Origin of the sequence: Pelomonas sp. Root405, assembly GCF_001425165.1 — a bacterium.
GTDB lineage: Bacteria > Pseudomonadota > Gammaproteobacteria > Burkholderiales > Burkholderiaceae_C > Pelomonas.
The window spans coordinates 390,897-499,364 of record NZ_LMDU01000011.1 but is presented as its reverse complement, the minus strand read 5'-3'; the positions used below and the strand labels follow the sequence as shown (position 1 = coordinate 499,364).

General features: G+C 68.8%; 114 protein-coding genes (2 of these 114 running past the window's edge). 52 read left to right on the top strand and 62 right to left on the bottom strand.

Translation table 11 applies throughout. The features are described 5' to 3' along the window. Together ASC81_RS11925 and ASC81_RS11920 are read left to right on the top strand one after the other, a co-directional pair. Positions 1–36: the 3' end of a LysE family translocator gene (locus ASC81_RS11925; protein ID WP_056267013.1), read on the top strand. It extends 549 nt beyond the left edge of the window; the window shows 36 of its 585 coding nt (coding positions 550–585); its start codon lies off the left edge, out of view; the stop codon is at positions 34–36. Beyond that, a complete protein-coding gene (locus ASC81_RS11920; protein ID WP_056267011.1) occupies positions 36–1,481 on the top strand; it encodes a PLP-dependent aminotransferase family protein in 1,446 nt (481 codons plus the stop codon). The genes ASC81_RS11925 and ASC81_RS11920 overlap by 1 nt, the downstream gene beginning before the upstream one ends. Positions 1,482–1,499: 18 nt before the next feature. On the opposite strand, the gene ASC81_RS11915 is transcribed toward ASC81_RS11920, so the two are convergent. Genes ASC81_RS11915 through ASC81_RS11905 form a run of 3 tightly spaced genes read right to left on the bottom strand, consistent with a single transcriptional unit; the run spans position 1,500 to position 3,178 of the window. Then, positions 1,500–1,919 (bottom strand): DUF3703 domain-containing protein, encoded by a 420-nt coding sequence (locus ASC81_RS11915; protein ID WP_200946798.1) that lies wholly within the window; start codon positions 1,917–1,919, stop codon positions 1,500–1,502. A 49-nt stretch (positions 1,920–1,968) separates the two neighbouring features. Continuing rightward, complete coding sequence (locus ASC81_RS11910; protein WP_056267005.1) at positions 1,969–2,673, bottom strand: helix-turn-helix domain-containing protein; 705 nt, start codon at positions 2,671–2,673, stop codon at positions 1,969–1,971. 13 nt (positions 2,674–2,686) lie between these two features. After that, the gene (locus tag ASC81_RS11905; protein ID WP_056267002.1) at positions 2,687–3,178 is read right to left on the bottom strand and encodes an MOSC domain-containing protein; all 492 of its coding nucleotides are present in this window, start codon (positions 3,176–3,178) and stop codon (positions 2,687–2,689) included. A 98-nt stretch (positions 3,179–3,276) separates the two neighbouring features. Here ASC81_RS11905 and ASC81_RS11900 point away from each other — a divergent pair, with 98 nt between their 5' ends. Continuing rightward, the gene (locus ASC81_RS11900) at positions 3,277–3,969 is read left to right on the top strand and encodes a hypothetical protein (protein WP_156392026.1); all 693 of its coding nucleotides are present in this window, start codon (positions 3,277–3,279) and stop codon (positions 3,967–3,969) included. A 3-nt stretch (positions 3,970–3,972) separates the two neighbouring features. Here the strand turns inward: ASC81_RS11900 and ASC81_RS11895 are convergent, their stop codons facing one another. Both ASC81_RS11895 and ASC81_RS11890 read right to left on the bottom strand, forming a co-directional pair. After that, a complete protein-coding gene (locus tag ASC81_RS11895) occupies positions 3,973–4,215 on the bottom strand; it encodes a hypothetical protein (protein ID WP_200946796.1) in 243 nt (80 codons plus the stop codon). 15 nt (positions 4,216–4,230) lie between these two features. After that, positions 4,231–4,746: a hemerythrin domain-containing protein gene (locus ASC81_RS11890; RefSeq protein WP_056266996.1), complete on the bottom strand. Its 516-nt coding sequence runs from the start codon at positions 4,744–4,746 to the stop codon at positions 4,231–4,233. A gap of 339 nt (positions 4,747–5,085) precedes the next feature. Here ASC81_RS11890 and ASC81_RS11885 point away from each other — a divergent pair, with 339 nt between their 5' ends. Then, positions 5,086–5,763 carry a LuxR C-terminal-related transcriptional regulator gene (locus tag ASC81_RS11885; RefSeq protein ID WP_156392024.1) on the top strand — a complete coding sequence of 226 codons (678 nt, stop codon included), beginning with the start codon at positions 5,086–5,088 and terminating at the stop codon, positions 5,761–5,763. An 88-nt stretch (positions 5,764–5,851) separates the two neighbouring features. Then, positions 5,852–6,484, top strand: coding sequence for a Crp/Fnr family transcriptional regulator (locus ASC81_RS11880; protein ID WP_056266987.1), 633 nt, complete (start codon positions 5,852–5,854; stop codon positions 6,482–6,484). 28 nt (positions 6,485–6,512) lie between these two features. Here ASC81_RS11880 and ASC81_RS11875 read toward each other — a convergent pair whose 3' ends face one another. Further along, positions 6,513–7,493 (bottom strand): M48 family metallopeptidase, encoded by a 981-nt coding sequence (locus tag ASC81_RS11875; RefSeq protein ID WP_235533632.1) that lies wholly within the window; start codon positions 7,491–7,493, stop codon positions 6,513–6,515. Between the two features lie 65 nt (positions 7,494–7,558). On the opposite strand from ASC81_RS11875, the gene ASC81_RS11870 reads away from it, so the two are divergent. Together ASC81_RS11870 and ASC81_RS11865 are read left to right on the top strand one after the other, a co-directional pair. Beyond that, positions 7,559–8,035, top strand: a complete 477-nt coding sequence (locus ASC81_RS11870; protein WP_056266984.1) for a flavin reductase family protein — start codon at positions 7,559–7,561, stop codon at positions 8,033–8,035. Positions 8,036–8,093: 58 nt separating this feature from the next. Continuing rightward, complete coding sequence (locus ASC81_RS11865) at positions 8,094–8,537, top strand: SRPBCC family protein (protein ID WP_056266982.1); 444 nt, start codon at positions 8,094–8,096, stop codon at positions 8,535–8,537. Position 8,538: 1 nt separating this feature from the next. On the opposite strand, the gene ASC81_RS11860 is transcribed toward ASC81_RS11865, so the two are convergent. From ASC81_RS11860 to ASC81_RS11850, 3 genes are read right to left on the bottom strand one after another with little or no spacing between them, the layout of a single operon-like run. Then, positions 8,539–9,990, bottom strand: coding sequence for a hypothetical protein (locus tag ASC81_RS11860; protein WP_056266981.1), 1,452 nt, complete (start codon positions 9,988–9,990; stop codon positions 8,539–8,541). Next, positions 9,990–10,877, bottom strand: coding sequence for an ABC transporter ATP-binding protein (locus ASC81_RS11855; protein WP_082536451.1), 888 nt, complete (start codon positions 10,875–10,877; stop codon positions 9,990–9,992). Before ASC81_RS11855 ends, ASC81_RS11860 begins: the two co-directional genes overlap by 1 nt. After that, entirely contained in the window at positions 10,874–11,269 is a 396-nt protein-coding gene (locus ASC81_RS11850) for a GntR family transcriptional regulator (RefSeq protein ID WP_056266978.1), read from the bottom strand. Before ASC81_RS11850 ends, ASC81_RS11855 begins: the two co-directional genes overlap by 4 nt. 254 nt (positions 11,270–11,523) lie before the next feature. Here ASC81_RS11850 and ASC81_RS11845 point away from each other — a divergent pair, with 254 nt between their 5' ends. The 4 genes from ASC81_RS11845 to ASC81_RS11830 all read left to right on the top strand — a co-directional run bounded on the left by ASC81_RS11845 (position 11,524) and on the right by ASC81_RS11830 (position 13,681). After that, positions 11,524–12,390: an alpha/beta fold hydrolase gene (locus tag ASC81_RS11845; RefSeq protein WP_056266976.1), complete on the top strand. Its 867-nt coding sequence runs from the start codon at positions 11,524–11,526 to the stop codon at positions 12,388–12,390. 45 nt (positions 12,391–12,435) lie between these two features. Then, complete coding sequence (locus ASC81_RS11840; protein ID WP_056267533.1) at positions 12,436–12,849, top strand: copper chaperone PCu(A)C; 414 nt, start codon at positions 12,436–12,438, stop codon at positions 12,847–12,849. 12 nt (positions 12,850–12,861) lie between these two features. After that, the gene (locus tag ASC81_RS11835; RefSeq protein WP_056266973.1) at positions 12,862–13,245 is read left to right on the top strand and encodes a DUF1801 domain-containing protein; all 384 of its coding nucleotides are present in this window, start codon (positions 12,862–12,864) and stop codon (positions 13,243–13,245) included. A gap of 85 nt (positions 13,246–13,330) precedes the next feature. After that, positions 13,331–13,681, top strand: a complete 351-nt coding sequence (locus tag ASC81_RS11830) for a hypothetical protein (RefSeq protein WP_056266970.1) — start codon at positions 13,331–13,333, stop codon at positions 13,679–13,681. Between the two features lies 1 nt (position 13,682). On the opposite strand, the gene ASC81_RS11825 is transcribed toward ASC81_RS11830, so the two are convergent. The 10 genes from ASC81_RS11825 to ASC81_RS11780 form a co-directional block, all read right to left on the bottom strand. After that, positions 13,683–14,585 (bottom strand): alpha/beta fold hydrolase, encoded by a 903-nt coding sequence (locus tag ASC81_RS11825; protein WP_056266967.1) that lies wholly within the window; start codon positions 14,583–14,585, stop codon positions 13,683–13,685. A gap of 85 nt (positions 14,586–14,670) precedes the next feature. Beyond that, positions 14,671–15,279 (bottom strand): ATP-dependent Clp protease proteolytic subunit, encoded by a 609-nt coding sequence (locus tag ASC81_RS11820; RefSeq protein ID WP_056266964.1) that lies wholly within the window; start codon positions 15,277–15,279, stop codon positions 14,671–14,673. Positions 15,280–15,302: 23 nt separating this feature from the next. Further along, positions 15,303–15,752 carry a GFA family protein gene (locus ASC81_RS11815; RefSeq protein ID WP_082536450.1) on the bottom strand — a complete coding sequence of 150 codons (450 nt, stop codon included), beginning with the start codon at positions 15,750–15,752 and terminating at the stop codon, positions 15,303–15,305. A gap of 6 nt (positions 15,753–15,758) precedes the next feature. After that, entirely contained in the window at positions 15,759–16,526 is a 768-nt protein-coding gene (locus ASC81_RS11810) for a DUF4184 family protein (protein WP_056266958.1), read from the bottom strand. Between the two features lie 9 nt (positions 16,527–16,535). Further along, on the bottom strand, positions 16,536–17,159 hold the full coding sequence (locus ASC81_RS11805) for a LysE family translocator (RefSeq protein WP_056266957.1): 624 nt from the start codon (positions 17,157–17,159) through the stop codon (positions 16,536–16,538). 7 nt (positions 17,160–17,166) lie between these two features. Then, a complete protein-coding gene (locus tag ASC81_RS11800) occupies positions 17,167–18,003 on the bottom strand; it encodes a triacylglycerol lipase (protein WP_082536449.1) in 837 nt (278 codons plus the stop codon). A 32-nt stretch (positions 18,004–18,035) separates the two neighbouring features. After that, positions 18,036–19,655 carry a wax ester/triacylglycerol synthase family O-acyltransferase gene (locus ASC81_RS11795; RefSeq protein ID WP_056266954.1) on the bottom strand — a complete coding sequence of 540 codons (1,620 nt, stop codon included), beginning with the start codon at positions 19,653–19,655 and terminating at the stop codon, positions 18,036–18,038. A 90-nt stretch (positions 19,656–19,745) separates the two neighbouring features. Continuing rightward, the gene (locus ASC81_RS11790) at positions 19,746–20,084 is read right to left on the bottom strand and encodes a PspC domain-containing protein (RefSeq protein ID WP_056266952.1); all 339 of its coding nucleotides are present in this window, start codon (positions 20,082–20,084) and stop codon (positions 19,746–19,748) included. A gap of 104 nt (positions 20,085–20,188) precedes the next feature. Next, positions 20,189–21,985, bottom strand: a complete 1,797-nt coding sequence (locus ASC81_RS11785) for an ABC transporter substrate-binding protein (protein WP_056266948.1) — start codon at positions 21,983–21,985, stop codon at positions 20,189–20,191. Positions 21,986–21,994: 9 nt separating this feature from the next. Next, positions 21,995–23,791 (bottom strand): ABC transporter substrate-binding protein, encoded by a 1,797-nt coding sequence (locus ASC81_RS11780; protein WP_056266946.1) that lies wholly within the window; start codon positions 23,789–23,791, stop codon positions 21,995–21,997. Between the two features lie 142 nt (positions 23,792–23,933). Here ASC81_RS11780 and ASC81_RS11775 point away from each other — a divergent pair, with 142 nt between their 5' ends. From ASC81_RS11775 to gshA, 9 genes are all read left to right on the top strand, one after another. Continuing rightward, positions 23,934–24,872 (top strand): ABC transporter permease, encoded by a 939-nt coding sequence (locus ASC81_RS11775; RefSeq protein WP_056266943.1) that lies wholly within the window; start codon positions 23,934–23,936, stop codon positions 24,870–24,872. Continuing rightward, a complete protein-coding gene (locus ASC81_RS11770; RefSeq protein ID WP_056266940.1) occupies positions 24,869–25,894 on the top strand; it encodes an ABC transporter permease in 1,026 nt (341 codons plus the stop codon). The genes ASC81_RS11775 and ASC81_RS11770 overlap by 4 nt, the downstream gene beginning before the upstream one ends. Continuing rightward, the gene (locus ASC81_RS11765; RefSeq protein WP_056266938.1) at positions 25,891–27,582 is read left to right on the top strand and encodes an ABC transporter ATP-binding protein; all 1,692 of its coding nucleotides are present in this window, start codon (positions 25,891–25,893) and stop codon (positions 27,580–27,582) included. Before ASC81_RS11770 ends, ASC81_RS11765 begins: the two co-directional genes overlap by 4 nt. 122 nt (positions 27,583–27,704) lie before the next feature. Next, positions 27,705–29,783 (top strand): diguanylate cyclase, encoded by a 2,079-nt coding sequence (locus ASC81_RS11760; RefSeq protein ID WP_056266936.1) that lies wholly within the window; start codon positions 27,705–27,707, stop codon positions 29,781–29,783. A gap of 152 nt (positions 29,784–29,935) precedes the next feature. Continuing rightward, positions 29,936–31,990 (top strand): diguanylate cyclase, encoded by a 2,055-nt coding sequence (locus ASC81_RS11755; protein WP_162245894.1) that lies wholly within the window; start codon positions 29,936–29,938, stop codon positions 31,988–31,990. Further along, positions 31,987–33,093 carry a tripartite tricarboxylate transporter substrate binding protein gene (locus ASC81_RS11750; RefSeq protein WP_235533631.1) on the top strand — a complete coding sequence of 369 codons (1,107 nt, stop codon included), beginning with the start codon at positions 31,987–31,989 and terminating at the stop codon, positions 33,091–33,093. The genes ASC81_RS11755 and ASC81_RS11750 overlap by 4 nt, the downstream gene beginning before the upstream one ends. 101 nt (positions 33,094–33,194) lie before the next feature. After that, positions 33,195–34,181, top strand: a complete 987-nt coding sequence (locus ASC81_RS11745; RefSeq protein WP_235533630.1) for a tripartite tricarboxylate transporter substrate binding protein — start codon at positions 33,195–33,197, stop codon at positions 34,179–34,181. Next, positions 34,181–35,848 (top strand): SulP family inorganic anion transporter, encoded by a 1,668-nt coding sequence (locus ASC81_RS11740; RefSeq protein WP_056266931.1) that lies wholly within the window; start codon positions 34,181–34,183, stop codon positions 35,846–35,848. The genes ASC81_RS11745 and ASC81_RS11740 overlap by 1 nt, the downstream gene beginning before the upstream one ends. A 46-nt stretch (positions 35,849–35,894) precedes the next feature. Beyond that, positions 35,895–37,388, top strand: coding sequence for a glutamate--cysteine ligase (gene gshA, locus ASC81_RS11735; RefSeq protein ID WP_056266929.1), 1,494 nt, complete (start codon positions 35,895–35,897; stop codon positions 37,386–37,388). A 12-nt stretch (positions 37,389–37,400) separates the two neighbouring features. Here the strand turns inward: gshA and ASC81_RS11730 are convergent, their stop codons facing one another. Further along, positions 37,401–39,563: a bifunctional diguanylate cyclase/phosphodiesterase gene (locus ASC81_RS11730; RefSeq protein ID WP_056266928.1), complete on the bottom strand. Its 2,163-nt coding sequence runs from the start codon at positions 39,561–39,563 to the stop codon at positions 37,401–37,403. Positions 39,564–39,898: 335 nt separating this feature from the next. Here ASC81_RS11730 and ASC81_RS11725 point away from each other — a divergent pair, with 335 nt between their 5' ends. Beyond that, positions 39,899–40,567, top strand: a complete 669-nt coding sequence (locus tag ASC81_RS11725) for a YecA family protein (protein WP_056266925.1) — start codon at positions 39,899–39,901, stop codon at positions 40,565–40,567. On the opposite strand, the gene ASC81_RS11720 is transcribed toward ASC81_RS11725, so the two are convergent. Next, positions 40,488–41,780, bottom strand: coding sequence for an Hsp70 family protein (locus tag ASC81_RS11720; protein ID WP_056266923.1), 1,293 nt, complete (start codon positions 41,778–41,780; stop codon positions 40,488–40,490). The genes ASC81_RS11725 and ASC81_RS11720 overlap by 80 nt on opposite strands. 105 nt (positions 41,781–41,885) lie before the next feature. Between ASC81_RS11720 and prsT the strand changes: the two genes are divergently transcribed. Next, positions 41,886–44,672 carry an XrtA/PEP-CTERM system TPR-repeat protein PrsT gene (prsT, locus tag ASC81_RS11715; protein ID WP_056266922.1) on the top strand — a complete coding sequence of 929 codons (2,787 nt, stop codon included), beginning with the start codon at positions 41,886–41,888 and terminating at the stop codon, positions 44,670–44,672. Here the strand turns inward: prsT and ASC81_RS11710 are convergent. After that, entirely contained in the window at positions 44,669–45,943 is a 1,275-nt protein-coding gene (locus ASC81_RS11710; RefSeq protein WP_056266919.1) for a D-amino acid dehydrogenase, read from the bottom strand. The two genes, prsT and ASC81_RS11710, sit on opposite strands and share 4 nt — an antisense overlap. Positions 45,944–45,956: 13 nt before the next feature. Further along, the gene (locus ASC81_RS11705) at positions 45,957–46,583 is read right to left on the bottom strand and encodes a LysE/ArgO family amino acid transporter (RefSeq protein ID WP_056266916.1); all 627 of its coding nucleotides are present in this window, start codon (positions 46,581–46,583) and stop codon (positions 45,957–45,959) included. A gap of 73 nt (positions 46,584–46,656) precedes the next feature. On the opposite strand from ASC81_RS11705, the gene ASC81_RS11700 reads away from it, so the two are divergent. Next, positions 46,657–47,562 (top strand): LysR family transcriptional regulator ArgP, encoded by a 906-nt coding sequence (locus ASC81_RS11700; RefSeq protein ID WP_056266913.1) that lies wholly within the window; start codon positions 46,657–46,659, stop codon positions 47,560–47,562. Here ASC81_RS11700 and ASC81_RS27005 read toward each other — a convergent pair whose 3' ends face one another. Further along, a complete protein-coding gene (locus tag ASC81_RS27005) occupies positions 47,563–47,742 on the bottom strand; it encodes a hypothetical protein (RefSeq protein WP_156392017.1) in 180 nt (59 codons plus the stop codon). Between the two features lie 296 nt (positions 47,743–48,038). On the opposite strand from ASC81_RS27005, the gene ASC81_RS27860 reads away from it, so the two are divergent. Further along, on the top strand, positions 48,039–48,260 hold the full coding sequence (locus ASC81_RS27860; RefSeq protein ID WP_056266911.1) for a hypothetical protein: 222 nt from the start codon (positions 48,039–48,041) through the stop codon (positions 48,258–48,260). Here the strand turns inward: ASC81_RS27860 and pssA are convergent. From pssA to ASC81_RS11665, 6 genes are all read right to left on the bottom strand, one after another. Further along, positions 48,257–48,874, bottom strand: coding sequence for a CDP-diacylglycerol--serine O-phosphatidyltransferase (gene pssA / locus ASC81_RS11690; protein WP_056266908.1), 618 nt, complete (start codon positions 48,872–48,874; stop codon positions 48,257–48,259). The genes ASC81_RS27860 and pssA overlap by 4 nt on opposite strands. Before the next feature lie 12 nt (positions 48,875–48,886). After that, complete coding sequence (locus tag ASC81_RS11685) at positions 48,887–50,002, bottom strand: nucleotidyltransferase family protein (protein ID WP_200946792.1); 1,116 nt, start codon at positions 50,000–50,002, stop codon at positions 48,887–48,889. After that, positions 49,999–50,904 carry an HprK-related kinase A gene (locus ASC81_RS11680; RefSeq protein ID WP_056266905.1) on the bottom strand — a complete coding sequence of 302 codons (906 nt, stop codon included), beginning with the start codon at positions 50,902–50,904 and terminating at the stop codon, positions 49,999–50,001. Before ASC81_RS11680 ends, ASC81_RS11685 begins: the two co-directional genes overlap by 4 nt. After that, a complete protein-coding gene (locus tag ASC81_RS11675) occupies positions 50,898–51,173 on the bottom strand; it encodes a hypothetical protein (RefSeq protein WP_156392015.1) in 276 nt (91 codons plus the stop codon). Before ASC81_RS11675 ends, ASC81_RS11680 begins: the two co-directional genes overlap by 7 nt. A gap of 70 nt (positions 51,174–51,243) precedes the next feature. Further along, positions 51,244–51,987 carry a hypothetical protein gene (locus ASC81_RS11670; protein WP_056266896.1) on the bottom strand — a complete coding sequence of 248 codons (744 nt, stop codon included), beginning with the start codon at positions 51,985–51,987 and terminating at the stop codon, positions 51,244–51,246. Between the two features lie 176 nt (positions 51,988–52,163). Then, on the bottom strand, positions 52,164–53,039 hold the full coding sequence (locus ASC81_RS11665) for a neutral zinc metallopeptidase (protein WP_056266894.1): 876 nt from the start codon (positions 53,037–53,039) through the stop codon (positions 52,164–52,166). A 124-nt stretch (positions 53,040–53,163) separates the two neighbouring features. Here ASC81_RS11665 and ASC81_RS11660 point away from each other — a divergent pair, with 124 nt between their 5' ends. Next, positions 53,164–53,961 carry a head GIN domain-containing protein gene (locus ASC81_RS11660; RefSeq protein ID WP_056266889.1) on the top strand — a complete coding sequence of 266 codons (798 nt, stop codon included), beginning with the start codon at positions 53,164–53,166 and terminating at the stop codon, positions 53,959–53,961. A gap of 22 nt (positions 53,962–53,983) precedes the next feature. Then, entirely contained in the window at positions 53,984–54,625 is a 642-nt protein-coding gene (locus tag ASC81_RS11655) for a hypothetical protein (RefSeq protein WP_056266886.1), read from the top strand. On the opposite strand, the gene ASC81_RS11650 is transcribed toward ASC81_RS11655, so the two are convergent. After that, positions 54,615–56,267: an alkaline phosphatase family protein gene (locus tag ASC81_RS11650; protein WP_056266884.1), complete on the bottom strand. Its 1,653-nt coding sequence runs from the start codon at positions 56,265–56,267 to the stop codon at positions 54,615–54,617. The genes ASC81_RS11655 and ASC81_RS11650 overlap by 11 nt on opposite strands. Before the next feature lie 60 nt (positions 56,268–56,327). Here ASC81_RS11650 and ASC81_RS11645 point away from each other — a divergent pair, with 60 nt between their 5' ends. The 3 genes from ASC81_RS11645 to ASC81_RS11635 all read left to right on the top strand — a co-directional run bounded on the left by ASC81_RS11645 (position 56,328) and on the right by ASC81_RS11635 (position 59,143). Further along, entirely contained in the window at positions 56,328–57,977 is a 1,650-nt protein-coding gene (locus ASC81_RS11645) for a hypothetical protein (RefSeq protein ID WP_156392013.1), read from the top strand. A gap of 73 nt (positions 57,978–58,050) precedes the next feature. Further along, on the top strand, positions 58,051–58,812 hold the full coding sequence (locus ASC81_RS11640) for an enoyl-CoA hydratase/isomerase family protein (RefSeq protein WP_082536445.1): 762 nt from the start codon (positions 58,051–58,053) through the stop codon (positions 58,810–58,812). Between the two features lie 94 nt (positions 58,813–58,906). Further along, positions 58,907–59,143, top strand: a complete 237-nt coding sequence (locus ASC81_RS11635) for a hypothetical protein (protein ID WP_056266878.1) — start codon at positions 58,907–58,909, stop codon at positions 59,141–59,143. 84 nt (positions 59,144–59,227) lie between these two features. Here the strand turns inward: ASC81_RS11635 and ASC81_RS11630 are convergent, their stop codons facing one another. Further along, positions 59,228–59,797: a thymidine kinase gene (locus ASC81_RS11630; protein ID WP_056266874.1), complete on the bottom strand. Its 570-nt coding sequence runs from the start codon at positions 59,795–59,797 to the stop codon at positions 59,228–59,230. A gap of 168 nt (positions 59,798–59,965) precedes the next feature. Between ASC81_RS11630 and ASC81_RS11625 the strand changes: the two genes are divergently transcribed. The 3 genes from ASC81_RS11625 (at position 59,966) to ASC81_RS11615 (ending at position 61,428) form a co-directional block, all read left to right on the top strand. Continuing rightward, a complete protein-coding gene (locus ASC81_RS11625; protein WP_056266871.1) occupies positions 59,966–60,169 on the top strand; it encodes a hypothetical protein in 204 nt (67 codons plus the stop codon). A 117-nt stretch (positions 60,170–60,286) separates the two neighbouring features. Beyond that, on the top strand, positions 60,287–60,763 hold the full coding sequence (locus ASC81_RS11620) for a MarR family winged helix-turn-helix transcriptional regulator (RefSeq protein WP_056266869.1): 477 nt from the start codon (positions 60,287–60,289) through the stop codon (positions 60,761–60,763). Next, positions 60,760–61,428 (top strand): GNAT family N-acetyltransferase, encoded by a 669-nt coding sequence (locus ASC81_RS11615; protein ID WP_056266865.1) that lies wholly within the window; start codon positions 60,760–60,762, stop codon positions 61,426–61,428. Before ASC81_RS11620 ends, ASC81_RS11615 begins: the two co-directional genes overlap by 4 nt. Here ASC81_RS11615 and ASC81_RS11610 read toward each other — a convergent pair. From ASC81_RS11610 to ASC81_RS11595, 4 genes are all read right to left on the bottom strand, one after another. Further along, positions 61,415–62,782, bottom strand: coding sequence for an efflux transporter outer membrane subunit (locus tag ASC81_RS11610; protein ID WP_056267519.1), 1,368 nt, complete (start codon positions 62,780–62,782; stop codon positions 61,415–61,417). The genes ASC81_RS11615 and ASC81_RS11610 overlap by 14 nt on opposite strands. A 5-nt stretch (positions 62,783–62,787) precedes the next feature. Continuing rightward, positions 62,788–66,021, bottom strand: a complete 3,234-nt coding sequence (locus ASC81_RS11605) for an efflux RND transporter permease subunit (RefSeq protein ID WP_082536444.1) — start codon at positions 66,019–66,021, stop codon at positions 62,788–62,790. An 88-nt stretch (positions 66,022–66,109) separates the two neighbouring features. Beyond that, complete coding sequence (locus ASC81_RS11600) at positions 66,110–67,321, bottom strand: efflux RND transporter periplasmic adaptor subunit (protein ID WP_056266862.1); 1,212 nt, start codon at positions 67,319–67,321, stop codon at positions 66,110–66,112. 20 nt (positions 67,322–67,341) lie between these two features. Beyond that, positions 67,342–68,130, bottom strand: coding sequence for an alpha/beta hydrolase fold domain-containing protein (locus tag ASC81_RS11595; protein ID WP_056266861.1), 789 nt, complete (start codon positions 68,128–68,130; stop codon positions 67,342–67,344). A gap of 83 nt (positions 68,131–68,213) precedes the next feature. Between ASC81_RS11595 and ASC81_RS11590 the strand changes: the two genes are divergently transcribed. After that, entirely contained in the window at positions 68,214–69,152 is a 939-nt protein-coding gene (locus ASC81_RS11590; protein WP_056266857.1) for a LysR family transcriptional regulator, read from the top strand. Here ASC81_RS11590 and ASC81_RS27000 read toward each other — a convergent pair. The 8 genes from ASC81_RS27000 to trpE form a co-directional block, all read right to left on the bottom strand. Further along, positions 69,149–69,307 carry a hypothetical protein gene (locus ASC81_RS27000; RefSeq protein ID WP_156392011.1) on the bottom strand — a complete coding sequence of 53 codons (159 nt, stop codon included), beginning with the start codon at positions 69,305–69,307 and terminating at the stop codon, positions 69,149–69,151. The two genes, ASC81_RS11590 and ASC81_RS27000, sit on opposite strands and share 4 nt — an antisense overlap. A 136-nt stretch (positions 69,308–69,443) precedes the next feature. After that, positions 69,444–70,130: a uracil-DNA glycosylase gene (locus ASC81_RS11585; RefSeq protein ID WP_056266855.1), complete on the bottom strand. Its 687-nt coding sequence runs from the start codon at positions 70,128–70,130 to the stop codon at positions 69,444–69,446. Between the two features lie 162 nt (positions 70,131–70,292). Next, positions 70,293–71,084, bottom strand: coding sequence for an indole-3-glycerol phosphate synthase TrpC (gene trpC / locus ASC81_RS11580; protein ID WP_056266852.1), 792 nt, complete (start codon positions 71,082–71,084; stop codon positions 70,293–70,295). Next, positions 71,084–72,118 carry an anthranilate phosphoribosyltransferase gene (gene trpD, locus ASC81_RS11575; RefSeq protein ID WP_056266851.1) on the bottom strand — a complete coding sequence of 345 codons (1,035 nt, stop codon included), beginning with the start codon at positions 72,116–72,118 and terminating at the stop codon, positions 71,084–71,086. The genes trpC and trpD overlap by 1 nt, the downstream gene beginning before the upstream one ends. A gap of 9 nt (positions 72,119–72,127) precedes the next feature. Continuing rightward, positions 72,128–72,628 carry a DinB family protein gene (locus ASC81_RS11570; RefSeq protein WP_056266848.1) on the bottom strand — a complete coding sequence of 167 codons (501 nt, stop codon included), beginning with the start codon at positions 72,626–72,628 and terminating at the stop codon, positions 72,128–72,130. A gap of 2 nt (positions 72,629–72,630) precedes the next feature. Beyond that, the gene (gene ltaE, locus ASC81_RS11565; RefSeq protein ID WP_056266846.1) at positions 72,631–73,680 is read right to left on the bottom strand and encodes a low-specificity L-threonine aldolase; all 1,050 of its coding nucleotides are present in this window, start codon (positions 73,678–73,680) and stop codon (positions 72,631–72,633) included. Then, positions 73,677–74,261 carry an aminodeoxychorismate/anthranilate synthase component II gene (locus ASC81_RS11560; protein ID WP_056266843.1) on the bottom strand — a complete coding sequence of 195 codons (585 nt, stop codon included), beginning with the start codon at positions 74,259–74,261 and terminating at the stop codon, positions 73,677–73,679. The genes ltaE and ASC81_RS11560 overlap by 4 nt, the downstream gene beginning before the upstream one ends. Next, positions 74,262–75,752, bottom strand: a complete 1,491-nt coding sequence (gene trpE / locus ASC81_RS11555) for an anthranilate synthase component I (RefSeq protein ID WP_056266840.1) — start codon at positions 75,750–75,752, stop codon at positions 74,262–74,264. Between the two features lie 273 nt (positions 75,753–76,025). On the opposite strand from trpE, the gene ASC81_RS11550 reads away from it, so the two are divergent. Beyond that, on the top strand, positions 76,026–76,625 hold the full coding sequence (locus ASC81_RS11550; RefSeq protein WP_056266838.1) for a chalcone isomerase family protein: 600 nt from the start codon (positions 76,026–76,028) through the stop codon (positions 76,623–76,625). 219 nt (positions 76,626–76,844) lie between these two features. Here the strand turns inward: ASC81_RS11550 and ASC81_RS11545 are convergent, their stop codons facing one another. Then, positions 76,845–77,474, bottom strand: a complete 630-nt coding sequence (locus ASC81_RS11545; protein WP_369820852.1) for an HAD-IA family hydrolase — start codon at positions 77,472–77,474, stop codon at positions 76,845–76,847. 119 nt (positions 77,475–77,593) lie between these two features. Between ASC81_RS11545 and ASC81_RS11540 the strand changes: the two genes are divergently transcribed. Beyond that, entirely contained in the window at positions 77,594–78,091 is a 498-nt protein-coding gene (locus ASC81_RS11540; RefSeq protein WP_056266831.1) for a heme-binding protein, read from the top strand. Here ASC81_RS11540 and alaC read toward each other — a convergent pair. Next, positions 78,088–79,308, bottom strand: coding sequence for an alanine transaminase (gene alaC, locus ASC81_RS11535; protein ID WP_056266828.1), 1,221 nt, complete (start codon positions 79,306–79,308; stop codon positions 78,088–78,090). The genes ASC81_RS11540 and alaC overlap by 4 nt on opposite strands. 90 nt (positions 79,309–79,398) lie before the next feature. Here alaC and ASC81_RS11530 point away from each other — a divergent pair, with 90 nt between their 5' ends. Genes ASC81_RS11530 through ASC81_RS11520 form a run of 3 tightly spaced genes read left to right on the top strand, consistent with a single transcriptional unit; the run spans position 79,399 to position 81,899 of the window. Then, complete coding sequence (locus tag ASC81_RS11530) at positions 79,399–80,076, top strand: alpha/beta family hydrolase (protein ID WP_056266824.1); 678 nt, start codon at positions 79,399–79,401, stop codon at positions 80,074–80,076. Between the two features lie 9 nt (positions 80,077–80,085). Continuing rightward, the gene (locus ASC81_RS11525; protein WP_056266821.1) at positions 80,086–80,994 is read left to right on the top strand and encodes a carbohydrate kinase family protein; all 909 of its coding nucleotides are present in this window, start codon (positions 80,086–80,088) and stop codon (positions 80,992–80,994) included. Beyond that, entirely contained in the window at positions 80,991–81,899 is a 909-nt protein-coding gene (locus ASC81_RS11520; RefSeq protein WP_056266818.1) for a pseudouridine-5'-phosphate glycosidase, read from the top strand. The genes ASC81_RS11525 and ASC81_RS11520 overlap by 4 nt, the downstream gene beginning before the upstream one ends. Here the strand turns inward: ASC81_RS11520 and ASC81_RS11515 are convergent, their stop codons facing one another. Genes ASC81_RS11515 through ASC81_RS11505 form a run of 3 tightly spaced genes read right to left on the bottom strand, consistent with a single transcriptional unit; the run spans position 81,900 to position 83,702 of the window. Then, on the bottom strand, positions 81,900–82,373 hold the full coding sequence (locus tag ASC81_RS11515) for a low molecular weight protein-tyrosine-phosphatase (protein ID WP_056266815.1): 474 nt from the start codon (positions 82,371–82,373) through the stop codon (positions 81,900–81,902). It lies immediately after the preceding gene. A 3-nt stretch (positions 82,374–82,376) separates the two neighbouring features. Further along, a complete protein-coding gene (gene rpe, locus ASC81_RS11510) occupies positions 82,377–83,066 on the bottom strand; it encodes a ribulose-phosphate 3-epimerase (RefSeq protein ID WP_056266812.1) in 690 nt (229 codons plus the stop codon). A gap of 33 nt (positions 83,067–83,099) precedes the next feature. Next, entirely contained in the window at positions 83,100–83,702 is a 603-nt protein-coding gene (locus ASC81_RS11505) for a TetR/AcrR family transcriptional regulator (protein WP_056266809.1), read from the bottom strand. 146 nt (positions 83,703–83,848) lie between these two features. Between ASC81_RS11505 and ASC81_RS11500 the strand changes: the two genes are divergently transcribed. The 3 genes from ASC81_RS11500 to ASC81_RS11490 all read left to right on the top strand — a co-directional run bounded on the left by ASC81_RS11500 (position 83,849) and on the right by ASC81_RS11490 (position 86,230). Further along, complete coding sequence (locus ASC81_RS11500; protein ID WP_056266805.1) at positions 83,849–84,709, top strand: fasciclin domain-containing protein; 861 nt, start codon at positions 83,849–83,851, stop codon at positions 84,707–84,709. An 86-nt stretch (positions 84,710–84,795) separates the two neighbouring features. After that, positions 84,796–85,725, top strand: a complete 930-nt coding sequence (locus ASC81_RS11495) for a fasciclin domain-containing protein (protein ID WP_056266803.1) — start codon at positions 84,796–84,798, stop codon at positions 85,723–85,725. Positions 85,726–85,777: 52 nt separating this feature from the next. Further along, positions 85,778–86,230, top strand: a complete 453-nt coding sequence (locus tag ASC81_RS11490; RefSeq protein ID WP_056266800.1) for a fasciclin domain-containing protein — start codon at positions 85,778–85,780, stop codon at positions 86,228–86,230. A gap of 165 nt (positions 86,231–86,395) precedes the next feature. Here the strand turns inward: ASC81_RS11490 and ASC81_RS11485 are convergent, their stop codons facing one another. Both ASC81_RS11485 and ASC81_RS11480 read right to left on the bottom strand, forming a co-directional pair. Then, positions 86,396–87,007 (bottom strand): DNA-3-methyladenine glycosylase I, encoded by a 612-nt coding sequence (locus ASC81_RS11485; protein WP_056266797.1) that lies wholly within the window; start codon positions 87,005–87,007, stop codon positions 86,396–86,398. After that, the gene (locus tag ASC81_RS11480) at positions 87,004–87,762 is read right to left on the bottom strand and encodes an ABC transporter substrate-binding protein (RefSeq protein WP_056266795.1); all 759 of its coding nucleotides are present in this window, start codon (positions 87,760–87,762) and stop codon (positions 87,004–87,006) included. The genes ASC81_RS11485 and ASC81_RS11480 overlap by 4 nt, the downstream gene beginning before the upstream one ends. A gap of 62 nt (positions 87,763–87,824) precedes the next feature. Between ASC81_RS11480 and apaG the strand changes: the two genes are divergently transcribed. From apaG to ASC81_RS11465, 3 genes are all read left to right on the top strand, one after another. Beyond that, complete coding sequence (apaG, locus tag ASC81_RS11475) at positions 87,825–88,199, top strand: Co2+/Mg2+ efflux protein ApaG (RefSeq protein ID WP_056266792.1); 375 nt, start codon at positions 87,825–87,827, stop codon at positions 88,197–88,199. Between the two features lie 139 nt (positions 88,200–88,338). Further along, positions 88,339–90,312 carry a site-specific recombinase gene (locus tag ASC81_RS11470; protein WP_056266789.1) on the top strand — a complete coding sequence of 658 codons (1,974 nt, stop codon included), beginning with the start codon at positions 88,339–88,341 and terminating at the stop codon, positions 90,310–90,312. A 106-nt stretch (positions 90,313–90,418) separates the two neighbouring features. Next, positions 90,419–91,522, top strand: a complete 1,104-nt coding sequence (locus tag ASC81_RS11465; protein WP_056266787.1) for a murein transglycosylase A — start codon at positions 90,419–90,421, stop codon at positions 91,520–91,522. Here the strand turns inward: ASC81_RS11465 and ASC81_RS11460 are convergent. Then, positions 91,506–91,787, bottom strand: coding sequence for a DUF427 domain-containing protein (locus ASC81_RS11460; protein WP_056266784.1), 282 nt, complete (start codon positions 91,785–91,787; stop codon positions 91,506–91,508). The two genes, ASC81_RS11465 and ASC81_RS11460, sit on opposite strands and share 17 nt — an antisense overlap. A gap of 26 nt (positions 91,788–91,813) precedes the next feature. Between ASC81_RS11460 and ASC81_RS11455 the strand changes: the two genes are divergently transcribed. From ASC81_RS11455 to ASC81_RS11440, 4 genes are all read left to right on the top strand, one after another. After that, positions 91,814–92,050, top strand: a complete 237-nt coding sequence (locus ASC81_RS11455) for a hypothetical protein (protein WP_156392009.1) — start codon at positions 91,814–91,816, stop codon at positions 92,048–92,050. An 89-nt stretch (positions 92,051–92,139) separates the two neighbouring features. Next, positions 92,140–92,787 carry a glutathione S-transferase family protein gene (locus tag ASC81_RS11450; RefSeq protein ID WP_056266780.1) on the top strand — a complete coding sequence of 216 codons (648 nt, stop codon included), beginning with the start codon at positions 92,140–92,142 and terminating at the stop codon, positions 92,785–92,787. A gap of 4 nt (positions 92,788–92,791) precedes the next feature. Further along, the gene (locus tag ASC81_RS11445) at positions 92,792–93,013 is read left to right on the top strand and encodes a hypothetical protein (RefSeq protein ID WP_056266778.1); all 222 of its coding nucleotides are present in this window, start codon (positions 92,792–92,794) and stop codon (positions 93,011–93,013) included. Between the two features lie 9 nt (positions 93,014–93,022). Then, entirely contained in the window at positions 93,023–93,427 is a 405-nt protein-coding gene (locus tag ASC81_RS11440) for a GFA family protein (protein WP_056266774.1), read from the top strand. A 10-nt stretch (positions 93,428–93,437) separates the two neighbouring features. Here the strand turns inward: ASC81_RS11440 and ASC81_RS11435 are convergent, their stop codons facing one another. From ASC81_RS11435 to ASC81_RS11425, 4 genes are all read right to left on the bottom strand, one after another. Next, on the bottom strand, positions 93,438–95,138 hold the full coding sequence (locus ASC81_RS11435; RefSeq protein WP_056266769.1) for an NAD(P)/FAD-dependent oxidoreductase: 1,701 nt from the start codon (positions 95,136–95,138) through the stop codon (positions 93,438–93,440). 85 nt (positions 95,139–95,223) lie between these two features. Further along, on the bottom strand, positions 95,224–95,388 hold the full coding sequence (locus ASC81_RS27515) for a hypothetical protein (protein ID WP_200946789.1): 165 nt from the start codon (positions 95,386–95,388) through the stop codon (positions 95,224–95,226). Positions 95,389–95,446: 58 nt separating this feature from the next. After that, the gene (locus ASC81_RS11430) at positions 95,447–97,555 is read right to left on the bottom strand and encodes a bifunctional diguanylate cyclase/phosphodiesterase (RefSeq protein WP_082536443.1); all 2,109 of its coding nucleotides are present in this window, start codon (positions 97,553–97,555) and stop codon (positions 95,447–95,449) included. A gap of 31 nt (positions 97,556–97,586) precedes the next feature. Beyond that, positions 97,587–97,955, bottom strand: coding sequence for a methylglyoxal synthase (locus ASC81_RS11425; RefSeq protein ID WP_056266762.1), 369 nt, complete (start codon positions 97,953–97,955; stop codon positions 97,587–97,589). Positions 97,956–98,152: 197 nt separating this feature from the next. Here ASC81_RS11425 and ASC81_RS11420 point away from each other — a divergent pair, with 197 nt between their 5' ends. Continuing rightward, positions 98,153–98,956, top strand: a complete 804-nt coding sequence (locus tag ASC81_RS11420) for an isocitrate lyase/phosphoenolpyruvate mutase family protein (RefSeq protein ID WP_235533629.1) — start codon at positions 98,153–98,155, stop codon at positions 98,954–98,956. Here ASC81_RS11420 and ASC81_RS11415 read toward each other — a convergent pair whose 3' ends face one another. From ASC81_RS11415 to ASC81_RS11400, 4 genes are all read right to left on the bottom strand, one after another. Beyond that, complete coding sequence (locus ASC81_RS11415; RefSeq protein WP_056266757.1) at positions 98,957–99,580, bottom strand: hypothetical protein; 624 nt, start codon at positions 99,578–99,580, stop codon at positions 98,957–98,959. Between the two features lie 10 nt (positions 99,581–99,590). Next, positions 99,591–100,478, bottom strand: coding sequence for an EamA family transporter (locus tag ASC81_RS11410; protein WP_200946827.1), 888 nt, complete (start codon positions 100,476–100,478; stop codon positions 99,591–99,593). A 21-nt stretch (positions 100,479–100,499) separates the two neighbouring features. Further along, positions 100,500–101,609: a diguanylate cyclase gene (locus ASC81_RS11405; protein WP_056266754.1), complete on the bottom strand. Its 1,110-nt coding sequence runs from the start codon at positions 101,607–101,609 to the stop codon at positions 100,500–100,502. A gap of 74 nt (positions 101,610–101,683) precedes the next feature. Continuing rightward, a complete protein-coding gene (locus ASC81_RS11400; protein WP_056266751.1) occupies positions 101,684–102,181 on the bottom strand; it encodes an Lrp/AsnC family transcriptional regulator in 498 nt (165 codons plus the stop codon). A 215-nt stretch (positions 102,182–102,396) separates the two neighbouring features. On the opposite strand from ASC81_RS11400, the gene ASC81_RS11395 reads away from it, so the two are divergent. Beyond that, positions 102,397–105,942, top strand: coding sequence for an indolepyruvate ferredoxin oxidoreductase family protein (locus ASC81_RS11395; RefSeq protein ID WP_056266748.1), 3,546 nt, complete (start codon positions 102,397–102,399; stop codon positions 105,940–105,942). Positions 105,943–105,995: 53 nt separating this feature from the next. Here the strand turns inward: ASC81_RS11395 and ASC81_RS11390 are convergent, their stop codons facing one another. Next, positions 105,996–106,508 (bottom strand): nuclear transport factor 2 family protein, encoded by a 513-nt coding sequence (locus ASC81_RS11390; RefSeq protein ID WP_056266745.1) that lies wholly within the window; start codon positions 106,506–106,508, stop codon positions 105,996–105,998. Between the two features lie 198 nt (positions 106,509–106,706). Here ASC81_RS11390 and ASC81_RS11385 point away from each other — a divergent pair, with 198 nt between their 5' ends. Next, on the top strand, positions 106,707–107,369 hold the full coding sequence (locus ASC81_RS11385; protein WP_235533628.1) for a transporter substrate-binding domain-containing protein: 663 nt from the start codon (positions 106,707–106,709) through the stop codon (positions 107,367–107,369). Next, positions 107,366–108,259, top strand: a complete 894-nt coding sequence (locus ASC81_RS11380; protein ID WP_056266739.1) for a DMT family transporter — start codon at positions 107,366–107,368, stop codon at positions 108,257–108,259. Before ASC81_RS11385 ends, ASC81_RS11380 begins: the two co-directional genes overlap by 4 nt. Here ASC81_RS11380 and ASC81_RS11375 read toward each other — a convergent pair. Beyond that, positions 108,250–108,468: the end of a TRAP transporter large permease subunit gene (locus ASC81_RS11375; protein ID WP_056266736.1), read on the bottom strand. It continues 1,917 nt past the right edge of the window; 219 of the gene's 2,136 nt are visible here — the last part of the coding sequence; the start codon falls outside the window, past its right edge; it ends in the stop codon at positions 108,250–108,252. The two genes, ASC81_RS11380 and ASC81_RS11375, sit on opposite strands and share 10 nt — an antisense overlap.

Genomic DNA, 108,468 nt, shown 5'->3' with positions numbered 1-108,468 from the left:
TCCCTGGTTGTGCTCGCCCTCTTGCTGCTGCGCTGATGTTCTCGCTGGACCGCGATTCGCCCACCCCGCTGGCCGACCAGATCGAGCAGCGCCTGCACGCCTTGATCGCCAGCCACCAGTTGCCGCCCGGCGCGCGGCTGAACTCCATCCGCCAGCTCGCCGCGCGCCTGGGCGTCAGCCCCAATACCGTCGTCGTGGCCTACGACCGGCTGGTGGCCGCCGGCGTCATCGACTCGCGGGGCACCGCGGGCTTCTTCGTTGCCGATGGCCCGGCCGACGCGATGCCGGATGCAGCGCGCGTCGAGGCCGGCGAAGAGCAGGAAGCCGTCTGGCTGGCCCAGCAGGCCAACGACCAGAAGGCCGGTGTGCTGCTGGCCAGCAGCGGCGCGCTGCCAGCCACGTGGCTTGAGGACGCCATCCCCGCCGCCGCGGTGCAGCGGGGGCTGGCACGGGCAAGCGCCGGCATGGCCTCGCGCTGCCCGCCCCAGGGCCTGCCGGAGCTGCGCGATCGCATCGCGATGCTGCTGCGCGGCCAGGGCCTGGCGGTGGATGCCGGCCGCGTGCTGACCACCTATGGCGGCACCCAGGCCATCGACCTGATCTGCCGAGCCTTCCTGCGACCAGGCGACGCGGTCGCCGTGGAGACGCCGGGTTACTTCCTGCTCTTCGACCGCCTGCGCCAGGCCGGCGTGACCATCGTGCCGGTGCCGCGCCGCCCCGACGGCATCGACCTGGAAGCGCTCGACGCCGCCTGCACGCGGCATCGGCCGCGCCTGCTCTTCATTCAGAGCGTGCTGCACAACCCGACCGGCTGGGGCAGCACGGCGGCCAATCTGCACCGCGTGCTGATGCTGGCCCAGCGCCACGACTTCCTGGTGGCCGAGGACGATGTGCAGGGCCACTTCCACCCCGGCACACCGACGCGGCTGGCGCAGCTGTCGGGGCTGGACCGCGTCATCTACTACTCCAGCTTCTGCAAGGCCATGAGCCCGGCGCTGCGGCTGGGCTACATCGCCGCAGAGCCGGCGCTGCTGAAGCCGCTGATGCGCGAGAAGATCTTCACGGTGCTGACGACCGCGGCGCTCAACGAATATGTGCTGCTGGAGGTATTGGCCGCCGGCCGCTGGCGCAAGCATCTGGACCGCCTGCAGCAGCGGCTGGGCGCGGCGCGTGCGGCGGCATCCCAGCAGCTGCGCCAGGCCGGCGTGCTGCTGGAGCATGCCGGCGAGGGCGGCCTCTTCCTGTGGGGGGCATTGCCGGCCGGCGTCGATGTCGACGGCGTGGTCCGCGAGGCCTTCCGCGCCGGCATCCTGCTCGTGCGCGGCGCCACCTTCGCCGCCGACGGTGCGGCCGATGCCCATATCCGCTTCAACGCCGCCTTCAGCCAACAGCCGCGTCTGGCGGAGTTCCTGCGGGATCAGCTCAGTGCGGCGACCAGCGCTCAGCGCGTTGTCGAGCGGGCGCGTGCGGCGGCGCGTTGACGCGGGCCGACTCGTCGTTCACAAGTTGGCGGCGAGCCATGCCAGCGCGCCATACAACGCCAGCCGTCTGACCACGTCGCGGCCGACGCTGTAATCGGCGAGCAGCGGCTGCAGATCCGCCGGGACGGGCATGGGTTTGAGCGCCGAGACGTCGGCGCCTCCCGGGTTGCCCTTGGGCACCCAGCCGCTCAGCCAGCCCGGCAGCGTCGCCAGCAGGCGCAGCAGCTGTCCGGCCACCTCGCGGGCGTCGCGGCGGCGCCAGCCGATGCGCAGCATGGCGCCATGCGTGACGATGTGCGGCCACAGGTAGCGCTGGCCGAGGATGTGCGCTCGCTCCAGTTGGACAAAGGCAACTGCGAGCTCACCTCGGCGCTCGGCGGCAAGGGCCTCCTGTAGGGCGAGCTGGTAGGCGAGGCGAAGTGCGGGTGGCATCGGCATGCCGCCATTGTTCAAAACGCCGCTGCGGCCGTCTTGAACGAATCGCCTGCTAGCCCGATGCCGCTGTGCGGGCCTCTCCCGGCGTGAGTCCGACGACCTCTGTCATCGTGCGCGTCAGGTGGGCCTGGTCGGCGAAACCGGCTGCCAGCGCGGCGTCCACGAGGCTGGCGCCGCCGGCCATCGCCAGGCCGGCCTTGCGCACCTTCTTCCACAGCAGCAGCTTGGACATCGGCACGCCGAACTGCGCCTGCGCCAGCGCGCGCAGCCGCGACGGCGACAGGCCGCCGTGCTCCGCCGCCGCGGCGACCGCATTGCCGCCCGCGTGGTGGTCGAGATAGGCCAACGCTGCGGCAAGCCGCGGGTCGACGAAACCGACCCCCAGCGGCAGCTGCCGGGCCAGCAGTGCCGGCAAGTCCGCCAGTGGTGACGCCGCCGCCAGCGTGGCGACGAGGGCCGGTGGCAGTGGCGCCATCGGCGCGCGAGGCAGCAGCGCCAACACCGCGGCGGCCAGGCGCGATTGCGGATCGGCCAGCAACAGCGTCAATGCGGCGGAAGGCTCGAGTCGGTGGCGCACACCGGAGCGAATCGCCCAGCCGCAGCTGGTGAAGGCCTGCCCGGCGTCGTCGATCACGGTCAGCGCATCCGCCGCCGCGACGAGCTGCACGGCGGCGTGCGAGTGGCAGCGGTTGTCCGCACTGGCGCCGCGGTAGACGAGCCAGGCATCGCCGAACGCGAACTCGCCCTGCCAGTGCATGCGCGCTGTCGCCTCAGGCAACGCTGACGGTGTCGCCGACGCGGATGGCACCGCCTTCCAGGATCCGCGCCGTCATGCCGCCGTGGCCGCGCATTGCGGCATAGCCGCCGGGGCCGATGACCTCTTCCATGCGGGAGCAGGGTGCGCAGGGGCCGACCAGTTCGATGAGGGCAGCGCCGACGCGCACCTGCACCTTCTTCAATGACAGCAGGTTGATGCCCGAGACCACCATGTTGCGGCGCAGGTCGACCGGGTCGATGGCGCCGCTGCGTGCAAATGTCGCGATCAGTGGCAGGTGTTCGGCCTGGATCAGCGTGACCTGTCGCGTCGACAGCTCGGCCTCGCCGCGCTGACCCAGGCGGTCGTCGGCCAGGCCGATGCCTGCAAGCGCCATCGTGTGCTCGATGCGCCGCGCCCGGTCGCGCGGCGCGCCCCGAACAATGAGAACTTCCACACGACCCAGCACATGGGCCGGCGGCGTCATCAGATCACGCAGGGTTTTCATGCCCGCACCTTAGCCGCAAAGTTCACGGACGCCCTCCGCAGCGCCGTCAATCCGCAGTGCCTCCCGGCCGAAGATGCAGTCATTGCTGGAGTTCTGCCGTGCTGCGACGTTTGTTTTCCACCCTTGCCTTCGTGTCCGTGGCGCTGTCGCAGACCGCTCAAGCCGCCGATCTGACCGATCTGGAAATGCGCTGGCTGAAGGGCATCGCGCCCGTCGTCGGCCATACGCGCCAAGTGCTGGCACTGCCACTCGATGTTGTCGTGCAACCGCAAGACACGCCGGGCATGGCGCCGCTGTCGCTGGGCTTTGTCGACGGGCGCTGCAAGCTGGTGCTGTCGATGCGCGGCAATGCCGAGGGCCAGCGCCAGATCGACGCCATCAAGCCAGCCTTGCTCGGTGCGACGCTGGAGCTGATGGCCGCTCACGAGATGGGCCATTGCCGCCGCTACCTCGATGGTGCGTGGTACGGGGTGCCGGCAGGCTTTGTCGCCGCCAAGGCGCCGGACGGCCTGACGCCTGACCTGCAGCGCGCCTGGCTGGACATGCGCTCGACGCGCCGCGAGGAAGCCTATGGCGACCTGGTCGGCCTGGCATGGACGCGCGAGCACCACCCAGAGCTGTACCCGCGGCTGTATGCCTGGCTCGTGGCCGAGCGCTCGGCCGGGCTGATCCCGGGCAGCCACCATGACACGCTGCCGTGGCTGGCATTGGCCAGCGACCCCGCAACGTTGTCCGGTGCCACGATGTTTGCCGCCGCCGACGGGCTGTGGGTGCGCGGGTTGCGGGACTGACGCCTACTCAGGCGCTGTGCGGGACGCCTTGACCGCGCCGCGGATGTTCAAGGCGGCCAGGCAGACCTGCAGAACGACCAGCGCGTACGCGGCAGCGTGCAGGCCCCAGGCGATCCACAGCACATTGCTGAACAGGAACGCCCAGAAGCCGGCGTTGCGTCGCTCGGGCCGCTCTGAGGCGACCAGCCAGGCGGCCACCACGGTCACCACCATGGCCGGCCACTGCAGCACGCCGAGGTCGCCCAAGTCGTGCTCCGTCGATCAGTGCGCGGTCAGCAGTTGCTGCTTGCGCTCGGCCATCTGGCGGCCCAGCTCGACCAGGTCGAGCTTGGACTTCTTGGCCTTGGCGAACATCTCGTTCTGCTCTTCCTTGACGTGGTGCTTGACGAACTCGCCCATCACCTTCACCTTGGCGTCGTAATCCTCGCCACCGGGTTCCTGGTCGCGCACCTGGGCGATCAGGTCCTTGACGGATGCATGCTCGACCGTGGCCTCGGGCACCAGTTCCTTGTCCTTGAGCGCGGCCTTGAAAGCGGGGTAGAAGATTTCTTCTTCCAGCTGGGCGTGCACCGTCAGCTCCTGGCAGATGGTCGCGACGATCTGCTTCTTGCGGTTGGCCGAGCGAGCCTTCTCGAAGTCCTCGAACAGCGCGCTGACCTTCTTGTGGTCTTCCTTCAGCATCGCGATCGCGTCCTGCTGGCGGGCTGTGGTGCGCTTGGTCGCTGTGCTGCTGCGCTTGGCGCTGGTAGTGGTTGTTTTGGTGGATGCGGTCGGCATGGTGGTCTCCTGATTGACTGGCCATGCATGCTCGATTCCACGCCGTCCCCGAGCAGCCGGTATGCGCGCCAAGCTGCTGTAGGTCCATGCTGACACGCGTGAAGAGGCGATTGCATACGCATTTCCAGATGCCACCGAAAGCCTGCCGATGGCTTGCAACAGGGGTCAGGTCATGCACGTGGCCGTCGCAACGGCAATCCCTAAGTTACCGGTGACGCGTCCATGACGACGCGCCGTAAATCGTTCACAAATACATCCCGCAACATTTACGCCCCCATCGAAACGTGCTCTCCTACGCTTTAAGGAAGGCCTGCAAGGGGTGGGCCGAGGAGTGCTTCGATGTGGATGTCCGAGTTTGTGCAGCCGGGCCAAGTCGCCGGCTCTCGTCCCCGCGAACGCCGTGCGGCGGCTTCGCTGTCCAGCCAGTGGATGGGTTTGGTGCTGGAAGAGCTTGACCACGGCGTCCTGCTGCTCAACGGTGCGGCCCGCGTGCTGCATGCCAACCTGGCGGCGCGCGCCTCGCTGGATGACAACCACCCGCTGGAACTCGTCGGCCAGCATCTGCGCGCGCGCTTGTTGACCGACGCCGTGCCGCTGGCCGAGGCGCTGGAGGGCGCCGAGGCGAGCGGACGGCGCTGCCTGCTGCGGCTGGGTGACGAGCGCGCCGAATGTGGCCGCGCCAACATCGTCGTCGTGCCGCTCAACCGTGACGTCAGTCAGGCTGCCGTGCTGCTGATCCTGGAACGGCGCCAGCTCTGCGGCGACCTGGCCGCGCAGTGGTTCGCGCTGCGCTATCAGCTCACGCCGGCCGAGACCGAGGTGCTCAAGGCGCTGTCCAACGGCGTCAAGCCGACCGACGTCGCGCAGCGCCAGGGCGTGGCCATCTCCACCGTGCGCAGCCAGATCCAGAGCATCCGCGCCAAGAGCGGCGCCGACAGCATCGGCGAGCTGATGCGCCAGCTGGCCCTGCTGCCGCCGCTGGTGTCTTCGCTGCGGCCGGGCAAGCACGTCAACTGAAGCGACACGCTGGCACCTGTCGGCCGGCCGCGGACGAGGGGCTAACATTCTCGGCATGTCGTGGGCCACATGCCCCGGCATGACGCGGATGCCCGACGACTCCCTCGACAACGAACTCCTGGCCCTGCCGCCCCCGCTGCGGCTGCTGGCCGCGCGTGGCATGGCGCGCAGCTACCGCAAGGGCGTCATGCTGATCGAGGAGGGCTCGGTTGGCGACAACCTCTACTTGATCATTTCCGGCTCGCTGCGCGCCTACAGCAGCGATGCGCGCGGCCGCGAGATCACCTACGGCGTCTATGGCCCCGGCGAGTACGTCGGCGAGATGAGCCTGGATGGCGGCCCGCGCTCCGCCAGCGTCATCACCGAGGCGGCCAGCCGCCTGGTGCTGGTCACGCGCGCGAGCCTGCTGACCCACATCAGCGACCACCCCGAGTTCGCCTTCGAGCTGCTGACCAAGGTCATCCGCCGCGCGCGGGCGGCGACGCTGTCGACCAAGCAGCTGGCGCTCAACGACGTCTATGGCCGCTTGAAGAATCTCGTCGACGCCTCCACCGTTGACGGCAGCCATCTGGCTCTGACCCACCAGGGCATGGCCCAGCGCCTGGGTTGCTCGCGTGAGATGGTGTCCAAGCTGGTCAAGGACCTGGAACTGGGCGGCTATCTCAAGCGCGTGGCGGCCGGCGAATACCAGCGGCTCAAAAACTTACCCGCGCGTTGGTGAGCGGCGCCGCGCCGCGCGGGCTGCAGGTTCAGCCGTTGGACCGCTGAGCCGTCTTGAGCGGCGGCGCCTCCGGAAAGCGCTGGGGCGGCCGGGGCGCCCGGGCATACAGGCCCTGCACCTTGGGCAGGTTGCCCTGGATGTCGCGGATGCGCGTCGCGTTGGCCGGGTGGGTGGACAGCCACTGCGGCGGCGCGCCCTTGCTGGCGCTCATCATCTTTTCCCACAGCCGCACGGCGGCACCCGGTTCATAGCCGGCGCGCGCAGCCAGCTCGATGCCGACGAGGTCGGCCTCGGTCTCGTCTTCGCGGCCGAACTTCAGGTTCAGCAACTGGGCGCCCATGCCGGCAGCGTAGCGGCCGAGGTTGCCCAGGCCGAACAGCGCCGATCCGAGCTCGACGACGACGTTCGTCGCCGTTGATTTGCCGACGCGTTCGCGGGCGTGCTCGCGCAAGGCATGCGCGACCTCGTGACCCATGATGGCGGCCACCTCGTCGTCATCCAGCCGGAGCTTTTCCAGGATGCCGTAATAGAAGGCGATCTTGCCGCCCGGCATGCAGAAGGCGTTCAGCTGCGGGCTGGCCAGCAGGTTGACCTCCCACTTCCACTGTCGCGCGCGGTCGTTCCATTCGTAGCTGTGCGGGATGATCCGCTGGGCGATGAAGCGCAGGCGCTGCAGCTGCGGGTGCTCCATCGGCGCCAGCGCACGCTGCTGGCCGGCCTCGCGCATCATCTGCGCGTACTGCTGGCCGCCCGCCTGCTCCAGCTGGTCGGCCGGCACGAAGCCGGCGAACTTGCTTTTCGGGCCGACATCCACACCCTCGCGCGCCCAGGCCGGCGTGAAGGCCGGCGACAGGGCCGCGGCGCCGATCAGGCCGGTGAAGAGGCGGCGGCTGCGCTGACGCGGCGGCGCGCAGCGGCCCGTGGCGCAGTCCGTGCACGCGCCGAACATGCGTTGCGGCGGGTTGCTGAACTGCAGGTCGTCGTTGGCGATGAAGTCGGCGGCATCCATGGCGACATTGTGCGATGGCGCAAGCGCCCCGCTCGTAGGACGAAGGCGAGGGCGACAATCGCTGGATGGACGCCCAGCAATTCCGCGCCGCCCTCGGCATGTTCGCCACCGGCGTGACCATCGTCACCGTCCGCTCGCCGGATGGCGGCCTCGTCGGTCTGACCGCCAATTCCTTCAATTCCGTGTCGCTGGACCCGCCGCTGGTGCTGTGGAGCCTGGCCCGCCGTGCCGGCTCCATGCCGGTGTTCACGCGCGGCTCGCACTACGCCATCAACATCCTGGCAGCCGACCAGAAGGACCTGGCCCAGCGCTTCGCCACGCGCGACATCGACCGCTTTGCCGGGGTCGCCTGGCGCGAGGGCGCCGGCGGCGCGCCGGTGCTGGACGGGGCCGTCGCCGTCTTCGAGTGCGCTAACCGCAGTCGATATGAAGAGGGCGACCACGTCATCTTCGTCGGCGAGGTGGAGCGCTGTACATCGCGCCTGGGCGCCCAGCCGTTGATCTTCCATGGCGGGCGGTATTTCACCGAACTTCCTATCTGACGCTGTCGACCTGGCGATGCGTTGATCGTCGTGTCCATGTCCCAACCCAGGAGCAACCATGACCAATACCGTCACCCTGCACCGCGTGCTGCGCTGCCCACCCGACCGCGTCTACCGCGCGTTCACGACACCGGCCGCGATGGCCAAGTGGCTGCCGCCGCACGGCTTCACCGGCACCGTGCACGAGATGGACGCCCAGGTCGGCGGTGCCTATCGCATGTCGTTCACCAACTTCACGAACGACGCCAGCCACAGCTTCGGCGGGCGCTACCTGGAGCTGGTGCCCGGCCAGAGGCTGCGCTACACCGCCGCCTTTGACGACCCCAACCTGCCAGGCGAGATGCAGACGACGGTCGAGCTGAAGGCGGTGTTCTGCGGCACCGAGGTGCGCATCAAGCAGGAAGGCATCCCCGACGTCATCCCGGCCGAAGCCTGCTACCTGGGCTGGCAGGAATCGCTGACGCTGCTGGCGCAGTTGGCCGAGCCGGAGATCCACCAGTAGGTCACGCCAGCCACCCCACCGGCAAGGCCGACGGCGCCTTGCCGAGGGCCTGCCAGCGCCAGGCCAGCAGCGCGGCCGACACGGCCAGCACGCCCGCCGCGATGGCCGGCAACGGCACGCCCAGCGCCCAGTTGACGGCATAGAGCGCCACCGCCAGCAGGAAGAACCCGAGAACCGGCAGCACGGCGGTCAACTGAGACGGTGCGCGCATCGTCGCGAAGCGGCGGGTCAGGCTCAGGATGGCCAGGGGCAGCGCGCCCAGCGGCAGGCAGAGCAGCAGGGCGTGCTGGGTGCCGGTGTCCACGGCCAGCAGGATCGCGGTCGTCAGCAGCCACGCGACCCCGAAGTCGCGCAACTGCCGGGCGGCCACCGCACGGTTCAGTGCCGCACCTTGCGGCATGCCGGGCAGCAGCCGCAGCAAGGCCTGCTCGCGCCGGCTTCGCCACAGCGCGCCGGGCAGGCCGAAGGCGGGATTCAGGCCGACGCTGGCCAGGCCGATGCACATGCCGAAGCTGCCATGCTCGATGGCCTTGGCAATGCGCGGGCCAGCCCAGACAAACGCCGCGCCGAAGCAAAGCAGCGCAATGCTCAGGATGGTGACCAGCAGCATCAACGTTGGCAGCCAATGCAGGGGGCCGTGCAGCACGACTTCGGCCCGCGCCATGATGCTGCTGCGGCCGGTGTTGGCACGGGTCAGCAGATGGGTCAGCCAGCCCGACGTGACGTGCTGGAAGGGCCGCAACAGCCGCTCGAAAGGCCCGGCCCAGGCGCTGGCAGGCATCGGCTGGCCGGCCATCTGCAGACGCATGGCCTGGCGCATCACGCTCTGGCGCGCGTAGCGAACCTGGTGGCGGCTGCCCCCCGCGCCGAAAGCAAGCGTCACGAGCCAGGCCTGCACCAGCAGGCTCACGGCCAGCAGCGCCAGGGGCTGACCCTGCCACAAGCTGGCAAGCCAGGTCCACAGCGGCTTGAAGTGCGCGGCCCAGTCGCTGATCAGCGGCGACATCACGATGGCCATCGTGCAAATCCGCCAAACCCGTGTGGCCCAGAGCAGGCAAACGGCGATGCTGGCGTTGGCCAGCAGCAGCAATGGCCATTCGCCCATGGGCCACAGCGCCGCCCGCGCCAGCAGCGTCGTGGCCAGCGCGCACAGCGCCCAGCCCAGCAACGCAGCGTGTCTAAGCCTGCGCAAGTGACCGGGCACGTGGTGGGCGGCATGTGGGTGGTTCTGCTCCTGCAGATGGGCGCCGACGGCCATCCAGATGCCGTAGAGGATCACCACGGCGATGCCGAGCGCCACGCGCCAGCTGATCTCGGAGGGCATGAAAACCAAGCAGGCCGCGATGCAGGCCAGCATCAGCACGTACAGCGCCCGGCGGCCCCACGGTGCGCTGCGGTCGCGCTGGCGCCAGGGCGCCAGCAGCACTTGCGAATACTGGGCGGCGGCGGTCATCAGGTCAGCTCCGCGAACAAGTCGTCGAGATTCACCCGGTCGGCCGCCACGTCAACCGGCACGGTGGTGGCTGCCGGCAAGCGCGCCAGCACCCGCTCACGGCCGGCTTCCAGCGGTGTGCGCTTGAGCGCTTGGGCGCCCAGGCGGCTCATCAGGGTTGCCATCTCGGTGACCGTGCCGGTGAAGGCGCGCACCTGCTCCAGCAGTTCGTCCAGCGGCGCCTGCAGTGCAATGCGGCCGCCGCTCATGAAGGCCAGGTTGAAGGCGACGCGCTCCAGGTCGGACAGGATGTGGGTGGAGAACACGACGGTGGCGCCGCGGTCCAGCACCTCGCCCACCAGTTCGCGCAGGAAGTCGCGCCGACCGGCCGGGTCGAGGCTGGCGACGGGCTCGTCCAGCACCAGCAGGTCCGGCTCGTGGGCCAGCGCACGGATGATGGACAGGCGCTGCTTCTGGCCGCCGCTGAGGTTGCGGATGGGTTTGTCGCGCGCAATGTCCCAGCGCGACAACAGGCCCTCGACCTTGGCCTCGTTCCAGCGCGGGTAGAAGCTGCGGAAGTACGCCAGCAGCTGGGCCGGCGTGAAGCCCTCGAACAGCTCGCTCTGCTGAGGCACATAGCCGATGCGGGCGCGCGTGGCGTCGTTCAGCTGCAGCACGTCCTGGCCGAACATCTTCACAGTGCCCGCCTGCGGTTCGCGCAGACCCAGCAGGGCTTCCAGCAACGTGGTCTTGCCGGCGCCGTTGCGGCCCAACAGGCCGACCACCTGGCCCGGCAGCAGCTGCCAGTCCAGGCCGTTGAGCACCAACGGGCCCTTGGGGTAGGACAGGCTGACGCCTTTGAGCTCGGCGCTCGGGGATTCCGTATGGGGAAAGTGCGGCGTGGTCATGGGGCCTTCTCGTCGAGGATGGTCTTGAACAAATTCAGTGCCTGCGCCTTGGAGAGCTCCAGCTGGCGCGCTTCCGCGGCCGCCTTCTCCAGCGTGGGGCGCAGCAGCTCCGCGCGGTCGGCGGTCGGCTGCGCACGCTGGTGCTGGGCGGCCACCACCATCGACAGGCCGCGGCGGCGCTCCAGCACGCCGTCGCTTTCCAGCAGCGAATAGGCCTTGGAGATGGTCATGGGGTGAACCGCCAGGGCCTGCGCCAGCTCGCGCACCGACGGGATCTCGTCGCCCGCCTTCAGCTGCCCGGCCGCCACACGGCGCTTCACCTGCTCGATGAGCTGGCGGTAGATGGGCTCGGGCGAGCCGGTGTTGATGTGGACGAAGTGGGTGGGATCCATGCGGTACTGCCAATGTGTATTAGTACGATAGTACACATAGACAGTGCATGTCAACTCGCCACGCGCCTGTAGGGGTGTTCCTACGCTGCCTTGCGGCGTCAATGCAATGTCCGGCCGTCGAGGTCCTGTCTAAATTTGAACCGTCGAGAGCCAGAACAGCTGCCTGACGGCAACCAGGACGGCCTACCGACCAAAGACCCGATGCCCTCGCATTGGGTCTTTTCTTTGGGCCCGGGCCCGGCAGGAGATCGCTCATGGACACGCGCATACGGCATCGCCGCGTCAAGGTCGGCACCGTCGATACCTTCTATCGCGAAGCAGGACCGGCCAATGCCCCGGTTGTGCTGCTGCCGCACGGCTATCCCTGCTCGTCCTATGAATTCCGAAACCTGATGCCGTGCCTGGCCGACCAGTGGCGGCTGATCGCGCCGGACTACCCGGGCGCCGGCTACAGCGACACGCCGGACGCGTTCGACTACAGCTTCGATGGCTATGCCGGGTTCCTCGACGATTTCGTGCGAACCCTGGGCTTGGAGCGGTTCGTTCTCTATCTGCACGACTTTGGCTCGCCCATCGGCGCGCGGCTGGCCATCACGGCGCCTGAACGCGTCGTGGCGCTGATCATCCAGAACGGCGACATCCCCTACGAAGACGCGCTCGGGCCGAAGTACGCGGACATCGAAAAGACCTGGACGCTGCGAGCCGCCGAAATGCGCGCCCAGCTGGCCAAAGCCATCGGCGAGGAGACCTTCAGGGAAGAGTTCCTGAACGCGCTCGGGCCTGAGTTGCAGGACCGCATTCCGCCGGACCTGTGGAAGCTGCATTGGTCACTGATGACGCCGAAGCGACGCGAGATCGCCATCGACCTGATCGCGGGCCTCAAGGAGAACCGCGCCTGGTTCCCCCAGCACCGCAACTACCTGCGTCAACAGCAGCCGCCCACGCTGATCGTGTGGGGTCCCCATGACCACTACATGCCGGAGAAGTCGGCCCGGGCCTATCTGCGCGACCTGCCCGACGCCGAACTGCACCTGCTTGACGGCGGCCATTGGTTGCTGGAAACCCACCTCGACGAGGTGGTGCCGCTGATGCGCCGGTTTCTTGAGCGTGTCGCAAGGTGATCGGGACTGCGCACAATGCAGGTGTTGAAGTTCTACTTGCCTGCCATGCGCCATTTGCTGTTCGCCTCTTGCCTGCTCGCCTCCTTCGCCGCACAGGCTCAGCTCAAGGTCGATGATCCCTGGGTGCGCGCCACCGTCGCGCCGCAGAAGGCCACGGGCGCCTTCATGCAGCTGACCTCGGCCAAGCCGGTCAAGGTCGTCGCGGCCAGCTCGCCGGTCGCGGCCATGGTCGAGATCCACGAGATGAAGATGGACGACGGCGTCATGAAGATGCGCGCCGTCGACGCGCTGCCCTTGCCCGCAGGCCAAGCGGTCGCTTTGAAGCCGGGCAGCTATCACGTCATGCTGATGGGTCTCAAGAGTCCCATCAAGGCCGGCGATACCGTGCCGCTGACGCTGACCGTCGAAGGCGAGGACAAGCAGCGCACGGCTGTGGAGATCAAGGCGCTGGCACGCTGATCTGGCGCGCGTATGTATCGCGTCATGGCGGCCGACCCGGACGGTTACGTCGCTGCGCTGGACGGCTGGCGACAGGCCCAGGTTGCGGCTTTGCGGGCCGTCGTTCGGCAGGCGCAACCGGGTCTGGAAGAAAAGCTGAAGTGGGGCCACCTGGTCTATTTCGGCAACGGCCCGGTGCTGCTGATCCGTGCCGAGGAAAGCCGCGTGTTGTTCGGCTTCTGGCGCGGCAAGCGGCTGCTGGACATCGAGCCGCGCATGCGCGGCGGCGGCAAGTTCGAGCTGCGCACGCTGGCGCTGCGCGAAGACACGCCGTTCGGGCGCGAGACCGCCATGGCGCTGGTGAAGGCCGCCGCGGCGTTGGACGCCAGGCTGGGCGATCCGACAAGGCGCAGCTGACGGACCTTTGACGCAGCGGCGCGGAAAACCCCTCAAGTTCTCTGCCTGCCTGCCGAAAGCACGGAACGAACCCCCGACATTCGCCATGGTCAGCCCGGTCAAACCTGCGAGCAGCCCTGTCCCCGCGCCCAACGTGGGCGCCGGCGCCGCGCCCGCGCGCCGGCTGGAGAGCAGCCAGGACGAGGCCGCCGTCGTCACCGTGTCGGCCGCCGGTGCTCGCGCGGCGGCGGCGTCGCAGGATGCGGCCAAGGTCAAGATGGGTGTCGTCAGCGTCAGCGCCGACATCAACCAGGACGGTACGGTCTCTACGCAGGAGCAGCAGACCGAAGCGGCACAGCAGGCCCTGCGCAAGACGCTGCTGGGCGGCGGCGGCAACCTCGAAGAGGCGATGGAGGCCTATCGGTCGATCGCGTCGCTGGCCGACGCCCAGCGCTGACTCAGGACCGGGCCTGGCTGGCGATGGCGCGCAGCTCGGCAGCCAGCCGGGGCCACAGCGCCTCGGGCAGATCGTGGCCCCAGCCCGCCACGATCTCGAGCCGAGAACTTGGGATGCGCTTGGCCAGGTCATGTGCGGCGGCCACCGGGATCAGCGCGTCATCCTTGCCATGGATGACGAGAGTCGGCGCCGTGATGCGCGACAGGCGCTCGGCGCGGTGCTCATCGGCCGCGATGGCAACGAGCTGGCGGGCGACAGCCTGGGGCCTGAAGGCACGCTTGACGCCGCGCGCCAGGCGCTCCCGCAGAACCTGCGGCTCCGGCGGATAGCCAGGGCTGCCGATGACGCCGTAAAGGCTCACGTAATGGTCGAGGATGTTCTCGAACTTCTGCTCGGCCGTCGCGCCCGGCCGCGGCCGCGACATCAGCGCGCGGCGCACGCGCCAGCTTTCCTTGGGCAGGCTGCGGTGGCCGCTCGTCGTCATCATCAACGTGAGGCTCTTGACGCGCTGGCCATGGGCAAAGCCGAGATGCTGGGCAATCATGCCGCCCATGGACGCACCACAGACATGGGCCTGGGCGATGCCCAAGGCATCCAGCACGCCGACGGCGTCGCGCGCGAGGTCGCCCAGCTGGTAGGGCGCCTTCACCGGCAGGTGAAAGGTGTGCAGCAGCGCGGCCAGCGGGATGTTGGGCACGCCGAGCTTGTCGAAGGGCTGGCTCAGGCCGACATCGCGGTTGTCGAAGCGGATCACCCGAAAGCCCTGGGCCACCAGCTCATCAACGAGGCCGTCCGGCCACGCGATCAGCTGCATGCCCAGGCCCATGATCATCAGCAGCGGCTCGCCCGATTCGGGGCCGTGGATGTCGACCTCGATGCGGACGCCGTTTGCCGAGACCTGCATCGCTCAGCGCCCGCCGGGCCGCCCCAAGGGCGCTGACGCCTCCTTGGGAAGCAGGGGGCGGAGCGAGCGTGAGGGCCTCACTTCTTCAGCCCAGATCGACCTGGCGCTCGATGACGCGGGACACCAGGCCGTAAGCGATGGCCTGCTCGGTGCTCATCCAGAAATCGCGCTCGATGTCGATGCGCACGCGCTCCAGCGGCTGGCCGGTCTCGCGCGCGATGGTGGCGGCGAGGCGATCACGGGCCCGGAGGATTTCCTTGGCCTGGATGGCGATGTCGCTCGCCTGGCCGCCAGCGCCGCCGGCGGGCTGGTGGATCATGAAGCGCGTGTTGGGCAGCGCGAAGCGGCGCTCCTTGGGAACCGACAGGTAGATGTGCGTGCCGGCGCTGGCCACCCAGCCGGTGCCGACCATGTTCACCGGCGCGCGCACGAAGCGGATCATGTCGTGGATGGCGTCGCCGCTCTCCACATGGCCGCCGGGCGAGGAGATCAGCAGCGTGATCGGCGCATCGGAATCCTGCGAGAGCGCGAGCAGGCGGCGGCAGGTGGCGTGCGCCATCTTGTCGTCGATCTCGCCAAAGATCATGACGAAGCGGCCCTTGAAGAGCAGCTGCTCTTCCATCTTCTCGGGGGCGTCCTTCTTGGCGGACTTGTCTTTGTCGTCGGCGGCGAGGGTATGGTGTTGCATGGTCATCAGGTCCGGTTGAAGGCGATACCTTACCGCGAGTCGCGTGCAGGCGTGGGCTGTGTGCCGGAGTTCCCGCCGAACCGGGGCAGTTCATCGCACAGGTGGTGCCATATGGCCTTGTGATCGACGAAGTAATGGGCGGTGGGCGCCAGCGGGAAGTCGCCGTCCAGCGCGCCGGCCGGCACGCCCAGCGTCCTGGGCAGCCGGGCGTCCGTCGTGAAGACATGCGACCCGCAGACGCGACAGAAATGCCGTGTGACGTTCTCGGTGACCTTGAAGACGCTCAGCGGCTCCTGTCCGGTGAGGACGACGGCCGTTTTCGGGAAGCTCACCCAGGTGGTGAAGGCAGCGCCGCTGAGGCGGCGGCACTGACCGCAGTGGCAGTGCACGACGCTGTTGGGCGGTGCCTCGACTTGCAGTCTGACGGCCGCGCAGTAGCAGCGGATCGTGGTACTGGATGGGAGGGGACTGGATTGCATCGAGGATCAGCCGTCGCCCAGCCGTCGCCACCACGCGATGCTGCCAAGGAGGTACAGCGCCGCAAAGCAGGTGGTGCTCCAGACGGTGGTGCGCACGACGAAAAGCGAAGGGGAACCCGGCGACATTGCATCCAACGCGACGGCTGCAAGCAGGCCAACCGTGATCGAGCACGCAAGGCCGGCGAGGAGCAGCCGAATCCGCCGGGTGTCCAGCTCGGGCAATGAAGCCGATGACGCCGTCGCACGAATCGCACGGCGATAAGTAACTGTCATGGCGGCCAGGCCCATCACGGTGCTGAGGTGTTGAAGCACGTTGAAGACGTAAATCTGCCGGTTTCCCGCGTCGAAGACGTGCAGGCTGAGGAATGGAAGCAGGGACACACCCCAGTGGCCGCCGTGCGTGAACGAGTCCCAAAGCACATGGCTTGTCGCACCGAGCGCGATGGATTGGGCCGCAATCAGAACCTTGACCGCGACAAGGCGCGCGGGTGACCCGATATGGCTGCGGATCAGCTGGCGATGCGGAGTGGGCAGCAGAACCGTCAACGGTCGGCGCAGGCGCAGCAGCAATGCGAGCAGCAGCAGCCCTAGCGGCAGGCAGCAGACGGCGATACCCAGGGGCGTATGGCTGAACGAAGCCAGGCTGAGTTGGCCGCCGTAGTAGCCCAGATCAGGCGTCAGCGATCCGATGACCAGGCCCGGCAAAGACAGCCAGCGTGGGCAGAGTCGGCGCAGCGGCAGGATGGCCGCCGGGTGGGCGAAGGTCCACGGCACGGTACGGCTTCAGCGAGCCCGCTCCAACGCCACCTTGATGCCCAGCCCGACCAGGGCTGCGCCGGCGAACTGCTGGAAGCGCTGGAAGACGCGGGGCTTGCGCAACAGCCATTGCCGCGCCCGGCCGCCGAGCAGCGCCGTGCACAGGTTGACGGCCGTGCCGGAGGCGATGGACACCAGGCCTAGGATGAGCGCCTGAAGCCCGGGATGGCCGAGGGCCGGGTCGATGAACTGCGGCAGGATGGCCAGGAAGAAGATCGCCACCTTGGGGTTGAACAGATTCGACAGCGCGCCCTGCGCGAACGGCGAGGACCAGCGGCTGGCGCGGGGTTCTATGCCCGCGGCCACCGGGTGGCGCAGCATCTGCCAGCCTATCCAGACGAGGTAGGCGGCGCCGACGATCTTGACCGCCACGAAGGCACTGGGCACGGCCGCCAGGAAGGCGGTGAGGCCGAGCGTTGCGGCCGCAACATGCACCAGCGCCGCGCAGGCGATGCCCAGGCAGACCTTGGCGCCGGCCGCGGCACCGCGGGCGACCGCGTTGGTCAGGATGCACACCACGTCAGGCCCCGGGATGAGCGCGAAGCTCATGTTGAGCAGCGTGAAAGCCAGCAGCGTCGACGGCTCGATCATCGGCCGCTCACTCCGCTTGCGCCGGCGTCCGGTAGAACCACCGCCGCGCTCCCTTGGGCTCAAAGGGCTGCCATTCGCCCTCCGGCTGGGCCAGCCGGTCCGCCAGCGCATACAGCGCAATCGGGTTCACGCCCAGGCCGATGTGGCTGGCCTGCACCTCGATGTTCTCGGCCAGCGGCGAAGGCTCGTTGACGCTGCAGCGCCAGGCGACCACGCCGTCGCTCTTGGAGTAAATGGACGTCGTCGGCACCGGCGGCGCCTGGCGGATCTGGGCCATCAATTCGGGGTCGTTGGAGGCATGGCCGCTGACCATCTCGAAGAAGCGCCAGGCGTTGGTTGCGCGCGGGTGGCCAGTGAACGGCGTGCCCAGCGTGACGACGCAGCGCGTCAGCTCGGGGCATTCCTTGGCCAGTTCGCGGGCATAGATGCCGCCCAGGCTCCAGCCGATCAGGCTGACCTTGCGGTGGTGCCGCCGGTGCAGGGCCTGCAGGTCGTGCTTGATCTGCTCCAGCACGCCGGCCCGCGGTCCGAAGTTGAAGCCCTGGCCCCAGGGTTGGGTCGCATAGCCCAGCGAGTCGAGCATCGCGCGCAAAGGCGCCGTGGTGAAGTCATGCGCGCCGAGGCCGGGGAAGACGAGCACCGGATGGCCGTCGCCGTGCGGCAGTTTCTTCAGCCACGGCATGGTGGCCAGGAGCGCCGCGTACTCCCAGGGCGCGCGGCCCTCCAGCATCAGCAGCCAGGCGTTGGGAGCGCGCAGGTCGGACCAGTCGGGGTGGGTGTGGGTGGGGGTCTGTTGCCAGCGCCCGAAACGAGATGACGGGCGTGGCGAGCGGGAAGCGGGCATGCGGATACGGGAATCGGGCGAGCCCGGCGATGTTAGCCAGCTGTCGCCTTTTTCCGGGGCATGCTTGCCCGGGGCTTGGTTGTCGCCTTGGCGACGGGCTTGGTTGCGGCCTTCCTCGCTGGCGCCCTCTTCTTGACCACCGGCGCTGGCACAGGCTCCACGACCTCCGCCACCGGCAGCGCCTGGAACTCCATGAACGCCGCCTCCACATAAGCCGACAACTCAGCGGTTTCCGGCAGCGCCTTGCCGCAGGCCATCAGGCCGATGTCCAGCGACTGGTTGTAGGTCTGCACCGTCACGTTCAAGGCCAGGCCGTGCACGGCAATCGACGTGGGGTAGTTGGTCAGCATCTGCGCGCCGGCCAGGTACAGCGGCAGCTGTGGCCCGGGCACGTTGGAGATGACGACGTTGGCGACGACCGGCAGCTTCTCGGCGACCTTGGCGCGGCCGTAGAGCATGGCGCCGGCCTGCATCAGCCAGGGGATGCCCAAGGACGGGAAGTCGGTCGGCATCAGGCTCTTGAGCTGGCTCATCTGCGCCTTCATCGCCTTGCTGGACGCCATCACGTGGGCCAGACGCTCGCTGGGGTCGCTGAGGTGGGTGCCCAGGCTCATGAAGGTCATCGTGGCCTGGTTGTTGGACGCGGTGTCGCCGGCGGCGCGTGTGGACACCGGCACGGCGGCGATGAGGCTCTTGCGCGGCAGCGGGCCGTGCTTGGCGAAGTAGCGCCGCAGCGCGCCGCCGATGACGAAGAGCACGGCGTCGTTGACGCTGGCGTGGTGGCGCTTGCGCGTGCGGTTCAGCTCGGCCAGCGACAGCGTGACGCCGGCGAAGGAACGTGTGTCGGACAGGCTGACGTTGAGGCGGGTGCGGGGCGCCGGCCCGAGCGTGGAGACCGCCGTCTTGCCGCGCACGACAGCCGTGGTCTGTGCAGCGACGCCTGCAAGCAGCGTGCGAAGTTTGTCGACCGAGGCGCCGGCTGCCGCGCCGCCCACATAGCCTGCCGCCATGTTGCCAAGGATGCTGGCCGCGTTGGGCAGCGAGCGGGCCAGCTTGACGGTCTGCTGCCATTGCTGGGAGACGGCCGCGCGCAGCATGCCGACGGTGCCGAGCTGGCCGCGCTTCTTGCCGCGGGCGGCCACGGCCTCGATGGTGCGCGGCTCGGGGCTCAGGTCGAGGATGACCTGGGCCAGCGCGACGGCGGCCTGGCCGTCGACCGCGGCGTGGTGCAACTGCGTGTAGAGGGCGACACGCGGCTGGCCGTCAGGCGCCGGCTCCAGGCCGGTGAAGACGTGGAACTTCCACAGCGGGCGACTGCGGTCCAGCAGCACGGTGTGCAGCGCGCCCACCTGAGCTTCCAGTTCGGCCATACCGCTGTGTGCGGGCAGGGGGATCTCGACGATGTGTTCTTCGAGATCGGGGTCGGCGTCCACCCACCCAGGGTTGGACAGGCCCAGCGGCATTGAGATGAGGCGTCGACGCAGGGCCGGCAGCAGCGGCATGCGCGCGCGCATGTGCTCGCGCAGGTCCTCGACATAGTCGCCGTCGTAGCCGGCGGGCAGCTCCAGCAAATGCAGGGCGCCGACATGCATCGGCATCTGCGGCGTTTCCAGGTAGAGGAAGCTGGCGTCGAGGCCGGCGAGCTGTTTCATCGGGCTGTCTCCTGGGCTCTTTGTTGGCCCAGCATACCCGTGCCTGCCGCTCCGGCAAGCGCGCAGGCGCCCCGTTCGGGGCGCCTGCGATCACTCCTCCGGAACGAAGATCCAGAGCAGGATGTAGACCAGGATGCCGCTGCCAAAGGCGAGGAAGAGCACCGTGAAGATCAGGCGCCAGATCCATGAATCCAGGTTGGTCGCGCGGGCGATGCCGCCGCAGACGCCGCCGATCCAGCGGTCCACGCGGGCGCGTCGCAGGCCGTTGACGGCACTGACGCCCGGGGCCGGCGCGGCGCCGCTGGTGTAGGAGCCGGTGTGCGGCTGGCCGCTCAGCACGCGGGCCTTGGCCTTGGCGAACTCCTCGTCGTTCAGCACGCCGCGGGCATGCAATTCGGCCAGCTTGTTGAGTTCTTCTGCGTCGTTCATCCGGGACTCCTTTCGGTGTTGATGGAGCGAAGCCTAGCGGCAGGGCGCGTGCCCGCCACCGCCATGCGACAGGCCGTCGATTCCGTGGGACGCGCCCGGCGATTTCAACGGACGGGCCGCTTGCTCTCGTCGATGTCGACGAACTGCCAGAAGTCCTGCCAGAACAGCGGGCGGCGGTAGCCGCTCATCCAGGGTTGCTCGATGTCGATCAGCATGCGATGGGCGTGCACCTTGTAGGCCACATAGGCCACGGCGATGCGCTTGGCTTCCTTGAACAGCGCGTCGCGCTCCGGCCCGTCGGGCAGCGCCTGCATGCGGTCGTAGATGGCGTCGAAGCGCGCGTCCTTGAAGCGCGGCAGGTTCTGCGTGCCGCTGGCCGGGCCGTAGTAGCGCTGCAGCGAACCCTGGCCATCAGGCTGGGCGGCCGTGGAGCCCACCGGCCACATCTGGTACTTGCCGGACTGCGCGGCCTTGAGGTTCTCGGGCCATTGCTGGATCTTGACCTGCAGCTTGATCCCGACCGCACGCAGGGACTTCTCCCACAGCTCGTCGATGGCGCGGCTCAGGGAGTTGGGCTCGGTGTTGCGCGTCAGCACGAGGGGTTGGCCGTCGGGCAGGTCGCGCCAGCCGTCGCCGTCCTTGTCGACATAGCCATACATGTCGAGCAGCGCCTTGGCGCGGGCCGGGTCGTGGTCGCTCATCTCGCTCTTGAACTCGGCGTCGTAGCCGGTCGTGCCCGGCACGACGGGTGCCTGGCCGGGGATCGCGAAGCCGCGCCGCGCGAGACGGATTTCCTTTTTCACGTCATAGGCCAGCGATAGGGCGCGGCGCAGCGCGACCTTGTCGGGCGTGTAGCCGCCGATGACCGGATCCTCCATGTTGAAGCAGGTCAGCGTCATGTCGGGCGCGAGCGTGAACACCGCCTGCATGCCACGCTTGGCGAGGTTGGGCGCGATCTTGCCGCCGGGTGCGGCCTGGGTCAGGAAGTCCTCGGGCACGCGCTCCATGAAGTCGTGCTCGTTGTTCAGGAAGGCCAGCCAGCGCGGCTGGTTCTCGACAATGATGTCGACGACGACGCGGTCGATCATCGGGATGCGGCGCCCCTTGAGCTTGGCGAGGATGTCCAAGGCTTCCTTGTCGTCGGCGGCGGGCTGGGCGTCGTAGACGCGCTCGCGGTAGGCCGGGTTGCGCTCGAACACCATCTGTGAGCTGCGCCGCCATTCCTTCAGCATGTAAGGCCCCGTGCCGACCGGGTGCTCCATGATCTTGTCGCCATAGAACTCGACGACCTCGCGCGCCATCGCGCCGTAGAGGTCGTTGCCAGCCAGGATGGACTCGACCAGGCGCGGCCGCGGCGCCTTGGTCCTGAGCTGCATCGTGTAGCGGTCCAGCGCGCGCACGCCTTCCACCTCGGTGTCGTAGGGGAAAGGCTTCTTGGCCTTGATGACCTGGCTGCGCAATTCGCCCAGGCCGACGAGGCCGGCATCCTCGTAGCTGATCCAGCCCTGGCTGTTGGTGGCCGGGTCGGCATAGCGCTTGATGCTGTAGACGAAGTCGTGCGCCGTGACCTCGCGCTTCTTGCCCTTGAAAGCCGGGTCGTCGGCGAAATAGATGCCGGGCTGCACCTTGATGGTGAAGGTCTTGAAGTCGGCGCTGATCTCCGGCTCGCCAGCCGCAATCAGCGGCACGATGCGCGTCGGCCGGGCCAGCGGGTCGTAGGTGTAGAGGCTCTCGAAGATGTGGCCCGTGATGGTGCGCGAATAGATGTCCGACAGCCGCACCGGGTCGAAGCCGGTCTCGGCGATGCGGAAGGCATAACGCAGCGTCTTGACGGGCTCGGCGGCACCCGCCGGCAGGACCAGTGCGGCGCAGGCGGCGAGAGTGGCGAGCAGGCGTTTCATCACAGGGCTCTACTTGGATTTCGGCAGTGCGGCGGTGTCGATGTCGACGTACTTCCAATAGTCGCGCACAAAGATGTTGCGGCTGTAGCCGCGTACCCACGGGTGGGCCATGTCCGTCCAGATGCGGTGCACGTGGAACTTGTAGGGCGCGTAGGCGACGAGCAGGCGTTGTGCGTCCAGCATCAGCGCGGCGCGCTCGGGGCCGTCGGGCAGGGTCTTCTGCTTCTCGTACAGCGCCTCGAAGGCCGGCAGGTCGAAGCGCGGCTTGTTGGCCTTGCCCTTGGCCTTGCCGGAGCCCAGCGCCAGGAAGGTGTCGCCGTCGGGCGTGGTGCCGACCCAGCCGACGCCCCACATCTGCAGCTTGCCCGCGTTGGCGGCCTTGAGCTGCTCGGGGAACTTGCCGATCTTGAAGGTCATGTTGACGCCCAGCGCGTCCATGTTCTTCTTCCATTGCTCGGCCAGTTGGCGGCGCTCGCCGTCGGCCAGCGTGGAGTACTCGATGAGCAGCGGCTTGCCGTCGGGCAGCTCCCGATAGCCGTCGCCGTCGACGTCCTTGTAGCCGTACATGTCCAGCAACGCCTTGGCCTTGGGCAGGTTGTATTCGCTGTTCTCGGACTTGAAGTTGGCGTCGTAGCCGAAGGCGACCGTGGGCACGGGGCTCTGGCTCTTCAGTGCCTGCCCGCGCCGCACGAGTCGGATTTCCTTGTCCAGGTCGACGGCGAGATTGATCGCGCGGCGCAGCGCGACCTTCTCGGGCGTGTAGCCGCCGATGACCGGGTCTTCCATGTTGTAGTAGCTCAGCGAGATGTCGGAGCGCGGATAGCGCGTCATCGTGATGCCGCGCTTGGCGAGGTTGGGCGCCAGCTTGTTGCCCGGCATGGCGATGCTGGAGAAGTCGATGGGCACCTCCTCGATCATTTCGGCCTCGCCATTCAGGAAGGACAGCCAGCGCGGCTGGGCCTCCTCGATGATGTCGATGACGACGCGGTCCAACATCGGCAGCTTCCTCCCCTGCAGCGCCGCCACCTCGGCCTTGAGCTGCTCGCTGGCATCGGGCGGCGCCACCTCGGCATAGCGCACGTCGCGGAAGTTCGGGTTCTTCTCGAGCACGATGCGCGAGCTGCGCCGCCACTCCCCCAGACGCCAGGCATTGGTGCCGACCGGGTGTTCCATGATCTTGTCGCCATAGAACTCGACCACCTCGCGCGCCACGGCACCCAGGAAGCCGGCGTCGCTGAACTGGTAGACAAAGCGCGGGTCGGCCACGCCGAGCTTGATCTGGAAGGTGTAGCGGTCCAGCGCCTTCAGTCCTTCAACCGGGCGGTCGTAGTCGAAAGGCTTCTTGGCCTTCATCAACTCGGTGCGCAGCTCCGACAGGCCGGCGATCTTGACGTTCTCCAGCAGATAGAGGTTGCCGCTCTTCCATTGCGGGTCGTAGTGGCGCTTGACGCTGTAGACGTAGTCCTCGGCGGTCAGTTCGCGCTTCTTGCCCTTGAAGGCCGGGTCGTCGGCGAAATAGATGCCGGGCTTGACCCGCATCGTGATGGTCTTGAAGTCGGCACTGATCTCGGGCATCTCGACCAGCGTGTTCGGCCGCAGCTTGAACGGGCGGGCGCCGAAGTCGTACTCCAGCGGCGCGTCGAAGATGGCGGCGGCGATGTTCTTGGAGTAGAGGTCAGTGATCTGGGCCGGGTCGAAGCCGGTCTCGGCCACCTTGAAGGACTGGCGCAGTACTTTCTCCTGGGCATCCGCCCCATGGAGGGTGCAGGCCAGCAGCAGGCCGGTCAGCAGGGCAGGTAACTTCATCACAGCTCGTTGTCAGGCTCTTGAAAAGCGCGGAGTCTAGTGAAACCGTCAACTCGAAACCGAAGTCGGCTCGCATAGACTCCGGCCCGTTCCCACCTGTAACCCCGCGGCGCTGCGGGGTTTGTAGTTTCTAGGAGCCCCGATGGCGGCCTATCTGATCCGACGCCTGTGGCAAATGATCCCGACGCTGCTCGGTGTCGTGCTGCTGGTGTTCTTCCTCTTCAAGTACTTCGGCAGCGACCCGGCCATCATCCTCGGCGGCCTCAACGCCAGCCCGGAGCAGATCGAGTCCATCCGCGAGCAGCTCGGCCTGAACAAGCCGGTCTGGGAGCAGCTGTGGATCTTCATCCAGCAGATCGTCACCTTCGACTGGGGCAAGAGCTGGGCGACCAACGAATCGGTGGCCAACCTGTTCGCCACCCGCCTGCCCGCCACGCTGACGGTGACGGTGCCCATCCTCATCCTCGAAGTGCTGCTGGCCATCCCCTTCGCACTCGCCGTGGCCACCGTGCGCGGCAGCCTGACGGACCGTGCGGTGATGGTCACCACGACCGTGGCGGTGTCCATCTCGCTGCTGGTCTACGTCATCCTGGCGCAGTACATCTTTGCCTTCCGCCTGGGCTGGTTCCCGGTGCAGGGCTGGACAAGCAGCCACTGGACCAACCTGACGACCTATGCGCCGCTGCCCATCCTGGTGGCCGTGGCGGTGGCGATGGCGCCACAGATCCGCCTGTACCGCAGCTTCTTCCTTGACGAGATCGGCCACGACTATGTGCGCACCGCGCGCGCCAAGGGCATGACCGAGGGCACCGTGCTGCTCAAGCACGTGCTGCGCAACGCGATGATTCCCATCCTCACCAATGTGTCGGTGCTGCTGCCCGGCGTGCTGGTGGGCAGCTTCCTGATCGAGGTGTTCTTCTCCATTCCCGGCCTCGGCCGTGAGCTGCTGCTCGCCGTCAACCGCGGCGACTACCCCGTCATCCAGGCCTTCGCCATCTACCTGGCCGCGCTGACGATGACCGTCAATCTTGTCGTCGACCTGCTCTACAAGCTGGTCGATCCTCGGGTGGTCCTGAAATGAGCGCCGTGTCCAATTCCTCCGGCGGCGTCTGGGCCGCCTCCTGGCGGCGCCTGAAGACCGACCGCGTCGGCGTCGTGTCCATGGGTATCGTCGCTGCCTTCCTCGTCCTCGTGCTGCTGGCCGCCACCAACCTGGTCGCGGCCAACTGGCAGCAGGAAGTCGGCGTGCCCAATGCGCCGCCGACGCTGGTCGGCCCGCAGCCTGCCGAGGACACCGGCACCATCGCCGCGCCCAAGGGTCCCAATGTCGACCTCAGCGACATCGACCCATTGGCGCCGCGCTACGCCGAATGGGCCGAGCGCGCCAAGGCCTTCAAGACCGAGGAGGCCACCAAGGCCGAGACGCTGCCGCTGGGCGGCGATCGCCTCGGTCGCGACGTGCTGACCAAGGTCATCAAGGGGGCCGAGGTGTCCATCGTCGTCGGTCTGCTCGCCGCCGTCGTGGCGACGCTGATCGGCACGCTGCTCGGCGCCATCTCCGGCTTCTTCGGCGGCAAGGTCGGCGACTTCCTGGAGTGGGTCTACAACGTCTTCACGGCCATCCCCAGCATCCTGCTGATCTTTGCTTTCGCCGCCATCTTCCACCGCGGTGTCGCGTCGGTCGTCTTCATCCTGGCGCTGACCGGCTGGACCGGCATCTACCGCCTGATTCGAGCGGAGTTCATGAAGCACCGCGTGCGCGAGTACGTGCGCTCTGCCGAGGCGATCGGCGCGTCGCAGGCATCGCGCATGTTCAAGCACATCCTGCCGAATGTGTCGCACGTCGCGCTGGTGCAGCTGTCCCTGCACGTCGTCAGCTTCATCAAGAGCGAGGTCATCCTGAGCTACCTGGGCCTGGGCGTCGGCGTGGACCAGGTCAGCTGGGGCACGATGCTGGCCGAGGCGCAGAACGAGTTGATCCTCGGCCACTGGTGGCAGCTGGCCACCGTCGCGGCCTTCATGGCCGTGTTCGTCACCGCGTTCGCGCTGTTCACGGATGCGCTGCGCGACGCCCTCGATCCCAAGCTGAGGGGCCTGGAATGAGCAATCTACTGAGCATCCAAGACCTCAAGGTCGCCTTCCGCATGGGCAAGGTCGACGGCGTCATGCAGCGCCAGCTGGCCGTCAAGGGCGTCAGCTTCGACGTGCCGGAGAACAGCACCGTCGCGCTGGTCGGCGAGTCCGGCTCGGGCAAGAGCGTCACGGCCATGTCCATCCTGAACCTGCTGCCGAGCAACGCCGAGCGAGAAGGGCGCATCCTCTTTCAGGGCCGCGACCTGCTGCAGGCCTCCTTGAGCGACCTGCAGGCCATCCGCGGCAGGGACATCGCCTGCGTCTTCCAGGACCCGATGAGTTCGCTGAACCCGGTCTTCGACGTGGCGACGCAGATCTGTGAGCCGCTGATCAAGCACATGGGCATGAGCCGCCGCCAGGCGCTGGTGCGCGCCGAGGAGCTGCTGCACGAGGTCGGCATTCCCGAGCCCAAGCGGCGCCTGAAGGCCTATCCGCACGAGATGTCGGGCGGCCAGCAGCAGCGCGTGATGATCGCCGTCGCGCTGGCCTGTTCGCCCAAGCTCTTGATCGCCGACGAGCCGACCACCGCGCTGGACGTGACCATCCAGCGCCAGGTCATGGAGCTGATGGCGCGGCTCAAGGAATCGCACAAGATGAGCCTGCTGTTCATCTCCCACGACCTCGGCGTTGTTGGCGAGATTTCGGACCAGGTCGTCGTCATGCGCCATGGCCAGGTACGTGAGAACGCACCTGTTGCGCAGATCTTCAACGCCCCGCAGGACGCCTACACCAAAGCCCTGCTGGCCTGCCGGCCATCGCTGTCCGAGAACCCGGCGCGACTGATGGTCATCGACGACCACATTGCCGGCCGCGGCGCCGGCAACAGCGCCGTCGTCAAAGACGACAGCGCGCCCGTCATCATGGAAGTGACGGGCCTGCAGAAGAGTTTCTGGCTCAAGGAAGGCCTGTTCGGCAAGCGCGAGTTCAAGGCCGTCAAGGGCGTCAACTTCAAGCTGCGCAAGGGTCACACGCTCGGCGTCGTCGGCGAGTCGGGTTCCGGCAAGACGACGATGGGCCTGACGCTGCTGCGCCTGCACGAGCCCACCGGCGGCCAAGTGTTGTTCGATGGCAAGGACCTGCTGAAAATGAGCGGCCCGGATTGGCAGAAGATGCGCCGCCGCATCCAGGTGGTGTTCCAGAACCCGTATGCCTCGCTGAACCCGCGCTTCACCATCGGCCAGACGCTGCGCGAGCCGATGGAGATTCACGGCATCGGCGCCAACACGGCCGAGCGCGAGGCGCGCGCCGTCGCGTTGCTGAACAAGGTCGGCCTGGACGAGTCGGCGATGGGCAAGTACCCGCACGAGTTCTCTGGCGGCCAGCGCCAGCGCATCGCCATCGCCCGCTGCCTGACGCTTCAGCCCGAGGTGCTGGTGCTGGACGAAGCGGTGTCGGCGCTGGACGTGTCGGTGCAGGCGCAGGTGCTGAACCTGCTGAAAGATCTGCAGGACGAATTCGGCCTGAGCTACATCTTCATCAGCCACGACCTGGCGGTGGTCAAGTTCATCTCGGACGAGGTGCTCGTGATGCAGAACGGTGATGTCGTCGAGCAGGCCCTCACGCGTGAGCTGATCGCGGCGCCGCGTGAGGAATACACGCGCCGCCTGCTTGGCGCGGTGCCGCGCGGTTACCAGGGCCCAGCCCCGGCGGCTGCGTAGGCGGTAAGGCCCGGGATTGGCGTGCAATTTCAACGGTCTTGCGCGTGGCCGCCGCGACAGGTCCGCTGAACCGCGCTGAAATCGATGGCACCGGGCGGCACAACCGCCCTCTTGCCGCTCCGATGCACCCCTTCCTGGCTTCACGATCGACGCTCTGCGCGGCGCTGGCTGCGTTGGCGTTGCTGTGCGCCTGCTCGCCCGGCGGTGGCGGCGGCCCGCCCGCGTCGGCTGCCGGGGCGTCGGCCGCGCTCGACGACGGCCTGGCGCGCGACCTCGAACGCATCGAGCGCGCAGCCCGTGCCAAGCCCGCCGAGCTGGAGCTGGAGCTGCGTGCGCGCGGCGAGAGCCTGGCGGCTGGCAGCGCCGCGCAACTGGACGTGCTGGCCCTGCGTGGCCTGCTTGCCGCGCTGGCGCGTGACCGTGCCCTGTCCGAACAGATCGCTCAGCAATTGCGTGATTGGCCAGCCGGCGAGCTGCGCGCCACCGCGGTGGTGGCGGCCGTCAGCGTCAGCGCCGAATACCTGCGCGCCAGTGGCGACATGCGCGAGGCGCGCAAGCAGCTGCTGGGCCTGGATGCACAGCAGCTCAATGCCGCCGGCCTGGTGTTCCGATGGCGCTACTACGACCAGCTCGGGGCGATCACCAGCGACACCGGCGAGCTCGACGCGTCCTTGAACTATGGCCACGCCGCACAGCGGCTGGCCGAGCAGATGGGTCAGCCCTGGCGTGTCGCGCTGACCCTGGTCGACCTGGCCTATACCTCCGACCGCGCCGATACCCCGGCGCGCGCCCGCCAGTTGCTGGCCCAGGCTCTGGCGGAGGCGCAGAAGGACCCCGATCCGATGACGCTCAACCGCGTCTACACGATGCGCGGCATCCTCCATACCGGCGACACCGACGCCAGCATCACGCTGCAGGCCTACTCCGATGCGCTGGAGCAGGCCACGCGCGCCGGCTCTGACTCGGTGCGCGCGCTGGGCCTGGCCAACATCTCCGACTACCACCTGCGCCAGGGCCAGCCGGCGCGCGCGCTGGCGCTGGCCGAACAGGCGCTGCCGCTGGCGCGGGCCACGCGCAACATCGGCGCCGAGAGCGTGGCCCGCTCCAACATCGGCCTGGCCAAGATCGCCATGGGTCGCCTCGCCGAGGGCCGCGACGATGTACGCGCCGCCATCACGCTGGACGAGCAGCAGGGCGCACTGTCCTATGCCTCCGTCGGCTGGGAGGAGCTGGCGGGCTATCTGGAGAAGGCCGGTGACTTGGCCGGCGCCGTGGCCGCCTACCGCGAGCACCGCCGCATGAGCGAGCGCGTGCTGCGCGACGAGACCCGCAAGGTGCTGCTGGAAGCCCAGGAGCGCCAGGATGCCGAGCAGCGTGCCCGCGACATCGAGCTGCTCAACCGCGACAACGCCCTCAAGGCCGAGCAGGTCCACCAGCGCAACCTTGCGCTGATGCTCTGGGCGGCTTTGGGCGGCTGCGTGCTGGTGTCACTGGGCCTGCTGTGGCAGGCCTTTCGCCGGGTGCGGCGCACGAATGAGCAGCTCGCGCACAGCAATGCGTCGCTGAAGCGCCAGAGCGAGACCGATCCGCTCACCGGCCTGGCCAACCGCCGTCACTTCCAGGCCGCCATCAAGAGCCTGTCGAATGCCGAGGGGCTGGCCGCCAGCGTCTTCCTGGTCGACATCGACCACTTCAAGCGCATCAACGACAGCTACGGCCACGCCGCCGGCGACACCGTCCTCGTCGAGATCGCCAGCCGGCTGCGTCAGGCCGTGCGCGACGATGACCTCATCGTGCGCTGGGGCGGGGAGGAGTTCCTCATCGTCGCCCGCGGCCGCGAGGGCCTGTTCGCGCAACAGCTCGCGCAGCGCCTGCTCGACCTCATCGGCGGCAAGCCCGTGCGCCAGGACGGCCGCGACATCCCCGTCACCGCCTCCATCGGCTTCGTCAGCCTGCCCGTGCCACCGCACGGTCTGCGGCTGTCGTGGGAGCGCGCCATCGACCTGGTCGACACCGTCATGTACCTGGCCAAGGCGCATGGGCGCAACAAGGCCTATGGCGTCGAGCGCATCCATGCCGAAGATTCGCTGGCAGCCGCGCAGCTGACGGCGCGGCTGGAAGCCGCATGGAGCGAAGGCCTGGTCGGCCTGAAGGCGCTCAGCGGCCCCATCCCGGCACGACCGGCCGAGGCCAGCGCATGAGCGCCGCGCCGGGCCGCCCCCAAGCAAGCTCGCTCCCGCTTGGCGGGACAGCGCGCAGCGCGAAGGGTGCACCAGTGAGCGCCGCGCCGAGCCGCCCCCAAGCAAGCTCGCTCCCGCTTGGCGGGACAGCGCGCAGCGCCAAGGGTGCACCAATGACGAAAGGCCGGTCTGCGTTGCTCCTGCTGTCGCTGGCCGCTGCACTGGCCGGCGCCGCGCCCGTGACCGCGCCCGACCCGGTGGCCGAGGACGCGCTGCTGGCGACCCTCACCCGCCGCGCTTTCGATGCGCCGGACGCCGTGCTGGCCGAACTGCGCCAGCGCTGGCCGACCCACGCCCAGCCCGGCCAGCCGCGCGAGGCCGCGTGGCTGATGGCGCACGGCCGTGTGCTGTTGCACGCTGGCCAGATCGACGCGGCCGATGCCATCGCCGTGCAGCTGATGGCCCGCGAGGACGGCGTCGACCGCAGCTGGCTGTTGCGCGCGCTGGCGCAGGAACGTGTCGGCAAGCCCGCCACCGCGCTCGCTTCGCGTGCCCTGGCCGGTCTGGACAAGCGTTGCCCCCCCGGTGACGAAGTGCTCGCCGTGCGCGAGCTGGGCTGCGACTTCCGCAGCGCCTGGGAGGCCTTGCGCCTGCTGCAACGCGAGCAGTCGGCGCAAGGAGCATTCGTCAACGCCGAGGCCAGCATCCGCCGCGCGCTGGCCCTGGCCCGCGCTGGTGACGACAAGCACTTGGCCGTCCTCAGCCAAGGCATGCTGGCCGCCGTGCTGCAGCTGCAGGACAAGCTGGACAGCGCCCGCGCCGAGATCCGCGCCGCCCAGGCCCAGGTGCCCGGCGACCTCGTGGCGGGCGCCCGGCTGCGCAACTTCGAAGGTGTCATCGAGCGCCGCGCCAATGACGTGCCAGCTTCGCGCAGCGCGCTGGAGGCGGCCCTGCTGCTGGCCGAACAGGCGGACGCGCCTCATCTGGCGGCCCAGCTGCGCGCCAACCTCGTCGACGCCTACATGCACCTGGGCCTGCTCAAGGAGGCGCTGGCCACCGGGCAGCGCGCGCTGCCGGTGCTGCAGCGCTTCCGCGACCGTGGCTCCGAACGTGCACTGCACCACAACTTCGCCGTCGCCCACATCAAGCTGCGCCAGTTCGACGCCGGCCGCCAGGCCCTGGCGAAGGTGGCCGAGTTCGGCACCGACCCCGGCGACCTGGTGCCGCGCGCCCGTGAGCTGCGCGAGCTGGCCGAGACCTGGGGCGAGGCCGGCCAGTACAAGGAGGCGCTCGCCGCCCTGCATGCCGAGCGCGAACTCAACGCGCGCGCCAACGAGCGCAACCGCGCCGCTGCGCTGGAAGAGCTGGGCCGCAAGTACGACAGCGCCGCCAAGCAGCGCGACCTCGATCTGCTGGCACGTGACGGGCAGCTCAAGGACCAGCAGCTGGCCAACCAGCGGCTCGCGCAAAAGGTCGGCGTTGCCGTCGGCGCCTTGCTGCTGCTGTCCATTGCGTTGATCGGTGTCACGCTGCTGCGCATGCGCCGCGCGCAGGCGCGCCTGACCGCCAACCAGAGCCTGCTGCGCGCCCAGAGCGAGCGCGACCCGCTGACCGACCTGTCCAACCGCCGCCACTTCCTGGCCGTCATGGACCAGCGCGCGCGCGACGCCGATGGCAGCGAGCGGGCCGACGGCTTCCGCGGCGCGTTGATGATGATCGACATTGATCACTTCAAGAACGTCAACGACTGGCATGGCCATGCGGCGGGTGATGCGGTCATCGTCGAAGTCAGCCACCGCATCCGTGCGGCCGTGCGTGATACCGACCTCGTCGTGCGCTGGGGCGGCGAAGAGTTCCTCGTCTTCGCGCCCGAGCTGCCGGGCGACGACCTGGCGTTGATGGCCGAGCGCATCCTGCGCAGCATCGGCGGCGAACCCGTCGACACCCCAGAGGGGCCGCTGCGCGTCACGGCGTCCGTCGGCTTCGCGAGCTTTCCGCTGGGCGGCAGCAACGCGGCCGGCCCCGCCCTGCGCCTGCACTGGGAGCAGGCCGTCAACTGGGCCGACATGGTGCTCTACAAGGCCAAGGCCGAAGGCCGCAACCGCGGCGTCGGCATCACCGCCGTCGAGGCACCCGATGCCAACACGCTGGCCGCGATCCTGCAGGACTTTGACGCCGCCTGCATCAACGGCCAGGTCAGGCTCAGGCAGTTGCCCGGGCCCACATGAATATGCCCCTCGTCCAAGGAGTACCTTGGCCGGTCCCCCTGGGGGACGGCGATGCTTGCGGCATTGAGCCGCAAGCCCATCGCCATGGCGGGCCGGCTTGGGAGCGGCTCGGCGCTCGGCCCGCGAGTCCCCTGCGGCGCAGCCTGCTGCTGTGGCTGGCCGCGCCGGCCATGGCCCAGCCGGGCTGGCCGACGCGGCCGCTGCGCATCGTCGTGCCCTATGCGGCCGGCGGTTCGGCCGACGTCGCCGCGCGTCAGCTGGCGCCCGAGCTGCAGCGCAGCCTGGCCCAGCCGGTCGTCATCGACAACCGGCCCGGTGCCGATGGCAACATCGGCAGCGCCGAGGTCGCCGGTGCAAGCGACGGCCACACGCTGCTGATGGGCAGCGTCGGCACGCATGTGATCAACCCGCTGCTGTCGCGCCGACTGCCCTATGACCCGGTGAAGGACTTCGCGCCCATCTGCTTGGTCGCGACCGTGCCCCTGGTGCTGGTCATGAACCCAGCCGTCGCTCAGTCCCTGGGCGTGCGCAATGTGAGCGACCTCGTGCGCGTCGCCACCGCCCAGCCCGGCCGCCTGCACATCGCCTCCGGCGGGAACGGCAACCCGACGCACCTGGCCGGTGAACTCTTCAAGCGGCTGACGCAGACCTACATGCTGCACTTCCCGTATCGCAGCGCGGCTTCGGCCCAGCAGGACGTCATGGCGGGCAACATGGACCTGATGTTCGACAGCCTGCCGTTGGCGCTGCCGCAGATCAAGGCGAGCCGGCTGCTGCCGCTGGCCGTGACGAGCGCCCGGCGCAGCCCGGGCCTGCCCGAGCTGCCCACCATCGAGGAGGTGGGCGGGGCGGCGCTGAAGGGCTATGAGGCCAGCGCCTGGATCGGCCTGTTCGCGCCCGGCAGCCAGCCGCCCGAGCAACTCGCGCGCCTGCAGCGCGACAGTGTGGCGGCGCTGGCCGGGCCCGCGCTGCGCGAGCGCCTGACAGCGCGTGGCATGCTGGTGCACGGCAGCGGCGGCGCCGACTTCGCTGCGCTGATCGCTACCGAGACCGTCAAGTGGAACCGTGTCGTCAAGGTGTCGGGGATCAAGGTGGACAGATAGAGTGGGTCTCTTGCCGCGCCACGCCGGCTGAACCCAGTCGTGAGTGGCGGCTCTGGCGCGGCCCGTCGCTCGGCCGGGCCGGACAACTGATGGAGACCGCCATGAATCTCACCCGTCGCCAGGTCACCGCCCTAGCGGGCAGCCTCGCGCTGCCCGCCTTCGCCCAGGCGCCGTGGCCGGGCAAAACCCTCCGCCTCGTCGTGCCGTTCACGCCCGGCGGCACCACCGACCTGCTGGCTCGCGCGATGGCGCCCGAACTGCAGCAGCGCCTGGGCCAGTCGGTCGTGGTCGACAACAAGCCCGGCGCGGGCGGCAACATCGGCAGCGCCGAGGTGGCCAAGGCCACGGACGGCCACACGCTGCTGATGGGCACCGTCGGCACGCATGCCATCAATGCCGCGCTCTACCCCAAGCTGCCCTACGACCCGGTGCGCGACTTCGCGCCGATCACGCTGGTTGCGGCCGTGCCGAATGTGCTGGTGCTCAACCCCGCCAACGCGGCGCGTTACGGCATCAAGAGCGTGGCCGACCTGATCCGCGTCGCCCGCGCCAACCCGGGCAAGCTCAATATGGCGTCCAGCGGCAACGGCACGTCCATCCACCTGGCCGGCGAGCTCTTCAAGACCATGACGGGCAGCTTCATGTTGCACTTCCCCTATCGCGGCTCCGGTCCGGCGCTGCTGGACCTGATTGCGGGCAACACCGACCTGATGTTCGACAACCTGCCGTCCGCCCTGCCGCAGATCAAGGCCGGCAAGCTGCTGGCGCTGGCCGTCACCAGCGCCCAGCGCAGCTCGGCCGTGCCAGACCTCCCGACCATCGCCGAGGCCGGCGGGGCAGTGCTGCAGGGTTATGAGGCCAGTTCCTGGTTCGGCCTGCTGGCGCCGAGCGGCCAGCCGGCCGACCAGGTGGCGCGTCTGCAGCGCGAAGGGGCGGCGGTGCTCAACATGCCGGCACTGCGCGAGCGCATGGCGGGGCAGGGCGCGGTGGCGGGTGGTGGTTCATCGGCCGAATTCGCGGCACTGATCGCGAGCGAGACGGCGAAGTGGGCCCGGGTCGTGAAGGCATCGGGCGCGAAGGTCGACTGATGCGCTTGCTTGCCACCTGGCGCGCCGACCTGATCGCTGGCGCCATCGTGGCCGTGCTGCTGATCCCGCAGAGCCTGGCCTACGCGATGCTGGCCGGCCTGCCGCCACAGGTGGGGCTGTATGCCAGCCTGCTGCCGCTGCTGGCCTATGCGGCGCTGGGCTCCAGCCCGGTGTTGGGCTTGGGGCCGGTGGCGGTGCTGGCGCTGATGATTGCGCAGGCTTTGGGGGCGTTGCCGGCGGGCGTCAGCGCGACCGAGGGGGCACTCGTGCTGGCGGCCGAGGTCGGGCTGTTGCTGGCCACTGCTGCGGTCTTGCGCCTGGATGCGCTGAGCAGCCTGCTGTCGGTGCCGGCGCTGCGCGGCTTCGAGAACGGCGCCACGTTGATGATCGCGGCGGGGCAGCTGCCGGTATTGCTGGGTAGCGCGGCCGCGGGTTTCACCTTGCCGGCCCTGGTCTCATCCGCCCCTGATGGCGGCTTGGGGCTGGCGAGCGCGGTCTGGGGCGGCGCCGCGGTTGCGCTGCTGCTGCTGTCGCGCCGCGCCGGCCCGCGCCTGCTGTCCCGGCTCGCGCCCTTGCTGCTGCTGGTGGCGGCCATGCTGTTGTCGGCCCTGACGCCGGCTGCCCGCGGCGTGGCGCAGGTCGGCGCGCTGCCGTCACTGGCCATGCCGCTGGGCCTGCCGTTGCTCGACGCGGCCCTGTGGCTGCAGCTGCTGCCGGCCGCGGCCTTGGTGGCGCTGATGGGCTTCGTGTCCAGCCTGGCGGTGTCCGAGTCCCTGGCGCAGCGCCGCGGCGAGAAGCTGTTGCCGGCCGCAGAGATGCGCGGCCTGGCGGCGGCCAACCTGGTCGCGTCGGTCAGCGGCGGCATGCCGGTGGCGGGCAGCTTCTCGCGCAGCATCCTGTTGCACGAGGCCGGCTCACGCAGCCGCCTGAGCCTGGTCTTCGTCGCCGTTTTCATGGCCCTGGCCATGCTGCTGTTGGCCGAGCCGCTGGCCTACCTGCCCAAGCCGGTGCTGGCGGCGGTCATCGTCGTGGCGGTGCTGGGCGGCTTCTCGTTGCGGCCCTATCGCGACGCCTGGCGCTATGCGCGCGAAGAAGGGCTGCTGATGGTGGCCGTCACGGCCGCGGTGCTGCTGTGGAGCATTGCGGCGGCGCTGGCCATCGGTGTCGTCGGTTCCATCGCGCTGCTGATCCAGCGCACCGCCCGGCCGCATGTGGCGCGCATCGGCCGCGTGCCGGGCACCCAGCACTACCGCAACCTGGAGCGCTACGCGGTGGAATGCCGGCCCGAGGTCGTCGGCCTGCGCGTGGACGAGAGCCTGGTGTTCACCAATGCCCGCGGCCTGACCGACGCGGTGCTGGGCCATGTGCGTGCACACCGCAAGCAGGTCGGTCCGCCGCAGCGTGTGCTGATGCTGATGGCGCCGGTCAACCACATCGACGTGTCCGGCCTGACCGCGCTGCAGGAACTGCATGCCGCGCTCGCGGCCGAGGGCCTGAGGCTGGAGTTCTCCGAGGTCAAGGGCCCCGTGCTGGACAAGCTCAAGGCCGTCGGCTGGCTGGAGCGCCACGACGTGTCGCTCTACCTCAGCCATCACGAGGGCATCCAGGCCGGCGAACATGTCCTGAGGCCGAGTCTGGCTGACCACGATGCTCCCGGGCAGCTGTAGCCCTCATCTGCTACCGTCTCGGCCCAATTAGCGGTCCGCAGACGCCATGAACGACAAAGAGACATTGCTCGGCATCCGCCGCGGCATCGAGAAGGAAAGCCTGCGCGCCATGCCCAGCGGCGGCCTGGCGCTGACACCGCACCCCATAGCCCTTGGCGCAGCGCTGACGCATCCGCACATCACGACGGACTACAGCGAGTCCCAGCTGGAGCTGATCACCGGCGTGCATGCCGGCGTCGACGACTGCCTGCTGGAGCTGACCGAGATCCACCAGGCTGTCTACCGCGCGCTGGCTGACGAGCGGCTTTGGGTCGGGTCCATGCCCTGTGGCCTGCCAACCGACGAGACCATTCCCATCGGCCGGTATGGCAGCAGCAATGTCGGCCGCGCCAAAAGCGTCTACCGCATGGGCCTGGGCCAGCGCTATGGCCGGCGCATGCAGACCATCTCGGGCATCCACTACAACTGGTCGCTGCCAGGCGTGTCGACCGAGGGCTATTTCGGCGCCATCCGCAATTTCCGCCGCGAGGGCTGGCTGCTGCTGTACCTGTTCGGCGCCAGCCCGGCGCTGTGCGACAGCTTCGTCGCCGGCCGCGAGCACGGGCTGCAGCGGCTTTCCGGCCACACGCTTTACCTGCCGCACGCGACCTCGCTGCGCATGGGGCGGCTGGGCTACCAGAGCGACGCGCAGTCCAGCATCGCCGTCACCTACAACTGCCTGGAAAGCTACGCCGCCTCGCTGCAGGCCGCGCTCAGCCAGCCCTATCCGGCCTACGAGGCCATCGGCGTGCAGACGCCGGGCGGCGACTACAACCAGCTCTCCACCAGCCTGCTGCAGATCGAGAACGAGTTCTACAGCACCATCCGCGCCAAGCGCGTGATCCGCTCCGGCGAGCGCCCGCTGCATGCGCTGCGCGAGCGCGGCGTCGAGTACATCGAGGTGCGGCTGATGGACCTCGACCCGTTCGAGCCGGTCGGCATCGGTGCCGATGCCATACGGGTGCTGGACGCCTTCTTGCTTCACTGCCTGCACAGTGACAGCCCCGACGACACGCCCGAAGAGATCGCGGTCAACGCGCGCAACCAGCACGACGTCGCGGCGCGGGGCCGGGAGCCGGGGTTGATGCTGGAGCACTGGCGCGGCGGCCAGCGCAGCCTGGCCGACTGGGCCGGCGAGATCCTCGCCGCCTGCGCCAGCCATGCCGAGGCGCTGGATGCGGCGCACGGCGGCAGCGCCTATCGGGCGGCGCTCAAGCGCGTGGCCGAGCGGCTGCAGCGGCCGGAACTGTGTCCGTCAGCGCGCGTGCTGAGCGTCATGGCGCAGGACTTCGACGACAGCTATGTCGGCTTCATTCGCCGCCAGAGCGACGCGACCCGGGCGGCCTTGCTGGCCTTGCCCTTCCCGGAGCCGCTGCAGAAGCGCTTCGAGAAGATGGCCGCCGATGCGCTGGCCGAGCAGGCCCGCATCGAAGCCGCCGACACGATGGACTTCGAGACCTTCAGGCGCCACTACGTCGCGCCTGAGCGCATGGCGGTTTAGGGCCCGTTCACCTTAAAGGCAGGTATCGAGCGCGCCGTAGACCGACGGACTGAAGCGCAGCGTTGAACCCGCCGCGTCGTGGCCGCGCGCCCAGCGGGTCAGTTGCTCGGCGGGCATCGGGCGCGCGAACAGAAAGCCCTGCAGCTTGTCGCAGCGCTTGCCGCGCAGCACGGCGGCCTGGCCTTGGGTCTCCACGCCTTCGGCTACCACCTGCAGACCCAGCGCATGGGCCAGTTCGATGACGGCCTTGACGATGGCGCGTGCGTCGGCGCTGGTTTCCAGGTCCTGGATGAAGCTGCGGTCGATCTTCAGCTGCGACACCGGCAGTTGACGCAGGTAGGACAGGCTGGAGTAGCCCGTGCCGAAGTCGTCGATGGACAACGCCAGCCCCAGTTCGGCCAGGCGGCGCAGCGCCCGCTCGGTGGCGGCGGCGTCGTCCATCGCGACGGACTCGGTGATCTCGCAGGTCAGCTGGCCGGCGTCGATGCCGTGGCGCGCCAGCGTCTCCTCGAAGCGCTTCACCAGCGCGTCGGGCTGGCGCAGTTGCTGCACAGACAGGTTGATGGCCACGCGCATCTGCAGGCCGATGTCGCGCCAGGCCGCGAGCTGGCGGCAGGATTCGTTGATGACCCAGTCGCCCAGCGGCACGATGAGGCCGAAGCGCTCGGCGACGGGGATCAGCACGCCCGGGCTGACGGCGCCGCGCTGCGGGTGCTGCCAGCGCAGCAGCGCCTCGACGCCGGTGACCTCGTCCGCCACGGTGGCGATCTTGGGCTGGTAGTGCAGGGCCAGCACGCCGCTGCCGGGCTCGCCGGCCAGCGCGGCGCGCAGGTCGCGGGCCAGCTCGACCTGCTCGCGCACGCCGGCCTGCATGTGGGCCTCGAAAAATGCGAAGCCATTGCCGCCCGCACGCTTGGCTGCCTGCGCGGCCGAGTCAGCCTGCGCGATCAGCGCCTCGCCCGGCCCCTGGCCGTCGTAGAGGGCGACGCCCACCGAGGCCGACAGCCGCAGCGGCTGGTTGCCAGCGCCGGGCACATCGGCCATGGGCTCGGCCAGCGCGTCGAGCAGTCGCTGGGCAACCTGCGCCAACGTGGCCTCGGCCACCTCGCCCTCGATCATCAGCACGAACTCGTCGGCACCCAGGCGCGCCAGCGTGTCGTGGTTGCGCGCGAGGCCCTGCAGGCGGCGGGCGGTCTCGCGCAGCACGTGGTCGCCGGCGCTCAGGCCGAAGCTGTCGTTGATGGGCTTGAAACCGTCCAGGTTGATGACGAGCAGGGCCACGCGTGCGCCCTCGCGCTGGCCGCGCGCAGCGGCGTGCTGCAGGCGGTCGTCCAGCAGCTGGCGATTGGCCAGGCCGGTGAGGGCGTCGCGCAGCGCCAGCGCATGCAGCTCGGTGGTGGCGGCTTGCAGGGATTGCTGCAGCCGGTTGGTGCGGCGCTCGCCGCGCGCGTCGAGCGCCGAGGTGATCAGCGTCAGCAGCAGCAGCGCGAAGGTGGCGCCGGCGACGAGGTAGCCGAGGTTGTCGCCACGCAAGCCCTGGGTGCTCAGGCAGACCGCGCCTTCGACGATACCGGCGGCGGCCATGCCGGTGTAGTGCATGCCGGCAACTGCGGCGCCCATGACGAGGGCGGCCACGACCTGCCCCCACTTCGCCCAGGCATGCGGCAGGCGCCTGAGCCCGAAGAAGATGCACAGCGCCGCCGCGGCCGCGCCGGTGGCCACGGCCGCCGAGGCGGCCACCAGGCCCCAATGCCATTGGATGCCCGGCGCCAGCACGAGGGCCGCCATGCCGGTGTAGTGCATCGCGCAGATGCCAGCGCCCATGCTGACCGCGCCCAGTGCCAGCCGCGGGGGCGTCAGCGTTTCCTGTGCCGCCACGCGCAGCGCGATGGCCGACACGCCGACGGCGGCCAGCCAGCTCAGCAGTGTGACGGCGGTGTCGTAGCCGACCAGGAAGGGCAGCTTCAGCGCCAGCATGCCGACGAAGTGCATGGCCCAGATGCCCGTGCCCATGGACAGCGAGCCGGCGATCCACCAGATGCGTGCGACCAGCGCATCGGGCGTGCGCACGCGTTGGGCCAGGTCGAGCGCCACATAGGACGCAAAGGCGGCGGTCAGGTAGGACAGCACCACGACCGCCGGGTCGAAGCGCAGCGCGAGTTCGGCGACGGGCATGTCGGCCAGTATCGAAGCGCGCTTCGGGGAAACGCGGAGGCCACGGACCGCGACCGTGAACGATGCCGCCAAACCACCGCCGGCCTCGCGCCCCCGTGGGGGCGCGGACGGGCCTCGGGGCGCGGAGCCGCAGGCTCCGGCGCGTAGCGCCAAGCGGCCCGCGCCAGCGAGACGCCCGCCCCGTGACCGGCAAAAAAAGACCCGGTCAGCGGGCTGCCGGGTCGTGAAGCCCCCGGAGTCGGGGGCGTCGTTGGGATGGGCGCACTTTAGGACGCGCCCTTTTGCCAGGGCGGGCAATATTCACGGCCGCGTGTGGCCCTGCCGATAATCCCGGCATGTCTGCCCCCCAGCACCGCGCCACCGAAGCCCTGTCCGAAGCCGACCTGGAGCGCCTGCAGGCCCTGCTGGACGCCTTGCCCGCGCCGCTTGAGCCGCTGGACGTCAGCATGGCGGACGGCTACCTCTGCGGCGTGCTGCTGCAGCCCGAGGCCGTGCCGCTGGAGCGCTGGCTGCCGCCCATCCTGGATAGCGAAGGGCGCCCCGCGCCCCAGCGCGTCAACGACGAGCTGATCGGGCTGCTGCGGCGCCGCCACAAGGAGCTCAACCTGGCCATCGTCGGCCGACAGTGGTTCGACCCCTGGGTGTTCGAGCTCGACGAGGACGCCAGCCCAAGCGAGACCGTGCTGCCGTGGGTGGCCGGCTTTGCGCATGCGCTTGACGCCCACCCGGCGTTGATGAAGCTGCCCGAGGAGCCGCTGCTGGAGCCGCTGGCCGCCCTCTACCTGCACCTGGACCCGGACGACCTGGAGGACGCCGACACGCTGCTGGAGGAGATCGAGTCGCTGGAGCCGCCGACCGACCTGGAGGCGGCGGTCGAGGGCCTGGTCAGTGCGGTGCTGATGCTGGCCGACGTCTCGCGGCCGCTCAAGCCACAGACGCCCCAAAAAGCCGGCGGGCGTGCAGGCCCAGCCCGGTCGCGACCGAGGCAAACCGGTCGCCGCTGACGCGTGCCGCAGCCGGGAAGCCGGCGGCCATGCCGTCCACCAGCAGGCGCAGGCCCGTCGAGCCGCCGGTGAAGTAGAGGGCGTCGATCTGCTCTGCCGCCAGGCCGGCCAGCGCCACGGTCTCGTGGGCGGTGGCGATGATGCGGTCGAGGTCGGCGCGCAGCGCATCGACCGCGGTCTTCTCGCTGAGCGGGAGCACCAGGCCGGGTTCGATGTGACCGAGGTCCACCGTCGTGTCGGCGCCGCCCGAGACCGCGATCTTGGCGCCCTCGGCCCGCGCGGCCAGCTCGTGGCCGAGGCGCTCCTCCAGCACGGTCATCAGCCGCGCATGCTGGCGCGCGTCATTGAACCAGCTCTTCATGCCGCGCCACTCGGCCACGCGAAGCGGTGCATAGCAGGTGTTGATCAGGTGCCAGGTCGCCAGGTCGAAATAGATGCCGCTGGGCACCTGGCGGCCGCTCGGGCCCGTGGCCCGGTAGCCGAACTCCTGCAACAGCCCGGCCAGCTCGATGTGGCGGTCGAAGTCGGTGCCGGCGATGTGGACGCCGTGGCTTGCGAGGATGTCGTCGCGGCGCGCCAGGCGCTGCATGCGCTCCGGGCCGACGCGCACGACGGAGAAGTCGCTGGTGCCGCCGCCGATGTCGGCGACCAGCACGATTTGCTCCCGCGTGGCCTGCTGCTCGAAGTCGAAGGCCGCGGCGATGGGTTCGTACTGGAAATGCACCTCACGGAAGCCCACGGCGCGGGCGCAGGCCTCCAGCTGGGCCTGGGCCGCGGCGTCGCGCTCCGGCTCGCCATCGACGAAGAACACCGGCCGGCCCAGCACCGCGCGCTCCGGCTCGCCGGCCAGGCGTCGCAGCCGCTTCAGATAGCCGGCGACGATGTCCGAATACTTGGCGCCGCGGCCACCGCCGACGTCGGTGGTCTGGTCGATCAGCGGCGAGCCGAGGATGCTTTTCATCGAGCGCATCAGCCGGCCATCGTGGCCCTCGACGTAGGCCGCCACGGCGGCCCGTCCGAAGGCGCGCGGCGGGCCGTCGGCGTCGTGTGCGCCTTCGGTGAAATAGAACACCGCCGTCGGCATGGTGCGGTGGCCGGGCTCCAGCTCGATGAGCTGCATCGGGCCGGTCGCACCCGGGATGGCCACAGCGGAGTTCGAGGTGCCGAAGTCGATGGCGCAAAACGGGACGGGAACGGGGACGGGGGCGGTCATGGTGGGTTTCGTGTCATGTGTCATCTCGGCGGCCCCGAGCCTGGGGGGAGTCCGGAGAAGGGGCGCGGATTCTAGGAACACAATCCGCGCCGACAAGGAGACCCCATGAAATCGCGCCGCGCCCTCGCCCTGATCATGCTCGCCGTTCTGGCAGCCTGCAGCCAACGCTCCGAGCAGGACCTGCTCGCCGCCGCGCAAAAGCGCATCGAGGAAAAGGACGCCGGCGGCGCCGTCATCGAGCTGAAGAACCTGTTGCAGCAGAACCCCGAGAACGCCAAGGGTCGACACCTGCTGGGCAAGGCGCTGCTGGAAGCCGGCGACCTGGCCGGTGCCGAGATCGAACTGCGCCGGGCCTGGGAGCTGGGCGCACCGCGCGACGAGCTGGCGCCGCTGCTGGCCCAGACGCTGCTGTACTCGGGCCAGTCGCGCAAGCTCATCAGCGAATTCGCCGACCAGAGCCTGGCCGAGCCGGCGGCCATGTCGACGCTGCAGCAGCATCTGGCCGTCGCCTTCCTGGCGCAAGGCAATATCACCGAGGCCAAGGCCGCCGCCGTGCGTGCGCTGCAACTGGCGCCGGAATCGGAAGACGCCGTCGTCGTCAGTGCGCGTACCAAGCTGGCAGGCGGCTTCGCCGATGAGGCCCTGGCGGCGCTGGACGAGCTGCTGCTGAAGAACCCCAAGGCCGTCAAGGCGCTGCAGCTCAAGGCCGAGGTGCTGCTGTCACGCGGCAAGCTCGACGAGGCCGAGCCGCTGCTGCGGGACGTGCTGGCCCAAGACCCAGCTTCCTACGACGCGCGATCACTCCTCGTGCGCATGGCCTTTGGTCGCCAGCAGACCGAGGTCGCGGCCAAGCTGGTCGAGGAAATGCCGCCCGCGCTGGCCAAGAGGCCGCAGGGCCGCTTCCTGCAAGCGCAACTGGCATTGGCCCAGGGCGACGCGACCAAGGCGCGTGATCTGTCGCTGCCGCTTTTGAAGATGATGCCCAACTTCCTGCCGCTGCTGCGGCTGGCCTCGGGCGCGCACCAGCAGCTTGGCGAGCTGGCGGACTCGGAGAACCTGCTCAACCAGGCGCTCAAGCTGGCGCCCGATGACCTGGCGCTGCGCCGCCAGTTCGCCGGCCTGCAGCTGCAGCGGCGTGCACCGGCCAAGACGCTGGAGACGCTGCGCCCGGTGCTGGAGGCCGCCAAGGCCGATGCCGAGACGCTGTTGCTGGCCGGCAAGGCCCACCTCATGCAGGGCAACTTCGAAGCGGCCGACCAGGCCTTCGGCGCTGCGTCCAAGCTGCGCCCCGACGATGCCAAGACGGGCGCGGCGCTGGCGCTGTCGGCCATCGTGCGCGACAGCGCGGCGCCGGGCGGCGCCAGCCGTGCCAAGGCGGACGCGGCACTCGCCCAGTTGCGCGACATCGCCGCCAAGGACAGCGGCAGCAACTACGACCTGATGCTGATCAACGCGCTGATGCGCCGCAACGAGCTGCCCGCCGCCCTGGTGGCGATCGACAAGCTCGCACCCAAGATGGCGGGCAGCCCGGTGCCGGAAGGCCTGCGGGGCCGCATCCACCTGGTTCGCAAGGACCTGGCGGCTGCGCAGGGGTCATTTGAGGCGGCGCTGAAAGCCGATGCGAGCTACCTGCCGGCCGTGCTCGGCCTGGTCGCCCTGGACAGCCAGGCTGGTCGCACCGATGCCGCGGTCAAGCGCCTCGAAGCCTTTGTCACGAGCCAGCCGCGGTCGCCGCAGGCCCGCGTGGCGCTGGCCGAGCTGCTGACGCAGACGCGCGCGCCCGCCGAGCGCATCACCGAGGTGCTGGACGCCGGCGTTCGCGAGGAGCCCACCGAGGCCGGCCTGCGCCTGGCCTTGATCGACCACCTGCAGCGCATTGGCAACACGGCCAAGGCGGCGCAGGCTGCCCAGGAGGCGTCGACCGCCATGCCCACCAATGCCGACCTGCTGGAGCGCCTGGCGCGCATCCAGCTCGCGGCGGGCGACAAGGCGCAGTCTGCCAAGACCTATGCGCGCCTGACCGTGTTGGCGCCGACGCGCGCCCAGGGCTGGCTGGGCCAGGCTCAATTGCGTGCCATGGACCAGGACTTTGCCGGCGCGGAGCGCGAGATCAAGCGCGCCCTGGAGGCGGAGCCGGGCTCGGTCATGGCTCAGCGCCTGCAGATCCAGCTCGCCATCCGCCAAGGCCGCGTCGACGAGGCGCTGGCTGCGCTGCGTGAGCGCCAGAAGAAGTACCCGCAGGAGGCCTACCCGCTGATCGCCGAGGCCGATGTGGAGGCCAGCCGGCAGCGTTATGAGCAGGCCATCGCCGCGCTGCGCAAGGCGGCCGCGCTGCGCGAGCCGGCCGACGCCGCACCGCGTCTTTTCGCCGTGCTGATGGCCGCGAAGAAGCGCGATGAAGCCCTGGCCTTCGAGACCCAGTGGCTGGCGGCCCACCCGCAGGACATCGGCTTTGCAAGCGCCACGGCGGACATCATGCTGAGCCGCGGCGAACTCGACGCCGCCCTGAGCCGCTATGAGGCCCTGCTCAAGCGCAACCCCGACACGGTGCCGGTCATCAACAACGTGGCATGGCTGCGCAGCAAGACCGGCAAGCCGGGTGCGCGCGAGCTGGCCGAGCGCGGCCTCAAGCTCAACCCCGAATTTGGGCAGCTGCGCGATACCTACGCCACCGTCCTGGCTGAGGAAAAAGACTTCAGCAAGGCGATCAGCTTGCAGCGCCAGCTCGTCGGCGAGCAACCCGATCAGCCGGGGTATCGGTTGAACCTTGCCCAGATCCTCATCGACTCGGGCGACAAGCAGGCCGCCAAGGCCGAGCTTGAGAGCCTGGCCAAGCTGGGCGCGAAGTTGCCCCAGCAAAAGCAGGTCGAGGCGCTGCTGAAAACGCTTTAGGCGTTGTAGAAGCCGAACTGCATCGCGGGCCGGCGGCCGGCGATCAGCTCGGCGATGGCGCGGCCCGAGCCCGCGCCATGGGTCCAGCCCAGCGTACCGTGGCCGGCGTTGAGCCAGAGGTTGCGTGCCTTTCGGCTGCGGCCGATGTAGGGGATGTTGGTCGGTGTGCTCGGGCGCAGGCCGGCCCAGTAGTTGGGCTCGGTCGTGTCGGCCACGCCAGGGAAGATCTCCTCATAGCGTCGCACCAGCGCGGCGCAGCGCACGCGGGCCGTGGGCGAGTCGAGGTTGAGGTCGAAGCCCGACAGCTCGGCCGTGCCGGCGATGCGGATGTGGTCGCCCAGGCGCGAGATGGCGATCTTGCGGGTGTCGTCCAGCAGGCTGACGACGCTGGCCGCTTCGGGCTTTTTCAGGCGCAGCGTGGCCGAGTAGCCCTTGGCGGGGTAGATGTTGAGGTGCTCGCCGAGCGGGCGCAGCAGCTCGGGCGTGTAGGAGCCCATGGCGGCCACGAAGGCGTCGGCCTTCAAGGTCTTGCGCTCACCGCTGCGCGTGTGGGCGATGTGCACGGCCTCGACGCCATCGCCCGCGCGCTGCAGGGCGAGGATGTCGTGCTCGTACAGGAACTCCGCGCCGCGCTCGGCGCAGCGCTGTGCAAGCTTTTGCGTGAAGACGCGGGCATCGCCGCTTTCGTCGCTGGGCGTGAACGTGCCGCCAAACACCCGCGGGCCGAAGCTGGCCAGCGCGGGCTCGACCTTGAGCACCTCCTCACGGTTCAGCACGCGACGGTCCACGCCGTGGCTGCGCATGATCTCGGCCCCGGCCGCGCCGTTGTCGAAGTCGGCCTGGCTGGAGAAGAAATGCAGGATGCCGCGCTCCAGCCGGTCGTACTCGATGCCGGTGCTGGCGACCAGCTCCTTCAGCGAGGCATGCGAATAGCGCCCGAGTTGCACCAGTTCCTCGACATTGCGCTCGAACGCGGCGTTCGTGCACTGCATCAGGAAGGCCAGCCCCCATCGCCACTGGTTGGGGTCCAGGCGCGGGCGGAACAGCAGCGGCGAGTCGTCGCGCAGCAGCCACTTGGCCACCTTGAAGGGCGCACCCGCATTGGCCCAGGGCTCGCAGAAGCTGACCGAGATCTGCGCGCCGTTGGCGAAGCTGGTCTCGAGTGCCGCATCGGGCTGACGGTCGACGACGATGACCTCATGCCCCTCGTCGAGCAGATACCAAGCGGTGGCGATGCCGATGATGCCGGCGCCGAGAACGACGATTTTCATGTCGGTCCTGTTCTTAGAGGGGTTGTAGGAGGAGTTGTAACCCCAGGCCGGCCATCAGCACAGCGACGAGGGCATCGACGACTCGCCAGGTGTGGGGGCTGCGTAGCCTGGGTGCGGCGGCCGCGGCGCCAAAGCCGAGCAGGCCGAACCACATCGCCGACGCAAGGCAGGCGCCCGCCGCAAACGCCAGGCGCAGTTCGGGCGGCTGGCGCGCGCCGAGGCCGCCCAGCAGCACGACGGTGTCGAGATAGACATGCGGATTGAGGTAGGTGAAGGCCAGGGCGGCCGAAACGGTCGCGCCCAGGCTCGACGTGCTGCCGGCGGCTTCAAGGCCTTTTGCAGGCCGCCATGCGCGCCGCGCGGCGAGCACGGCGTAGCCCAGCAGGAAGGCGGCACCGCCAAAGCGGAAGACTTCGAGCAGAAGTGGCTGGCCCTGGATGAGCGCGCCCAGACCAAAGACGCCCAGCGCGATCAGCAGCCAATCCGACAGCGTGCAGACCGCGACGACGACGCCCACATGTTGCCGCCGCAGGCCTTGTCGGAGCACCAGGGCGTTCTGCGCGCCGATGGCCAGGATAAGGCCGGCGCCCATGACCCAGCCCTGGGCGAAGACGGTGGGGGCGGTCGCGGCATCAAGCATCGGCGGATTCTCCGCAGCCCCCAGTGATTTCAGAAGGGTCATTCATATTCATCGCCGTACATTAGCGTGGCTTATGAATCAGTTTGACCCTGCTGCGCTTGACTGCCTGGCCGCGCTGGCCGACGAACAGGGTTTCGAGCGCGCCGCCCAACGCTTGTCCATCACGCAGAGCGCCGTGTCGCAACGGCTGCGCACGCTGGAAGCGCAGGTCGGCCAACCGCTGGTTGTGAGATCCCGGCCGCTGCGCCTGACGGAGGCCGGCAAGGTGCTGCTGCGCTTTGCGCGCCAGCTGCAAGCCTTGCGCGTCGACGTGGCGAGGGAACTCGGCGAGCGCGTCGCGCCCCAGTCGCGCCTGGCCATCGCCGTCAACGCCGATAGTCTGGCCACCTGGGTGCTGGGCGCGCTGGATGACCTGGTGCAGCGTGGCTTGCGCGAGGGCTATGGGCTGGAACTCGTCGTCGACGACCAGGATTTCACCCACGACGGCCTGAGGCAGGGCGCCGTGCTGGGTTGCGTGTCGACGGTGGCCGAAGCACTGCAAGGTTGCCGCGTGCAGCCGCTCGGCGTCATGCGCTATGTGGCGGTGGCAAGCCCGGACTTCCTCGCCGAGCAGCTACCGGAGGGCTTGCATGCGGGGAATTTTGCCGACACGCCGTTTCTCGTCTTCAACCGCAAGGACGACACGCAGACGCAATGGGTGTCGCAGGCGTTTGGCGTGCGCGCGCCGCGCCTGAGGGAACGCTTCGTGCCGTCCAGCGAGGCCTATGTGCGGGCCGCCGTCATGGGCTGGGGCGTCGGCGTGGCGCCTGAAATCCAGATCCGCCCCTTCATCCAGACCGGCCAGCTGGCGGTGTTGAAACCGGAGATCAGCGTCGACGTGGCGCTGTATTGGCATCAATGGCAATTGCAGGGCCGGGACGCCCTGCTCGACCGCATCGGCCAGGCGTTGGCCGAGGGAGCAAGCCACGCGCTGAGATGATCAGCGCGTCGCGGTCGCCGCCGGCGCCGATGCTGCCGCAGCCGGCACGGGCACGACCTGAGCCAGCAGCAGACTTGGACTGCCCTGCTCGGGCTGAATGGCATGGGCCATCCACAACGTGCTGGTCAACACGACGGCAATCAGGCCGCTGGCGACCCATTTCAACAGTTCTGAACTCATGCAGGAGCCGGGGGGCTTGGAGGTGGCGCAGCTTAAGCGCGGGGCCCCCGGAACCTATCCTGAGCTCTAGGGAGATGGGGAAAAGAATTGCAAAACCGCAACGCCCCTCCGAATCGGGGGGCGGTGACCTGCAGGGCCCATCGCCACTGGGTAAAACAGCTGTTGCGCGCGTGCGTTAGTGCCAGTAGAGGCAATATTTACTCACAGATGGGGGGTTCGGCTGTCACATGAATCCCGCACACTGAGCTCACGAAATCGATGCGGTTATCGGTTTTGTCAAGCCAGAGAGGTCCGCCATGCGATTCGTTCCAGCGCTGCGTTTTTTCCGCCGAGACGTCGCTGCGCGCAGCGAGCCGGACCCCGCCGATCTTGGCACCGCCTTTGGCTTGGAAGCCTGCCTGGATGGCGGTGTCATCAGCGACTATCGCAGCCAGTCGCCCAGCGATTTTCTTGAATCGCAATCGGCGCGCTCCGCGCAGGATTCGCCGTTGAGCTGGCTTTCGCGCCGGACGGCTTAAAGCTTGGGAATCCGGATCCGGCTCACCATCAGCGAGCCCGACACCGCGAACAACAGCACCAGCGGGTGCAGCCTGAAGCCGCCGAGCCACCACACCCCGCCCCACAGCGCATCGCCAATCGCGCCCTGAGCCGAAGCGACCCACAGTACCGCGACGAGCACCATCGACGTCGGGATCGGTGTGCCTTCGAAGTAGGCCACCTTGTCCGAGCCGGCGCTGAGCTTCTCGGCCGTGACGTTGTAGCGCGCCAGCCTGCTCACGCCGCAGGCGACGAAGAACACCAGCACGATGCGGTCATACAGGCCCTGCATGCCGCAACCGTAGGCAATCGCGGCAGGCGCGACGCCGAAGGAAATGACATCGGCCAATGAGTCCAGCTCGCGCCCGAGCGCCGAACTCTTCTGACGCCAGCGCGCGACGCGTCCGTCGAGCACGTCGAAGATCAGCGCCAGCGGGATCAGCGCGCAGGCGTACTGCAGATGCCGCGGTTCGCCGCTCTGCAAAAAACTCATCACCGCGAACAGGGCCCCCATGCCGGCGCAGGCATTGCCCAAGGTGAACCAGTCCGCGAGCTGGAATTCGCGAATCATCGAAAAGGGCTTGGGCTTGTCCATGGCGGCTGGGCGTCAGGGCTGCTGTGCCGGATTGGCGTCTTCACTTCGGGCCTGATTGGGCGAAGGACGGCTGACGGCCTTGACGATCAGGTGGGGGAGCAGCAGGTGCAATGGCATGCGCAAGTAGTGGCTGCGAACATAGAGCGCAAACTCGGCAAGCTGCGTGCCAGGGGCCATTGAGCCGCGGTGCGCGCCAGTGAGGGCACGCCTGAGCAAGGCGCGCATGAGGGCGCGCGCCAGGGGCCCTGGGCGGCCGGGGCAGCGCTGCAGCGCCTCCTCGGGCACCGGCGTGTGCAGGTAGGTTTGACACAGCTCCAGACCATAGAAAAGCGGCCGGCCCAGCGACAACTCGGCAGCCCGAGCGAGCAGGCCATTCCAGAAACCGGGCATGCTGCCGTGGTGGCGCAGCAGGCTGTCGAGGTCGGCGATGTCGCGCAAGCCATGGCGCCAGTCGCCTTCGTGCATCAGATGGGTTGCACTGTGCAAAACCTGGTCGGCGGGCGCCGGCAAGCTGAAGCGCGGGAACTCGGCGACCCGGGAGGCGGCGGCCAGCAACGGGGCGCTTTGCGTCTTGATGCGGGCCGTGAGCGGCAGGATGTTGTGATGCAGGTCCAGGTTCGTCTGCCTGCGCACGTGCACCAGGGGCGGCAGTTCGTGCATCCATTGGCGGTAGTAGCGCTCGTCGTAGGCGGACTCCGCCGCGCTGTTCCAGCCGCCGAGCATCAGAGCCGCTTCGGCATGGTCGAGTTGTTCGTGGGGAACGAGGATGTCGATGTCCGAAAACAACCGCCCCGGCGCTGGCGGCAGGTCGCCGGCCACATACGCGGCGCCCTTGAGCAGCATGATCGGTCCAGGCAAATCGCCCAGGTCACGAGACAGCATGACCAGCTCCCACCGGACGGCGCGGCGCTGCTCCTCCGACACGGCGAGCAGAGCCCGCATCTGCCGCCGCACTGCCAGCGGCAGCGATGGCTCGATGCCGGCGGCCCGGGCCAGGGCACCGAGCCGCGCCAGCACGCCGGCCGATAGCGCCTGACGCAGCAGCAGATCCCAGGTCGCTTCGGAGTGGCCGGCCATGCAGGCCGGGTCGCGCAGCGAGCGCAGCAGGGCGTCCCACTGCGGCGTCATGAGTTCAGCCCGTCAAGGGCCGCCAGGCCGTCGGTCAGGTCGGAATAGACGAAATCGGAACAGCCGCAGGCATCGATCAGCGCGGCCGTCAGCTCAAACCCCAGGCGTCCGAGCAGGCTGTAGTTGAACGCATGCCCGGCCAGGCGCTCGAAAGCCTCGGCCTTGGGCACGGGCGTCAGCTGGGTCGCTGCACCGGAGCGCCAGCGCGGGAAGATGAGCTGGGTCGGTCGGGCCTGCTGCACGCGGCTGGCCACGCTGGCAGCGGATGCGCGCAAGTGGGACACCGTGCCCTTGTGGGTGTCGCAGGCGGCATCGCCGAGCACGGCCTGCGGCGCAAAGCCGCGGATCACGTCAATGGACTGGTTCTTCAGGCTGACCGGACGGGCCAGCGGCGTGACCAGCCCGTTGTCCCGGTCGACCATCGCCATCTCGTCGGACAGCAGGCGCCAGCCCGACAGCATCAGCGCGGCCGTCAGCGTGCTCTTGCCCGCGCCGGGGTCACCCGGCATGACCAGGCACTGGCCGTTTCTTTCGAGCACCGCCGCGTGGAAGAGCAGGTAGTGATTGGCCTGGCTGGCGAGGCACCAGTTCATGCCCCATTCCAGCAGGGCAAAGGCGTGCTCGGCCGGCAGGGGCAGGAAGGGGCTGTGCTCATCCAGGCGGAACTCAACCTGCGCACCCAGCCAGCGCCGCAGGCCGGCCACCGGCTGCACATGCACATGGAAGTCAGCGAGCCTGCCCTCGGGCTCGACTTCGAAATCGGCGTACAGCTTGGCGAGGCCGGCGGCAACGGGCCGGCAGCGGCTGCGGATGCGGTAGGCGAAGGGGCCTGTCCGCAGCGTCAGCCCCTCACGCAGGCGCTGCCCCAGCTCATCGGGAGAGAGGCGACCGACCGTCAGCATGGCTGCACCAGCGACAACCGCTGGAGCTGCTGGAGCGCATCGGCAGCGGTCTCAAGGTCGGCGTCCATCAACGTCGCCAGTTCATCCAGCGATGCGGGCGGCTGCTCGGCCAGGCGTTCAAGTGCCGGCACCAGCCAGGCCGCCAGTCGATGCGTGTCATTGGACAGCGCATGGTGCACGAGACAGTCATCGCCCCAGACCCGGATCGACAGATCCGCGCCGTAGGTGAGCGTCCATCCGAGGGGTGTGGCGGGGGCGGCAGGCGTCACGGGGCAGGGTCTGAAATGACTTCGGGCGTCGCTGAGGACGCCCGAAGTGTCACATCAACGCCGCCGGGGCTCAGGAGTACAAGCTCTGGAAGTAGGTCAGCACCTGGTTCGCGTCCCACGAAACGGTGGCGTTGACCTGGTACTTGCCGTTCAAGGGGGCGACGGCGTTGAACATCTTGATGGCTTGCGCCGTCGTGACGGGGTAGTCCGGCGCGAAAGCGATCGAATTCAGGATGGTCGCGACCGTTGCCCGGCCGAGGGCATAGATCATCGTGTCATTCAGGCCGCCCGGCGTGTTCAGCACCTGCAGCATGGATGCCTTGTTGGTACTGGCGCAGTTCGCGAAAGGTGAATCGCGCAGGCCGTAGCAGTTGCAGGCGGAGTTTTCGCTCTTGTATCGGAAGGCATCCATCAGCGTGGCGCCGCCACTGCTGAAGCCGTTGAAGTTGGTGCCCTTGCTGCCGCTGAAACTGCAACCGGAGGTCGGGGAATTGCCTTTCAACGTACCGGTAGGCCACGTCCCGTTCGTCTTCCAGTAGCCCGGTGAGCGGCCGATGGCCTTGCAGTTCACCGCGCCCGGTCGGGGCGAAGTATTGCCAGACATCTGGCCGGAGATGGTGCAGTTGTAGGGCTGCAGCGCCAGCGCCGGCTTGCTCAGCAGGCTGCCGAGCACCACCGGTGCAGCAGCGCCCGACTTGGCGAAATGCCGGCGCGAGGTGTTGATCTTGCCGCGGCCCGAACGGCTGGCGGACGCGTCGACGGAGGCCGCCGCCGGTGGCGTCGACTGGGGGTCGTTGATTTGGCGTTCGCTCATGACAGTGGCCTCTTTTATCCGTTTATGGGTTACGCCAACTCGGGCGCAACTAGCTCTGGACTTCAGAGCGTGCCGATGCTAGTGGAGGGCTCGGCGGTTTGGACGGAAGTGTTTCACACAAAGCCTTTTGAGGGTCATCTGGCGCCCCCTTGATTGGGTGGGCTCGAATCAGGGACTTAAAGGCTGGCTGACGAAAACGTGTCACATACCTTCAAATCACCGGCTTCCAATCCCCGCTTGAACCAGCGCACACGCTGGGCACTGCTGCCATGGGTGAAGCTTTCGGGCACGACGCTGCCTTGAGAGCGCTTTTGCAGCGTGTCGTCACCAATCTGGGACGCGGCATTCATGGCCTCCTCGATGTCCCCCTGTTCCAGCCAACCTTTGCTGCGCTGCGACAGACCGGCCCAGACACCGGCAAAGCAGTCAGCCTGCAGCTCAAGCTTGACGCTCATGGCATTCATCTCCCGCTCGGAGACCCTGCCGCGCGCCTGATCAAGCTTCTGGGTGGTGCCCATCAGGTTCTGCAGATGGTGGCCGACCTCGTGGGCGATGACATAGGCCTGGGCGAAATCACCGGGCGCGCCAAGGCGTTCGCGCAGCGTGTCGTAAAAGCTCAGGTCGATATAGACCTTGCGGTCGGCCGGGCAGTAGAAGGGCCCCATCGCTGCCTCGCCGGTGCCGCAGGCGGTGGGTTCGCTGCCGCGGAACACGCGCAGCTTGGGCATCGCGTATTGCTGGCCGCTGCGCTGGAAGTAGGCGCCCCAGACGTCCTCGGTGTCGGCGAGAACGACCTTGACGAAGCGGTAGCCCGGGTCCTGGGCGTGCGAGTCGTCGGCTGGCGCCTGGACCGGCGCGCCGCCTCCGCCGCCGTCCAGCAGGCCCAGCACGGTCAGTGGGTTGATGCCCAGCGCCCAGGAGGCGAGCAGCGCGACGACGATGCCCCCGACCCCCAGACCGCGGCCACCGATGGGCAGCCCCCGGCCGCGCCCCCCACCGCTGCCCCGGGCGTCCTCGACGTTTTCACTTTCACGCTGGCCTTCCCACTTCATGGCGTCTCCTGTTGTCGACCCATCCTACGGCCCATGACCGCCGAATTGCAGTCTGTCGGATGTGAGGAGCGCAACCGGGTATGCCTGAACACACTGCCGACCCGTTGCCGCACCGGAGTTCCGCATGAAGCGCCTTGTCCTTTTGACCCTTGCCACTGCCCTTGCCACAGGCGCCGCCCTCGCGGGCGACAACGACTGGCGCTTGCGCATCAAGAAGGAAGGGGATGGCTGGACGGCGAGTTTCAGTGGGCCTATCGACTACGGCAGCGGCAAGAACCGCGTGCGAGGTTCCGGGGTCAAGGTCGAGAAGCAGCGCACGCTGGCCGCGTTCAGCAAGTTGCGCATCGATGGCCCCGTTGACGTCGTGCTGACCCAGGGCAGCAGCGATCTGGCCACCGTTGTCGCTGACGACAACATCCAGCCGTTGATCGAGACCGTCGTCGAAGGTGATGCCCTGGTGGTGCGCCTGAAACGCGATACCGGCTTCACGACCCGCGCAGTGCCGACGGTGCGCATCGACGCCCGCGCCTTGCAGTCCATCTCCATCAGTGGTTCGGGCGATCTGGCGGCCGAGCATTTCAAGGCCGACAGCCTCAGCCTGAACGTCGTCGGCTCGGGCGACGTGCAGTTCGGCCTTGTCGAGTTGAAGGAATTGACCGTCAGCATCAACGGTTCCGGCGATGTGCGCCTGGCCGGCCGGGCCGACCAGCAGAGCTGGACGGTCAGCGGCTCGGGGGATGTCGACGCACGGTCGCTGGCCGGCCGTGCCGCCAAGGTGGGCATCAACGGCTCGGGCGATGTTTCGCTGGGTGTGACGGAACAGCTGGACGTCCAGCTGAGCGGCTCCGGTGACGTCACCTATGCCGGACGGCCGCAGTTGCGCCAAAGCGTCAGCGGTTCGGGCGAGATCCACCGCCGCTGATGCCGCGGCCCAGAATGGGGCCGTGAACCAAGACGACCTCTGGTGGCAGACGCTGGCCGATGGCCCCTTGTTGCTGGCCCTGTTCGACGCCGACGATCGCCTGCTGCGGGCCAACCCGGCCTATCGCGCGGCCTGGCAGCTGGCCGATGACGCGACGCCCGCCTGGAGCGAGATGGTCGAGGCCGCGCTGCTGGCCGGCGTCGGCCCGGTCGAGGCGCCCGAGCGGCGCAGCCGTATGGCGCAGCGTGGCTACGAGCAGGCGTGGCGGGACGGCCGGCGGCTGTGGTGGGTCGAGCAGCGCATGCCGGCCGGTGGCCTCGCGCTGACCGGCGTGGATATCAGCGCGCTGGCCCGGCCGAGGCCGCTGTCGGGCCAGTTGCTGGCCACTCAGGCGGGCACCGAATTGCTGCAGGCGCTGCTGGCCGACCCGCGCGCCTGGCCCCTGTCCATCGCGACGCTGCCTGCGGACGCCGACCCCGCCGAACTGCTGACCCGCATCCGCGGCGAAGACGGCTGCTTGCGGCTGCAGGACGGCCGGCTGCTCGTCATGCTGCCGTCCACGGGCCCCGCTCAGGCCGCGGCGCTGGGCGGCCGGCTGGGTGCGACCGGCTTGACCGAGGCCGTCTGGGGCGAGTCGGCCGCAGCCCTGCTGGCTAGGGTTTGAGCCCGAGGTTGCGGCCCTGCGACTGGGCCGGCACCGGGAGGCCAGCGAGGGCGGCCAGCGTCGGCGCCAGGTCGGCCACTTCGGCGCGCGCCTTGACTTCGCCCTGGCCGACAAAGCCCGGGCCCCAGAACATCAGCGGCACGTGGGTGTCGTAGTCGTAGGGGCTGCCGTGCGTGCTGCCGCCCGGGCGGTAGCTGACGATCCAGTTGGGCCTCAACACGACCTGCAACTGGGCGGCGCGCATCGGGTCGAATGACTTGCGCATCGCGTCCAGATACGGCGTCGCCGTGTCGGCGCCCAGCAACTGCTCGCGCGTGAAGACCGTCGCCACGCCGGGCAGCTTCAGCAGTTCCTCGCGTGCGGCGTCCTGCACGTCGGCGAAGTTCAGGCCACGCTCGGCGGCGAGCCGATCATCGAGCAGCAGGCCAGCCGCCGAGAAGTTGCGAGCCAGCTTTTCGACGCCGAACTTTGCCGTCAGCGCCGCATTGATCGCCGCCAGCGATGGCCCGCTGTTGAAGCGCCCGGCGTCGCGGCCCTGGCTGGCGGCCCATTCCGGCGTGTCGCTGAAGCCGTGGTCGGACGTCAGCGCGAGCACGTAATTGCCCGCGCCAACTTGCTTGTCAAGAAACTGGAAGAACCCCTGCAAGTGGCGGTCCAGATGCAGCACATGATCGTGTGACAGCCGCGACTCGGGGCCGAAGGCGTGGTTGATGTAGTCATGGCTGGACAAGCTGACCGACAGGATGTCCTGCGGGCCACGTTGACCGAGCTTCTCGTTCGTCACGGCGGCGCGCGCGAAGGCCAGCGTCAGCTCGTCACCAAACGGCGTGGCCAGCAGGCCGCCATAGAAACGCGGGCCGGGGCTGTCCATCTTGTCGCCGATGACGGCGGGCAGCCTGTTGCCGTTGCCGCTGGCCACTTGCCACGGCTGGCCGTCCGGGACGGAGCGCGCATAGGCGGTCTCCGGCAGCAGCGGCGCCCAGGTCTTCTTGAAGAAGGCGTCGGCAGGCTTGGCCGCGTTGAAATCCTTGACCCATTGCGGTAGCGCCGCCATGTAGTAGGTGCTGGACGAGAAGCTGCCGGACTCGCCCATGTACATGTAAGCGGTGCCCAGGTGCCCGGCCGGCAGGATGGCGCCACGGTCCTTGCCGGAGATGGCGATGACCTTGGACTCGGGCGCGCGGGTGCGCAATACGTCTCCCAGCGTTTCCACCTTGAGATTGCGCGGGCTGGTGCCGGACAGCGGCGCGGTGGGGTTGTCGAGGTAGGTGTGGGCCGTGTCGCCGGTGTTGTAGACCGGCTCGCCGGTGACGGGGTTGCGCCATTCGTTGCTGATGATGCCGCTGCGCTGCGGATGGGCGCCGCTGAGCATGACCGCGTGGCCAGCTGCGGTGACGGTGTGGCCGTGGCCGTAGTGCGCATCCGCAAACCAGCGGCCGCGGTCCAGGAAGCGGGCGAGGCCATCGGGCGCGAGCTGGTACCGGTAGCCGGTGACTTGGCGCATCGGCAGGCCGTCGACGACCATCAGGACAAGCAGCTTTGGGCGCTGCGGCACCGCGGCGGGCGGTGCGCCGGTGGTGGTGCAGGCGGACAGGGCGCTGGCCAGGGCCACGCTCAACAGGCAACGGCGGGTATGCAACATGACGTGTCTATGACGATGGATGTGCGAGCTTACGTCGTCACAATGCCCCGCTTGCAAGCCATGGCCGATCTCGATCATTTCGACCCCACGCGCGCGCTCGACGGCTGGCGGGTTCCTGCACCACCGCCCCTCGATCTTGAGCTCAAGCTCGATGCGCTACGTCCCGTGGACCATGCTGCCCTGGATGCGATCAACGCCGCGCTTGCCGTCACCGCGCCCAGCGCAGCCGCATTCGACTCCGTCCATGCGCTGGACGGCTGGCGCCCGCCCACGCCGGCGCCGCTGGACCTGGAGCTCAAGTCGCTGCGCTCAGCCGGCACTCGGCCGGACGGTGCCAAGAAGGCTTGGCTGAAGGCGCGTGGCTACGAGATGCTCGACGTCGAGGACATCGAGCTCTGCGACAAGCCGCCGCCGCGGGCGCGCGTCGAGGCACCGGTGCCGCCCATGGACGACGCTGGGGCGCTCGATGAAGCGGCCGTGTTGCCGACCACCGCCGAGGCGCTCGTCGTGGAGGCGCCAGTCGCTCAATCCCTTGACGACCACGCCGGGCAGCCGGATCCTCCGTTGGTTGGGCCAGCCGTGCCGGCTGACTTTGCAACAGCTGAAGCGCCGCCCTTGCCGACCACCGCCGAGGCGCTGGTCCTGGAGGTCGAGGTGGCGGCGCCCACCGAGCCCGATCCTCAGCCTGTCATCGTGGAGGCCTTGTTCGCCGAGGTCGCGTTGCCCGAGCCTGCCGCGTGGACGGTCGGGGAGGACCTGGCGGCACCTGATCAGCCATCGCCAGCCGCGGCTGCCGAGGCTGAACGGCCGGAGATGCCAAACGTGCCGGTCGTGCCCGATCCCATTGAGGCAGCGGGGGTGCCGCCGTCACCCGCGACTGTCGAAGCGCCTGCGCTGGACGTGCCGGGTGAATCGCCCGCAGTGCCGGACGCCGCGCTGGTGAGACCGGATGAGGACAGCGTGGCTGAGTTGCCGGTACCTGAGGCAGAGGCGTTGGCCTTCCGGGCGCCGCCGCCCGCCGAGCCGGATGCTCGGCGGGTTCTCGAGGACATTCGGCTGCCGAATGTAGAACCGCCACCCCTGGTCGTCGAGCCGCCCGCGCTGGATTTCCACGTCGCTGCGCCGGCGGCCGCGCCGAATCCGCAGGGCGTCATCGAAAGCATCGAATTGCCCAAGGTGGCGCATCCCGTGGCCTTTGAGGCGCCGGTGCTGGACGTTCGCAGCCTCCACCAGACCGCGCCGCGCGCCAACCGCGACCCCCGGTTGCTTTCACGTTGGCAGCCGCTGGCCTGGACGGCGCTGGCGCGCCGCGTCAGGGGCGCGACGACCGAGGTGGTGCAGACGCCGAGCGGGCCGCTGGTCGAGACCCATATGCCGCAGTGGCTGTGCGCGCTGTGGCGGCCCCAGAGCGTCGACGCGCCGCTGCTCGGCCGCTGGCCGGAGCTTGCTGGCCTCGTCAGTGCAGACACTGCGTTCGGCGCCTTGCACCAGCTGCTGGCCGAGTTGCCGCCGCGGGCGCAGATCTGGTCGGCCGAGCTGGAAGCGGACTGGTCGCTGGTCGCGGAACTCGTCTTGCGCCAGGACGCCGGCTTGCGCCCTGTCCATGCCCAGGCGCTGCGCGAGCTGATCGAGGCCGAGCGCGACGCGAGCCATGCCCAGGTGAACGGCCGCTACGCCGCCAAGGGCGGCGTGGTGCGGCGGCGTGCATGAGCGCCGCGCCCGCCCGCCCCAAGCAAGCGCGCTCCCGCTCGGCGGGACAGGCCGCAGGCCGGAGGGTGCAGCAGTGAGCAGCGGCCAGGCGCCATTGCTGGAGATCGATGCCGGCGTCGCTCGCATCACGCTGCGGCGGCCGCGCCAGGCCAACCGCCTGACCGTCGACGACCTCGTCACGCTTGGCGGCATGGTCGAGTCGGTCAATGCCGACGAGACCGTGCGCGTGCTCGTGCTGCTCGGCGAGGGCCGGCATTTCTGCAGCGGTTTCGACCTCGCCGCGCTGGGCGCTGTCGACGCGGGTGCGCGCTTCGGGGAGCTGGCCGATGCGCTGGAGGCGGCGCGGCCGATCACGATTGCCCGGCTGCACGGCGGCGTCTACGGCGGCGCGGCCGACCTTGCGCTGGCCTGCGACTTCCGGCTGGGCGCACCGGCCGTCGAGATGTTCGTGCCCGCAGCGCGCATCGGCCTGCATTTCTATGCGGGCGGCCTGGCCCGCTTCGTCAACCGCTTGGGCCTGGCGAACGCCAAGCAGGTGCTGCTGGCCGGGCGCACGCTGGATGCGCCGGCACTGCTGGGCTGTGGCTACCTGGACCAGTTGCTGTCCGACGTCGGCTCGCTGGATGAAGCGGTGGCGGCGCTGACGGCCGAACTGCTGGCCATGGCGCCGTTGGCGCTGCTGCCGATGAAGCAGCACCTCAACGCCATAGCCGCTGGGCGGCTCGACGCGATTGGCCTGGCGGCGGACATCCGACGGGCGCGCGATTCTGACGATCTGGTCGAGGGCCAAGCTGCCTGGGCGAGCAAGAAAACGGCGAAATTCAAGGGGTGTTGAAAGCCCTAGGCCGGGGCTTTGGCCATATGGTGGAAAATACAGGGTCTGCGCCGCCCGGCGCCACCCCTTCACAACACTCTTCGACAGGACCAGCGTGGCCAAAGAAACCACCAAGACCACCATCGAAGCGGATGGTCTGCGCTACCGCTCCAAAGCCCCGGGCTCGCCCTTCGCGGCGACCTCCTCTTTCGGCGCAGCAACGATGTCTTGCTTCCTTTGCGGCAAGCACCGCCCGCGCGCGATGCTCAAGTCCAAGAAGCTTTTGGGCAAGTCGCAGCCCGTGTGCTCGCCGTCCTGCAAGGAGCTGGACGCGCAGATCGCGGCCAAATAAGTCGCCCCGGCCCCACCGATAGGCGGGCTGACCTCCGAGGCGACATGCACTGAGCAAAGGCGGCCATAGGCCGCTTTTGCTTTTCTATCCCTGCCGGAAGCAGCGGCCGCAGACGGAGCGGTAGCGCGCATTGCCGCCGATCTCAACCTGCGCGCCCTCGGTGACCTTGCGGTTGGCGGCATCGACACGCATGTTCATGGTCGCCTTGCGGCCGCAGTCGCAAATCGTCTTCATCTCGTCCATCTCGTCGGCCAGCGCCAGCAGCGTGGCCGAGCCCGGGAAGAGTTCGCCCTGGAAGTCGGTGCGCAGTCCATAGCAAATGGCCGGCAGATTGCGCAGGTGGGCCATCTCGTGCAACTGCTGCACCTGGTGCTTGGTCAGGAACTGCGCCTCGTCGATGAGGATGCAGGCGATACCCGGGCCGGCTTCCCCTTGGCCGATCAACGCCAGGAAGTCGGTGCTGGCATCGAACTGCTCGGCCTCGCGCTGCGGCCCGAGGCGCGACGTGACGAAGCCGCGGCCATAGCGGTCATCCAGGCGCGCCGTGAAGATGCGCACGCGGTGGCCGCGTTCCTCGTAGTTGTGCGCCACCTGCAGCAGGGCGGTGGACTTGCCGGCGTTCATCGCCGCATAACGGAAAAAGAGCTTGGCCATGAGGTGTTTGGGAGCGGGGACGCATTGTCCTCGCTGCCCGACCCCGCAGATCGGGGCAGGGAAACCCCGCGGTTATTGGCCGTTTGGGCCGATAACCGGGGGCTTGCGAGATGGATTTGTCATCTTCCTCGTGCGTCAATTCACCTTTCGTCTTGACCTGTCTGAAGAATGAGCAAAGACACCGTCACCGCGGTCCGCCAGGATGGCTTGCGCTACCAGTCGAAAATCGGCGGTTCGCCCTTCCTCGGCAGCGGCCACACCCGCTCCTGCTTCAAATGCGGCAAGCACCGCGCGCCGGCCAGCCTGCAGTCCATCCGGCTGCTCGGTCGCAACGAGGTGGTCTGCAAGCCCAACTGCAAGACGCTGCCGTAGCCGCGCAGAGCTGCCGCGCTCGATAGCGCGGCATGACCCCCAGCAATTCGACCCCTGCATTGACGACCTGCGTGCCATTGCATAGCATGCTATGCATATCGGCTGGCTGGAGCGGGCGTGATCGAAGATGTCGTCAAGGAATTGGGCCACCTGAGCCTGGGCACGCGGCTCAGGCGCATCGGTGAGGCGCTGCAGGCACAGACCCAGTCGGTGCTCGCGGCGCATGGCTTCGAGCAGCCGGCTGCCTACTTTCCGCTGCTGGCGGCGCTGGATCGCCTCGGCCCCTTGAGCGTCGGCGAGTTGAGCCAGGCGGTGGGCGTCAGCCAACCCGTCATCACGCGCTCGCTGCGCGGGCTGGAGGACGACGGCCTGATCGGCTCCCAGACGTCCGAGGATGACCGCCGTGTGCGTCGCATCGCGCTCAGCCTCAAGGGCCGGGGCCTCGTGGAGCGTGCGCAGCGCGAAGCCTGGCCGGCCATCGAGGTGGCCGTCGCCCAGGCCTGCGCGGGGCTGAGCGGCGACCTGCTCACCCAGCTGGCCGGGCTGGAGAACGCACTGATCGAAGCGCCGCTGCTGCAACGGGTGCGGGCATGAGCGAACTCGACCGACCCGTCTGGGCCACCCTTCAACAGCAGCCGCACTGGGGCCTGGGCGACGAACGTGCGCGGCGCTTCAAGGCGGACATCAATCGCTTTGCAGCCACGCCCGACGAGGCCGCGGACAGCCTCGATGCACTGACCAAACTGCTCCAGCCCGGTGACGACTTCGTCTATCTGCTGCAGGTGCCGCGCATTGTCGTGCCGCCCGCCCTCGAAGCCGTCAAGGAGGCGCCGGGCGTGCAGATGCTGGCGACGCGTCGGCTGGAACCCGATGAAGGTCTGCGGGTGCTGGGTGACGCCGATGCGGCCGACATGCTGGCGCTGGCGACGCTGACCGAGCCGGGGCCCTTCCTCGCCCGAACGCACACGATGGGCCGTTTCATCGGCCTGCGCGTCGATGGCCGGCTGGTGGCGATGGCCGGCGAGCGCATGCGCTGGCCTGGCCATGTCGAGGTCAGCGGCGTCTGCACGCACCCCGACTACCGCGGTCGGGGCCTGGCGCGACGCTTGTCGGCCGCGGTAACGGCCGAGATTCAGCGCCGCGGCGAACAGCCGTTCCTGCATGCCTGGGCGACGAACACCGCCGCCGTCAAGCTCTACGAAAGCCTCGGCTTCGTCGTGCGCACCGCGGTGAATGTCGCCTTGATCAAGCGCCGTTAGACCAGCCCCCGCCGAGGGCGCGGATCAGCCCCACCGTGGCCTGGTACTGGGCCGATCTCACCTGCAGCGCGGCGCGCTTGTTGGCCAGTTCGCTGCGGCGCGCGTCGAGCAGTTCGAGCTGGCTGACGAGACCGTTGCGGTAGCGCGTGTCTGACAGGCGCAGCGCCTGGCTCGCGGCGTTGACGGCGCGTGAGTTGGCCTCGCCCTGGGCCTGCAGCAAGCTCAGCGCGCCGAGCTGGTCTTCCACGTCCTTCAGCGCCAGCAGAAACTGCTCGCGAAAGGCAATCGCCGAGCCGTCCAGCTGAGCCTTGGCGGCGTCGACGCCGGCCTCGCGGCGGCCGCCATCGAAGATCGGCAAGGCAGCCAGCAGGCCGATGCCCCAGGTACTGGCGCCGCTCTTGAGCAGGTTGGACAGCTCGCTCGACACGCCCCCGCCCTGAGCGGTCAGCGCAAGGCTGGGCCACCACGCGGCCTGGGCGATACCGACTCGGGCCTGCGCCGCCTGCAACTGGCTGCGCGCTGCAGCGAGGTCGGGGCGGCGTTGCAACAGCTCGCTCGGCAGTCCCGCCGGCACGGCGGGCAAAGCGGTCGCCCATGTGGTCGGTGCCAGGCGGAAATTGGAGGCCGGCTCGCCCAGCAGGACGGCCAGCGCCGTCTCCAGTTCGAGACGGCGCCGCTCCAGCGCCAGGGCTTCGGCCTCGTTGGCGGCCAGCTCGGCCTGCACGCGGGCCACGTCGAGGTCGGCGACGTCGCCAGCACGGGCCCGCTTCTCGGTCAGCGCCAGGGTCTCGCCGTAGGCGGCGACGGTGCCTCGGACGATCTCGCGCTCGACGTCCAGCGCACGCAGCGCCAGGTAGCCACGGGCGACGTTGGTCTGCACCAGCAGACGGGCGTCGGCCAGCAATTGCTCGCGGGCTCGCACGTCCAGCGCAGAGGCGTTGCGCTCATGCAGCAGGCGGCCACCCAAGTCCAGCTCGTAGGCCAGGCTCAGGCCCGCGTTGTATTGCGTGATGCCTCGCGCCCCCGGGTCGGCGGCGCGGCCGGCACCGGCGGCCACGCCGACCTGTGGCAGCCGCGATGCCTCGGCGCCGCTCAGCACCGCACGGGCCTGCGCCAGCCGGTTGGCTGCGGCCTGCACGCTCGTGTTGGCCGCCATCGCGCGGCCGACAAGATCGTCCAGCACCGGGTCGGAAAAGGGCTGCCACCAACTGGTGGTCAGTGCAGGTGCGTCGTTCGCGGCCGTGGCTTTGTAGGCGACGGGTGCCTGTGGCAGCTGGGCCGGGTCGACCGGGCCGACCGAGGCGCAGCCCGCCAGCAGCAGCGCTGCAAAGAGTGGGGTCAGGGTCAGTTTCATGATGATCACTTGCCTCGTTGCGGCAGGGTGTCGACGATGGGTGCGACATGCTGCGGGGGAGCTTCGGGTGCTGCCGGCGCAGCAACTTGCCCGCCGTGGTGGCGCAGCGGTGAGTTGCCGGTCAGGCGGCGCACGATGACGTAGAACAGCGGCGTCAGGAACAGGCCGAACAGCGTCACGCCGATCATTCCGGCAAACACCGCGATGCCCATGGCCTGACGCATCTCGGCGCCGGCACCGGTGCTCAGCACCAGCGGCAGCACGCCCATGACGAAGGCCATCGACGTCATCAGGATGGGCCGCAGCCGCAGCCGTGCGGCTTCCAGGGCTGCTTGCGTCGGCGTGCGGCCGGCAAACTCCAGCTCGCGGGCGAACTCGACGATCAGGATGGCGTTCTTGGCGGACAGGCCGACCAGCACGATCAGCCCGATCTGCGTGAACACGTTGTTGTCGCCGTTGCTCATCCAGACGCCGGTCATCGCCGCCAGCAGGCCCATCGGTACGATGAGCAGGATCGCGATGGGCAGCGTCAGGCTTTCGTACTGCGCGGCGAGTACGAGGAAGACCAGCAGGATGGCCAGCGGGAAGACCCAGGCGCCCGAGTTGCCGGCGATCTTTTCCTGGTAGGTCAGGTCGGTCCACTCGAAGCCGACGCCCGGGGGCAGCGTCTCGGCGGCAATGCGCTCCACGGCGGCCTGCGCCTGGCCCGACGAGAAGCCGGGCGCGGCGCCGCCGTTGATGTCGGCGGCCAGGAAGCCGTTGTAGCGCATCGCGCGCTCGGGGCCGAAGCTGGGCTTGACCTTCATCACGGCAGACAGCGGCACCATCTCGCCCGACGACGAACGCACCTTCAGCGAGCCGATGTCCTCGGCGCGGGCGCGGTAGGGCGCGTCGGCCTGCACGCGAACGGAATAGGTGCGGCCGAACTGGTTGAAGTCGTTCACGTACAGGCTGCCGAGGTAGATCTGCATCGTGTCGAACACGTCCGTCACGGCCACGCCGAGCTGGCGGGCGCGGGTGCGGTCGAGGTCGGCAAACAGCTGCGGCACGTTGACCTGGTAGCTGGAGAAGAGGCCGGCCAGTTCGGGTGTCGTACCGGCCTTGGCCATGAAGGCCTTGACCGCCTGGTCCATCACCTCGTAGCCCACGCCGCCGCGGTCCTGCAGCTGCAGCTTGAAGCCGCCCGTCGTGCCCAGGCCTTGCACCGGCGGCGGCGGGAACATGACGATGAAGGCGTCTTCGATGGCGCCGTATTGCCCGTTCAGCGAGCCGGCAATGGCGCCAGCCGACAAGTCCTTCGTCTTGCGCTCGCTGAACGGCTTGAGCGTCGCAAACACGATGCCCGAGCTGGAGCTGTTCGTGAAGCCGTTGATCGACAGGCCCGGGAAGGCGACCGCATGCTCGACCCCCGGCGTCTTCAGCGTGATGTCGGTCATGCGGCGGATGACGTCCTCGGTGCGGTCGAGCGTGGCGCCGTCGGGCAGCTGGGCGAAGCCGATCAGGTACTGCTTGTCCTGCCCCGGCACGAAGCCGCCGGGCACGGCCTTGAACAGGCCGGCCGTGGCTGCGACGAGGGCCAGGTAGATGACCATCATCAGCGCCTTGCGCGACATCAGCGTCTTCACGCCGCTACCGTACTTCTCGGAGCTGCTGGTGAACAGGCGGTTGAAGCCCGCGAAGAAGCGGCCGAAGACCTTGTCCATGCCGCGCGTCAGCGCGTCCTTGGGCGCGTCGTGGCCCTTGAGCAGCAGGGCAGCGAGCGCGGGCGACAACGTCAGCGAATTGATCGCCGAGATCACCGTCGAGATGGCGATGGTGAGCGCGAACTGCTTGTAGAACTGGCCCGTCAGGCCGGTGATGAAGGCCAGCGGCACGAAGACCGCAATCAGCGTCAGCGCGATGGCGACGATGGGCCCGGAGACCTCGCGCATCGCCTGGTAGGTCGCTTCGCGGGGCGACAGGCCCGACGCGATGTTGCGCTCCACGTTCTCCACCACCACGATGGCGTCGTCGACGACGATGCCGATGGCCAGGACCAGGCCGAACAGGCTCAGCGCGTTGATCGAGAAGCCGAAGCCGTGCATGACGGCAAAGGTGCCGACGATGGACACCGGCACGGCCAGCAGCGGGATGATGGACGCGCGCCAGGTCTGCAGGAACAGGATGACGACCAGCACCACCAGCGCGACGGCTTCGAGCAGCGTGTGGATGACGGATTCGATGGACGCGCGCACGAACTGTGTCGGGTCGTAGACGATGGTGTAGTCCACGCCCTCGGGCATCGCGGCCTTCAGCTCGGACATCGTGGCGCGCACGTTCTTGGAGATGTCCAGCGCGTTGCCGCCCGGGGCCTGGAAGACCGGCACCGCGACGGCGGGCTTGTTGTCGAGCAGGGAGCGCAGCGCGTATTCCGACGCGCCGAGTTCCAGGCGGCCCAGGTCACGCAGCCGCGTGACGGCACCGTTAGCACCGCTCTTCACAATGATGTCGCCGAACTCCTCGACCGACTGCAAGCGGCCCTGAGCGTTGACGGACAGTTGCAGGTCGATGCCCTGCAACCCCGGCGATGCGCCCACCACGCCGGCTGCGGCCTGCACGTTCTGGCTGCGGATGGCGGCCACCACGTCGCTGGCCGACAGGCCGTGCTCGGCCACCTTCTGCGGGTCCAGCCAGATGCGCATCGAGTAGTCGCCCGAGCCGAACAACTGCACCTGGCCGACGCCCTGGATGCGCGCGAGGCGGTCCTTGACGTTGAGCAGCGCGTAGTTGCGCAGGTAGGTCATGTCGTAGCGGTCGTTGGGCGAGGTCAGGTGCACGACCATGGTCAGGTCGGGGCTGCTCTTGACCGTCGTCACGCCCAGGCGCTTGACCTCCTCGGGCAGCCGCGCCTCGGCCTGTGAGACGCGGTTCTGCACCAGTTGCTGGGCCTTGTCGGGGTCGGTGCCGAGCTTGAAGCTGACGGTCAGCGTCATCAGGCCGTCGGTGGTCGCCTGGCTGCTCATGTAGAGCATGTCCTCGGTGCCGTTGATGGCTTCTTCGAGCGGCGTGGCCACCGTCTCGGCGATGACCTTGGGATTGGCGCCCGGGTACTGGGCGCGCACGACGACCGAGGGCGGCACGACGTCTGGGTATTCCGAGATCGGCAGCGCGCGGATCGACAGCAGGCCGCCGATGAAGATCAGCAGCGACAGCACGCCCGCAAAGATCGGGCGGTCGATGAAAAATTTGGAGAAGTTCATTTTTCTTCTTTCTGAAGGCAAGCCGTCCCCTCAGGCCGGTGAAAACCGGCCTGGTCGCAGGGCTTGCTACGGAGGGTGGGGCGCTAGGTCAGGAGGCCTTGGCCGCGAGTTGCGCTTGCAGTTCGGGCTTGGCATCCATCGCCACGTCCTTGGGTGCGAGGACCGAGCCCGGCCGCACCCGCTGCACGCCGCCGACGACGACGCGCTCACCGGCCTTCAGGCCGCTGGTCACGACGCGCAGACCGTTCACGTTGGCGCCCAGCGTCACCGGCCGCCACTCGGCCTGGTTGCCGGCGCCGACGACGATGACGTAACGCTTGTCCTGATCGGTGCCGACGGCGCGCTCGTTCACCAGCAGGCCCGCTTCGTTCTTCGCCTGGCCGAGGCGCAGCTTGGCGAACTGGCCCGGCATCAGGCCGCCATCCTTGTTGTCGAAGACCGCGCGCACGCGCAGCGTGCCGCTCTTGGCATCGACCTGGTTGTCAATGAGCTGCAACCGACCGGAGGTGGACTTGTCCGTCCCCGCCAGCATTTCGACGGGAATGCGCTCGATGCCGCGCCGCTCCTCAGCGCCGTTGGGCAATGACGCCAGCGCCTCACGCACGACCTTCTCGTCGGCGTCGAAGCTCGCGTAGATCGGGCTCACCGACACCAGCGTCGTCAGCACGGGCGCGCCGGCACCGGCGGCGACGAGATTGCCCTGCGTTACCTCAATCTTGCCGACGCGACCTGCCACAGGCGCACGCACCTGCGTGTAGCCCAGGCTCAACTGCGCCGACTGCAGCGCGGCCTGCGCGGCGCGCAGGTTGGCGGCGGCCTCGCGGGCAGCGTTGTCCTTCTCGTCAAACTCGCGGCGGGCCACGGCACGGTCTTCCCACAGCGCCTTGGCCCTTGCGGCCTCGCTTTGCGAATAGGTCACGCGCGCCTGGGCTGCAGCGACCTGCGCCTCAAAGCGGGCGACTTCGGCCTGGTAGGGTGCGGGGTCGATGGTGACGAGCAGATCGCCCGCCTTCACGAGGCTGCCCTCGCGGAAGTGCAGCTGCTGCACGGCGCCCGACACGCGGGCCCGCACGTCCACGCGCTCCACGGCTTCGAGCCGGCCGGAGAACTCATTCCAGGCCGCCACGTCCTGGCTGACGACTTGCGCCACGGACACCGGCGTGGCCGGCGGCGCGGTGGGACCGGCGTTGGCCAGCGCCGGCTGCCCGAACTGCGCGAAGCCGACGGCGCCGAGGCCGGCGAGGGCAATGGCGCCAACGATGATGCCGAGGCGGCGGTTGAAGCGTGGGGTGGATTGCATTTCGATTTCTCCCGGGGTTTTCAAGCAGAAGGCGGCGACAGAGCCCGGCCGGCGGCCTGGCTCAGGAACTCGTGGATGGCGGCCAGCACATAGCCGGGCGCAATGGCCGGCAGCGTCAGCTCCCTGGCGGCGCCACCGTGCTCGCGCAGGGCGGCGGCATAGCGGCGCGCCTCGTCATTGAGCGGGTGCCCGGCGACGCTGAGCACCAGGGCCGGCGCCAAGCCCGAAAGGCGGCTGGCGTTCAGCGGCGCGGCATAGGGATGGTCGGCACGGGTGTTGCCGCCCAGGTAGGCCTGCCAGCCCTTGGCATAAATGCATTCGCAATGGCCGCATTCGCCTTCGCGCATCGACGCGCTGCCAAGCTGGGGGTCCAGCATCGGCGAGATCAGCAGCTGCCCGGCCAAGTGGGGCGCGCGCTGGTCGCGCGCCATCAGCGCCAGCGCCGCGGCCAGGTTGCCACCGGCTTCCTCGCCGGCGACGAAGAGGGCGGTTTGCGCGCTGCCGGTCAGCTTGGCCGGCTTGGCGGCCAGAGCCTGCAGCGCTTCGAAGGCGGCACTCAGGCCGGTGGGAAAGGGGTGCTCGGGTGCGAGCGGGTAGTCCAGCGAGACGACGTCGGCACCGGCCTCGGCCAGCATTTCGCTCCGGGCGCGTGCGGAGGCCAGCGACCCACTCGTGAAGCTGCCGTCGTGCAGGAAGAGCATGAGCGCGCGGGCGCCGCCATCCAGCGGCCGGCGTGCGGCATAGACCTGGGCCACGAGACCCGGCGCGGGGCCCAGGCGCAATGTGGTGGGGGCGGCAAACTTGTCCATGGGGCGAAAGATAGAGATCAACGCCTTAGGGATAAACGGGGACGAAAGCGAATCACTTTTCCCCAACCTGGAACAATCAGCGCATGGATCGACTCTCCGCTATGCAAGCCTATGTCCGGGTCGTCGAGGCTGGCACCTTCACGAAGGCGGCCGACTCGCTGGACCTGCCCAAGGCCACCGTCACCCGCCTCATCCAGACGCTGGAAGGCCATCTGCGCACCAAGCTGCTGAACCGCACGACGCGCCGCGTGACGGTCACGCCCGACGGCGCTGCGTACTACGAGCGCGCGATGCGCCTGCTGGGCGATCTGGAGGAACTCGAAGGCAGCATGAGCCAGGCGCGGGTGACACCGCGTGGGCGCATCCGCATCGATGTGCCGGGCGTGGTGGGCCGGGAAATGATCATCCCGGCGCTGCCGGATTTCTATGCCCGCTACCCGGACATCCAGATCGAACTCGGTGTCAGCGACCGCACGGTCGACCTGATCAGCGACAACATCGACGCGGTCATCCGCGGCGGCGAGCTGACCGACCAGAGCCTGGTGGCGCGCCGCATCGGCGAGTTCCACATGGTCACCTGCGCCACGCCCGAATACCTGCGCCGCCACGGCACGCCGGCCCACCCGCTGGAGCTGGGTCAATCGCCGCATCGCATGGTTGGGTATTTCTCGGCGCGCAGCGGCAAGCTGCTGCCGGACAGCTTCCGGCGTGACGACGAGGTGGTGGACGTCGTCGGCAACCATGTCATCGCCGTCAACGACGCCAGTGGTTATCTCAATGCGGGCCTGGCCCACCTGGGCGTCATGCAGCTGACCTGCTTCATGGCTGCGCCGCTGATCAAGAGCGGTGCCCTGCTGCGGATCCTGGAGGATTGGCAGTGCGACGCCATCCCCGTGCACGTCGTCTATCCGCCCAACCGCCACCTCAGCAGCAAGCTGCGCGTCTTCGTTGACTGGGTGGTGGAACTGCTCGGCCAGTCATCGACGGCCGGCATGAAGGTGCGTTGCGGCCTGTCGGCTTAAACCTCGTCGGTCGCTGCGCTGGCCACCACCGCCGGGCTGAAATCCTCGGTCGCCGGCGCGGGCGCGCTGATCGCCAGCATCAGCCCGGCCGCCAGCGCGGTGACGGCGGTCGCGGCGGTGATCAGCGAGAAAAAGGACCGGGTGCTGTTGTTCATGGTGACTCTCCTGGCCGGCACCGCAAAGGGTGTGCCGACAGGTTGTCACTTTATGAATTGCAGGCCGCGGGAAAAAGCGGGCGCAGCAGAACGGCGAGTTGCTTGCAGCGGAACAATCCGCCGCCGTCAAGACGGCTCAGGCCTTGCGAGGCGCGCCGCGGCCGCGCTCTTCCAGCCAGGCCTTGGCGGTCGAGAAATGCCCGCAGCCGATGAAGGGGCGCGGCGGCTTGAGCGCCGACAGCGGCGACGGGTGGTTGGCCTTGAGCACGAGGTGATCCTTCCGGGCCGCATCGATCAGTGGCGCCTTGGCCTGGGCGTAGGCGCCCCACAGCATGAAAACCTTGGGGGCGGCGTCTTCGGCGGCCGTCTTGATGAGGGCGTCTGTCAGCGCCTCCCAGCCCTTGTTGGCGTGGCAGGCGGGCTGGCCGTCTTCCACGGTGAGTACCGCATTCAGCAACAGCGTGCCGCCTTCGGCCCAGCGCACCAAGCTGCCATTGGGCGGGAAGGGCTTGTCGAGGTCGCGCTGGATTTCCTTGAAGATATTGCGCAGGCTGGGCGGCAGTGGCACGCCGGGCGGCACGCTGAAGCTCAGGCCCTCGGCCTGGCCAGGGCCGTGGTACGGGTCTTGGCCGAGGATGACGACGCGGGTCTGTGACAGCGGCGTCAGCGTCAGCGCCCGGAGCGGCTCGGGCGGGTAGATGGTCGCGCCGGCGGCCTGACGTTCGGCGAGGAACGACTGCAGCCGCTGCCCGGCCGGTGACATCGCCCAGGCCTCGACGGCGGGGCGCCAGTCGGTGTCGGGCAGCTGAAGCGGCAGCCGCATATCAGTGGTCCTGTGAAACTTGCGGGGCGAGCGCCGGGCCGCTCCCAAGCCGGCCCGCCGGGCGATGTGCTTGCGGCTCGATGCCGCAAACATCGCCGTCCCCTCGGGGGACCGACCAGACTCGCCCGCGTTCAGCGATGCGAGATTGGGCGAGGGGCGTCATCACGCGAACAAGTTGGCCAGCGCCTGACCCGGGTCGGGCGCACGCATGAAGGCCTCGCCGACGAGGAAGGCGTGCACGTTGGCGTCGCGCATGCGCTGCACGTCCGCCGCGCCGAGGATGCCGGATTCCGTCACCAGCAGCCGGTCGGCCGGCACGCGCGGCAGCAGGCCGAGCGTCGTGTCCAGCGTCACGTCGAAGGTGCGCAGGTTGCGGTTGTTGATGCCGACCAGCGGCGTCTTCAGCTTCAGCGCACGGTCGAGTTCATCACCGTCATGCACTTCCACCAGCACATCCATGCCCAGTGCATGCGCCGCGGCTTCGAGGTCGGCCATCTGCGAGTCGGCCAGGCAGGCGGCGATCAGCAAGATGCAGTCGGCACCCATCGCGCCGGCTTCCATGACCTGGTACTCGTCGACCATGAAGTCCTTGCGCAGCACCGGCAGCTCGCAGGCGGTGCGGGCCTCGCGCAGATAGGCGGCGGAGCCCTGGAAGAATCGCTCGTCGGTCAGCACGGACAGGCAGGCCGCGCCGTTGCGGGCGTAGCTCTCGGCAATCAGCCCGGGCTTGAAGTCCTCGCGCAGCACGCCCTTGCTGGGGCTGGCCTTCTTGATCTCGGCGATGACGGCGGCGCGGCCCGCTGCGATGCTGGCGCGCAGCGAGCGCTCGAAGCCCAGGCGCTCGGCCTTGCGGGCTTCGGCCTCTTCACGCTGCGAGGCCAGCGAACGCCTGAGCTTGGCGGCCGAGATCTCTTCCCACTTGACCTCGACGATGCGGTTCAGGATATCGCTCATCAACTTTTCCCCAAATGCTGGGTTTGCTTGACGAAGGCATCGAGCTTGGCCCGCGCCGCGCCGCTGTCCAGCGCCGCCCGGGCGCGGGCGATGCCATCGGCCAAGGTCGGCGCCACGTTGGCGGCGTACAGCGTCGCGCCGGCATTCAGCAGCACGATGTCGCGCGCCGGGCCCGGGTTGCCGTCGAGCACGCCGACCAGCATCTCGCGCGACTGCTCGGGGTTCTCGACTTTGAGGCTGCGGTTGCTGGCCATGGCCATGCCGAAGTCCTCGGGGTGGATCTCGTACTCACGCACCGCACCGTCCTTGAGCTCACCGACCAGCGTCGTCGCGCCCAGCGAGATCTCGTCCATGCCGTCCTTGCCGTAGACCACCAACGCATGCTCGGCGCCCAGGCGCTGCAGCACGCGCACCTGGATACCGACGAGGTCGGGGTGGAAAACGCCCATCAGGATGTTGGGCGCGCCGGCCGGGTTGGTCAGCGGGCCGAGGATGTTGAAGATGGTGCGCACGCCGAGTTCGCGGCGCACCGGCGCGATGTTCTTCATCGCCGGGTGGTGGTTGGGCGCGAACATGAAGCCGATGCCGCATTCGTCCAGGCAGGCCGCCACGGCACGCGGCGACAGCTGGATGTTGGCGCCGAGCGCCTCCAGCACGTCGGCGCTGCCGGTCTTGCTGCTGACGCTGCGGTTGCCATGCTTGGCGACCTGCGCGCCGGCCGCAGCCGCGACGAACATCGAGCAGGTCGAGATGTTGAAGCTGTGGGCGCCATCGCCGCCGGTGCCGACGACGTCGACGAGGTGCGGCAGCGGTCCCAGCGGCACCTTGTTGGACAGCTCGCGCATGACCTGCGCTGCGGCGGTGATCTCGCCGATGGTTTCCTTCTTCACGCGCAGGCCGGTCAGCAGCGCGGCGGCGATGACGGGCGACATCTCGCCAGCCATGATGCGGCGCATCAGCGTCAGCATCTCGTCGTGGAAGATCTCGCGGTGCTCGATGACGCGGGTCAGGGCTTCGTTGTCGGTGATTGCCATGGTCAGACCTCAGATCGAGCGGCGCGCGGGCTCGTGTTGATGCAGGTAACGGGTGAACAGGTCGCGCGGCGGTGCCTGGTCGATCTGCTTCATCAGCATGCCGACGTTGCCGCGGTGATGACTGCCGTGATGGATGACATGGGCCAGGATTTCCTCGCGGCTCATGCGGCCGGCGTCGCCGTCGGTGAACCGAAAGCTCAGCACTTCCTCGAATTGCTCCGGGCGCAGTGCGCGCACGTAGTCGACGTACCAACCGTCCACCCGTTCGACGGCGGCGCGCAGCTGTTCCAGCGTCGGCGTGTCCACGGTGTTGCTGGCCTTGAGGCCGTGCGGCTCGCCGCGCAGGTGGGCCGCAAAGATGCGGTCCACCGTGTGGATGTGGTTGAGCGTGCGGATGGCAATGTGGCGGTTCTCGGGCGACAACGGCGCGCCGGCCAGCGCCGCGAAGAACTCGCGATCAATGGCGGCCTTCTGCTCGAAGAGCGAGATCAGCAAGGTGGACGTCGACACGATCAGGCCTCCAGGAATTTGCGCGCTGCGGCGATGGCATGGTCGATGCCGGCCGCGTCGACATCGAGGTGCGTGACGAAACGCAGCCCGATGAGGCCGGTCGCCAGCACGCCGCGCGATTTCAGGTGTTCCAACAGGGCGGGCGTGCGGCCGTCACTGATCTGGGCGAAGACGATATTCGTCTGCGGTGGCGTGACCGTGACACCGGGCAGCGCCGCCAGACCCTCGGCCAGCCGTTTGGCCAGCGCATGGTCATCGGCCAACCGTGCCACGTGATGCGTCAGCGCATGGTCGGCCGCCGCGGCCAGCAGGCCGACTTGGCGCAGGCCGCCGCCGAGCATCTTGCGCGAGCGGTGCGCCTTGGCGATCAGCTCGCGCGAACCGACCAGCATGGAGCCGATGGGCGCGCCCAAACCCTTGCTGAAGCAGATGGAGACCGAGTCGAAGGCCCGCGCCAGGTCCGCCACGCTGCGGCCCGAGGCGACCGCGGCGTTGAAGAGGCGGGCGCCGTCCAGGTGCGTGGCGAGGCCGCGCGAATGAGCCAGCTCACAGGCGGCATTGGTGTACTGCGTGGACAGCACCTGGCCGCCCCAGGTGTTCTCCAGCGCCAGCAGCCGCGTGCGCGCGAAGTGCGGGTCGTCGGGCTTGATCGCGGCGGCGATGTCGTCGAGCTTGAGCGTGCCGTCGGGCTGGTTGTTCAGTGGCTGGGGCTGGATGCCGCCCAGCACCGCCGCGCCTCCGCCTTCGTAGCGGTAGGTATGGGCGAGCTGGCCGACGATGTACTCGTCGCCGCGGCCGCAATGGGCGAGCAGCGCGCAGAGGTTGCTCTGCGTGCCGCTGGGCATGAAGAGGGCGGCTTCCTTGCCGAGCAGGGCGGCGACGCGCTCCTGCAGGGCGTTGACGGTCGGGTCGTCGCCGAAGACGTCGTCGCCGACTTTGGCGGCGGCGATGGCTTCCAGCATGGCTCGCGTCGGCTTGGTAACCGTGTCGCTGCGCAGGTCAACCACGGCATCCCCGCCGCTGCCGCCCGAGCCGGGCGCGTAGTCGCTCATGGCCTCAACTCCAGGAAGTTGCGCAGCATCGCGTGCCCATGCTCGCTGAGGATGGACTCGGGGTGGAACTGCACGCCTTCCAGCGGCGTGGCCGTGCCGGCCAGCTCGCGGTGGCGCACGCCCATGATTTCGCCGTCCTCGCTGCGCGACGTGATCTCCAGCACCGCCGGGCAGGTCGCTTCCTCGATGACGAGGGAGTGATAGCGGATCACCGAGAACTCCTTGGGCAGGCCGGTGTAGACGCCACGCTGGTCTGTCGTCAGCGTGCTGGCCTTGCCGTGCATCTGGCGCTGCGCGCGGATGATCTTGCCGCCGAGGGCCTGGCCCATGGCCTGGTGGCCCAGGCACACCCCGAGCAGCGGCTTCTTGCCGATGAAATGCTGGATGGCCTCCACGCAGACGCCCGCCTCGTTGGGCGTGCAGGGGCCGGGCGAGAAGACGATGTGATCCGGGTTCAGCGCGGCCATCTCGGCCACCGTGATCTCGTCGTTGCGCACGACCTTCACGTCCGCGCCGAGTTCACCGAAGTACTGGACGAGGTTGAACGTGAAGCTGTCGTAGTTGTCGATCATCAGCAGCATTTAGAAGCCCTCCTCGACGAGTTCAGCGGCGCGCAAGAGCGCTCTGGCTTTGGCCTCTGTTTCTTGCCATTCCAGCTCAGGCACCGAGTCGGCCACCACACCCGCCGCCGCCTGCACGTAGAGCATGCCGTTCTTGATGATGCCGGTGCGGATCGCAATCGCCAGGTCCATGTCGCCGGCAAAGCTCAGGTAGCCGCAGGCGCCGCCATAGATGCCGCGCTGCACGGGCTCCAGTTCGTCGATGAGCTCCATCGCCCGCACCTTGGGCGCGCCCGTCAGCGTGCCGGCGGGGAAGGTGGCTTTCAGCACGTCGAGCTGGCCGACCTCGGGGCGCAACACGCCCTCGACGTTGGAGACGATGTGCATGACGTGCGAGTAGCGCTCGATGGTGAAGGCCTGCGTCACCTTGACGCTGCCGGTGCGGGCGATGCGGCCGATGTCGTTGCGCGCCAGGTCGATCAGCATCAGGTGCTCGGCGCGCTCCTTGGGATCGGCCTGCAGTTCGGCTTCCAGTTCGATGTCCCGCTCGGGCGTCGCGCCGCGCGGGCGGGTGCCGGCCAGCGGCCGGATCGTCACCTTGCGGCTGCCGTCGCTGGCGTGCTCCTCGCGCACCAAAATTTCGGGGCTGGCGCCGACGATCTGGAAGTCGCCCAGGTCGTAGAAGTACATATAGGGGCTGGGGTTCAGCGCCCGCAGCGCCCGGTACAGCGCAATGGGTTCGGCCTTGTAGGGCTTGGCGATGCGCTGGCCCACTTGCACCTGCATCAGGTCGCCGGCGGCGATGTAGTCCTTGGCTTTCGCGACGGCGGCTAGGTAGTCGGCCTTGGCGAAGGCGCGTGTCGGCGCATGCGACTCGGACCGCTGGACCTTGGGCACGCTGACCGAGTAGGTCAGCTTGTCGCGCAACTGCGAGAGCTTCTTCTTGGCGCGGAAGTAGGCCTCGGGCTGGCGCGGGTCGGCCCAGACGATGAGGTAGAGCCGGCCCGACAGGTTGTCGATGACAGCGACTTCCTCGGACAGCAGCAGCACGATGTCAGGCGTACCGAGGGACTCGCCCTTGTGATCGCGGTCCAGGCGCTTCTCGATGGCACGCACGGCCTCGTAGCCGAAGTAGCCGGCCAAGCCTCCGCAGAAGCGCGGCAGACCGGCGGGGATGCGCGGCTTGATGCGGTCCTGGTAGGCGGCGATGAAATCGAGCGGGTTGCCCTCGTGCGTCTCGACGATGGCGCCATCGGTCAACACCTCGCAATGCTGACCGGTCGCGCGAATCAGCGTGCGCGCCGGCAGGCCGATGAAGGAGTAGCGCCCGAAGCGCTCGCCGCCGACGACGGATTCGAGCAGGAAGCTGTTGCGGCACGGCCCCGAGCCGGGCGCGCAAAGCTTGAGGTAGAGGGACAGCGGAGTTTCGAGATCCGCAAAGGCCTCGCTGATCAGCGGGATGCGGTTGTAGCCCTCGGCGGCGAGGCTCTGGAATTCGAGTTCAGTGATCACGACACAAACCTTGAAAAGACAAGTTTCAGGGCTTGGCGTGCAGCCCGGTGGAGAACGGGCAACGCGGGAAAAAGCGCGTCAGGGCGCGCCAAGCAGCATCAGTCGGCGGTGAACCAGCGACGCCAGGGCCAGGCTCCCCGGTCGCTCGACCCCGTGATGTACTTCCGCGTGATGAACATGATCGGGTCAGTGTATCAGCGGGTTTTTGGCCTTCACGCGCCATACTTCGGCTCACGAAGATGCCGCCATCGCGGCACGATAACGGAGCGAGATATGCGCGCATTCATCGTCGCGGCCCTGGTGGCCGTGGGCAGTCTGGGCGGGGGCAGTACCTGGGCGCAAGCGGTCGAGGTGGCCAACGTCAAATACGAGCCAGCACTGGACCTGGCGGGCCAGAAGCTGCAGCTCAATGGCGCCGGCATCCGCTACAAGTTCGTCGTCAAGGTCTACACGGCGGGGCTGTACCTGACGAGCAAGGCTGGCACGACGGCCGAGGTGCTGGCGGCGCCCGGCCCCAAGCGCATCCACATCCAGATGCTGCGCGACATCGACGGCAACGAGCTGGGCAAGCTCTTCGTCAAGGGCATGGAAGCCAACGCGCCGCGCGACGAATTCGTCAAGTCCATCAACGGCGTGCTCAAACTCAGCGAGATCTTCGCCAGCCGCAAGCAACTCAACAGCGGCGACAACTTCTCCGTCGACTACGTGCCCGGCCTGGGTTCGACGCTGTTGCTGAACGGCAAGTCCGTGATGCCTGAGCCCATCAAGGAGCCGGAGTTCTTCACCGCCTTGTTGCGCATCTGGCTGGGCGACAAGCCTGCCGACGACAACCTCAAGGATGCCTTGCTGGGCATCAAGAAGGCGCGCCGCTGAAATGTGAGCCCCTCGCCCAGCCCTGCGTCGCTGAACGCGAGCGGGCCTGGTCGGTCTTGCAGGCCGCGCTGCGGCAGGCACAGCGCGCCCACTGGGTGCGCCTGTGTCCGGGCTCAGCCCCCGTGGGGACGGCGATGCTCGCGGCGTTGAGCCGCTCGCACATCGCGCGGTGGGACGGCTTGGGGCGGCCCTGCGCTCGGCCCGCAGGAAAGGGCCCCGTCAGCCGAGTCGAAGGTGGTCCAGCCGGTCCACATGCTGCAGGGCCGGCACGGCGCGGATGTCTTCACCGTGGTTGTAGCCATAGGTCACCAGGATCAACGGACAAGCCGCTGCGTGAGCGGCCTGGGCGTCATTGCGCGAGTCGCCCACCATCCAGGTGGCTGACGGTGGCGTGCCCAGCGCCTCGCAGGTCTTGAGCAGCGGCAGTGGGTCGGGCTTCTTGCGCGGGAAGTCGTCGCCGCCAAAGACGTGGCGGAAGTAGCCGTCCAGCCCCTTGCGGCGCAGCAGCTCGCGCGCCGGCGCGGCGGGCTTGTTGGTCAGCACGGCCAGGGGCAGGTCCATTGAGTGCAGCAGCTCCAGCCCTTCGATGACGCCCGGATAGACGGCCGCGTGCTCCCCGTTCACAGCCGCGTAGTGCTGTTGATAGAGCGCCCAGGCGCGGTCGAACTGCGCGGCTTCGCCCCCGGCCTCGGCCAGCGTCATGCGCACCAGGTGCTCGCCGCCGCGGCCGATGGTGTGCTCGATGAAATCGCGTGGCACGGCCGGCAAGCCCAGGTCGGCCAGCGTCAAGCCGAGCACGGCGACGAAGTCACCGAGGGTGTCGACGAGCGTGCCGTCCAGGTCAAGCATGCAGGCCTGCATGGGCGGTTGGAAGTGCGAGGAGGGCAAGGGCATTCGCTTGATCACGTCATGAAACCACGGCTCACTACTATCCGGCATCGGCCGTTCCGCAAGCTGCACACACACGCATGGACAAGAAACTGAAAGCCCCGCAGACCGCCGCCGCCTGTGCGGCACAGGAAGCTGCCCTCGTCTTCGACCGCCTCAACGCGGCGGACGCGATGGCCATCGGCCAGGCCATCCTCGCGCTGTCGCTGGAATGGTTTCCGGGCCGGCCCATCGCCATCCACATCGAGACGGAAACCCACCCGCTGTTCGTCTATTTCATGGACGGCACGACGGCCGGGAATGCCGACTGGGTCAACAAGAAAAAGAACGTCGCCCGCCGCTTCGGCCACAGCTCGTGGATGGTTCGGCAGCAGTTCATCGAGCGTGGCGTGGACTTCAACAAGGACACGGGGCTGGACCCGGAGCTGTTCCGCGCCGAGGGCGGCGCCGTGCCGCTGATGATCCGCGGCAAGGGGCGTGTGGGCATGCTGGTCGTCTCGGGCCTGGAAGGCTGGGAAGACCATGTGCTGGCGGTCGGCGGGCTGCAGCTGTGGCAAAGCCGGAACGTCGGTTCCTAGGCTTTCATCAGCCCATCCGCCTTGAACATCGCCTTGATCCCCCGCACCGCCTGGCGGATGCGCGACTCGTTCTCGATCAGCGCGAAGCGCACATGGCCGTCGCCGTGGTCGCCGAAGCCGATGCCGGGTGACACGCAGACCTTGGCCTTCTCCAGCAATTGCTTGGCGAACTCCAGCGAGCCGAGCTCCCGGTAGGGCTCGGGGATGCGCGCCCAGATGTACATGCTGGCCTTGGGGCAGTCCACTGCCCAGCCCGCTTCGATCAGGCCTTTGTAGAGCACGTCGCGGCGGCGCTGATAGCTCGCGGCGATGTCGTGCACGCACTGCTGATCGCCCTCCAGCGCCGCGATGGCGGCCACCTGCAGCGGCGTGAAGGTGCCGTAGTCGTGATAGCTCTTCATGCGCGCCAGCGCGGCGACGAGATCGGCATTGCCGACCATGAAGCCGACGCGCCAGCCGGCCATGTTGTAGCTCTTGCTGAGCGTGAAGAACTCGACCGCCACGTCCTTGGCGCCGGGCACCTGCATGATGGACGGCGCGACGAAGCCGTCGAAGACGATGTCGGCATAGGCGAGGTCGTGCACGACGAGGATGTCGTGCTTCTTCGCTAGCGCGATGACACGCTCGAAGAAGGCCAGCTCCACGCACTGCGCGGTCGGGTTCGACGGGAAGCCGAACACCATCATCTTGGGCTTGGGGTAGCTGCCGCGGATGGTCTTCTCCAGCTCGGCGAAGAAGTCGACCTCGCTGCTGACCGGGATGGCGCGGATGTCGGCGCCCGCGATGACGGCGCCATAGATGTGGATGGGGTAGCTCGGGTCGGGCACCAGCACGGTGTCGCCGCGGTCCAGCGTGGCCAGCATCAGGTGGGCCAGGCCCTCTTTGGAGCCGATGGTGACGATGGCCTCGTGATCGGGGTCGATGGCGACGCCATAGCGGCGCTGGTACCAGTGCGAAATCGCGCGGCGCAGTCGAGGGATGCCCTTGCTGGCCGAGTAGCCGTGCGTGTCGGGTCGTTGCGCAACTTCGGCGAGCTTGGCGACGATGTGCGGCGGCGTGGCCCCGTCGGGGTTGCCCATGCTCATGTCGATGATGTCTTCGCCGCGTCGGCGGGCCGCGAGCTTTAGCTCGGCGGTGATGTTGAAGACGTAGGGCGGGAGGCGGTCGATGCGCGCGAAACGGCGCTTGCCGCCGGAGGCGGAAGAGGAGGAAGTCATGTCGATGTACGTAAGCGCCCGGAACCGTCCGAGCGACGTGGGCGGCTTGGCGCCGCACCGCGGGCGACTCTAGCGCACTAAGCTCGCCCCATGAGCGAAGCGCAGCCCCTCAAGCTAAAGGTCGACGACGACACCGCCGTATCAGCGTTGTGGCTGGAACCGCAACGGCCGCGGGCGGCCTATGTGTTCGCCCACGGCGCCGGTGCCGGCATGCACCACAGCTTCATGGCGGCGCTGTCGCAGGCCCTGCACGGCGAGTCGGTCGCCACGCTGCGCTACCAGTTTCCCTACATGGAGCGCGGTTCCAAACGGCCTGACAGCCCCGCAGTCGCCCAAGCGGCGGTGCGCGGCGCCGTGGCGACCGCGCGCGACCGCCTGCCCGACACGCCGCTGTTCGCCGGCGGCAAGTCCTTTGGCGGCCGCATGACCTCGCAGGCCCAGGCCGCGGCGCCGATGCCCGGTGTGCGCGGGCTGATGTTCGTCGGCTTTCCGCTGCATCCGGCCGGCAAGCCGGGCATCGAGCGGGCCGCGCACCTGGATGACGTGCGGGTGCCGATGCTGTTCCTGCAGGGCACGCGGGATGAGCTGGCGGCGCTGGACTTGCTGGAGGGTGTCGTGCGGCGCCTGGGCGACCGGGCCGTGCTGCGTGTCGAGGACGACGCGGACCACGCCTTCCATGTGCGGGCGCGCAGCGGGCGAACGGATGCGCAGGTCGTGCAGGCATTGGCCGAGGCCATGGCCGAGTGGGCCGCAGGCCAGGCTTCCTAGAATCGGGCGATGAGCACATCTGCCGCCCCCATCGTCTGCATCGGCGGCCTCAACATCGACCGCAAGCTCAAGCTGCTGTCGAATTCCCTGCAGGGCTCGTCCAACCCCTGCGAATCACATGAGACGCCCGGCGGCGTCGTGCGCAACGTGGCCGAGAACCTGGCGCGCCTGGGCTTGCCCGTGGCCCTCGTCGCTGCCGTGGGCGACGACGCCGGCGGCCGCATGCTGCTGGAACATGCCGCCGCCGTCGGCATCGACACGCGCGCCGTCATCCGCCTGCGCCGCCACGCCAGCGACAGCTACACCGCCGTGCTGGCGCCCGACGGCAGCCTGGAACTCGGCCTGGCCTCGATGCCGCTGGTCGAAAGCCTGAACCCCTGGGCCCTGGAGGCCAGCAAGGCGCTGCGCGCTGGCGCCGCGCTGGTCGTCGCCGACGGCAACCTGCCCACCGACGCCTGGCCGCTGTTGCTCGGCGAAGCCCGCGCCAGCGGCATCCCGCTGGTGGGCGTGGCGGTGTCCGAGGCCAAGATGGAGCGCCTGCCGGAGCGACTGGACGGCCTGCACCTGCTCGTCATGAACATGGGCGAGCTGGCCACCATCGCCGCCGACGCCAACACGGCTTTCGACGCACTGCATGCGCGCGGCGTCGGCTGCGTGCTGGTCTCGAAGGGTGCCGACGGCCTGTTGCTCAGCGAGCGCGAGCATGCACCGCGCCATTGGCCGGCACCGCAGGTCCACGTTGTCGACGTGACCGGCGCGGGCGACGCGCTGTCGGCCGGCGTCTGCGCGGCGCTGCTGCGCGACTGCGACGACTTCGATGCCGCCGCCCGCCTGGGCCTGGATTTGGCGGCGCTGACGCTGCAGACCGAGGACAGCGTGCACGCCGAACTGAACCCGAGTTTTCTGGAAGACCGATGAACCCACTGATCCAACTCTCGCCCGAAGTGGCGGCCGCCCGTGCGCAGGGCCAGCCCATCGTGGCCCTGGAATCGACCATCATTGCCCACGGCATGCCCTGGCCGCAGAACCTGGAGACGGCGCGCGAGGTCGAGGACGTCATCCGCATCGAAGGCGCCGTGCCCGCCACCATTGCCGTCATCGGCGGCCGCATCCGCGTCGGACTGACCGATGCCGAGCTGCAGCAGCTGGCCCAGGCGCCCGACGCGATGAAGCTCAGCCGCCGCGACCTGCCGTTCGCCATCGCGACCGGCAAGCTCGGCGCGACCACGGTGGCTGCGACGATGATCTGCGCCCACCTGGCCGGCATCGAGGTCTTCGTGACCGGCGGCATCGGCGGCGTGCACCGCGGCGGCGCCGAAAGCTTCGACATCTCGGCCGACCTGCAGGAGCTGGCCCGCACGCCGGTCGCCGTCGTCTGTGCGGGTGCCAAGTCCATCCTCGACCTCGGCCTGACGCTGGAGTACCTGGAGACGCACGGCGTGCCGGTGCTGTCGGTCGGCCAGGACAACTTTGCTGCCTTCTTCACGCCCGACAGCGGGATGAAAGCCGACTTCCGCATGGACGATGCGGCCGAGCAGGCGCGCTTCATCCGCGCGAAGTGGACGCTGGGCCTGGACGGTGGCGTCGTCGTCAGCAACCCGGTGCCGGCCGCCCAGGCCATGCCGCGCGAGGAGATCGACGCGATCACGGCTCAGGCGCTGGCCGAGGCCGATGCCCAGGGCATCGTCGGCAAGGCGATCACGCCCTTCCTGCTGGCGCGCATCAAGGCGCTGACGGGCGGCCGAAGCCTGGCCACCAATATCGCGCTGGTCAAGCACAACGCGGTGGTGGGTGCGCGCCTGGCGCGCGCGCTGAAGGCCTGATCAGCCCAGCTTGAGCCGCCCCTCGCGGCTTTCGGCCAGCAGCCGCTGGGCGGCGCGTTCGAGCATGCCGATGACGACGTCAAAGCCGGCGACCGGGCCGAAGTAGGGGTCGGGCACGTCTTCGCCGGCCAGCTCGGGCACGAAGTCGGTCAGCAGCTGGATCCTGGCGTGGTGCTCGGGGGCCGCCTTCTTGCGCAGGGCATCGGCGTGCTCGGTCTCCATCACCAGCACGAGGTCGTACTGGCCGAAGTTTTCGGGCTGCACCCGCTGCGAGCGCCACTTGCGCTCGACGCTGTAGTTGTGGCGCGCCAGCGCCGCCGCGGCGCGCGCGTCCACCGGGCCGCCGCGGGGGTCGGCATGCACGCCGGCCGACGTGATGGTCTTGAACACGTCACCCAGCTTGGCCTTGAAGATGGCCTCGGCCATCGGCGAGCGGCAGATGTTGGCGGTGCAGACGAGCAGGATGGCGGCCATGGCTTAGCCTCTCGCAAGTTCTGTGCGCATCGCGTCGATGACCGCTTTGTAGTCGGGCTTGCCGAAGATGGCCGAGCCCGCGACGAAGGTGTCGGCGCCCGCCGCGGCGATCTCGCGGATGTTGTCCACCTTCACGCCGCCGTCGATCTCCAGGCGGATGTCGCGGCCGCTCTTGTCGATGATCTCGCGCACCTTCTTCAACTTGGACAGCGCGGACGGGATGAAGCTCTGCCCGCCGAAGCCCGGGTTCACGCTCATCAGCATGACGAGGTCCACCTTGTCGATGACCCACTCCAGCACGTCCAGCGGCGTGGCCGGGTTGAACACCAGGCCGGCCTGCTTGCCCTCGCCCTTGATCAACTGCAGCGTGCGATCCACATGGGCGCTGGCCTCGGGGTGGAAGGTCACCAGGTCCGCACCCGCGCGGCAGAAGGCCTGGGCCAGGCTGTCGACGGGCTGCACCATCAGGTGCACGTCCAGCAGCGCTGGCGAACCGTCGGGCTTGACCGCATGCTTGCGCAGCGCCTCGCAGATCATCGGCCCGAAGGTCAGGTTGGGCACGTAATGGTTGTCCATCACGTCGAAGTGGATCCAGTCGGCGCCGGCGGCAAGCACCGCCTTCACTTCCTCGCCCAGGCGGGCGAAATCTGCGGACAGCAGGCTGGGGGCAATGCGGTAGTCGGGGGCGGCCATGGCCGCGGATTCTAGGAGCGCGACCGGCGCCGGCTAGGCAGCCAGGCCCTTCAGCCACGTCTGCACCAGCCAGCCGACGATCTGCTCGTCACTGTGCGTGCCGCCGGCGCGCATGACCGCCAGCACCGGATCGCAGGCGCGGGCGAAGAGCGTGTAGAGCACCAGCTCGGGCGGCAGCGCGGCGTCGATATGGCGCTCGCGCTGGGCTTCGACGATCCAGCCGCCCAATTCGTCGGACAGCTGCATCAGCCTGTCCATGTAGGCCTTGTCCTGCGTGAGCGCTGCGCGCAGCGTCGAGTTCTGTGCCGGCAGCACCGGCATCTGGCCGGCAATCTGCTGCTCGTAGCACCAGCGCGCCACCGCCTCCAGACGCCCCAAGGCATTCAACGGCAGCGCGCGCAAGCGTGCCAGCTCGTCCAGCGCCCGGTCCAGCACGCGCACCATCGCCGCGGCGGCCAGCTCTTCCTTGGACGTGAAGTGCTTGTAGAGGCTGGCCTTGGCGATGCCGACATCGGCCACCACGGCGTCCACCGTCATGGCCTCGAAGCCTCTCTCGGCAAGCAGTCGGTCCACGGAGGCAATGATGGCCTCCTCGCGTGCCAGCAGCACCTGTTCACGGAAGCGGGGGCGAGTCATGTGGCCAATTGTAAAACCGGCGCAGGCATCTCCGCACTGTTTGGTATGCATAAGCCTGATGCATTCGCAAAATAAACCACATGGTTGACGGAATGAACTGATAAGTTCATATTTAAGCCTGTTGAGTTTTTTGCGAGGTCTGCGCCATGCTGGACTGGTTGCAACTGTTGAATCCCGTGCGACATCGTCACCTGCTGCCCCCGGGCGCTGCCGGTGCGTCGCCGCTGCCGTCCGCGCAGTGGCTGGCGCCGGTGCTGGCCGCCGCGCGGTTGCAAGGCCCGGGGTTGGCGGCGGGCGGATTGACGCTGCTGGCGCCCAGTGACGAGGCCTTGCGCGAGGCGGGCGTGGTGCCGGGCGAGCTGCCGCGCAACGAGCTGCAGCACTGGCTGCTGCGTCACCTCAGCGTGGACGACGCGCGCAGCGGCGGCCTGCTGCAGATGCTGGACGGCCAGTTGCTGCGACCGGGAGAAGCGCCGCGGCAGTGGCGTGACAGCGCCGGCCGGGTGGTGCGCCAGGTCGGCCGGGCTGGCGAGCAGGCCGGGCTGCGGGTGCAGGTGGTCGACCGAGCGCTTCAGCCCGTTGTCGCCACGCTGTGGGATCGCATCGCGGCCGACCCCAGCCGGCGGCGCTTTGCCACGGCGCTTGAATACACCGGCCTGGCCGCGCTGCTGAACTGCAATGGGCCGTTCACCGTGCTGGCGCCGTCGTCCCGCGGGCTGGCACGAGCCGCCGCGCGGCTCGGCCTCAGCCCTGCCGCCTTGTGGGCTGACCGGGCCCTGCTGACCCGGCTGCTGTCGCGCCATCTGCTGCCGGGGCGCCTGCCGAGCAGTGAACTGCCATGGAGCGGCGCGATGCACACGCTGGCCGGGCAGACGCTTCAGTGGAGCGCCCTGGGCCTGCTGCGCAGCGGTGACCTGCTGCTGCCGCTGGCGCCGGGCAGCGACCTGAGCTGCAGCAACGGCGTGCTGCATTGCCTGGACGAGGTGCTGCTACCGCCCGACGACTGAGCAGCCCCTTTTCCCATTCCCCACCGATGTCTTGTCAGCGCGCCCAGCGGGGTGTGCTGGTTTCACTCACCCCGAAAGGAGACGAAATGAGTTTGCAAACCTTGTGGCGCGGTCTCGCCGCCGCCTTGCTCGCAGGTGTTCTGGCCGGCTGTGGCGGCAGCGACCCCGAGCCGACCGTGGTCGAGGTCGCCCAGAACGACAGCCGTTTCAGCATCCTCGCCGAGGCGGTGGTGGCGGCCGATCTGGCCGGCCCGCTGTCCGAGGCGGGGCCCTTCACCGTGTTGGCACCAACGGACGTCGCCTTCGCGGCACTGCTGACCGAACTCGGTGTCAGCAAGGCCCAGCTGCTGGCCGACAAGCCGCTGCTGCGCACGGTGCTGCAGTACCACGTGCTGGGTGCCAGCGTGCCGCAGGCCTCGGTGCCACTCGGCAAGCCGATCACGCCGCTGCAGGGCGGCATCTTCAAGGTCGACAAGGTCGGCAATGACCTCGTCGTCACCGATGGCCGCAACCGCCAGGCGCGCATCACGGGCACCGACATCATGGCCCGCAACGGCATCATCCATGTCGTCGACCGCGTGCTGCTGCCGGCCAACCTCAACATCGTGCAGACCGCGCAGGCCGTGCCCGACCTCAGCATCCTGGTCGAGGCCGTCGTCGCCGCCGATCTCGTCAGCACGCTCAGCGGCACCGGCCCGTTCACCGTCTTCGCGCCCACGAACAGCGCGTTCGCGAAGCTGCTCACCGAACTGGGCGTCACCAAGCAACAGCTGCTTGCCAACAAGCCGCTGCTGACCCAGGTGCTGACCTACCACGTGCTGCCGTCCCGCGTGCTGAAGGCCGACGTGCCGGTGGGAGCAGCGATCACGACCGTGCAGGGCCAGACCTTCACCGTTGACGCCACGCTCGCCATCACCGATGCCCGCGGCCGCAAGTCCGCCATCACGGCCACCGACGTGCTGACCAGCAATGGCGTTGTCCATCTCATCGACACCGTGATCCTGCCCCGCCCCTGATCGGGCTTTTCTACCCATCCCCCCGTTCCCCAACCCTCCCTAGGAGCTTTCCATGAAGAAACTGATCGCCGTGAGCCTGCTCTCCCTGACCGCCCTGGCCGCCCAAGCCAAGGACATCGTCGATACCGCCGTTGGCGCAGGCAACTTCAAGACCCTCGCCACCGCGCTGCAAGCGGCCGGTCTGGTGGACACGCTCAAGGGCCCCGGCCCGTTCACCGTCTTCGCGCCCACGGATGCCGCCTTCGCCAAGGTGCCCAAGGCCGACCTCGACGCGCTGCTGAAGGACAAGGCCAAGCTGACCGCCGTGCTGACCTACCACGTCGTGCCGGGCAAGGTCATGGCCAAGGACGTCAAGGCCGGCAAGGTCAAGACCGTTCAGGGCAGTGAGCTGACCGTGTCGACCAGCGGCGGTGTCATGGTCGACAACGCCAAGGTGACGGCCACCGACATCGCCGCCGACAACGGCGTCATTCACGTGATCGACAGCGTCATCATGCCGAAGTGAGGCCCCTCGCCCAGTCGCGCCACGCTGAACGCGGGCGCGCCTGGTCGATCCCCCGAGGGGATGGCGATGCTTGCGGCATCGAGCCGCAAGCACATCGCCGTACGGGCCGGCTTGGGAGCGGCCCGGCGCTCGGCCCGAAGCCGCGGCGCACCCTTGGAGTGACATTCAACGCGGGCGTGTGAAGGCGTCCCGCGCTTTCTGCGCTTCGGCCCAGTGGTGGCAGCCCGGCTGGTGGTCGTTGATCAGGCCCATGGCCTGCATCAGGGCATGCATGGTCGTCGGGCCGACAAACTTCCAGCCGCGCTTCTTCAGGTCCTTGGACAGGGCCTCGGAGGGCGCCGACTGCGACAGGTTGTGTGCGATGGAGTTCTTCGGCGGCTCGAAGCGCCACAGGTAGGCCGCCAGCGACCCCTCGGCCGCCACCAGCTCCACACAGCGCGCCGCGTTGTGGATGGCGGCCTCGATCTTGCCGCGGTGGCGCACGATGCCGGCGTCCAGCAGCAGGCGGTTCACATCGGCTTGGCCAAATCCCGCCACGCGGTTGTAGTCAAAGCCGGCAAAGGCCGCGCGGAAGGCTCCGCGCTTGTTCAGGATGGTCCGCCACGACAGGCCGCTCTGGAAGCCCTCCAGGCATAACTTCTCGAACAAGCGGAAGTCATCGGCCACCGGCCGGCCCCATTCCTCGTCGTGATAACGCAGATACGTCTCGTCGCCTGGTGCGGCGGCGCACCAGGCGCAGCGCGGTCGGCCGTCCGGGGGCAGGTACAGGGGTTTCATGGTGAGCGGTATTTCTCGGCCAGCTGCCGCAAAGTGCCGTCGCGTTCCAGCCGGCGCAGTGCCTGCGTCAGCCGTTCTTCATGCGCAGCCGGCAGGTCGGCGCGCAGCGCCAGGTATTGCGGCTCCTCGTGGAAGACCGTGCGGCCGAACTTCAGTTTGTCGCCGAGCCGGTTGTCGTTGACATGACGCAGCAGGTTGATGTCCTGGCCGTAGATGGCATCGGCGCGGCCCAGCGTCAGCATCTGCAGCGCCTCGCGCTCCGAGCCCACCTCGGCAATGGACACCCCGCCGGCGACGAGCCGGCGCGCCAATGCGGTGCCGCGCATGACCAGCACGCGCTTGTCGCGGCTGGCGGCGGCCAGATCTGGCAGGGCGTCGAAGTGGCGCGCATCCTCGGCGCGCTGCAGGACGACATGGCGGATGGTGTACAGCGGCACTGGGGCATAGCGCCACTGCTTCTCGCGCTCGGGCGACTTCAGCAGGCAGAAGAAGGCATCGACCAGCCCCTCGGCCAGCAGGCGCTCCACGCGCTTCAAGGGCACCTGCTGATTCAGCCCCGTGAAACGCAGGCCTGGGTCGAGCCGCTCGACAGCACGCAGCACTTCCATGCACAGGCCCGGCCGCGCCGCGCCGCCGTCGGGGTCGTATTTGACCGTTGAGCCGCTCTGCTGGGCGGTGCGCAGATGCAGTTCCTGCGCTGTTGCGGCCGCCGCAAGGCTCAAAAGCCCGCTCAGCAGCCAGAGACCGCGGAGCACTTAGGATCAGACTTCCCAAAAAACATGCGGCGAGCATAGCTTTCGGCGCCGAAAATCACCTGATGGCGAACCCCCGTTTCAGTTGCAGCGTTGTCGTGCAGGCCCTGCCCGAGCAGACCCATCTCGAGCAAGGCCTGTATGCGTTCAGCTACACCGTCACCATCGAGAACACCGGCGACGTGCTGGGCCAGTTGATCGGCCGGCACTGGGAGATCACCGATGCGCGCGGCCAGCTGCAGGTTGTCGACGGCCTGGCCGTCGTCGGCCACCAGCCGGTGCTGGCGCCCGGGCAGAGCTTCCAGTACAGCTCCTGGGCCCAGATCGGCACGCCGCAAGGCACGATGCGCGGTCGCTTCCTGTGCGTCACCGAGGCCTGCGACATCTTCTTCACCGACGTCGACGAGTTCCTCCTGGCCGACAGCGCCAGTTTGCATTGAAGCCCCTCGCCCAAGGCCTACCTTGGTCGGTCCCCCGAGGGGACGGCGATGCTTGCCGGCTCGACCGACAAGCACATCGCCAGGACGGGCCGGCTTGGGAGCGGCCCGGCGCTCGGCCCGAAAGAGTCAAGGACCGGAATTGACCAGTCGCAGTTGGGACCTCACCGCGCTGCTGAACGCGGCCGACCCGCAGGCGCAGCTGGCTGAGCGCAACCTGTGGCTGGTGCGCCTGCTCGAATGGCTGCGGCATGCGCCGCGTGAGGAGGCCGTCAAGGCACTCGGCACCCCGCGGCCCATCGTCCGCCTCAAGCACCTGCTGAATGTGCTGGAGCGCCACCCCGAGCACGCCGCGGCGTTTGCCGGTGTCATCGGCGGCGTCTGGAACGATGTCGACGCGGTCGCGCTGTTTGCCGAGGTCGGCTTTGCGCCGCGCATGGCGCTGTGGAGCGAATTCCTCGGCCGCCTGCGCCGCCGCCTGCTGCCGGCCACCACCGACACGCGCGACCTCGCGGAACTGTTCGAGCTGCTCTTCGGCGATGAGACCGACGAGGACTGGATCGCCGCCATCGACGATGAGCTGCTGGCCCGGCTGAGCCTGCTGTTCTCGACCGCGCCCGACGGCGGCTGGCGCGTCGAGATGCGCGCCGCGGTCACCGTGCTCGTCAGCAGCGTGCATGCGGTGGGGCTGTCCGGCTCACTGCGTGTGCGCATGGACGAGCTGACGCTGCAGGACCGGCCCTTTCACAAGCTGCCCGCCGCCTGGGAGGCCGTCGAGCGCGCGCTGACGGGCGACCCCGCCGGCCTGGCGCCGGCCATGCAGTACCTGCACGCGTTGCTGGACCGCTGCCGCGCCGCCGCGCAGACGGTGCCGGCGCATCTGGAAGCGCATGGCGTGTCGGTCGACCTGATGTTCTCGGTGGAGCAGCTGGGCGCGCGGCTGGACCGCATCGAGGCGCTGCTGGCCTGCCTGCTGTCCAGGCAGCCGCAACGCGAGCTGCTGCGGCTCATTGCCGGCCTGGTGCGCGTGGTGCACGAGCGGCGCAGCCTGCGCACGCTGTTCGCACGCCATTACTCGCTGCTGGCGCGCAAGGTGGCCGAGCGCAGCGCCGAGACCGGCGAGCACTACATCACCCGCAGCCGCAGCGAGTACGGCGACATGATCAGGCGCGCGGCCGGCGGCGGGGCCGTGCTGGCCGGCACCACCTTCCTGAAGTTCGCCATCGCGCTGCTGGGCTTCACGGCCTTCTGGGGCGGTTTCTGGGCCGGCGTCAACTACGCGTCTTGCTTCGTCCTCATCCATCTGCTGCACTGGACGGTGGCGACCAAGCAGCCGGCCATGACGGCGCCGGCCATGGCCGACCGGCTGCTCTACATCGACCGGGATGACGGCGTGGTCGGCTTCGTCGACGAGGTGACCCATCTCGTGCGCTCGCAGGTTGCCGGCGTCATCGGCAACCTCAGCGTCGTCGCGCCGCTGGTGCTGGCCGTGCAGGGGCTGTGCTGGTTCGCCTTCGGCATGCCGCTGGTCGGCGAGCGGGAGGCCGAGTACGTGCTGGACTCGCTCAGCCTGTTCGGCCCCTCGCTGCTGTTCGCAGCCTTCACCGGCACGCTGCTGTTCGCATCCAGCCTGATCGCGGGTTGGGTGGAGAACTGGTTCGTCTTCCATCGCCTGGACAGCGCCATCGCCTGGAATCCGCGCATCGTCGGTACCGTCGGCCAGGCGCGCGCGCGCGCCTGGTCGCATTGGTGGCGGGCCAACATCTCCGGGCTGACGGCCAATATCAGCCTCGGCCTGATGCTGGGCCTGGCGCCGCCGCTGCTCGGCTTCATCGGCCTGGACCTGGATGTGCGCCACGTGACGCTCGCGACCGGTCAGCTCGCTGCGGCCGTGGGTGCGCTCGGTGTCGGCGTCATGGCGACCTGGGCCTTCTGGTCCTGCGTGCTGTGCATCCTCGGCATCGGCATGCTCAACGTCGGCGTCAGCTTCTTCTGCGCCTTCAAGGTCGCGATGCGCTCGCGCGGCGTTCGCCTGGCCGATCGCAAGCGCGTCTACGCGGCCATCCGCGCGCGGCTGCGGCGCCAGCCGATGAGCTTTTTGGTGCCGCGCCGTTGATCAGTCGTCCTTGCGCTCGCCCTTCTTGCGGCCCGAGAACATGGTCCACCAGACGATGAACACGAGGATCGCAAGCGCGCCGAGGGCTTCGAGCAGGAGGAGGAGCATGGGTCTGTGGGCGCGGGGTGGGCTGGCGGTGATTCTAGGAAGCCTGGCGGCCTGCTCCTCGCCGCCACTGCAGCCGCCCAGTCCTTCTCCCGACCCGGCAGTCACGGCCGCTTCGCCGAAGGCCGCGGCGCGCTGGGTCGCCGTTGGCTGGCAGGACCTGCCGGGCTGGGGCAGCGACGATCTGCTCGCCGCCTGGCCGGCCTTGCTGGCCAGTTGCCAGCGCCCCGCGCCCGGCTGGGCGGAGTTCTGCGCACGTGTGGCGCTGCAGCCACCTGCCGATGCGATGGAGGCGGCGCTGCTGCTGATGAAGCATCTGCGCCCGTGGCGGCTGCAAACCGACAACGGCGAAGCGACGGGCCTGCTGACGGGCTATTTCGAGCCCCAGCTCGCCGCCAGCCGGCAGCGCCAGGGCGCCTATCAATGGCCGCTGCATGCGCTGCCGGCTGACCCCGTGCTGCGGCGCATGCCGCGCCGCGACATCGACGCGCATCCGCGCTTCGCCGCGCTGGAGCTCGCCTATCTCGATGATCCTTTCGCGCTGCTGCAACTGCAGATCCAGGGCTCGGGCCGCCTGGTCGTGCGCGATGCTGCGGGCGCCGAGCGCATCACCCGCGTCGCCTTCGCCGGTCACAACGACCAGCCGTTCCAATCCGTCGCCCGCACGCTGCTGGGCCGCGGCGAACTGCGCGACGCCAGTTGGCCGGCGCTGAGTGAGTGGGCGCGCCGCAACCCGGCCAAGGTGCGCGATGCGCTGGCCGTCAACCCGCGCGTCGTCTACTTTCGCGAGGAGGCCCTGCCGGACGTCACGGTGGGGCCACGCGGCGCCCAGGGTGTGCCGCTGACACCGGGCCGCTCCGTTGCTGTCGACCGCTCTTTCATTCCGTTAGGCGCGCCGCTCTGGCTGGACAGCACCGAGCCGCTGTCCCCCACGCCGCTGCGCCGGCTGGTTCTGGCGCAGGACACCGGCGGCGCCATCCTGGGCGCGGTGCGCGCCGACCTGTTCTGGGGCTGGAGCGACGAGGCCGCGCTACAGGCCGGGCGCACCAAGCAGCCGTTGCGGCTGTGGGCGCTTTGGCCCGCAGGCGCTATTCCGAAACCTTGACGCCCTTCCAGAAGGCGTAGCGCCCCTTGATCTCCGCGGCCGCCGGCAGCGGGTCGGCGTAGTACCAGACCGCGTCGGTATTCATCTCGCCATTGACGAACAGGCTCAGGTACTGCGCCTGGCCCTTCCAGGGGCAGCCGCTGCGGTGGTTGGAGAAGGTCGTGTACTCCTTCTTCAACGACTCGGCCGGGAAGTAGTGGTTGCCCTCCACCACCACCGTGTCGTCGCTCTCGGCGATGGTCACGCCGTTCCAGACTGCTTTCATCTCGGGTCTCCGCGAAAATGGGTTGGATGCGACGCTATCACTCCCACCTCGGCCGCGACATCGTCGTCACCGGCGGCAGCGCCCGGGATCTTGAACCCGGCCAGTTCGGCGTCCTTGCCATCGACGGCGGCGCGGGCGGCTGGTCGGTCGTGCACAAGGGCCCGGGCGGCGACGTGGACGAACTCAACAACGAGATGCATTTCGAGACGCCGGAAGAAGCGCTGGCCTTTGCGAAGGAGTTGATCGGGCTGCTCGGTGGCTGACTTCGCGCCGGGCCACGAAAAGTGGGACACCCGCGACAACGCCCCTTTGACGCGTTAGGCTTTCGAGGTCCTCCCGACCGGAACCGCGCATGACTGCCCCGCTCCATTCGCTGACCCTCTACGGTGCCGAGGCCTCCGGTGCCGTCGCCATCGAAGCCGCATTGACGCTGCTGGGCCTGCCCTACACGCTGATCGAAGGCGCCACCTGGGCCGAGGAGGCCGCGCGGGACCGCGTGGCCACGAGCAACCCGATGCGCCAGATCCCGACGCTGGTCATGCCCGACGGCGAGATCATGACCGAGAGCGCGGCGATCCTGATCTACCTCGGCGACCTGGACCCGGCGGCAGGCCTTGCACCGGCGCCCACCGACCCGCTGCGGCGGCAGTTCCTGCGCTGGATGCTCTATGTGTCGTCGGCCATCTACGCGTTGCACTGGATCAAGCCGGACGTGAAGCGCATTGGCGCGCCGGAGACCTGCCGCGACACCGTCATCGAGGCCCTGCACGAGCGCATCGCCTTCTGCTGGGCCAACATGGATGAGCAACTCAACCCCGGCGACTACCTGCTGGGGGACGAGTTGACCGTGCTTGACCTTTACGTGGCCGTCGTCTCCCGCTTCGGGCCGTGGCGCGAACGCTTTCACGAAGTGGCGCCGCGCATGACGCCGGCGGTGCATCGCGTGGACAACGACCCGCGACTCGCGGCCCTGTGGGCCTCGCGCTTTCCGGAGGACTGAGCTGATGAAGTCCGAACGCTTCAACATCTTCGGTGGCCTCTTCGACATCGAGCGCAGCGGCGGCGGCTGGTCGGTGCTCGCGGTGGGCAACGATGGCAAGCGCGCACCCGCCCACTTCGTGATCCCGGAGTTCGTGGCCGACGATGAACTGGAACAGTTCCTGTTCGACCTGTTTCATGAACAGGCGGGCTACAAGAAGGGCGGGATCTTTCGGGTGCAGCGGTAGGGCGGCCAAATGCGCATCCACGCTAGCTGCCACTGCGGCGCCATCCGCTACGAAGCGACGGTCGATCCGCAGCGAACCGGCCTGTGCCATTGCACCGACTGCCAGCGGCTGACCGGCTCGGCCTACCGCGTGTCGGTGCCGGCGGTGGACGGCTCGTTCCGGCTGCTGTCCGGCGAGCCGCGCGTCTACGTGAAGCGGGGCGACGCCGGAACGCGCCGGGCGCAGGCGTTCTGCCCGAACTGCGGCTCGCCGCTCTACACCTGGGACGCCGACCATCCCGGCGTGGGGCTGGGCTTGCGTGTCGGCTGCATCGACGAGCGCGAGGCGCTGGTGCCTCGCCAGCAGAAGTGGTGCAGATCGGCGCTGCGCTGGACGCAGAACCTGGCAGGCCTGCCGAGCGCCGACGGCGAATGACCGTGCACGGTCACACTTGCCCGCCCGCCTTTGAGCCCTTGCCCTGCAGCACCGGCGCATCCGGCATGCCCAACAAATCCGCCGCCAGCGCCTCGGCCACCTCGATGCCGTCGACACCGGCGCTCATGATCCCGCCCGCATAACCCGCGCCCTCGCCGGCCGGGAACAGCCCGCGCACGTTGACACTCTGGTAGTCCCTCCCGCGGTTGATGCGCAGCGGGGATGACGTGCGCGTCTCCACGCCGGTCAGCACTGCGTCCGGCCGGTCGAAGCCGCGGATCTGGCGGGCGAAGGCGGGCAACGCTTCGCGGATCGCCTCCAGGCAGTAGGGTGGCAGCGAGCCATTCCCCTTCTGCTGCAGGTCGGTCAGCGACACGCCGGGCTTGTAGCTCGGCAGCACGTCGCCGAATTCCTTGCTGACCTGGCGCTTGATGAAGTCACCGACCAGCGAGCCGGGCGCCAGGTAGCCACCGCCGCCCAGCTCGTAGGCGCGGCTCTCCCAGAGGCGCTGGAAGGCCATGCCGTCCAGCGGGTTCACCGGGCTGCCGTCGCGCTTGCCGTCCTGGCGGTAGTCCTCGGGCGTCAGGCCGACGACGATGCCGGCGTTGGCATTGCGCTCGTTGCGCGAGTACTGGCTCATGCCGTTGGTGACGACGCGGTTCTCCTCGCTCGTCGCCGCCACCACGGTGCCGCCGGGGCACATGCAGAAGCTGTACACCGCGCGGCCGTTCTTGGCGTGGTGGACGAGCTTGTAGTCGGCCGCCCCCAGGATCTTGTTGCCGGCATGCGCGCCGAAGCGGGCCGCGTCGATCAGGCTCTGCGGATGCTCGATGCGGTAGCCGATGGAGAACGGCTTGGCCTCCATATGCACGCCGCGGGCATGCAGCATCTGGAAGGTGTCGCGCGCGCTGTGGCCTAGCGCGATGACGACGTGGGTTGTGTCGATCTGCTCGCCGGATTCCAGCGTCACGCCGCGCACGGCGCCGTCCTCGATGAGGAGGTCGGCCATCTTCTGCTGGAAGCGGATCTCGCCGCCCAGCGCCTCGATGTCGGCGCGCATCTTGATGATCATGCTGACCAGCCGGAAAGTGCCGATGTGCGGCTTGCTGACGTAAAGGATCTCGTCCGGCGCGCCGGCCTTGACGAACTCAGTCAGCACCTTGCGCGTCAGGTGGCGCGGGTCGGTGATCTGGCTCCACAGCTTGCCGTCGGAGAAGGTGCCAGCGCCGCCTTCGCCGAACTGAACATTGCTCTCGGGGTGCAGCTTGCGCTCACGCCACAGCCCCCAGGTGTCCTGCGTGCGCTCGCGCACCGCCTTGCCGCGTTCCAGCACGATGGGCCTCAAGCCCATCTGCGCAAGGATCAGCGCGGCGAACAGGCCGCAAGGGCCGAAGCCGACGACGACCGGGCGCGGGCCGGTGAACTCGCCGACCTGCGCGAGGAAGCGATAGCCGGTGTCAGGGGTCGGGCGGACTTGGTGGTCGCCGGCGAAGCGCGCCAGCACGGCGGCTTCGTCCACGCCCTCGGCGAGCGCGCAGTCGAGCGTATAGACGAGCTGGATGTCGCTGCGCTTGCGGGCGTCGTAGCCGCGGCGGAAGACGTGGACGGCGCTCAGCTCGGCGTCGGCCAGCTTGAGCCGCGCCAGCACAGCGGGGCGCAGCGCGTCTTCGGCGTGGGCCAGCGGCAAGCGGAGTTCAGTGATGCGAATCATGATTTGGTCGATATCTAGCCGACAAAAACAAACAGGCCCCGCGGGGCCTGTTGATGGTGAACCTTCAGGCGTTCGGCCTGAAAGATCAGCCCGAATGCGGGCGCTTGCCCGGGTTCTTCTTGGAGCGGGTGTGGGCACCGCGCTCCAGGCTGCGCAGCTGGCCCTTGGGGGCCGTGAACGTCACGCCCTTGGGGGCTTCGGGACGGGGGGAGGCGCGGCGGTCCGCTTCGGTGATGATTTTGTTGCCCATGAGTGGCTCCAGTGAAACTTAGCCCACAGCAGGGGCAAAACGACGAAAGGCGCGGATTTTAGCCTGTGCGGCCAAGCCAGCCCTCAAATTCGGGCAGATCCATCGGTCGGGCGAGCAGATAGCCCTGGATCAGGTCACAGCCGCAGGCCTCGATGACGGCCAGTTCGGCGGCGTTCTCGACGCCCTCGGCCGTCACCGTCAGGCCCAGCCCCTGGCCAACGCCGACGATGGATTTCAGCAGGGCCTGGCGGCGCGGGTCGGCGTCCACATCCTGGATGAAGCTGCGGTCGATCTTGAGCTCGTCCACCGGCAGGTGCTGCAGATAGGCCAGCGACGATTGGCCGGTGCCGAAGTCGTCGATGGCCAGGCGCACGCCCCAGGTCTTGAGCGCATGCAGCACGGCGATGGGGTCGGTGCCGCTGGACATCAGGCCGGTCTCGGTCACCTCCAGCTGCAGCTGGCCGGGGTCGACGCGGTATTCGGCCAGCAGTGCCGCCAGGCGGGCAGGCAGGGTCTGGTCCTGCAGGTCCAGCGTCGAGATGTTGACGGCGATGCACAGCGGCTCGCGACCTTCCGCCTCCCAGGCGGCCAGCGTGCGCACGGCGCGGGCCAGCATCCAGTCGGTGATCTGGCGGATGCGGCCGCTGCGCTCGGCAAACGGGATGAAGTCGCCCGGCGGCAGCCAGCCGCGCTGCGGGTGATGCCAGCGCACCAGCGCCTCGGCGCCGGAGATGCGGCCGGTCCTCAGGTCGCGCTTGGGTTGCAGGAACTGGCGCAGCTGGTCCTGCTGGATGGCGGTCGCCAGGTCGGACAGCAGGCTCAGATGTAGCGCGCGGGCGGCCTCGGCCCCGGGGTTGTAGACAGCCACCGCCTGGCGCAGCCGCTTGGCCTCGAACATCGCCTGCTCGGCGCGGCGCAGCAGGGCCTCGGTGTCGGCGGCGTGCTCGGGCCAATGGGCCACGCCCAGCGACACCGACAGGTCCAGCGACTGACCTTGCCAGCTCAGCTTGTGCTCGACTTCTTCGCGCAGCTGGGCAGCCAGCGCGGCACCGTGGTCCAGGCGCAGCACCGGCGCGAGCGCGGCAAAGGTGCCGCCGGCCAGGCGCCCATAGGCGGCGACGCCTTCGAACAGCCCCGCGAGCTTGGTCGCCGCGCCGCGCAGCAGCGCGTCGCCGGCGTCAAAACCCAGCACGCCGTTGACGGCCTTGAGGCGGTCGACGTCGATGCAGATCAGCACGGCGAGCCGTTCGCCCTCCGGCAGGTTGGCCAGCAGCCGGTCGCCGTCGGCGATGAAGCGGGCGCGCTGGGGCAGGCCCGTCAGCAGGTCGACGTCGGCCAGGCGCCGCAGTTGGGCCTCGCGCTCGCCGACGGCCGCGGCCATCGTGTTCATCGCGCTGGCCATGTGGCCCAGCTCGTCGGATGAATCGACCTTGATCCGGTGGCCGTACTGGCCCTGGGCGATCAGCTCGGCACCGTCCTCGGCACGCTTGAGCGGGTTGATGATGGAGCGCGTGACACCCACGGCCAGCAGCGCGCCGGCAACCAGGGCGCCGACGCACAGCGCCAGCACGCCGGTGCGGTCGACTTCGAGCTGGTCGCGCAGCTCGCGGGCCTGGGCGGTGCCGGCGCGCTCCTCGCTCGCGGCCAGCTGGTGGATGGCGCTGACGAACAGCGACAGCGCCGACTCGGTGTCGCTGCCCAGCAGCGCCCGGGCGGCCTCGAAATCGTCACTCTCGATGAGGTTGCGCACGTCGACATAGCTGGCGCGGTAGTCGGTCAGACGCAAGCGGACCTCGGCCAGCCGCTCTGCGCGCGGGCCCGGGGGCAGCACCATGGCCAGGCGCTGCATGGCGTCGTCGAGCCGGTTGTTGGCCGATGCGATCTCGGGGTAGGCGGCCACGCGCAGTTCGGCGTCGGGGCTCATCAGCACGAGCAGCTTGCGCGCCACCGCCTCGGCGTTGCGGTTGATCTCGTTGACAGAGTCGCGGATGACGGCCTGGTCGTCGACGATGCGGTTCAGTGCGTCGGAAAGGCCGTTGAGCCGGTGTACCGACAGGACTGCCAGCCCGATCAGCAGCAACAGCAGCAGCGCGAAGGCCAGCCCCAGGCGGGTGCGGATGCGCAAGCGCCGTGACAGGCTGCGCACAGGCGCCGCGGCGTCAGTCATTGACGACAGGCTCCCTGGCACAGCGCCAGGTTCACTCAGCGCTCCAGCGCGTCAGCAGCAGCCGCGCCGTGGCCACGTTGGTGGCGCAGGGCACGTCGTGCACGTCGCAGGCGCGCACCAATGCATTGATGTCGGGTTCGTGAGGCTGCGGGGTCATCGGGTCGCGCAGGAAGATGACGCCGTCCAGCTCGCCCACCGCCAGCCGCGCGCCGATCTGCAGGTCGCCGCCCAGCGGCCCGCTCAGCATGCGCTCGATGACGAGGTCATGCGCGGCGCTGAGGCGTGTGCCGGTGGTGCCGGTGGCGATCAGCTGGCAACGGCGCAGCAGGGGCAGGAAGTCGGCGGCGAGGGCGATCATGTCGTCCTTCTTGCCGTCGTGGGCGATCAAGGCGAGTTTCATCGAGCGGGCTGCTTTGCAAAGCGATCACGTTACACGCAGTGCGTGCGGCGAAGTGCGAAGAACTGCGCAGTTACGGGCCCTGAGTGGCTCGCGCACACAGGCTGTCACCGATCAGCTTGCAAAAACTGCTCACTGCCACGCGCTGACAGCAGATGCGCGGCAGGATAGGCGTCCCCGAAACCCCGTCACGTCCGGCCATGAACTTCCGCCAGCTCCACCAAGGCCCTGAACTCCTGAAGATCGCCAACGTCTGGGACGCCGGCAGCGCCGTGCTCGTGCAGGCGCTGGGCGTGCCGGCCCTGGCCACGACCAGCGCCGGCCTGGCCTGGGCGCTGGGCTATGCCGACGGCAACCACCTGCCCATCGACGAGCATGCTGCCGCCATCCGGCGCATCGCCCGCGTCGCCCGCGTGCCGTTGAGTGCCGACAGCGAGGCCGGCTACAGCGAAGACCCGGCCACAGCGGCCGACAACGTCATGCGGCTTGTCGATGCGGGGGCGGTTGGCATCAACCTCGAAGACGGCGCCGGCGCGCCCGCCCTGCTGTGCCGCAAGATCGAGGCGATCAAGACGGCGGCAGCCAAGGCCGGCGTCGACGTGTTCATCAACGCGCGCTGCGATGTCTACCTGCGCAACTTGGCCCCCGGCCGCGCGGTCGAGGAGGTGCTGCTGCGCGCGCGGGACTATTTGGCTGCCGGCGCCGACGGCCTGTTTGCGGCCGGGGTGACGACGGTGGCCGACATCGAGGCGCTGGTGGCCGGCCAGCCGCTGCCGCTGAACGTGATGGCGCGGCCGACCCTGCCGAGCCTGGACGAACTGCAGCGCCTGGGCGTGCGCCGCGTCAGTGCCGGCAGTGCCATTGCCGAGGCGGCCTGGGGCCGGGCGCAGCGGGCCGCGGCCGGGTTTGTGCAGCAGGGCACGGGCGCGGACCTGTTCGACGGCGCGGCGCCCTATCCGCAGATCAACGCGGCGTTGAGCGCTGCGAATCCGGCGCAAGCCTGATCAAGGCTGAACGGACACCCGCAGCTGCAGCTCGCGCTCGGGTTGGCCGACCGCGTCACGGCTGCTGACGGTGCCGCGCTGCCCCGCCGGCTCTGCCGCGCCACCACGGCGCGCGACGGTCTGCCAGCGATCCAGCGGCAGGTCCAGCGTGGACTGGAACTCGCCGCCGTCCTTGGCGACGCTGAACTCGACCCGCACCGGCGCGCGACCGCCCGGCCAGGTCGGCTTGACGGCGAAGCTCTCCGCGGCACGGCGCTCGCGCGGCTGCGGGTTGACGTAGACACCGCGCACCGTGCCGGTGGGGGCGACCTCGACGACCGGGTCCACCCATTGCAGCGGTTCGCGCGTCGTCAGCCGCATGCTGGCGCGCTGCCCGTTGTGCACCTGCAGCCGAAGGCCCGGCTCGGGCGCCGCCTGCGCCGTGGACGTGACGACGCCGGGCCCGCGCGGCGACACGGCGCCGGCCGTGCCGACGACGACGGCGCCATCGCGCACCGCGGCCTGGGCAGCGGCCGGCAGCTGGCTGTCCACCCAGCGCAGCTCGACCAGCAGCTGCACGGCGGGCGGTGCTGCAGCGGCGGGCAGGGCAAGCAGGCTCAGCAAAAGCAGGCAGCAGCGCTTCATGCGCCCGAGCTTAGTCCCGCTCGGCGACTCGTCTCATCTGCAAAAGCCGCGGTCCGAACAGGTTGATCGCCAGACCGGCCATCACCAGCGCCGCCGCCGTCAGCTTCCAGCCCGGCAGCGACTCGGCCAGCAGCAGGCTGCTGGCCCCCATGCCGAAGATGGGCACCAACAGCGCCATCGGCACGATGCGCGCGGCCGGATGGCGCGCCAGCAGCCAGCTCCAGCAGCCATAACCGAACAATGTGTTCGCAAAGCTCTGCCACAGCACCGCGGCCCAGGTGCCTGCGTCAGCGGCGGCCAGCCCGGTGCTGATGCGCGCCGGCCCGTCCACCACCAGGGCCAGCACCAGCAGCGGCGGCACCGCGAAGGCGCTGCTCCAGACGACATAGGCCAGCATGTTCACCTTGCCGGCGCGCTTGCCGACGATGTTGCCGCAGGCCCAGGAAAAGGCAGCGGCCAGCACCATCGCCAGGCCCAGCGGGGACGTCGCGCCGTCAGTGTGAAAGACGATGACGGCGATGCCGGCAACCGCCAGCACCAGGCCCAGCCACTGGCTCGGCAGCACGCGTTCGTTGGCCAGCCAGACGGCCAGCAGCAGCGTGAAGAACACCTGGGTCTGGATGACCAGCGAGGCCAGCCCCGGCGAGATCTCGCTGCGCATCGCCAGGTAGAGCAAGCCGAACTGGCCGACCGCGACGAAACCGCCATAGCCCGCCAAGTTGCGCCAGCCTACCGCCGGCCGCGCCAGGAAGAAGCAGGCCGGCACGAAGGCGATGGCAAAGCGCAGCACCGCCAGCGTCATTGGCGGCAGCACATCCAGCGCGACCTTGATGACGACGAAGTTGCTGCCCCAGATCGCCACGACGGCCAGCGCGAGCAGGAAGTGACGCAGCGGCAGGGTGGCAGTCATGCGGCGCATTCAGTCGATACAGACGCGGTTGCGCCCTTCAGCTTTGGCCTTGTAGAGCAGCCGGTCGGCGCGCTCCAGCGTCTGCGCCAGCGTTTCGCCGCGGCGGTGGCCGGTCAGGCCGATGGAGACGGTGACCGACACCTTGGCGCCGCCGACGTCGACCTGCAGCGCGGCGGTGTGCTCGCGCAATCTCTCCATGCCGCCCAGCGCCGGCGGCATGGCCGTGTCGGGCATCAGCACGAGGAACTCCTCGCCGCCCCAACGGGCCAGCACATCGGTGCCGCGCATGGCCGCCTGGCCCGCCTGGGCGAAGGCGCGCAGCACCGCGTCGCCTGCCGCGTGGCCGTGCAGATCGTTGACGCGCTTGAAATGGTCAAGGTCGGCGAGGGCGATGCAGAAGTCGTGGTGGTGGCGCAGCGAGCGCAGCAGCTCCTGGTCCATCAGCGCCTGCACCTGGCGGCGGTTGGGCAGGCCGGTCAGCTCGTCGCGCGTGGCGATGGCCTGCAGCTGCGCCAGCGCCCGGCCGAGTTCCTCGCGCTGCTGGGACAGGCGGCGGCGGATCAAGCTCAGCCGCGCCGTCAGCACCGCGACGGCAGGCAGCATGCAGGCCAGCATGACGAAATGGCCGATCTCCACCGCGGGCGGGTAGGCGTCGGGACGCAGCCAGGCCATGGTGGCCATGACCAGGCTGAACATCGCCAGCGCGAACAGGCTCAGCGCATAGGCCTTGCGGGCGCGCAGCTGGAACATGCCGAACATGAGGATCAGCGTCAGCACCGGGAACACCATGCCGCGCAGCGGCCCCGCCTGCGCATAGCCCAGCGCCGCGGCGCTGATCGCGAAGGCGATCTGCTGGCTGGTCAGCGAGGGGTCGCGAAAGCGCAGCGACCAGCCGCTGCGGATGGCGCCATACGCGACAGCCATGCCGCCCAGCGACACGACCGTCCAGGCCCACAACAGGCCGCGCCCGCTGCCGCCAAAAAGGTGCACCGCGTAATGCAGCATGACGATGCTGATGAGCATCAGCGCCGTCGCCAGCGAGGTCTGGCGCAGCCTCAACCGCTGCGCGGGTTCGGTGCCCAGCCAGAGATCGCCGAGCCGTTGGAAATGCGACTTCACCGCGCAAGCCTAACGCGGCTTTCACCGCCAGTCAGGCTGTTGCCCCAGCGCGCCGCGATCTTGTTCACGCCCGTTCAGCCACCCAGGTGGCCCAGCGGCAGCACGCCACTGGCCTTGACCTCGCCGAGCGAGAAGCTGGTGTGGATGTCCTTCACGTTGGGCAGGTTCAGCAGCGTGTCGATGGAAAAGCGTGAGAAGGCATCGAGATCGGTCGCCATGACCTGCAGCTCGAAGGTGCCGGCGCCCGAGATGTAGTGGCAGGCGATGACCTCGGGCAGCTGGCGGATGGCGTCTTCCAGCGGCTTGGTGGCGGCGCCCGCGCTGCGCTCGGCGTCCACGCGCACGAAGGCGAGCACGCCCAGGCCGAGCTTGCGGCGGTCGATCTCGGCGCGGTAGCCGGTGATGTAGCCCTGGTCCTCCAGCCACTTCACGCGCCGCCACGTCGGGGCCGCCGACAGGCCGATGCGCTGGGCCAGCTCGGCGTTGGACAGGCGGGCGTCGGCCTGCAGCTCGGCCAGGATGGCGATGTGGTGGCGGTCGAGGGCATCGGAGGTGGCGTCTTCAGAACTCATGGTTTGCCCTGATCGTGAAAGTGGCGATGTGATTGAAGCGAATTTCAACGCTTTCGGCAAGAACGTTGCTTGCACCGTCGGTTTGCGGCGCAATTGAGAAAGCACTGCGCGCCGCCATTTCCCTACACTGACCGGTCCGGCCATACTGGCCACAAGCCCGCGCGCCAGCCTCACAAGGGCCGGCCTCTCGGGCCGCCATTCAGGAGCTCCCACCGATGAACGCCCCGCTGCCCGAACACATCCTGCGCGCCCTGCAGACCGTCTCCCTCGACGACAAATACGCGCTCGATACCGGCCGAGCCTTCATGAGCGGCGTGCAGGCGCTGGTGCGGCTGCCCATGCTGCAACGCACGCGCGATGCGCTGGCCGGGCTGAACACGGCCGGCTTCATCAGTGGCTACCGCGGCTCCCCGCTGGGCACCTATGACCAGGCGCTGATGCAGGCCAAGAAGCACCTGGCGAAGCAGAACATCGTCTTCCAGCCGGGCGTGAACGAGGAACTGGGCGCGACGGCCGTGTGGGGCACGCAGCAGCTCGACCTCTTCCCCGAGAAGGCCAAGTTCGACGGCGTCTTCGGCCTCTGGTACGGCAAGGGCCCGGGCGTGGACCGCTGCATCGACGTGTTCAAGCACGCCAACATGGCCGGCACGAGCAAGCACGGCGGCGTCATCGCCATCGCGGGCGACGACCACATCGCCAAAAGCTCGACGGCGGCCCACCAGAGCGACCACGTCTTCAAGGCCGTCGGCTTCCCGACCTTCTTCCCGAGCAGCGTGCAGGACATCCTGGACATGGGCCTGCACGCCTTTGCGATGAGCCGCTTCTCGGGCGTGTGGGCGGGCATGAAGACGATCCAGGAAATCGTCGAGTCCTCGTCGTCGGTCAGCGTCGACCCCGACCGCGTCAACATCATCCTGCCGGAAGACTTCCAGATGCCGGCCGGTGGCCTGCACATCCGCTGGCCCGACCCGCCGCTCGAGCAGGAGTCGCGGATGATGAATTACAAGTGGTACGCCGCGCTGGCCTACATCCGCGCGAACAAGCTGAACTACAACGTCATCGAAGGCCGGAACGACCGCTTCGGCATCATCACCAGCGGCAAGGCCTTCAACGACACCCGCCAGGCGCTCAACGACCTGGGCCTGGACGACGACACCTGCAGGGCGCAAGGCATCCGCCTGCACAAGGTCAACGTCGTGTGGCCGCTGGAAGCGCAGATCACGCGCGATTTCGCCAAGGGCCTGCAGGAGATCCTGGTCGTCGAAGAGAAGCGCCAGATCATCGAGTACCAGGTCAAGGAAGAGCTCTACAACTGGCGCTCCGATGTGCGCCCGAACGTGCTCGGCAAGTTCGACGCCGGCGACGGTGGCGAGGGTGGCGAGTGGAGCGTGCCCAACCCCAGCGACCACTGGCTGCTGCGCCCGCAGGCCGACCTGACGCCGGCCATCATTGCCCGCGCCATCGCCAAACGGCTGAAGAAGCTGGGCGTGGACAGCGACATCGCCGCCCGCCTGGACGCGCGCCTGGCCATCATCGACGCCAAGGAAAACTCGCTGAAGGCCGAGGAGAAGACCGCCGGCGGCGCCGACCGCACGCCTTGGTTCTGCTCCGGCTGCCCGCACAACACGTCCACGCGCGTGCCTGACGGCAGCCGCGCGGTCGGCGGCATCGGTTGCCACTACATGGTCACGTGGATGCCCGGCCGCAACACGGCCACCTTCACGCAGATGGGCGGCGAGGGCGTGCCCTGGGTCGGCCAGGCGCCGTTCACCGGGGAGAAGCACATCTTCTCCAACCTGGGCGACGGCACCTACTTCCACAGCGGCAGCCTGGCGATCCGCCAGAGCATTGCCGCGGGCGTCAACATCACCTACAAGATCCTCTACAACGACGCCGTCGCGATGACCGGCGGCCAGCAGGTCGGCGAGCGGCCCGAGGGCCACACCGTCATCCAGATCATGAACAGCGTGATCTCGGAAGGTGTGAAGAAGCTGGTCATCGTCACCGACGAGCCCTTCAAGTACGAGGGCGTGGCCCTGGCGCCCGGCGTCACCGTGCACCACCGCGACGAGCTGGACGAGATCCAGCGCCAGTTCCGCGAGATCGAAGGCACCACGGTCATCATTTACGACCAGACCTGCGCCACCGAGAAGCGCCGCCGCCGCAAGCGCGGCAAGCTGGTGGACCCGGCCAAGCGCGTCGTCATCAACGAGCTGGTCTGCGAAGGCTGCGGCGACTGCTCGGTGCAGTCCAACTGCCTGTCCATCGAGCCGCTGGAGACCGACTTCGGCCGCAAGCGCCAGATCAACCAGAACACCTGCAACAAGGATTACTCCTGCGTGAAGGGCTTCTGCCCGAGCTTCGTCACGGTGGAAGGCGGCGAGCTGAAGAAGCCCAAGAAGGAAGCGCGCAAGAGCCCCTTCGACGCCGCGCTGCCGCAGCTGGCCATGCCCATCGTGCCCAACCCGGAGAAGGCCTGGGGCATCGTCGTCGGCGGTGTCGGCGGCACGGGCGTCATCACGATCGGCCAGTTGCTGGGCATGGCGGCCCACCTGGAAGGCAAGGGCGTCATCACGCAGGACGCCGCGGGCCTGGCGCAGAAGGGCGGCGCGACCTGGAGCCACATCCAGATCGCCAACAGCCCGGACGCGATCTTCTGCACCAAGGTCGGCACGGCAGAGGCTGACCTCGTCATCGCCTGCGACGCCATCGTCGCTGCCAACAAGGCCACGCTGGCCGTCATGCGCGAAGGTCGCACCTATGTGGCGCTGAACACGCACGGCTCGCCGACGGCGACGCTGGTCAGCGACGCCAACTGGAGTTTCCCGGGCGCCGCCTGCGAGGCGGCCGTCGGCAACGCGGTGGGCCGCGACCATCTCGGCTCCTTCGACGCCGAGGAAGTGGCCGTCAAGCTGGTGGGCGATTCGCTCTACACCAATCCGCTGATGCTGGGCTACGCCTGGCAGCAGGGCCGCATCCCGCTGAGCTACGACGCGCTGATGCGCGCCATCGAGCTGAACGGCGTGCAGGTCGACAACAACAAGGTCGCCTTCGAATGGGGCCGTCGCTGTGCGCAGGACCTGAAGAGCGTGCAGGCGCTGTATGCGGCGCAGCAGGTCATCCAGATGGTCAAGCGCCAGGGCATCGACGAGATCATCACCAAGCGCGTCGACTTCCTGACCGGCTACCAGAACGCCGCCTATGCGGCCGAGTACAGGGCCTTTGTCGACAAGGTGCGCGCTGCCGAAGCCAAGCTGGGCGCTACGACCAAGCTGACGGAGGCCGTCGCCCGCTACCTGTTCAAGCTGATGGCCTACAAGGACGAGTACGAGGTGGCGCGCCTGCACACCGACGCGTCATTCATCAACAAGATCGCCAACCAGTTCGAGGGCGACTACAAGCTGGTGCACCACCTCGCGCCGCCGCTGCTGGCCAAGAAGAACGACAAGGGCGAGCTGCAGAAGCGCCCCTTCGGCGCCTGGGTGCGCCCCGCCTTCGGCCTGCTGGCCCAGATGAAGGGCCTGCGCGGCACGGCTTTCGACATCTTCGGCCACACCGCCGAGCGCAAGATGGAGCGCCGCTGGATCGCCGACTATCGCGCCGGTGTCGACAAGGCGCTGGCCCGCCTGAGCGCCGAGACCCTGCCTACCGCGGTCGAGCTGGCCCGCGTGCCGGAAGACATCCGCGGCTACGGCCACGTGAAGGAGCGCCACGAGAAGGTCGCTCGCGCCAAGTGGGACGCGCTGCTGGCCAAGGTCTGAACAGCGCGCATCCTGGTGAAGCCCCGCAGGCCGCCCTGCGGGGCTTCGCCTTTTCAGGGTCTCAGCGTGGAGTGCTGCAGCAGGATCAGCCAACGGCCTTCGATGCGCTGGTAGGCGAAGCTGTAGCGCGCTGGCCGCGTCGTCGGCTGGCCGGCGACCTCCTCGGTGAACTCGTATTCGCCTGAGCGCACCGCCGTCTCGCCGAACAGCTGCAGGTTGCCGACGATCCAGCGCATGCGTGCCGTCGGCCGCTGCGCCATCTGGTCGAAGAACACCGGCAGTGCGGGGCCGTTCAGCGGCACGGCCACGTACTCGTCGTCGGTGATCAGCGCACCCGGGGCATAGAGCTGCTGCAGCCGGCGCGGGTCGCGTGCGTTGTAGGCGTCCTTCCAGTCTTCCAGCGCCTGCATGAGGTCGTTGACGCAGGTGCTGCCCGGCTGGTCGCAGCGCACGGGCTGCGACACGCGCACCGTGGGCGCTGTCGTGCAGCCGCTGCCGGCGATCACCACCATCAGCGCGCCGACCGCTGCGGCGAGCGGCCGGCGCATCTTGTCCATCATGGCCATGTCGAAATCCTTCGGTGTCTGAAGACGGGCTTAACGCTTGCCGCAGCGCGGCGTTCAACTTCGCGGCGCACGCAGGATGGCCGCCCTAGACTGCGCGCCTTCATGGTGCGCCGTCGCTCGATTCTCACGCTGCCTCTGGCCCTGGCTGCCGGCCATGCGGCCGCGGGCGAGATGCTGCGCACCGCTGCCCAATCTGGCATGAACCTCAAGTTCAACGTCAACGGTCCGCCGGGGTTCTGCGTCGACTACATCCAGGCCCTGCAGCGTGTGGACTCCGGCTTGCTGTTCAAGGGGTTGGACGAGGCGCTGCCCCTGACGCGCATCGAGAGCGACCTGGCGGCCGAGCGCATCGACTTGTTCTTTGCGCTGATGAAGACGCGTGAGCGCGTCGCGCGCTTCGGCTTCGTCGAGACGCCGGCGCTGTACAACGTGCGCCATCGCGTGGCGGTGCGTGCCGACGATGCGGTCAATGTGCAGGGCTTCGACGACATCCGCGCCCTGGGCGGCAACGGCATCATCCTGGCCACGCGTGCAACAGGCTGCGAGAGCTTTCTGGCCGAGCAGCCTGGCCTCACCGTGGACGCCGGCGCGACCGACGACCTGCGCAACCTGCGCAAGCTGCTGAGCGGTCGCGGCCGTTTTTTCTATCACGCCGACGTGACCCTGCGCCATTGCATCGAGGCCGAGGGCGCGCAGGCCCGGGTGCGCATCCTGCCGGCGGTCTTCCATGCCGACTCGCAGCTGCTGGCCCATGCGCCGGGCCTGGCGCCGGAGCGGCTGGCGCGTGTTGTCGCCGCCATGCGAACCCTCGAACTCAGCGGCGCAGCGGCGCGGCTTCGCACCGCCTACGGACTGACTTGAATCCCAGACAACTCTGGCCCGGCCTGCTGCTCGCAGTGCTGGGTGCCATCGGTTTCTCCGGCAAGGCCATCATCGTCAAGCTGGCCTATCGCCACGGCGTCGACCCTGTCACGCTGCTGATGTGGCGCATGCTGCTGGCCCTGCCTTTCTTCCTGGCCATGGCCTGGTGGGCCGGCCGGGGCAAGCCGGCACTGACGCGCCAGGACTGGCGCGATGTGGCCGTGCTGGGCTTCACCGGCTACTACCTGGCCAGCTACCTGGACTTCGCAGGCCTGGCCTATATCTCGGCGAGCCTGGAACGGCTCATCCTCTACCTGAACCCGACGCTGGTGCTGCTGATCTCGGTGCTGTTCTTCCAGCACCGGCTGCAGGCGCGCCAGCTGATCGCGATGGCCGTCAGCTATGCCGGCGTGGTGGCGGTGTTCGCGCACGAGCTGAGCTTCGAGGGCGCCAACACGGCCCTGGGCGCGGCGTTGGTGTTCGCCAGCGCGGTCAGCTATGCGGTCTACCTGGCGCTCAGCGGCAAGGTCGTGAAGCGCCTGGGTTCGCTGCGCCTGGCCGGCCTGGCCAGCACGGTGGCCTGTGCGCTGTGCATCGCGCAGTTCCTGCTGATCAGGCCGCTGTCGGCGGCGGCCGTGCCCGAGCCGGTGCTGTGGCTGTCGCTGCTGAACGCCACTGCCTGCACGGTTGCGCCGGTGTTGATGGTGATGCTGGCCATCGCCCGCATCGGCGCGCCGCTGTCGTCGCAGGTCGGCATGGTGGGCCCGATGAGCACGCTGATCATGGGCGTGCTCATCCTGGGTGAGCCGATGAACGCGTGGATCGCCGCCGGCACCCTGCTGGTGCTCGGCGGCGTTTTCCTGGTCAGCCGGCCGTCACGTCAACCGTAGAGCACCTTCGGCAGCCACAGGCCGATGGCCGGCCAGATGTAGAGCATGACGATGGCGATGACCTGGATGCCCATGAAGGGCAGCATGCCCACGAAGATCTGGTTCAGCGTCACATGCGGTGGCGCCACGCCCTTCAGGTAGAAGGCCGCCATCGCCACCGGCGGGCTCAGGAAGGCGGTCTGCAAGTTCAGCGCCACCAGCAGGCCGAA

Excerpts from the sequence above, each read along its gene's own strand:
- ASC81_RS11770 (WP_056266940.1), top strand. The coding sequence starts at position 24,869 with ATGAGCGCCGTGTCCAATTCCTCCGGCGGCGTCTGGGCCGCCTCCTGG.
- ASC81_RS11630 (WP_056266874.1), bottom strand. The coding sequence starts at position 59,797 with ATGGCCAAGCTCTTTTTCCGTTATGCGGCGATGAACGCCGGCAAGTCC.
- ASC81_RS11845 (WP_056266976.1), top strand. The coding sequence starts at position 11,524 with ATGGACACGCGCATACGGCATCGCCGCGTCAAGGTCGGCACCGTCGAT.
- ASC81_RS11805 (WP_056266957.1), bottom strand. The coding sequence starts at position 17,159 with ATGATCGAGCCGTCGACGCTGCTGGCTTTCACGCTGCTCAACATGAGC.
- ASC81_RS11700 (WP_056266913.1), top strand. The coding sequence starts at position 46,657 with ATGAATCAGTTTGACCCTGCTGCGCTTGACTGCCTGGCCGCGCTGGCC.
- ASC81_RS11865 (WP_056266982.1), top strand. The coding sequence starts at position 8,094 with ATGACCAATACCGTCACCCTGCACCGCGTGCTGCGCTGCCCACCCGAC.
- ASC81_RS11420 (WP_235533629.1), top strand. The coding sequence starts at position 98,153 with ATGAACTTCCGCCAGCTCCACCAAGGCCCTGAACTCCTGAAGATCGCC.
- ASC81_RS11595 (WP_056266861.1), bottom strand. The coding sequence starts at position 68,130 with ATGGACAAGTTTGCCGCCCCCACCACATTGCGCCTGGGCCCCGCGCCG.
- ASC81_RS11550 (WP_056266838.1), top strand. The coding sequence starts at position 76,026 with ATGCGCGCATTCATCGTCGCGGCCCTGGTGGCCGTGGGCAGTCTGGGC.
- prsT (WP_056266922.1), top strand. The coding sequence starts at position 41,886 with ATGAAATCGCGCCGCGCCCTCGCCCTGATCATGCTCGCCGTTCTGGCA.
- ASC81_RS11910 (WP_056267005.1), bottom strand. The coding sequence starts at position 2,673 with ATGCACTGGCAGGGCGAGTTCGCGTTCGGCGATGCCTGGCTCGTCTAC.
- ASC81_RS11650 (WP_056266884.1), bottom strand. The coding sequence starts at position 56,267 with ATGTTGCATACCCGCCGTTGCCTGTTGAGCGTGGCCCTGGCCAGCGCC.
- ASC81_RS11825 (WP_056266967.1), bottom strand. The coding sequence starts at position 14,585 with ATGCAGGTCTCGGCAAACGGCGTCCGCATCGAGGTCGACATCCACGGC.
- rpe (WP_056266812.1), bottom strand. The coding sequence starts at position 83,066 with ATGGCCGCCCCCGACTACCGCATTGCCCCCAGCCTGCTGTCCGCAGAT.
- ASC81_RS11495 (WP_056266803.1), top strand. The coding sequence starts at position 84,796 with ATGAGTTTGCAAACCTTGTGGCGCGGTCTCGCCGCCGCCTTGCTCGCA.
- ASC81_RS11485 (WP_056266797.1), bottom strand. The coding sequence starts at position 87,007 with ATGAAACCCCTGTACCTGCCCCCGGACGGCCGACCGCGCTGCGCCTGG.
- ASC81_RS11850 (WP_056266978.1), bottom strand. The coding sequence starts at position 11,269 with ATGGATCCCACCCACTTCGTCCACATCAACACCGGCTCGCCCGAGCCC.
- trpC (WP_056266852.1), bottom strand. The coding sequence starts at position 71,084 with ATGAGCGATATCCTGAACCGCATCGTCGAGGTCAAGTGGGAAGAGATC.
- ASC81_RS11720 (WP_056266923.1), bottom strand. The coding sequence starts at position 41,780 with ATGACCGCCCCCGTCCCCGTTCCCGTCCCGTTTTGCGCCATCGACTTC.
- gshA (WP_056266929.1), top strand. The coding sequence starts at position 35,895 with ATGAACGACAAAGAGACATTGCTCGGCATCCGCCGCGGCATCGAGAAG.
- ASC81_RS11745 (WP_235533630.1), top strand. The coding sequence starts at position 33,195 with ATGAATCTCACCCGTCGCCAGGTCACCGCCCTAGCGGGCAGCCTCGCG.
- ASC81_RS11815 (WP_082536450.1), bottom strand. The coding sequence starts at position 15,752 with ATGCAATCCAGTCCCCTCCCATCCAGTACCACGATCCGCTGCTACTGC.
- ASC81_RS11890 (WP_056266996.1), bottom strand. The coding sequence starts at position 4,746 with ATGCCGACCGCATCCACCAAAACAACCACTACCAGCGCCAAGCGCAGC.
- ASC81_RS11835 (WP_056266973.1), top strand. The coding sequence starts at position 12,862 with ATGTATCGCGTCATGGCGGCCGACCCGGACGGTTACGTCGCTGCGCTG.
- ASC81_RS11540 (WP_056266831.1), top strand. The coding sequence starts at position 77,594 with ATGGACAAGAAACTGAAAGCCCCGCAGACCGCCGCCGCCTGTGCGGCA.
- ASC81_RS11780 (WP_056266946.1), bottom strand. The coding sequence starts at position 23,791 with ATGAAGTTACCTGCCCTGCTGACCGGCCTGCTGCTGGCCTGCACCCTC.
- ltaE (WP_056266846.1), bottom strand. The coding sequence starts at position 73,680 with ATGAGCGACTACGCGCCCGGCTCGGGCGGCAGCGGCGGGGATGCCGTG.
- ASC81_RS11660 (WP_056266889.1), top strand. The coding sequence starts at position 53,164 with ATGAAGCGCCTTGTCCTTTTGACCCTTGCCACTGCCCTTGCCACAGGC.
- ASC81_RS11460 (WP_056266784.1), bottom strand. The coding sequence starts at position 91,787 with ATGAAAGCAGTCTGGAACGGCGTGACCATCGCCGAGAGCGACGACACG.
- ASC81_RS11800 (WP_082536449.1), bottom strand. The coding sequence starts at position 18,003 with ATGCCCGCTTCCCGCTCGCCACGCCCGTCATCTCGTTTCGGGCGCTGG.
- ASC81_RS11600 (WP_056266862.1), bottom strand. The coding sequence starts at position 67,321 with ATGCAATCCACCCCACGCTTCAACCGCCGCCTCGGCATCATCGTTGGC.
- ASC81_RS11530 (WP_056266824.1), top strand. The coding sequence starts at position 79,399 with ATGAGCGAAGCGCAGCCCCTCAAGCTAAAGGTCGACGACGACACCGCC.
- ASC81_RS11490 (WP_056266800.1), top strand. The coding sequence starts at position 85,778 with ATGAAGAAACTGATCGCCGTGAGCCTGCTCTCCCTGACCGCCCTGGCC.
- ASC81_RS11870 (WP_056266984.1), top strand. The coding sequence starts at position 7,559 with ATGGACGCCCAGCAATTCCGCGCCGCCCTCGGCATGTTCGCCACCGGC.
- ASC81_RS11585 (WP_056266855.1), bottom strand. The coding sequence starts at position 70,130 with ATGCGGCTGCCGCTTCAGCTGCCCGACACCGACTGGCGCCCCGCCGTC.
- ASC81_RS11645 (WP_156392013.1), top strand. The coding sequence starts at position 56,328 with ATGGCCGATCTCGATCATTTCGACCCCACGCGCGCGCTCGACGGCTGG.
- ASC81_RS11520 (WP_056266818.1), top strand. The coding sequence starts at position 80,991 with ATGAACCCACTGATCCAACTCTCGCCCGAAGTGGCGGCCGCCCGTGCG.
- ASC81_RS11820 (WP_056266964.1), bottom strand. The coding sequence starts at position 15,279 with ATGACCATGCAACACCATACCCTCGCCGCCGACGACAAAGACAAGTCC.
- alaC (WP_056266828.1), bottom strand. The coding sequence starts at position 79,308 with ATGACTTCCTCCTCTTCCGCCTCCGGCGGCAAGCGCCGTTTCGCGCGC.
- ASC81_RS11385 (WP_235533628.1), top strand. The coding sequence starts at position 106,707 with ATGAACCTCAAGTTCAACGTCAACGGTCCGCCGGGGTTCTGCGTCGAC.
- ASC81_RS11450 (WP_056266780.1), top strand. The coding sequence starts at position 92,140 with ATGACTGCCCCGCTCCATTCGCTGACCCTCTACGGTGCCGAGGCCTCC.
- ASC81_RS11765 (WP_056266938.1), top strand. The coding sequence starts at position 25,891 with ATGAGCAATCTACTGAGCATCCAAGACCTCAAGGTCGCCTTCCGCATG.
- ASC81_RS11760 (WP_056266936.1), top strand. The coding sequence starts at position 27,705 with ATGCACCCCTTCCTGGCTTCACGATCGACGCTCTGCGCGGCGCTGGCT.
- ASC81_RS11875 (WP_235533632.1), bottom strand. The coding sequence starts at position 7,493 with ATGGATGCCGCCGACTTCATCGCCAACGACGACCTGCAGTTCAGCAAC.
- ASC81_RS11430 (WP_082536443.1), bottom strand. The coding sequence starts at position 97,555 with ATGACTGACGCCGCGGCGCCTGTGCGCAGCCTGTCACGGCGCTTGCGC.
- ASC81_RS11615 (WP_056266865.1), top strand. The coding sequence starts at position 60,760 with ATGAGCGAACTCGACCGACCCGTCTGGGCCACCCTTCAACAGCAGCCG.
- ASC81_RS11795 (WP_056266954.1), bottom strand. The coding sequence starts at position 19,655 with ATGAAACAGCTCGCCGGCCTCGACGCCAGCTTCCTCTACCTGGAAACG.
- ASC81_RS11685 (WP_200946792.1), bottom strand. The coding sequence starts at position 50,002 with ATGACGCCGCAGTGGGACGCCCTGCTGCGCTCGCTGCGCGACCCGGCC.
- ASC81_RS11610 (WP_056267519.1), bottom strand. The coding sequence starts at position 62,782 with ATGAAACTGACCCTGACCCCACTCTTTGCAGCGCTGCTGCTGGCGGGC.
- ASC81_RS11515 (WP_056266815.1), bottom strand. The coding sequence starts at position 82,373 with ATGGCCGCCATCCTGCTCGTCTGCACCGCCAACATCTGCCGCTCGCCG.
- ASC81_RS11785 (WP_056266948.1), bottom strand. The coding sequence starts at position 21,985 with ATGAAACGCCTGCTCGCCACTCTCGCCGCCTGCGCCGCACTGGTCCTG.
- ASC81_RS11465 (WP_056266787.1), top strand. The coding sequence starts at position 90,419 with ATGGGTCTGTGGGCGCGGGGTGGGCTGGCGGTGATTCTAGGAAGCCTG.
- ASC81_RS11775 (WP_056266943.1), top strand. The coding sequence starts at position 23,934 with ATGGCGGCCTATCTGATCCGACGCCTGTGGCAAATGATCCCGACGCTG.
- ASC81_RS11390 (WP_056266745.1), bottom strand. The coding sequence starts at position 106,508 with ATGGCCATGATGGACAAGATGCGCCGGCCGCTCGCCGCAGCGGTCGGC.
- ASC81_RS11425 (WP_056266762.1), bottom strand. The coding sequence starts at position 97,955 with ATGAAACTCGCCTTGATCGCCCACGACGGCAAGAAGGACGACATGATC.
- ASC81_RS11525 (WP_056266821.1), top strand. The coding sequence starts at position 80,086 with ATGAGCACATCTGCCGCCCCCATCGTCTGCATCGGCGGCCTCAACATC.
- ASC81_RS11915 (WP_200946798.1), bottom strand. The coding sequence starts at position 1,919 with ATGCCGATGCCACCCGCACTTCGCCTCGCCTACCAGCTCGCCCTACAG.
- ASC81_RS11680 (WP_056266905.1), bottom strand. The coding sequence starts at position 50,904 with ATGCTGACGGTCGGTCGCCTCTCTCCCGATGAGCTGGGGCAGCGCCTG.
- ASC81_RS11625 (WP_056266871.1), top strand. The coding sequence starts at position 59,966 with ATGAGCAAAGACACCGTCACCGCGGTCCGCCAGGATGGCTTGCGCTAC.
- pssA (WP_056266908.1), bottom strand. The coding sequence starts at position 48,874 with ATGGACAAGCCCAAGCCCTTTTCGATGATTCGCGAATTCCAGCTCGCG.
- ASC81_RS11730 (WP_056266928.1), bottom strand. The coding sequence starts at position 39,563 with ATGCCCGTCGCCGAACTCGCGCTGCGCTTCGACCCGGCGGTCGTGGTG.
- apaG (WP_056266792.1), top strand. The coding sequence starts at position 87,825 with ATGGCGAACCCCCGTTTCAGTTGCAGCGTTGTCGTGCAGGCCCTGCCC.
- ASC81_RS11560 (WP_056266843.1), bottom strand. The coding sequence starts at position 74,261 with ATGCTGCTGATGATCGACAACTACGACAGCTTCACGTTCAACCTCGTC.
- ASC81_RS11860 (WP_056266981.1), bottom strand. The coding sequence starts at position 9,990 with ATGACCGCCGCCGCCCAGTATTCGCAAGTGCTGCTGGCGCCCTGGCGC.
- ASC81_RS11440 (WP_056266774.1), top strand. The coding sequence starts at position 93,023 with ATGCGCATCCACGCTAGCTGCCACTGCGGCGCCATCCGCTACGAAGCG.
- ASC81_RS11725 (WP_056266925.1), top strand. The coding sequence starts at position 39,899 with ATGTCTGCCCCCCAGCACCGCGCCACCGAAGCCCTGTCCGAAGCCGAC.
- trpD (WP_056266851.1), bottom strand. The coding sequence starts at position 72,118 with ATGGCAATCACCGACAACGAAGCCCTGACCCGCGTCATCGAGCACCGC.
- ASC81_RS11605 (WP_082536444.1), bottom strand. The coding sequence starts at position 66,021 with ATGAACTTCTCCAAATTTTTCATCGACCGCCCGATCTTTGCGGGCGTG.
- ASC81_RS11885 (WP_156392024.1), top strand. The coding sequence starts at position 5,086 with ATGTGGATGTCCGAGTTTGTGCAGCCGGGCCAAGTCGCCGGCTCTCGT.
- ASC81_RS11740 (WP_056266931.1), top strand. The coding sequence starts at position 34,181 with ATGCGCTTGCTTGCCACCTGGCGCGCCGACCTGATCGCTGGCGCCATC.
- ASC81_RS11905 (WP_056267002.1), bottom strand. The coding sequence starts at position 3,178 with ATGAAAACCCTGCGTGATCTGATGACGCCGCCGGCCCATGTGCTGGGT.
- ASC81_RS27860 (WP_056266911.1), top strand. The coding sequence starts at position 48,039 with ATGCGATTCGTTCCAGCGCTGCGTTTTTTCCGCCGAGACGTCGCTGCG.
- ASC81_RS11400 (WP_056266751.1), bottom strand. The coding sequence starts at position 102,181 with ATGAGTTCTGAAGACGCCACCTCCGATGCCCTCGACCGCCACCACATC.
- ASC81_RS11840 (WP_056267533.1), top strand. The coding sequence starts at position 12,436 with ATGCGCCATTTGCTGTTCGCCTCTTGCCTGCTCGCCTCCTTCGCCGCA.
- ASC81_RS11500 (WP_056266805.1), top strand. The coding sequence starts at position 83,849 with ATGCTGGACTGGTTGCAACTGTTGAATCCCGTGCGACATCGTCACCTG.
- ASC81_RS11435 (WP_056266769.1), bottom strand. The coding sequence starts at position 95,138 with ATGATTCGCATCACTGAACTCCGCTTGCCGCTGGCCCACGCCGAAGAC.
- ASC81_RS11590 (WP_056266857.1), top strand. The coding sequence starts at position 68,214 with ATGGATCGACTCTCCGCTATGCAAGCCTATGTCCGGGTCGTCGAGGCT.
- ASC81_RS11670 (WP_056266896.1), bottom strand. The coding sequence starts at position 51,987 with ATGAGCGAACGCCAAATCAACGACCCCCAGTCGACGCCACCGGCGGCG.
- ASC81_RS11880 (WP_056266987.1), top strand. The coding sequence starts at position 5,852 with ATGCCCGACGACTCCCTCGACAACGAACTCCTGGCCCTGCCGCCCCCG.
- ASC81_RS11545 (WP_369820852.1), bottom strand. The coding sequence starts at position 77,474 with ATGCTTGACCTGGACGGCACGCTCGTCGACACCCTCGGTGACTTCGTC.
- ASC81_RS11415 (WP_056266757.1), bottom strand. The coding sequence starts at position 99,580 with ATGAAGCGCTGCTGCCTGCTTTTGCTGAGCCTGCTTGCCCTGCCCGCC.
- ASC81_RS11505 (WP_056266809.1), bottom strand. The coding sequence starts at position 83,702 with ATGACTCGCCCCCGCTTCCGTGAACAGGTGCTGCTGGCACGCGAGGAG.
- ASC81_RS27005 (WP_156392017.1), bottom strand. The coding sequence starts at position 47,742 with ATGAGTTCAGAACTGTTGAAATGGGTCGCCAGCGGCCTGATTGCCGTC.
- ASC81_RS11395 (WP_056266748.1), top strand. The coding sequence starts at position 102,397 with ATGAACGCCCCGCTGCCCGAACACATCCTGCGCGCCCTGCAGACCGTC.
- ASC81_RS27515 (WP_200946789.1), bottom strand. The coding sequence starts at position 95,388 with ATGGGCAACAAAATCATCACCGAAGCGGACCGCCGCGCCTCCCCCCGT.
- ASC81_RS11445 (WP_056266778.1), top strand. The coding sequence starts at position 92,792 with ATGAAGTCCGAACGCTTCAACATCTTCGGTGGCCTCTTCGACATCGAG.
- ASC81_RS11705 (WP_056266916.1), bottom strand. The coding sequence starts at position 46,583 with ATGCTTGATGCCGCGACCGCCCCCACCGTCTTCGCCCAGGGCTGGGTC.
- ASC81_RS27000 (WP_156392011.1), bottom strand. The coding sequence starts at position 69,307 with ATGAACAACAGCACCCGGTCCTTTTTCTCGCTGATCACCGCCGCGACC.
- ASC81_RS11750 (WP_235533631.1), top strand. The coding sequence starts at position 31,987 with ATGAATATGCCCCTCGTCCAAGGAGTACCTTGGCCGGTCCCCCTGGGG.
- ASC81_RS11455 (WP_156392009.1), top strand. The coding sequence starts at position 91,814 with ATGCGACGCTATCACTCCCACCTCGGCCGCGACATCGTCGTCACCGGC.
- ASC81_RS11830 (WP_056266970.1), top strand. The coding sequence starts at position 13,331 with ATGGTCAGCCCGGTCAAACCTGCGAGCAGCCCTGTCCCCGCGCCCAAC.
- ASC81_RS11790 (WP_056266952.1), bottom strand. The coding sequence starts at position 20,084 with ATGAACGACGCAGAAGAACTCAACAAGCTGGCCGAATTGCATGCCCGC.
- ASC81_RS11855 (WP_082536451.1), bottom strand. The coding sequence starts at position 10,877 with ATGACCACGCCGCACTTTCCCCATACGGAATCCCCGAGCGCCGAGCTC.
- ASC81_RS11920 (WP_056267011.1), top strand. The coding sequence starts at position 36 with ATGTTCTCGCTGGACCGCGATTCGCCCACCCCGCTGGCCGACCAGATC.
- ASC81_RS11710 (WP_056266919.1), bottom strand. The coding sequence starts at position 45,943 with ATGAAAATCGTCGTTCTCGGCGCCGGCATCATCGGCATCGCCACCGCT.
- ASC81_RS11665 (WP_056266894.1), bottom strand. The coding sequence starts at position 53,039 with ATGAAGTGGGAAGGCCAGCGTGAAAGTGAAAACGTCGAGGACGCCCGG.
- ASC81_RS11755 (WP_162245894.1), top strand. The coding sequence starts at position 29,936 with ATGACGAAAGGCCGGTCTGCGTTGCTCCTGCTGTCGCTGGCCGCTGCA.